Annotated in this window: 109 protein-coding genes and 2 riboswitches (2 of these 111 cut by a window edge); of the genes, 44 read left to right on the plus strand and 65 right to left on the minus strand. The window is 55.4% G+C overall.

Translation table 11 applies throughout. The annotated features are described in order from the left end of the window. From TH3_RS01555 to TH3_RS01575, 5 genes are all read left to right on the plus strand, one after another. On the plus strand, nucleotides 1-776 hold the 3' portion of the coding sequence (locus TH3_RS01555; RefSeq protein ID WP_040059432.1) for an efflux RND transporter periplasmic adaptor subunit. Its footprint begins 358 nt before the window's first position; the window shows 776 of its 1,134 coding nt (coding positions 359-1,134); its start codon lies beyond the left edge, outside the window; its stop codon occupies nucleotides 774-776. A 1-nt stretch (nucleotide 777) separates the two neighbouring features. Further along, nucleotides 778-3,930 carry an efflux RND transporter permease subunit gene (locus TH3_RS01560; RefSeq protein ID WP_040060398.1) on the plus strand — a complete coding sequence of 1,051 codons (3,153 nt, stop codon included), beginning with the start codon at nucleotides 778-780 and terminating at the stop codon, nucleotides 3,928-3,930. A gap of 1 nt (nucleotide 3,931) precedes the next feature. Further along, nucleotides 3,932-5,383, plus strand: a complete 1,452-nt coding sequence (locus tag TH3_RS01565; RefSeq protein ID WP_007089159.1) for an efflux transporter outer membrane subunit — start codon at nucleotides 3,932-3,934, stop codon at nucleotides 5,381-5,383. Nucleotides 5,384-5,483: 100 nt separating this feature from the next. Then, nucleotides 5,484-6,107, plus strand: coding sequence for an alpha-ketoglutarate-dependent dioxygenase AlkB family protein (locus TH3_RS01570; RefSeq protein WP_007089158.1), 624 nt, complete (start codon nucleotides 5,484-5,486; stop codon nucleotides 6,105-6,107). A 273-nt stretch (nucleotides 6,108-6,380) separates the two neighbouring features. After that, on the plus strand, nucleotides 6,381-7,424 hold the full coding sequence (locus TH3_RS01575) for a LacI family DNA-binding transcriptional regulator (protein WP_007089157.1): 1,044 nt from the start codon (nucleotides 6,381-6,383) through the stop codon (nucleotides 7,422-7,424). On the opposite strand, the gene TH3_RS01580 is transcribed toward TH3_RS01575, so the two are convergent. Further along, a complete protein-coding gene (locus tag TH3_RS01580; protein ID WP_007089156.1) occupies nucleotides 7,421-8,008 on the minus strand; it encodes a DNA-3-methyladenine glycosylase I in 588 nt (195 codons plus the stop codon). The genes TH3_RS01575 and TH3_RS01580 overlap by 4 nt on opposite strands. On the opposite strand from TH3_RS01580, the gene TH3_RS23000 reads away from it, so the two are divergent. The 4 genes from TH3_RS23000 to folD all read left to right on the plus strand — a co-directional run bounded on the left by TH3_RS23000 (nucleotide 8,007) and on the right by folD (nucleotide 9,865). After that, the gene (locus TH3_RS23000; protein WP_167710543.1) at nucleotides 8,007-8,180 is read left to right on the plus strand and encodes a hypothetical protein; all 174 of its coding nucleotides are present in this window, start codon (nucleotides 8,007-8,009) and stop codon (nucleotides 8,178-8,180) included. The two genes, TH3_RS01580 and TH3_RS23000, sit on opposite strands and share 2 nt — an antisense overlap. Nucleotides 8,181-8,334: 154 nt before the next feature. Continuing rightward, on the plus strand, nucleotides 8,335-8,631 hold the full coding sequence (locus TH3_RS01585) for a YggT family protein (RefSeq protein ID WP_007089155.1): 297 nt from the start codon (nucleotides 8,335-8,337) through the stop codon (nucleotides 8,629-8,631). A gap of 8 nt (nucleotides 8,632-8,639) precedes the next feature. Further along, nucleotides 8,640-8,972 (plus strand): DUF167 family protein, encoded by a 333-nt coding sequence (locus TH3_RS01590; RefSeq protein WP_007089154.1) that lies wholly within the window; start codon nucleotides 8,640-8,642, stop codon nucleotides 8,970-8,972. Further along, entirely contained in the window at nucleotides 8,969-9,865 is an 897-nt protein-coding gene (gene folD / locus TH3_RS01595) for a bifunctional methylenetetrahydrofolate dehydrogenase/methenyltetrahydrofolate cyclohydrolase FolD (RefSeq protein ID WP_007089153.1), read from the plus strand. The genes TH3_RS01590 and folD overlap by 4 nt, the downstream gene beginning before the upstream one ends. Before the next feature lie 129 nt (nucleotides 9,866-9,994). On the opposite strand, the gene TH3_RS01600 is transcribed toward folD, so the two are convergent. Both TH3_RS01600 and TH3_RS01605 read right to left on the minus strand, forming a co-directional pair. After that, on the minus strand, nucleotides 9,995-10,846 hold the full coding sequence (locus TH3_RS01600) for a DUF3800 domain-containing protein (RefSeq protein ID WP_007089152.1): 852 nt from the start codon (nucleotides 10,844-10,846) through the stop codon (nucleotides 9,995-9,997). 77 nt (nucleotides 10,847-10,923) lie between these two features. Further along, nucleotides 10,924-12,861 (minus strand): SLC13 family permease, encoded by a 1,938-nt coding sequence (locus TH3_RS01605; RefSeq protein WP_007089151.1) that lies wholly within the window; start codon nucleotides 12,859-12,861, stop codon nucleotides 10,924-10,926. Nucleotides 12,862-13,029: 168 nt separating this feature from the next. Here TH3_RS01605 and TH3_RS01610 point away from each other — a divergent pair, with 168 nt between their 5' ends. Next, a complete protein-coding gene (locus tag TH3_RS01610; RefSeq protein ID WP_007089150.1) occupies nucleotides 13,030-14,253 on the plus strand; it encodes a winged helix-turn-helix domain-containing protein in 1,224 nt (407 codons plus the stop codon). Nucleotides 14,254-14,358: 105 nt separating this feature from the next. On the opposite strand, the gene TH3_RS01615 is transcribed toward TH3_RS01610, so the two are convergent. The 6 genes from TH3_RS01615 to TH3_RS01640 form a co-directional block, all read right to left on the minus strand. Beyond that, nucleotides 14,359-15,129 carry an SDR family NAD(P)-dependent oxidoreductase gene (locus tag TH3_RS01615; protein WP_007089149.1) on the minus strand — a complete coding sequence of 257 codons (771 nt, stop codon included), beginning with the start codon at nucleotides 15,127-15,129 and terminating at the stop codon, nucleotides 14,359-14,361. A gap of 77 nt (nucleotides 15,130-15,206) precedes the next feature. Then, nucleotides 15,207-16,214, minus strand: a complete 1,008-nt coding sequence (locus TH3_RS01620) for an ABC transporter ATP-binding protein (protein ID WP_007089148.1) — start codon at nucleotides 16,212-16,214, stop codon at nucleotides 15,207-15,209. 39 nt (nucleotides 16,215-16,253) lie between these two features. Continuing rightward, nucleotides 16,254-17,084: a carbohydrate ABC transporter permease gene (locus TH3_RS01625; protein WP_007089147.1), complete on the minus strand. Its 831-nt coding sequence runs from the start codon at nucleotides 17,082-17,084 to the stop codon at nucleotides 16,254-16,256. Nucleotides 17,085-17,094: 10 nt separating this feature from the next. Next, on the minus strand, nucleotides 17,095-17,967 hold the full coding sequence (locus tag TH3_RS01630; protein ID WP_007089146.1) for a carbohydrate ABC transporter permease: 873 nt from the start codon (nucleotides 17,965-17,967) through the stop codon (nucleotides 17,095-17,097). A 148-nt stretch (nucleotides 17,968-18,115) separates the two neighbouring features. Then, complete coding sequence (locus TH3_RS01635) at nucleotides 18,116-19,429, minus strand: ABC transporter substrate-binding protein (RefSeq protein WP_007089145.1); 1,314 nt, start codon at nucleotides 19,427-19,429, stop codon at nucleotides 18,116-18,118. A gap of 195 nt (nucleotides 19,430-19,624) precedes the next feature. After that, the gene (locus TH3_RS01640) at nucleotides 19,625-20,578 is read right to left on the minus strand and encodes a sugar-binding transcriptional regulator (RefSeq protein WP_007089144.1); all 954 of its coding nucleotides are present in this window, start codon (nucleotides 20,576-20,578) and stop codon (nucleotides 19,625-19,627) included. Between the two features lie 229 nt (nucleotides 20,579-20,807). On the opposite strand from TH3_RS01640, the gene TH3_RS01645 reads away from it, so the two are divergent. The 6 genes from TH3_RS01645 to TH3_RS23005 all read left to right on the plus strand — a co-directional run bounded on the left by TH3_RS01645 (nucleotide 20,808) and on the right by TH3_RS23005 (nucleotide 27,373). Then, the gene (locus TH3_RS01645) at nucleotides 20,808-21,344 is read left to right on the plus strand and encodes a sigma-70 family RNA polymerase sigma factor (RefSeq protein ID WP_007089143.1); all 537 of its coding nucleotides are present in this window, start codon (nucleotides 20,808-20,810) and stop codon (nucleotides 21,342-21,344) included. A gap of 110 nt (nucleotides 21,345-21,454) precedes the next feature. Next, nucleotides 21,455-22,477, plus strand: a complete 1,023-nt coding sequence (locus tag TH3_RS01650; protein WP_007089142.1) for a FecR family protein — start codon at nucleotides 21,455-21,457, stop codon at nucleotides 22,475-22,477. Nucleotides 22,478-22,654: 177 nt separating this feature from the next. Beyond that, complete coding sequence (locus TH3_RS01655; protein WP_233421826.1) at nucleotides 22,655-25,132, plus strand: TonB-dependent siderophore receptor; 2,478 nt, start codon at nucleotides 22,655-22,657, stop codon at nucleotides 25,130-25,132. Between the two features lie 54 nt (nucleotides 25,133-25,186). Further along, nucleotides 25,187-25,498 (plus strand): DUF3649 domain-containing protein, encoded by a 312-nt coding sequence (locus TH3_RS01660; protein ID WP_202965954.1) that lies wholly within the window; start codon nucleotides 25,187-25,189, stop codon nucleotides 25,496-25,498. Nucleotide 25,499: 1 nt separating this feature from the next. Then, on the plus strand, nucleotides 25,500-27,008 hold the full coding sequence (locus TH3_RS01665; protein WP_007089139.1) for a PepSY-associated TM helix domain-containing protein: 1,509 nt from the start codon (nucleotides 25,500-25,502) through the stop codon (nucleotides 27,006-27,008). Beyond that, nucleotides 27,005-27,373: a DUF3325 family protein gene (locus TH3_RS23005; protein ID WP_007089138.1), complete on the plus strand. Its 369-nt coding sequence runs from the start codon at nucleotides 27,005-27,007 to the stop codon at nucleotides 27,371-27,373. Before TH3_RS01665 ends, TH3_RS23005 begins: the two co-directional genes overlap by 4 nt. Nucleotides 27,374-27,401: 28 nt before the next feature. On the opposite strand, the gene TH3_RS01675 is transcribed toward TH3_RS23005, so the two are convergent. Continuing rightward, nucleotides 27,402-28,421 carry an aspartate-semialdehyde dehydrogenase gene (locus TH3_RS01675; RefSeq protein ID WP_007089137.1) on the minus strand — a complete coding sequence of 340 codons (1,020 nt, stop codon included), beginning with the start codon at nucleotides 28,419-28,421 and terminating at the stop codon, nucleotides 27,402-27,404. Nucleotides 28,422-28,839: 418 nt separating this feature from the next. On the opposite strand from TH3_RS01675, the gene TH3_RS01680 reads away from it, so the two are divergent. The 4 genes from TH3_RS01680 to sigJ all read left to right on the plus strand — a co-directional run bounded on the left by TH3_RS01680 (nucleotide 28,840) and on the right by sigJ (nucleotide 32,194). Next, nucleotides 28,840-30,075, plus strand: a complete 1,236-nt coding sequence (locus TH3_RS01680; RefSeq protein WP_233421827.1) for an SAM-dependent methyltransferase — start codon at nucleotides 28,840-28,842, stop codon at nucleotides 30,073-30,075. Nucleotides 30,076-30,221: 146 nt separating this feature from the next. Beyond that, nucleotides 30,222-30,647, plus strand: coding sequence for a hypothetical protein (locus TH3_RS01685; protein WP_007089135.1), 426 nt, complete (start codon nucleotides 30,222-30,224; stop codon nucleotides 30,645-30,647). 109 nt (nucleotides 30,648-30,756) lie between these two features. Continuing rightward, nucleotides 30,757-31,191: a carboxymuconolactone decarboxylase family protein gene (locus tag TH3_RS01690; RefSeq protein ID WP_007089134.1), complete on the plus strand. Its 435-nt coding sequence runs from the start codon at nucleotides 30,757-30,759 to the stop codon at nucleotides 31,189-31,191. A 52-nt stretch (nucleotides 31,192-31,243) separates the two neighbouring features. Next, nucleotides 31,244-32,194: an RNA polymerase sigma factor SigJ gene (sigJ, locus tag TH3_RS01695; protein WP_007089133.1), complete on the plus strand. Its 951-nt coding sequence runs from the start codon at nucleotides 31,244-31,246 to the stop codon at nucleotides 32,192-32,194. Between the two features lie 50 nt (nucleotides 32,195-32,244). On the opposite strand, the gene TH3_RS01700 is transcribed toward sigJ, so the two are convergent. From TH3_RS01700 to ccoN, 21 genes are all read right to left on the minus strand, one after another. Next, nucleotides 32,245-34,284, minus strand: a complete 2,040-nt coding sequence (locus TH3_RS01700) for a hypothetical protein (RefSeq protein ID WP_007089132.1) — start codon at nucleotides 34,282-34,284, stop codon at nucleotides 32,245-32,247. 157 nt (nucleotides 34,285-34,441) lie between these two features. After that, nucleotides 34,442-35,545 carry a 3-isopropylmalate dehydrogenase gene (gene leuB, locus TH3_RS01705; RefSeq protein ID WP_007089131.1) on the minus strand — a complete coding sequence of 368 codons (1,104 nt, stop codon included), beginning with the start codon at nucleotides 35,543-35,545 and terminating at the stop codon, nucleotides 34,442-34,444. Between the two features lie 89 nt (nucleotides 35,546-35,634). After that, entirely contained in the window at nucleotides 35,635-36,246 is a 612-nt protein-coding gene (gene leuD / locus TH3_RS01710) for a 3-isopropylmalate dehydratase small subunit (RefSeq protein ID WP_007089130.1), read from the minus strand. 5 nt (nucleotides 36,247-36,251) lie between these two features. Then, a complete protein-coding gene (locus tag TH3_RS01715) occupies nucleotides 36,252-36,440 on the minus strand; it encodes a hypothetical protein (protein ID WP_007089129.1) in 189 nt (62 codons plus the stop codon). Nucleotides 36,441-36,451: 11 nt separating this feature from the next. Beyond that, entirely contained in the window at nucleotides 36,452-37,858 is a 1,407-nt protein-coding gene (gene leuC / locus TH3_RS01720) for a 3-isopropylmalate dehydratase large subunit (RefSeq protein WP_007089128.1), read from the minus strand. Between the two features lie 580 nt (nucleotides 37,859-38,438). Continuing rightward, nucleotides 38,439-38,843 (minus strand): 50S ribosomal protein L19, encoded by a 405-nt coding sequence (rplS, locus tag TH3_RS01725; protein WP_007089127.1) that lies wholly within the window; start codon nucleotides 38,841-38,843, stop codon nucleotides 38,439-38,441. Nucleotides 38,844-38,846: 3 nt separating this feature from the next. Then, complete coding sequence (gene trmD, locus TH3_RS01730; RefSeq protein WP_007089126.1) at nucleotides 38,847-39,563, minus strand: tRNA (guanosine(37)-N1)-methyltransferase TrmD; 717 nt, start codon at nucleotides 39,561-39,563, stop codon at nucleotides 38,847-38,849. 3 nt (nucleotides 39,564-39,566) lie between these two features. Further along, nucleotides 39,567-40,241, minus strand: a complete 675-nt coding sequence (gene rimM / locus TH3_RS01735; protein WP_007089125.1) for a ribosome maturation factor RimM — start codon at nucleotides 40,239-40,241, stop codon at nucleotides 39,567-39,569. A 45-nt stretch (nucleotides 40,242-40,286) separates the two neighbouring features. After that, on the minus strand, nucleotides 40,287-40,691 hold the full coding sequence (rpsP, locus tag TH3_RS01740) for a 30S ribosomal protein S16 (RefSeq protein WP_007089124.1): 405 nt from the start codon (nucleotides 40,689-40,691) through the stop codon (nucleotides 40,287-40,289). Nucleotides 40,692-40,817: 126 nt separating this feature from the next. After that, the gene (gene ffh, locus TH3_RS01745; RefSeq protein ID WP_007089123.1) at nucleotides 40,818-42,302 is read right to left on the minus strand and encodes a signal recognition particle protein; all 1,485 of its coding nucleotides are present in this window, start codon (nucleotides 42,300-42,302) and stop codon (nucleotides 40,818-40,820) included. Nucleotides 42,303-42,534: 232 nt separating this feature from the next. Further along, a complete protein-coding gene (gene panC / locus TH3_RS01750) occupies nucleotides 42,535-43,404 on the minus strand; it encodes a pantoate--beta-alanine ligase (protein WP_007089122.1) in 870 nt (289 codons plus the stop codon). Nucleotides 43,405-43,446: 42 nt separating this feature from the next. After that, nucleotides 43,447-44,295, minus strand: coding sequence for a 3-methyl-2-oxobutanoate hydroxymethyltransferase (gene panB, locus TH3_RS01755; protein WP_007089121.1), 849 nt, complete (start codon nucleotides 44,293-44,295; stop codon nucleotides 43,447-43,449). Between the two features lie 212 nt (nucleotides 44,296-44,507). Continuing rightward, a complete protein-coding gene (locus tag TH3_RS01760) occupies nucleotides 44,508-45,206 on the minus strand; it encodes a cyclic nucleotide-binding domain-containing protein (protein ID WP_007089120.1) in 699 nt (232 codons plus the stop codon). 81 nt (nucleotides 45,207-45,287) lie between these two features. After that, a complete protein-coding gene (ccoS, locus tag TH3_RS01765; RefSeq protein WP_007089119.1) occupies nucleotides 45,288-45,476 on the minus strand; it encodes a cbb3-type cytochrome oxidase assembly protein CcoS in 189 nt (62 codons plus the stop codon). Beyond that, complete coding sequence (locus TH3_RS01770; protein ID WP_007089118.1) at nucleotides 45,473-47,857, minus strand: heavy metal translocating P-type ATPase; 2,385 nt, start codon at nucleotides 47,855-47,857, stop codon at nucleotides 45,473-45,475. The genes ccoS and TH3_RS01770 overlap by 4 nt, the downstream gene beginning before the upstream one ends. A 44-nt stretch (nucleotides 47,858-47,901) precedes the next feature. Next, the gene (locus TH3_RS01775; RefSeq protein WP_007089117.1) at nucleotides 47,902-48,420 is read right to left on the minus strand and encodes a FixH family protein; all 519 of its coding nucleotides are present in this window, start codon (nucleotides 48,418-48,420) and stop codon (nucleotides 47,902-47,904) included. Nucleotides 48,421-48,479: 59 nt separating this feature from the next. Then, entirely contained in the window at nucleotides 48,480-49,976 is a 1,497-nt protein-coding gene (gene ccoG, locus TH3_RS01780; RefSeq protein ID WP_007089116.1) for a cytochrome c oxidase accessory protein CcoG, read from the minus strand. Between the two features lie 231 nt (nucleotides 49,977-50,207). Further along, a complete protein-coding gene (gene ccoP / locus TH3_RS01785) occupies nucleotides 50,208-51,080 on the minus strand; it encodes a cytochrome-c oxidase, cbb3-type subunit III (protein WP_007089115.1) in 873 nt (290 codons plus the stop codon). A 15-nt stretch (nucleotides 51,081-51,095) separates the two neighbouring features. Next, on the minus strand, nucleotides 51,096-51,257 hold the full coding sequence (locus TH3_RS22585) for a cbb3-type cytochrome c oxidase subunit 3 (protein WP_007089114.1): 162 nt from the start codon (nucleotides 51,255-51,257) through the stop codon (nucleotides 51,096-51,098). Nucleotides 51,258-51,273: 16 nt separating this feature from the next. Next, a complete protein-coding gene (gene ccoO / locus TH3_RS01790; RefSeq protein ID WP_007089113.1) occupies nucleotides 51,274-52,002 on the minus strand; it encodes a cytochrome-c oxidase, cbb3-type subunit II in 729 nt (242 codons plus the stop codon). Between the two features lie 14 nt (nucleotides 52,003-52,016). Continuing rightward, nucleotides 52,017-53,474 carry a cytochrome-c oxidase, cbb3-type subunit I gene (gene ccoN / locus TH3_RS01795; RefSeq protein ID WP_007089112.1) on the minus strand — a complete coding sequence of 486 codons (1,458 nt, stop codon included), beginning with the start codon at nucleotides 53,472-53,474 and terminating at the stop codon, nucleotides 52,017-52,019. A gap of 472 nt (nucleotides 53,475-53,946) precedes the next feature. Between ccoN and TH3_RS01800 the strand changes: the two genes are divergently transcribed. The 4 genes from TH3_RS01800 (at nucleotide 53,947) to TH3_RS22775 (ending at nucleotide 57,711) form a co-directional block, all read left to right on the plus strand. Next, nucleotides 53,947-54,390, plus strand: coding sequence for a hypothetical protein (locus TH3_RS01800; protein WP_051682292.1), 444 nt, complete (start codon nucleotides 53,947-53,949; stop codon nucleotides 54,388-54,390). A 50-nt stretch (nucleotides 54,391-54,440) separates the two neighbouring features. Beyond that, nucleotides 54,441-55,286, plus strand: coding sequence for a diaminopimelate epimerase (dapF, locus tag TH3_RS01805; protein WP_007089110.1), 846 nt, complete (start codon nucleotides 54,441-54,443; stop codon nucleotides 55,284-55,286). 175 nt (nucleotides 55,287-55,461) lie between these two features. After that, the gene (locus TH3_RS01810) at nucleotides 55,462-56,655 is read left to right on the plus strand and encodes a phosphoglycerate kinase (protein ID WP_007089109.1); all 1,194 of its coding nucleotides are present in this window, start codon (nucleotides 55,462-55,464) and stop codon (nucleotides 56,653-56,655) included. Nucleotides 56,656-57,333: 678 nt separating this feature from the next. Continuing rightward, nucleotides 57,334-57,711 (plus strand): hypothetical protein, encoded by a 378-nt coding sequence (locus tag TH3_RS22775; RefSeq protein ID WP_139328117.1) that lies wholly within the window; start codon nucleotides 57,334-57,336, stop codon nucleotides 57,709-57,711. 73 nt (nucleotides 57,712-57,784) lie between these two features. On the opposite strand, the gene TH3_RS01820 is transcribed toward TH3_RS22775, so the two are convergent. The 10 genes from TH3_RS01820 to gpmI all read right to left on the minus strand — a co-directional run bounded on the left by TH3_RS01820 (nucleotide 57,785) and on the right by gpmI (nucleotide 68,123). Further along, on the minus strand, nucleotides 57,785-58,759 hold the full coding sequence (locus TH3_RS01820; RefSeq protein ID WP_007089107.1) for a phytoene/squalene synthase family protein: 975 nt from the start codon (nucleotides 58,757-58,759) through the stop codon (nucleotides 57,785-57,787). A gap of 117 nt (nucleotides 58,760-58,876) precedes the next feature. Beyond that, nucleotides 58,877-59,575 (minus strand): hypothetical protein, encoded by a 699-nt coding sequence (locus tag TH3_RS01825; RefSeq protein ID WP_007089106.1) that lies wholly within the window; start codon nucleotides 59,573-59,575, stop codon nucleotides 58,877-58,879. Nucleotides 59,576-59,657: 82 nt separating this feature from the next. After that, nucleotides 59,658-60,494, minus strand: a complete 837-nt coding sequence (locus TH3_RS01830; protein ID WP_007089105.1) for an alpha/beta fold hydrolase — start codon at nucleotides 60,492-60,494, stop codon at nucleotides 59,658-59,660. A gap of 48 nt (nucleotides 60,495-60,542) precedes the next feature. Beyond that, nucleotides 60,543-61,349 (minus strand): methyltransferase domain-containing protein, encoded by an 807-nt coding sequence (locus TH3_RS01835; protein WP_007089104.1) that lies wholly within the window; start codon nucleotides 61,347-61,349, stop codon nucleotides 60,543-60,545. Between the two features lie 75 nt (nucleotides 61,350-61,424). Further along, nucleotides 61,425-61,616, minus strand: coding sequence for a hypothetical protein (locus tag TH3_RS01840; RefSeq protein WP_007089103.1), 192 nt, complete (start codon nucleotides 61,614-61,616; stop codon nucleotides 61,425-61,427). Nucleotides 61,617-61,702: 86 nt separating this feature from the next. Then, nucleotides 61,703-62,299 (minus strand): RNA pyrophosphohydrolase, encoded by a 597-nt coding sequence (locus tag TH3_RS01845; protein ID WP_007089102.1) that lies wholly within the window; start codon nucleotides 62,297-62,299, stop codon nucleotides 61,703-61,705. Nucleotides 62,300-62,337: 38 nt separating this feature from the next. Then, entirely contained in the window at nucleotides 62,338-63,801 is a 1,464-nt protein-coding gene (locus TH3_RS01850) for a divergent polysaccharide deacetylase family protein (protein ID WP_007089101.1), read from the minus strand. 101 nt (nucleotides 63,802-63,902) lie between these two features. After that, on the minus strand, nucleotides 63,903-65,207 hold the full coding sequence (locus TH3_RS01855) for a S41 family peptidase (protein ID WP_040059445.1): 1,305 nt from the start codon (nucleotides 65,205-65,207) through the stop codon (nucleotides 63,903-63,905). Further along, on the minus strand, nucleotides 65,204-66,553 hold the full coding sequence (locus TH3_RS01860) for a murein hydrolase activator EnvC family protein (RefSeq protein ID WP_139328116.1): 1,350 nt from the start codon (nucleotides 66,551-66,553) through the stop codon (nucleotides 65,204-65,206). The genes TH3_RS01855 and TH3_RS01860 overlap by 4 nt, the downstream gene beginning before the upstream one ends. Beyond that, nucleotides 66,531-68,123, minus strand: a complete 1,593-nt coding sequence (gpmI, locus tag TH3_RS01865; RefSeq protein ID WP_007089098.1) for a 2,3-bisphosphoglycerate-independent phosphoglycerate mutase — start codon at nucleotides 68,121-68,123, stop codon at nucleotides 66,531-66,533. Before gpmI ends, TH3_RS01860 begins: the two co-directional genes overlap by 23 nt. 274 nt (nucleotides 68,124-68,397) lie before the next feature. Then, nucleotides 68,398-68,497, plus strand: a riboswitch (glycine riboswitch). 3 nt (nucleotides 68,498-68,500) lie between these two features. Then, a riboswitch (glycine riboswitch) is annotated at nucleotides 68,501-68,628 on the plus strand. Between the two features lie 70 nt (nucleotides 68,629-68,698). On the opposite strand from gpmI, the gene TH3_RS01870 reads away from it, so the two are divergent. Continuing rightward, nucleotides 68,699-70,114 (plus strand): L-serine ammonia-lyase, encoded by a 1,416-nt coding sequence (locus tag TH3_RS01870; RefSeq protein WP_007089097.1) that lies wholly within the window; start codon nucleotides 68,699-68,701, stop codon nucleotides 70,112-70,114. A gap of 152 nt (nucleotides 70,115-70,266) precedes the next feature. Then, a complete protein-coding gene (locus tag TH3_RS01875; protein ID WP_007089096.1) occupies nucleotides 70,267-70,800 on the plus strand; it encodes a dihydrofolate reductase family protein in 534 nt (177 codons plus the stop codon). 6 nt (nucleotides 70,801-70,806) lie between these two features. Here the strand turns inward: TH3_RS01875 and TH3_RS01880 are convergent, their stop codons facing one another. The 5 genes from TH3_RS01880 to TH3_RS01900 all read right to left on the minus strand — a co-directional run bounded on the left by TH3_RS01880 (nucleotide 70,807) and on the right by TH3_RS01900 (nucleotide 74,442). Beyond that, nucleotides 70,807-71,463, minus strand: coding sequence for a hypothetical protein (locus TH3_RS01880; RefSeq protein WP_007089095.1), 657 nt, complete (start codon nucleotides 71,461-71,463; stop codon nucleotides 70,807-70,809). A 102-nt stretch (nucleotides 71,464-71,565) separates the two neighbouring features. After that, on the minus strand, nucleotides 71,566-72,024 hold the full coding sequence (gene rlmH, locus TH3_RS01885; protein WP_007089094.1) for a 23S rRNA (pseudouridine(1915)-N(3))-methyltransferase RlmH: 459 nt from the start codon (nucleotides 72,022-72,024) through the stop codon (nucleotides 71,566-71,568). Nucleotides 72,025-72,106: 82 nt separating this feature from the next. After that, on the minus strand, nucleotides 72,107-72,496 hold the full coding sequence (gene rsfS / locus TH3_RS01890) for a ribosome silencing factor (RefSeq protein ID WP_007089093.1): 390 nt from the start codon (nucleotides 72,494-72,496) through the stop codon (nucleotides 72,107-72,109). A 54-nt stretch (nucleotides 72,497-72,550) separates the two neighbouring features. Continuing rightward, entirely contained in the window at nucleotides 72,551-73,159 is a 609-nt protein-coding gene (locus tag TH3_RS01895) for a nicotinate-nucleotide adenylyltransferase (RefSeq protein ID WP_007089092.1), read from the minus strand. After that, on the minus strand, nucleotides 73,156-74,442 hold the full coding sequence (locus TH3_RS01900) for a glutamate-5-semialdehyde dehydrogenase (protein ID WP_007089091.1): 1,287 nt from the start codon (nucleotides 74,440-74,442) through the stop codon (nucleotides 73,156-73,158). Before TH3_RS01900 ends, TH3_RS01895 begins: the two co-directional genes overlap by 4 nt. Nucleotides 74,443-74,748: 306 nt before the next feature. Between TH3_RS01900 and TH3_RS01905 the strand changes: the two genes are divergently transcribed. Next, entirely contained in the window at nucleotides 74,749-76,605 is a 1,857-nt protein-coding gene (locus tag TH3_RS01905) for an ABCB family ABC transporter ATP-binding protein/permease (protein ID WP_007089090.1), read from the plus strand. Here the strand turns inward: TH3_RS01905 and TH3_RS01910 are convergent. Then, entirely contained in the window at nucleotides 76,595-77,551 is a 957-nt protein-coding gene (locus TH3_RS01910; protein ID WP_037990702.1) for an AEC family transporter, read from the minus strand. The two genes, TH3_RS01905 and TH3_RS01910, sit on opposite strands and share 11 nt — an antisense overlap. 127 nt (nucleotides 77,552-77,678) lie before the next feature. Here TH3_RS01910 and TH3_RS01915 point away from each other — a divergent pair, with 127 nt between their 5' ends. Then, nucleotides 77,679-78,293: a DUF4269 domain-containing protein gene (locus TH3_RS01915; protein WP_007089088.1), complete on the plus strand. Its 615-nt coding sequence runs from the start codon at nucleotides 77,679-77,681 to the stop codon at nucleotides 78,291-78,293. Here TH3_RS01915 and TH3_RS01920 read toward each other — a convergent pair. The 4 genes from TH3_RS01920 to nadB all read right to left on the minus strand — a co-directional run bounded on the left by TH3_RS01920 (nucleotide 78,283) and on the right by nadB (nucleotide 82,718). Further along, nucleotides 78,283-79,365 (minus strand): sensor domain-containing diguanylate cyclase, encoded by a 1,083-nt coding sequence (locus TH3_RS01920; RefSeq protein WP_007089087.1) that lies wholly within the window; start codon nucleotides 79,363-79,365, stop codon nucleotides 78,283-78,285. The two genes, TH3_RS01915 and TH3_RS01920, sit on opposite strands and share 11 nt — an antisense overlap. Before the next feature lie 42 nt (nucleotides 79,366-79,407). Continuing rightward, nucleotides 79,408-80,493 (minus strand): sensor domain-containing diguanylate cyclase, encoded by a 1,086-nt coding sequence (locus tag TH3_RS01925; RefSeq protein WP_007089086.1) that lies wholly within the window; start codon nucleotides 80,491-80,493, stop codon nucleotides 79,408-79,410. A gap of 85 nt (nucleotides 80,494-80,578) precedes the next feature. Beyond that, nucleotides 80,579-81,019 (minus strand): MOSC domain-containing protein, encoded by a 441-nt coding sequence (locus tag TH3_RS01930; RefSeq protein WP_007089085.1) that lies wholly within the window; start codon nucleotides 81,017-81,019, stop codon nucleotides 80,579-80,581. 52 nt (nucleotides 81,020-81,071) lie between these two features. Next, a complete protein-coding gene (gene nadB, locus TH3_RS01935) occupies nucleotides 81,072-82,718 on the minus strand; it encodes an L-aspartate oxidase (protein WP_174441855.1) in 1,647 nt (548 codons plus the stop codon). A gap of 260 nt (nucleotides 82,719-82,978) precedes the next feature. Here nadB and TH3_RS01940 point away from each other — a divergent pair, with 260 nt between their 5' ends. Beyond that, nucleotides 82,979-83,398 (plus strand): GFA family protein, encoded by a 420-nt coding sequence (locus TH3_RS01940; RefSeq protein ID WP_007089083.1) that lies wholly within the window; start codon nucleotides 82,979-82,981, stop codon nucleotides 83,396-83,398. 11 nt (nucleotides 83,399-83,409) lie between these two features. Here TH3_RS01940 and TH3_RS01945 read toward each other — a convergent pair whose 3' ends face one another. The 8 genes from TH3_RS01945 to TH3_RS01980 all read right to left on the minus strand — a co-directional run bounded on the left by TH3_RS01945 (nucleotide 83,410) and on the right by TH3_RS01980 (nucleotide 92,821). After that, a complete protein-coding gene (locus tag TH3_RS01945) occupies nucleotides 83,410-84,396 on the minus strand; it encodes an SAM-dependent methyltransferase (protein ID WP_007089082.1) in 987 nt (328 codons plus the stop codon). Between the two features lie 88 nt (nucleotides 84,397-84,484). Next, on the minus strand, nucleotides 84,485-85,786 hold the full coding sequence (locus TH3_RS01950) for an esterase-like activity of phytase family protein (protein WP_007089081.1): 1,302 nt from the start codon (nucleotides 85,784-85,786) through the stop codon (nucleotides 84,485-84,487). A gap of 182 nt (nucleotides 85,787-85,968) precedes the next feature. After that, the gene (locus TH3_RS01955) at nucleotides 85,969-86,571 is read right to left on the minus strand and encodes a flavin reductase family protein (RefSeq protein ID WP_007089080.1); all 603 of its coding nucleotides are present in this window, start codon (nucleotides 86,569-86,571) and stop codon (nucleotides 85,969-85,971) included. A 91-nt stretch (nucleotides 86,572-86,662) separates the two neighbouring features. Next, nucleotides 86,663-87,952, minus strand: a complete 1,290-nt coding sequence (locus tag TH3_RS01960; protein ID WP_007089079.1) for an amidohydrolase family protein — start codon at nucleotides 87,950-87,952, stop codon at nucleotides 86,663-86,665. Nucleotides 87,953-88,012: 60 nt separating this feature from the next. Beyond that, nucleotides 88,013-88,954, minus strand: coding sequence for an ABC transporter permease (locus TH3_RS01965; RefSeq protein ID WP_007089078.1), 942 nt, complete (start codon nucleotides 88,952-88,954; stop codon nucleotides 88,013-88,015). An 11-nt stretch (nucleotides 88,955-88,965) separates the two neighbouring features. Then, nucleotides 88,966-90,036, minus strand: coding sequence for an ABC transporter permease (locus TH3_RS01970; protein WP_007089077.1), 1,071 nt, complete (start codon nucleotides 90,034-90,036; stop codon nucleotides 88,966-88,968). Next, complete coding sequence (locus TH3_RS01975; protein ID WP_007089076.1) at nucleotides 90,023-91,681, minus strand: ABC transporter ATP-binding protein; 1,659 nt, start codon at nucleotides 91,679-91,681, stop codon at nucleotides 90,023-90,025. Before TH3_RS01975 ends, TH3_RS01970 begins: the two co-directional genes overlap by 14 nt. A 132-nt stretch (nucleotides 91,682-91,813) precedes the next feature. Continuing rightward, nucleotides 91,814-92,821 (minus strand): BMP family protein, encoded by a 1,008-nt coding sequence (locus tag TH3_RS01980; protein ID WP_040060420.1) that lies wholly within the window; start codon nucleotides 92,819-92,821, stop codon nucleotides 91,814-91,816. 464 nt (nucleotides 92,822-93,285) lie between these two features. Here TH3_RS01980 and TH3_RS01985 point away from each other — a divergent pair, with 464 nt between their 5' ends. Continuing rightward, a complete protein-coding gene (locus tag TH3_RS01985; protein ID WP_007089074.1) occupies nucleotides 93,286-94,386 on the plus strand; it encodes a site-specific DNA-methyltransferase in 1,101 nt (366 codons plus the stop codon). A 142-nt stretch (nucleotides 94,387-94,528) separates the two neighbouring features. Then, a complete protein-coding gene (locus TH3_RS01990; protein WP_007089073.1) occupies nucleotides 94,529-94,738 on the plus strand; it encodes a hypothetical protein in 210 nt (69 codons plus the stop codon). Between the two features lie 84 nt (nucleotides 94,739-94,822). Here the strand turns inward: TH3_RS01990 and mutY are convergent, their stop codons facing one another. Further along, on the minus strand, nucleotides 94,823-95,893 hold the full coding sequence (mutY, locus tag TH3_RS01995) for an A/G-specific adenine glycosylase (RefSeq protein ID WP_007089072.1): 1,071 nt from the start codon (nucleotides 95,891-95,893) through the stop codon (nucleotides 94,823-94,825). A gap of 80 nt (nucleotides 95,894-95,973) precedes the next feature. Between mutY and TH3_RS02000 the strand changes: the two genes are divergently transcribed. The 8 genes from TH3_RS02000 (at nucleotide 95,974) to TH3_RS02035 (ending at nucleotide 103,988) form a co-directional block, all read left to right on the plus strand. Further along, nucleotides 95,974-96,597, plus strand: a complete 624-nt coding sequence (locus TH3_RS02000; RefSeq protein WP_007089071.1) for a DUF721 domain-containing protein — start codon at nucleotides 95,974-95,976, stop codon at nucleotides 96,595-96,597. Between the two features lie 233 nt (nucleotides 96,598-96,830). Next, nucleotides 96,831-97,427 (plus strand): thioredoxin domain-containing protein, encoded by a 597-nt coding sequence (locus TH3_RS02005; RefSeq protein ID WP_007089070.1) that lies wholly within the window; start codon nucleotides 96,831-96,833, stop codon nucleotides 97,425-97,427. 72 nt (nucleotides 97,428-97,499) lie between these two features. After that, the gene (gene smc, locus TH3_RS02010) at nucleotides 97,500-101,033 is read left to right on the plus strand and encodes a chromosome segregation protein SMC (RefSeq protein ID WP_007089069.1); all 3,534 of its coding nucleotides are present in this window, start codon (nucleotides 97,500-97,502) and stop codon (nucleotides 101,031-101,033) included. Between the two features lie 489 nt (nucleotides 101,034-101,522). After that, the gene (locus TH3_RS23225; protein ID WP_007089068.1) at nucleotides 101,523-101,876 is read left to right on the plus strand and encodes an AtpZ/AtpI family protein; all 354 of its coding nucleotides are present in this window, start codon (nucleotides 101,523-101,525) and stop codon (nucleotides 101,874-101,876) included. A 33-nt stretch (nucleotides 101,877-101,909) separates the two neighbouring features. Then, nucleotides 101,910-102,632, plus strand: a complete 723-nt coding sequence (locus TH3_RS02020) for a F0F1 ATP synthase subunit A (RefSeq protein ID WP_007089067.1) — start codon at nucleotides 101,910-101,912, stop codon at nucleotides 102,630-102,632. A 60-nt stretch (nucleotides 102,633-102,692) separates the two neighbouring features. Further along, a complete protein-coding gene (locus tag TH3_RS02025; RefSeq protein WP_007089066.1) occupies nucleotides 102,693-102,917 on the plus strand; it encodes an ATP synthase subunit C family protein in 225 nt (74 codons plus the stop codon). Between the two features lie 74 nt (nucleotides 102,918-102,991). After that, entirely contained in the window at nucleotides 102,992-103,477 is a 486-nt protein-coding gene (locus TH3_RS02030; protein WP_007089065.1) for a F0F1 ATP synthase subunit B family protein, read from the plus strand. 4 nt (nucleotides 103,478-103,481) lie between these two features. Then, on the plus strand, nucleotides 103,482-103,988 hold the full coding sequence (locus TH3_RS02035; protein WP_007089064.1) for a F0F1 ATP synthase subunit B family protein: 507 nt from the start codon (nucleotides 103,482-103,484) through the stop codon (nucleotides 103,986-103,988). Between the two features lie 101 nt (nucleotides 103,989-104,089). Here the strand turns inward: TH3_RS02035 and TH3_RS02040 are convergent, their stop codons facing one another. After that, on the minus strand, nucleotides 104,090-105,055 hold the full coding sequence (locus TH3_RS02040; protein ID WP_007089063.1) for a glutathione S-transferase family protein: 966 nt from the start codon (nucleotides 105,053-105,055) through the stop codon (nucleotides 104,090-104,092). Nucleotides 105,056-105,221: 166 nt separating this feature from the next. On the opposite strand from TH3_RS02040, the gene TH3_RS02045 reads away from it, so the two are divergent. Further along, nucleotides 105,222-106,154 carry a LysR family transcriptional regulator gene (locus TH3_RS02045; RefSeq protein WP_007089062.1) on the plus strand — a complete coding sequence of 311 codons (933 nt, stop codon included), beginning with the start codon at nucleotides 105,222-105,224 and terminating at the stop codon, nucleotides 106,152-106,154. Nucleotides 106,155-106,156: 2 nt separating this feature from the next. Here TH3_RS02045 and TH3_RS02050 read toward each other — a convergent pair whose 3' ends face one another. Genes TH3_RS02050 through TH3_RS02065 form a run of 4 tightly spaced genes read right to left on the minus strand, consistent with a single transcriptional unit; the run spans nucleotide 106,157 to nucleotide 112,931 of the window. After that, nucleotides 106,157-108,232 (minus strand): hypothetical protein, encoded by a 2,076-nt coding sequence (locus tag TH3_RS02050; RefSeq protein ID WP_007089061.1) that lies wholly within the window; start codon nucleotides 108,230-108,232, stop codon nucleotides 106,157-106,159. Beyond that, nucleotides 108,229-110,940 (minus strand): DUF4159 domain-containing protein, encoded by a 2,712-nt coding sequence (locus TH3_RS02055; RefSeq protein WP_007089060.1) that lies wholly within the window; start codon nucleotides 110,938-110,940, stop codon nucleotides 108,229-108,231. The genes TH3_RS02050 and TH3_RS02055 overlap by 4 nt, the downstream gene beginning before the upstream one ends. Then, a complete protein-coding gene (locus TH3_RS02060) occupies nucleotides 110,937-111,890 on the minus strand; it encodes a DUF58 domain-containing protein (protein ID WP_007089059.1) in 954 nt (317 codons plus the stop codon). Before TH3_RS02060 ends, TH3_RS02055 begins: the two co-directional genes overlap by 4 nt. 3 nt (nucleotides 111,891-111,893) lie before the next feature. After that, nucleotides 111,894-112,931, minus strand: coding sequence for an AAA family ATPase (locus TH3_RS02065; protein ID WP_007089058.1), 1,038 nt, complete (start codon nucleotides 112,929-112,931; stop codon nucleotides 111,894-111,896). Nucleotides 112,932-113,046: 115 nt separating this feature from the next. Between TH3_RS02065 and TH3_RS02070 the strand changes: the two genes are divergently transcribed. The 4 genes in view from TH3_RS02070 to TH3_RS02085 are tightly spaced (at most 52 nt apart) and all read left to right on the plus strand, a layout consistent with a single transcriptional unit that may run on beyond the window. Continuing rightward, entirely contained in the window at nucleotides 113,047-113,628 is a 582-nt protein-coding gene (locus TH3_RS02070) for a DUF1285 domain-containing protein (protein ID WP_007089057.1), read from the plus strand. After that, the gene (locus TH3_RS02075) at nucleotides 113,625-114,260 is read left to right on the plus strand and encodes a CoA pyrophosphatase (RefSeq protein WP_007089056.1); all 636 of its coding nucleotides are present in this window, start codon (nucleotides 113,625-113,627) and stop codon (nucleotides 114,258-114,260) included. Before TH3_RS02070 ends, TH3_RS02075 begins: the two co-directional genes overlap by 4 nt. 19 nt (nucleotides 114,261-114,279) lie before the next feature. Continuing rightward, nucleotides 114,280-114,567: a hypothetical protein gene (locus TH3_RS02080; RefSeq protein ID WP_007089055.1), complete on the plus strand. Its 288-nt coding sequence runs from the start codon at nucleotides 114,280-114,282 to the stop codon at nucleotides 114,565-114,567. Between the two features lie 52 nt (nucleotides 114,568-114,619). Then, nucleotides 114,620-115,343 carry the 5' portion of a CCA tRNA nucleotidyltransferase gene (locus TH3_RS02085; protein ID WP_007089054.1) on the plus strand. Its footprint extends 587 nt past the window's final position, so 724 of the gene's 1,311 nt are visible here — the first part of the coding sequence; the start codon lies at nucleotides 114,620-114,622; its stop codon lies off the right edge, out of view.

The following is a 115,343-nucleotide window of genomic DNA, read 5'->3' on the forward strand; positions in this document are numbered from 1 at the left end:
TGGCGTCCGTGCAGGTCAAGGATGCCAAGCAGCTTCTGGATCGTTACGAGCAGGCAAGGCCGCTTGGCGCGGTATCGGCAAGCGAGGTTGATGCGGCACGCACCGCTCTTGCCGAGGCGCGCATCCGGCTCGATCAGGCGGAAGTGGACCTGGCCGACCGGACCATTCTGGCACCGTTCAACGGCACGGTTGGTATTCCGCAGGTGGAGCCGGGCGACCGTGTGGACAGTTCCACATTGATCGCGACACTGGATAACGTTGAAAGTGTTCTGGTGGATTTCGAGGTTCCCGAAACCCGGTTTGACAATGTGAAGATCGGCCAGTCGCTTCGGGTTGAGACTTGGAGCCTTCCGGGGGAGTGGTTTGAAGGCACGGTCGATTCCATCGCCAGCCGTATTGATGCGGAAAGCCGCACCTTCAAGGTGCGTGCACGCATTCCGAACCCGACCGGGCGGCTTTTGTCGGGCATGTCCTTTGCGGTTTATGTCGATATCGAAGGTAAAACCTATCCGTCGGTGCCGGAAATTTCGGTTTTGTGGGGCGATGGCGGCACCTATATCTGGCGGATCAAGGATGACAAGGTCGAACGTGTTCCGGTCCGCGTCGTAAAGCGGACACAGGGGCGTATCCTGCTTGAGGGGCCGATTGCCAAGGGTGATCTGATTGTGGTCGAAGGCGTGCTTCGCCTGCGGCCCGGCCGGGATGTGGCGGCAACCATCCGTGGTGGCGATGAAACCGGCGTTGCGCAGCGCAACGGCACCGGCGAAGGGTCGTAACATGCAGGACGGAAATCAGAACGAAAACCAGAATGATCTGGCGTCACTCAGCATCCGTCGCCCTGTTCTTATTTCCGTGGTGTCGCTTCTGATCATTCTGGCGGGCCTTGCGGCGATGCTCGGCGTTGAAATTCGTGAACTGCCCAACGTCGATCAGCCGACCGTGACGGTTTATGCGACCTATGACGGGGCTTCGCCCGAAACGGTTGATGCCGAGGTGACCAGTATCCTAGAAGGGGCGGCATCGCGGGTCAGCGGTGTCAAACGCATCAGTTCCAACAGCGAAGAAGCCACGTCGCGGGTTCGGGTTGAATTTTATCCCGACATTGAAATCAATGACGCCGCCAATGACATCCGCGAGGCGGTCAGCCGCGCGTCAAGAAGCCTTCCGGACGAGGTCGAGGATGTCCGCGTGGTCAAGGCCGATGCCGATGCCAGCGCGATCATGCGCCTTGCCGTGGTCAGCAACCGCCTGACCGAGGAAGAGCTTGCCAATATCGTGGATGACCAGATCAGCCCGGCGCTGCTTTCGGTGCCTGGTGTGGCCGAAATCACCGTCAATGGCGAACGCGAGAAGGTTTTGCATGTCCGGGTCGATCCGCTGCGTCTGGCCAGTTACGGTTTTTCGGTTCAGGACGTTGCGGATGTCCTGAAAACCGCCAAGTTCGACATTCCCGCCGGCAGTTTTGATTCCAGTGATCAGAAGCTTTTTGTCCGTGCCGATGCGTCGGTCTGGGAGGTCGAAGACGTCAAACAGATGTTTATCCGCAATCAGGTCCGGCTGGGCGATGTGGCGGATGTCTATTACGGGCCCGATGATGCAACCTCCTATGTGCGTCTGGATGGCCGGACCGTGATCGGGCTTGGCGTCGTGCGCCAGGCGCAATCGAACACGATTGCGATATCGGACGGCATTCGGGACGTCGCCGAACGCCTGAACAATCAGTACGACGATATCAATGTTTTCGTGAATTCCGACGATGCGGTGTTTATCGAAGGCGCGCTTTGGGAAGTTCTGAACAGTCTGGCGCTGGCGATTATCATCGTGATCGGCGTGCTTTATCTGTTCCTGCGGTCCTTTACCGCGACGCTGATTCCGACGGTGACCATTCCGATTGCGCTGGTCGGGACGGTGGCCGCGATCTGGATGATGGGCTTTTCGATCAATATCCTGACATTGCTGGCCCTTGTTCTGGCAACGGGGATGATTGTCGATGATGCGATTGTGGTTCTGGAAAATATCCAGCGCCGCCGTCATCAGGGATTGGGATCAATGGCGGCCGCGGTTCTGGGCACGCGGCAGGTGTTTTTTGCGGTGATTGCCACCACCCTGACGCTGGTATCGGTGTTCGTGCCGATTTCGTTTTTGCCGAGCACGGCGGGGCGGCTTTTCAGGGAATTCGGTTTCGTGCTGGCGTTTTCGGTGGCGGTGTCGTCGTTTGTGGCACTGTCGCTTTGTCCGATGCTGGCGTCGCGCTTAAAGCATATTGACCCGCATGACGGGGACAAGGATGCCAAGCCGAACTTTTTGGAACGGGTCGGGTTTTACTGTTCGGGGATTTACAAAAACATTCTTGAATGGGTTTTGCGGTTCCCGCTGATTACCCTGATCGTGTCGATCTTTGCCGGTGTGCTGGCCTTTGGGGTTTATAACAGCGTCACGCAGGAACTTCTGCCCGACGAGGATCGCGGCCGTATTCTGGTGTCGCTGCGCGGGCCGGACGGGGTTGGCATTGATTACATGGACCGGCAGGTTGAAACGGTTGAAAACATCCTGCGTCCGATTGTCGAGGCCGGCGATGCCTATAACATCTATACGATTGTCGGTCTTTGGGACCCGAACCGTGCGCTGGTGATTGCGCCCCTGGTGCCGTGGGATGAACGCAGCCGCAGCCAGCAGGAAATCACCGGTTCGATCCGTGGGGCGCTTAATGCACTGCCCGGTGTGCAGGCCTTTGTCTATCAGCCCAACAGCCTTGGGCTTCGCGGCGGGACCGGCGAAGGATTTGAATTTGCCCTGACCGGGACGAATTACCGCACATTGGCGGCGAATGCGCGCGCCATGCAGCAGGAGCTTGAGGCGAATTATCCGCAGTTTGTCGGGCTTCGGGTTTCCTATCAGACGACACAGCCGCAATTGCTGGTCAATATTGACCGGCAGCGGGCATCCGACCTTGGCATTCCGATCGAAAGCCTTGATACGACGCTGCGTGCGATGATCGAGGGATATGAAGTTACCGAGATTACGGTCGATGATGAAAACATCCCGGTCAAACTGCGCAGCAGTGCGGGCAGCATCAATGATCCGTCGGATCTGGAGAATCTGTTTGTCAGCAACCGGGATGGTCGTATTTTACCGCTATCTTCGGTGATCAATCTGAGCGAAGAGGCGGTGGCATCGGAACTGGATCGCGAGGGACAGCAGCGCGCAGTCAAGATTTCGGGCAACCTTGCGCCGGGATATACGTTGCAGCAGGCAGTGGTCGATATTGATCAGGTCGGTGACAAGGTCCTGCCGCCCGGGGTGAATGTTCTGTTCCTGGGCGATGCGGCGACACTGGGCGAAACATCGCATGATGTGCAGATCACCTTCCTGATTGCGGTTCTTGTGGTGTTGCTGGTTCTCGCCGCACAGTTTGAAAGCTTCATGTCTGCCCTTGTCGTGGTTCTGACCGTTCCGTTCGGTCTGGCGGCGGCGATTTATGCGCTGGGCATCAGTGGCACGTCGATCAATATCTATAGCCAGATCGGGTTGGTGATGCTGGTCGGGCTTATGGCCAAGAACGGTATTCTTGTTGTCGAATTTGCCGACCAGTTGCGCGATGCAGGGAAATCCGTGCGCGAAGCGGTGCATGATGCGGCGATGATCCGCCTGCGCCCGATCATGATGACAATGATTTCAACCGTTCTGGGTGGTTTGCCGCTTGTGCTCGGCACCGGGGCCGGGGCCGAGGCGCGTGCCGCGATTGGCTGGGTGGTGTTTGGCGGGCTTGGTTTTGCGACGGTCTTTACCCTGTTCTTAACACCGGTTTTATACCTTTTGCTGGCGCCGCTGGTGTCAGCCCGTGCCGATGGCGGCAAGAAACTGCAAAGCCAGTTGCGGGCTGCGGAAAGCATCCCGGACAAGGGCGAGGTCGAAGGAAGTGCCAGCTAGAATGTCTGTAAAACGTCTTTCAATCTGTTGTGCCCTGCCGCTTATGATCGGACTTTCGGCCTGTCAGACGGTCGGCCCGGATTATGTTGCGCCGAAATTTGATCTTGTCGGGGCCTATACCCCGGCAGTACCGGTGATCGCCGCCAATCAGGCCGATCATGGCCGTTGGTGGGAAAGTACGCGTGATCCGGTTCTTTCTGAGCTGATTGCGCTTGGACTTGCCAATAACCTTGATTTGCGGATAGCGGCCAGCCGGATCGAAGAAGCCCGGGCGGTGGCGCGCGGTATTTCGGGGGCAAATGGCATCGAGGTCGGTGCCAGTGTTAACGGCGATGCCGAACGCGGCACATCGTCGCGCGAACGCGGCAGCCAGACCACCGATATCGGATACGGGGCCGGGATTGATTTTTCATGGACGGCGGATGTCTGGGGCGGGCAGCAGCGCGAGGACGAAGTCGCGTTGGCGGATTATCTGGAACAGGTTTATTTGCGCGAAGACGTTTACCTGACGGTGATTGCCGATATCGTACGCAACTATATCGAGCTGCGCGGCACGCAGAAACGCCAGGAATTGCTGCGCAGTTCGCTTGATCTGCAACGTCAGACCAGCAACATCGTTGAGGTCCGGATGCAGACGGGGCTGGCGTCCGAACTTGATCTTTCGCGCGCGCGCGCCGAGGTTTCCGATATTGAGGCGACATTGCCGACATTGCAGACCGATATTGATCGGTCGATCAATGCGATTGGAATCCTTCTGGGGGCGCAGCCGGGAAGCTATCGCGACCGTCTGGTCGATGTGCAGCCCCTGCCGGAATTTGACAGTGCGCCGCCGATTGGCATTCCAGCCGACCTTTTGCGCCGTCGCCCCGATGTCCGCGCGGCAGAACTTTCACTGATTTCCGCCACCGCCGAAATCGGGGTTCAGACCGCCGATCTTTATCCTGAATTGACGCTGGACGGGTCACTTGCCCTTGGGGCGACGGGGTATGGCACCGGGCCGATTGTCCGTACCGCAATGGCCGCCATCGGGGCGCTGATTGATGCGACGCTTTATGATGGCGGTGCCAGACAGGCCGATATCGATGTTGCCGAACAACAGGCGCAGCAGGCATTTTATGGCTATCAGCAGACGCTTCTGGTCGCCATTCAGGATGTTGAAAGTGCGATTTACGGCTATGTCGGGGCGGTCCAGCAACGCAATTCCCTGATTTCATCGGTGCAGTATCACCGTCAGGCGTTCGAGCAGTCGCGGGTGCGATATGTTCAGGGGCTTTCCAACTTCCTTGATGTGCTTGATTCTCAGCGCACCCTGACGCAGTCGCAGCAGGACCTGGCGGATGCGGAAACCGATCTGGAACTGGAAACCATCAATCTTTATGCCGCGGTCGGACTTAGCGTTGATGATGTCGAACGTTATGCTGACAAGGCCGGGATTGACATGAATAATGGCTAGCGCCGCCAAACATCTGTAATAACGCTGATTTCCATAAGCTGTTGCTTGTTTTCGCCGCCAGTTCGGCCTAGGTCTTGGGTATCGTGAACCGGGGAAGAAAATGACGGGCGATCTGTTTGCCAATGAGCCACCACACAATCTGCTGCCCTTTGATGGGGAGGCATTGCTGCTGCGTGAAGTCATGGCGGCAAATGATGCGGATCGTGCGTTTGAACGGCTGTTAAGCGGCATCGTCTGGCAACAGGAAATTGCTAGGCTGATGGGGCGTGAAATTGCCGTGCCGCGATTGACGGCATGGTATGGCGATGTGGCCTATCGTTATAGCGGTGTCTATCACCCGGCATCGCCTTTTCCGAAAATCGTCGCCCCACTTCGCGATCTGGCGGAAGAAAAATCCGGTGCGTCGTTTAACACGGTTCTTCTGAACCAGTATCGTGACGGGCGCGACAGCGTTGCATGGCATGCCGATGACGAGGATGTGCTGGGCGAAAATCCGGTCATTGCCAGCCTGTCATTTGGTGAGGAACGCCGGTTCCATTTCCGGCACAAGAAAACCGGGGATCGGGTCAGTGTCGATCTGCCGCATAATTCGTTGCTGATCATGCGGGGCGCGACACAGCATCACTGGTTACATCAGATTCCCAAAACCGCGCGCCAGATCGGACCGCGGATTAATCTGACATTCCGTCATACCGCGCCGGAAAACAAGGTGCGCGGTCGATGAGTTCGGGGGGCTCTGAAAAAAGCCGCCCCGGTCAGGGCGGCTTGAAGTCAGCAATTCGAGATTGCCGGGAAAACCGTCAACACCAGGGTGCAAACGGACAAACATATCGGCTGTTGCGCAATCGGTGCATGCAAGAATGAATCGATTCAATGAATGCAGTGTGGCGGTCCGAAAGGGGTTCTGTCAATATCGGGATGAACCGATTCAAAAAAATGTCACGTGATTGCCGGTTAATCCGTAAGCCGGGGTGAATGAAGGGGAGACATCGCAAGCATGGCAGAACGGGTACGTCTTCTGGATGTGGCCAAGGCGGCCGGGGTATCGCAAGGCACGGCATCGAATGCCTTTGGCAAGCCTGATCTGGTCCGCAAGGAAGTCCGGGAACGCATTCTGGAAGTTGCCAGGGAGCTTGGCTATCGCGGGCCGCATGTGATGGCGCGGATGCTGCGTACCGGCAAGGCCGGGGCGCTTGGCGTGGTGTTTCCCGATAACCTTGAATATGCGTTCAGTGATCCGGTGGCGATTGAGCTTCTGCGCGGTGTCGGGCGGGAATGTGCCCGTCAGGCGGTCAATATGATGATCATTTCCGCCGAAAACCCCGAACAGGCGATTACCGCGATCAACAATGCGGCGGTTGATGCCTTTCTGGTGCATTGTTATTCCGATGACAATGACATCATTTCCGCCATTCAGCGCCGCAACCAGCCGCTGGTCTGCATTGATACCGATATTGCCGGGGCGGCGGGCACCGTGGTGCTGGATGATTTTGCCGGGGCGGAAATGGCGGCCCAGCATTTGATTGATTGCGGCGCACGCAGGTTTGCCATCCTGTCATTACAGGCCAACAAGGCGGAAAATTTCGGCCCGATGAATGCCAAGCGCCGCGGGGCGGTCAGCCACCGTGTGGTGCGCGAACGGCTTGGCGGATATCACGCGGCCCTTAAAAAGGCGGGGATCGCGATCGAGGATATCGTCCATATCGAATGCGAAAACATGTCATCGCACAGTGCCGAAATGGTCGAAACCATGTTACGCGACCACCCGAAAATTGACGGCATTCTGGCGATGTCCGATGTGATTGCCATCGGGGCACTTGATGGTGCACGCGCGAGCGGGCGCAAAATCCCCGATGATATTAAGGTGATTGGCTTTGACGGAATCGCGGAGGGCGAACGCACCGACCCGCCATTATCGAGCATCCGCCAGGATTCCGTTGAAAAGGGGCGTCTGGCCGCCGAAATGGCGCTTGGCGAAACGCAGGGCGACAACAACCGCGTGCTTGAAACCAGCCTGCTTGTCAGGGGATCGACGCGTTAAGCCGAAAGTGCCGGGTAGCAGTGGCAATCGGTGGTGTGGTCCATCACAAGGCCGGTGGCCTGCATGAAGGAATAGATGATTGTCGTGCCGACAAACTTCATGCCGCGTTTTTTGAGGTCCTTGGACAGGGCGTCGCTGAGTTCCGTCGATACGGGCACGTCGGACATGGCTTTCCAGTGGTTGATGATGGGTTTGCCGCCGATGAAATCCCAGATATAGGCATCGAAGCTGCCAAATTCCTTCTGGATTTCGATGAAGGCCTTGGCGTTCAGGATGCTTGCCGCGACCTTGGCCCGGTTGCGGATGATGCCGGGATCGGCCAGAAGTGTTTGTTGTTTGGCCTCGTCATATTTCGCGATCTTATGGACATCAAAATTGTCATAGGCCGCGCGATAGGTATCGCGCCGCGCAAGGATCGTCAGCCAGCTTAAACCGGCCTGCGCGCCTTCGAGGATCAGCATTTCGAAAAAATGCCGGTCATCATGAACCGGAACGCCCCATTCCTGATCGTGGTAATCGACGTAAAACGGCTTGTCGAGATGGGTTTCGGCCCATTTGCAACGGGGGAGCGTGTTTGCCGACATGGTCGATCCTTCTTTGTCATTTGATGGCGGGGCATTGTTGGATGGGATCGGCGGGCCTTGCAAGCCTGATGACTTTATCCTGACATTTCTCCTGACAGAAATTGTCGGGGCGGGGATGTTCTCGAACCATTTTGGCGAAAAGGTCGTGCCAAAATCGCGCAATGTCTGGTGAAGCATGTCACATCATGTGGAAAACTTGATGAAAGCATCGGAAAATAGGTGCTCTGTGCTTGCGCCCGGAGCCAAGGCCGACTAGGTTTTGCAGCGTGTTAACACAATTCCGATCAGATCGGCCCGATCTGGACCGACTGCTACAAGGAGCGGCGATGCTGGCGATTTTTTGGCTTATTGACACCGTTATCGGTATCTACATTTTCATGCTGATTGCGTCGGCAATCCTGTCATGGCTTGTGGCATTTGACGTGATCAATTCCAGCAACCGGTTCGTTTATATGGTTGGCGATTTCCTCTATCGGATTACCGAACCGGCATTACGACCGATCCGCCGGATCATTCCGAATCTGGGCGGCATTGATATTTCGCCGATCATCCTGATCCTGATCCTGCAGTTTGCCAATATGCTGATCCAGACAGACGTGCGCGCGGCGTTGCTGGGTTACTAAGCCCGCAGATGGGTAAACCGTTCTGCGAGAAGCTTTCGGATGGTACCGGCATCAAGGTGTTTTTGCGACTGACGCCAAAGGCTTCGCGAAATGCGATTGCCGGGGTGGGCGTTGATGGCAACGGGCAGCAGCAGGTCAGGACGACGGTTACGGCGGTGCCTGAAAATGGCAAGGCGAATACAGCCCTGATAAAGCTTTTGGCAAAAACGGCCAAATGGCCTAAATCGTCAGTCGAAATTGTTGCCGGACATACGGACCGCAACAAGGTGCTGGAAATTTCAGGCGATCCGGACGCACTGATTGCGCAACTTCTTGAATTGACGGGCGGACAAGACATATGAGCGACGCAAAAATCATCGACGGCAAAGCATTCGCAGCCAAATTGCGCGGCGACATCGCAGCAGAAGTGGCCAAGATCAAAGATGCGCACGGCATCACGCCGGGTCTTGCAGTTATTCTGGTCGGTGAAGACCCGGCAAGCCAGGTCTATGTCCGTAACAAGGGCAAGCAGACCCTTGAATGCGGCATGAACTCGTATGAGCACAAGCTTTCCGCCGATACGTCGCAGGAAGATCTTCTGGCGCTGATCGCCAAGCTGAATGCTGATCCGAATGTGCATGGCATTCTGTGCCAGTTGCCGGTGCCCAACCATATCGACGATCAGGCGATCCTTGCGGCCATCGATCCGGCCAAGGATGTTGACGGCTTCCATGTCGTCAATGCCGGTGCGCTGGCAACCGGGGGCGAGGGATTTGCGCCCTGTACGCCTTATGGTTGCCTGATGCTGCTTAAGGACACGCTTGGTGATCTTTCGGGGATGCGGGCGGTGGTTGTTGGCCGGTCCAACATTGTGGGCAAGCCGATGGCGCAGTTGCTTCTGAAAGAAAGCTGCACGGTGACCATCGCGCATTCGCGCACCCGCGATTTGCCTGAAGAAGTCCGCCGTGCCGACATCGTCGTTGCCGCCGTGGGCCGCCCGAACATGATCAAGGGCGACTGGATCGCGCCCGGTGCCACCGTGATTGATGTCGGCATCAACCGCGTCGAAGGGGCCGAGGGCAAGATGAAGCTGGTTGGCGATGTCGAATTTGAAACCGCATCCAAAGTCGCCGGGGCGATCACCCCGGTCCCGGGTGGTGTCGGCCCGATGACGATTGCGTGTTTGCTCAACAACACCCTGATTTCGGCGTGTCGTGCCAACGGCCTTGCGGTGCCGAACCTTGGCTTTGAGTAAGAATAACGGTTTGTGCTTATCGTTAGAAAATCGTTGATTTTAACTATCAGATGAAGTACATTATCTAAGAGCCCTGCTTTCGGCGAACCCTTTAGTTCCACTAGAGGAATTATTAGTTGATCGTGGGGCTCATTTTCCCCCTCTCTTAGTCCTTGTACGGTCAACCTCATGGTCACTGGGAATGAAAAGCCAGTGCCGATAAGATTGATGCCATCTGTCAGTTTCTCCGTTAGGGGTTCCTGTTGATATTCCGATATTGAATCCGGGGTAAATTCCCCGAATTCTGCGTGAGATGCATTTAAATACTCGCTCCTTGGACCTCGTGCGTTTCCCGCGTACTCTTTGACCCTGCGGAACTACTTTATGCATGTCATTTAGTCGAAATTGCATAGATCCCAAAATCAAGTCCAGCCCTTGCATTATGACATGCTCGTGAGATTTTACATCTGTAATGTCTTCTCTTAGAATCATTACATTGGCACGTTTGAATACTGGAAAATGGCATAGTGTATGTAAGTAGTCCTTGAAGTCAGAAAACTTCTGAGCTGTGTCAGGTATGTCGTCTAAATAAATTCGCACATTAACGTCATCTAATGCCTCTGGGTTGCAGTACCTTAGGCCAAATGAATGTTTTATTAGCTGATAATATAGAAGAAAATATTGATTGTCGATCTGATGCTCGGTAAGTCCTTTTGGGTTGTACATGTTTTGGGTGAACATGATTCTAATCTTTATAAGGTCTTTCTCTATCAAGTCGAAAAATCTGTTAATAAAATTAATATATTTCTCTTCATAGTTCTCTGTGATTTTAGTCCATTTAAGTTCGCCGAATAGGTTGTTTCGTTCCTTTTCCTCGTTGAGAATTTCATTTACAGCATCTCGTCTTTTTTCCTCTAAAAGAGCTCCACCGTAGAAGTGAGAATAGTATCGCCCTTTCTCGGCTGACTCATCACAATATATTACATAACTCTGTCGCGGCATTCGGCAATCTCTCTAAAACCCAAGAGTAAACTCTACTATAACGGGAATTGGATGCTGTAGCATGGTTTTATTTTTCGTTACAACGGCCAAACCCACAACAACATTGGCACCCCAACCGCCACCACGATGATTTCAATCGGCAGGCCGAGCCGCCAGTAATCACCAAAGCGGAAGCCGCCAGGGCCGAGGATGAGCGTGTTGTTCTGATGGCCAATCGGGGTCAGGAAGGCGCAGGATGCGCCGATGGCGACCGCCATCAGGAAGGCGTCGGGATTGGCGTCGAGTTGCGCGGCACTGCCAATTGCAATCGGGCACATGACGGCCGCCGTGGCGGCATTGTTCATGAAATCCGAGAGCGTCATGGTGATGATCAGGATCAGGCCAAGGGCGATGATGGCATTCCCCTGTGCGACCCAGTTTAACAGGAAGCGGGCAATCAGATCGGCCGTGCCGGTGGTTTCCATGGCATTTGCCACCGGGATCAGGGCGGCAAGCAGGACAATCACCGGCCAGTCCACCGCGTCATAGACATTGCGCGGTGCGACCACGCGCGTCACCATGGCGATCAGAACCCCGATGGCAAAGGCAACGGCAGCGGGCATGACGCCAAAGGCGGCGGCACCGATGGCCGCGGCCATGATGCCCGTGGCCTTTAGCGCCTGTGCATTGTCGGGGATGCGAAGCGCGCGTTGCGCCAGCGGCACACAGCCAAGGCGCGATGCAAAATCATGAATGGCTTCGGGCGGACCTTGCATCAAAAGCACGTCGCCGGCCTTCATTGACATGGTACGCAACCGCGCCATCGAGCGTTGCCCCTGCCGCGACACCGCCAAAAGGTTTACGCCATACCGGGTGCGCAGATGGATATCGGTGGCGGACCGGCCGATAAAGCCGGAGTTCGGCAAAATCGCCAGTTCCATAAGCGCAATGTCATCGGACTGGATCGCGCCGCGGCGGCCATCATCGGACTTTTGCGTATCGGTTTCGGGCGTGTCGGCTTTCTTTTCGGCCTTTGCTGATTTGGTGGCAATTGTCTTTGTATTTTTGGCTTCCGGGGCTTCCGGTGCATCCGTATCGTCTTTATCTTCCGGTTGTTCCGCCGCCTTTGCCTGTGCCTCCAGATCGCGTAATTCTTCCTCAAGCTTCAAATCAAGGGCGGACAGGGCAATGGCCAGTGCTTCGGGGTCGGCTTCGATGATCAGGATGTCGTTTTCATAAAGTTCGCGAAACGGATTGGGGGCGGGAATGCGTTTTTCGTTGCGGATCAGGCCAATGACCTGCGCGTCGCCTTTTTCAAGTTCGCGGTTTACATCGCGTAGCATCATGCCAATCGCCTTGCTGCCCGCGGCAATGCGTGCCTCGGTCAGGTAGGAGCCGGTTTCAAAGCCCTCCGCCCCGGCGCGTTCGCGGGTGGGGACAAGCCAGCGGCCAAACACCATGACGAAAATCAGACCGGCGGCGGCAACAACAATCCCGACCGGGGTATAATCAAACATGGTAAAGCCGCCGTCGCCGGCCTCGGCCCGGAAACCGGCGACAATCAGGTTGGGCGGGGTACCGATCAGGGTGGTCATGCCGCCGAGGATCGACCCGAAGGCCAGCGGCATCAGGATTTTACCCGGTGGCAGGTTCTGTTTGGCGGCGATTTGCAGGGCGACGGGCATCAAAAGGGCCAGCGCGCCGACATTGTTCATGAAGGCCGACAGGATCGCGGCCAGCAGGCTGAGTGCGGCCATGGTCACGACCGGACCGGCCGATTGCGGCAATACGGTCCGGGTCAGGTTATCGACCGCGCCCGATTGCTGGAGTGCCGATGACAGGATCAGGATACAGGCAACGGTGATCACCGCCGGGTGGCCGAAGCCCTGAAACGCATTATCGATTGGCACCAGACCGACCACCACACAGCACAGCAGCGACCCCATCGCGACCATGTCATGACGCCAGCGGCCCCACAGGAACATGACGACGGTTCCGACAAGAATGGCAAGGATCAGGATTTGTTTGAGTTCCATGGATGCCTGTCTGGTTGCGTTATCGGGTTGAGAACATGGTCAGCACGGACTGACCGGGAGCGAAGAACGATCCAACTCACTGAAATGTTCCTGCAACCTCCTGACATAATTGTCAGGAGGGTATGATACCATCACACTGTTTTTATTTGCGATTTTTCAAAGGCCACCATGATTAACGACAAAGCCGCGATTTCCGTATCCGCCCGGCAGGCGCGCAATCTGGCTCTTGCCGCACAGGGGTTTGATCAGGACGAAAGCCGCCCGGTGACGAAGCGCCGGATCATGAAAGCCATCCGCCAGACCGGCATGTTACAGGTCGACAGTGTCAATGTTCTGACGCGTGCGCATTACATGCCGGTCTTTTCGCGGCTTGGCGTTTATGACCCGGCGGACCTTGATCAACTGAGCTGGGGCAACTCCCGGCAGCGGCGATTGTTTGAATATTGGGGCCACGAGGCATCGATGATCCCGGTTGAGGATTACGGGCTTTATCGATGGCGCATGGCGGATGCCGCCGAGGGCAAAGGCACCTGGGGGCAGATCGCCAAAATGATCCGTGATCATCCTGAATTTGTGCGCAGCATTCTGGACCGGATCGAAAAGGAAGGGGCACTTGCCGCCAGTGATCTGGAACAGGAAGGCGCATCAAGTTCGAAATGGTGGGGATGGTCGAAAACCAAAACCGCGATGGAATTCCTGTTCTGGAGCGGGCAGGTGATGGCGCGCAAACGGCGCACCAGTTTCGAGCGGGTTTATGACCTGCCCGAACGGATCATCGGCCCGGAGGCGCTTGAACCGCCAATGCCACGTGCCGAGGCCCAGCGTGCCCTGATCCGCAACGGGATTGCCGCGATGGGGATCGCGACGGAGGCCGACCTTCGGAAGTATTTCCGCCTGCCGACCGACGATGCCAAGGCGCGCGTTGCCGAAATGGTCGAGGACGGTACGTTGTTGCAGGCGAATGTCGAGGGCTGGAAACAGCCGGGATATTTGTGCCCGCATGTCAACCCGCGGTGCCGTGCCAAACCGACCGCCTTGATGGTACCGTTTGATCCGATCATGTGGGAACGCGACCGGGTGGAACGGATTTTCGGTTTCAATTACCGGATCGAAATCTATGTTCCGGCGGAAAAACGGCAATATGGCTATTACGTTCTGCCGTTCATGCAGAACGGCGAATTTGTTGCCCGTGTTGATTTGAAGGCAGATCGGCAGGAAGGGGTTCTTCGGGTGCAGAGCGCACATCTGGAAGACGGGTGTGATGCGGTAACTGTTGCGGGCGATCTGATGATGCATCTGTCACGTCTGGCGCGGTTTCTGGGGCTTTCGGGTGTTGTCGTTGTCCCGTACAATCCGTTTTCGGTGTATCTTGGCCGACAAAATCAAGGCTGAAAAGGTGAACGGGGCGAAGGTCCCACAACCACGCCCCGTTCTACCATAGTCCTGACCTGATCGCAGAAGCTTCAGGACAATGCGATCAACAGTTTTACCTGTGCCTTACCAGCAGGTATAACCCCCATCAGCCAGGACAATGGAGCCGGTCATCAGGCTGGACGCGTCGGATGCCAGGAACAGCACAACCGATCCGATTTCCTCGGTCAGGCCAAGGCGGGCCATCGGGGTGCCATTGATCCAGGCGTCATACATGTCCGGCTTGGATTTCACGAATTCATTTAACGGGGTTGCGATATAGGTCGGTGCAACCGCATTGACGCGCACGCCACGCCCGCCCCATTCGGCAGCCAGCGATTTGGTCAGATGATGCACGGCGGCCTTGGATGCGTTGTAATAGGCCTGTTCCTGCGGTTTGTTGACAATGAAGCCCGACATGGAGCCGACATTGACGATCACCCCATTTTTCTTGGCCAGCATCTGTTTGCCAAATTCGCGGCAGCACCAGAATGTGCCGTTCAGGTTGACGTCAATGACGTTGAGCCAATGTTCATCGGTGACGGTTTCGGCCGGGGTTTCGGAACGTGCGATACCGGCATTGTTGACCAGAATGTCAACGCCGCCTTCACGGCCCATTTTTTCGGCACTGGTGCGAACCTGATCGGTGTTGGTGACGTCCATGATGTCGATATCGGCGGTGTAACCCTTTGATTTCAGGTAATCACGGCCTTCTTCGGCGACGCCTTCGCTGATGTCACCGATAATGACATGCGCGCCTGCTTCTGCCAGTGCCTCGCAGCATGACAGGCCAATTGCGCGACCGCCCCCGGTGACATAGGCGCGGCGTCCGGTAAGATCGAACTTTTTGAGATACATTTTGGTCTCACATTCTTGTGGTGGTCAGGCTGGGTCGCATGGCGTATGGGGCAATGCGATCCGGTTTTTTGAAAGTCTCAGGGGTTTCCAAGAGCGATACCGTTCGCATCAAAACGATGGATGCGGTCCTGTTCCGGGGTCAGCCAGATTTTGTCATGTTCGCCCAGCGGCACTTCGCCGGTTGCGCGCACCGTCATCGGGCCAAAGCCGTCGGCATTGACGTGCAGATAGGTTTCGGCACCAAGATGTTCGGCAATCTTGACGGTTGCGGGAAGATCGCCGCTTTCGGTACTGACGGCGACATGTTCGGGGCGAATGCCGACTTCGTGGCAGTCATATTTTCGGGCGTAGTCGCCACCGAGGAAGTTCATTTTCGGCGACCCGATAAAGCCCGCGACAAACTTGTTGGCGGGATTGTTATACAGTTCCATCGGTTTGCCGACCTGCTCCACCCGGCCTGCCTGCAACACGACGATCTTGTCGGCCATGGTCATGGCTTCGACCTGATCGTGGGTCACGTAAATCATCGTGGTCTTCAGTTCCTGATGAAGGCCGGTGATTTCAAGGCGCATATTGACGCGAAGGGCGGCATCAAGGTTTGACAACGGTTCGTCAAACAGGAAGGCCGCCGGGTTACGCACAATCGCACGACCGATTGCGACACGCTGGCGCTGCCCCCCGGAAAGCGCGCCGGGGCGGCGTTCCAGATAATCGGTCAGGTTCAGGATTTTGGCCGCGTTCTGAACTTTTTCTTCAATCACGGCCTTGCTTTCCCCGGCCATTTTCAGGCCAAAGGCAATGTTGTTATAGACCGTCATGTGCGGATAAAGCGCATATGACTGAAACACCATCGAAAGACCGCGTTTTGCCGGTGCCTCGTTGGCGACGTCGGTACCGTTGATCAGGATTTTGCCATCAGTGACGTCTTCAAGGCCCGCGATCAGGCGCAGCAAAGTGGATTTGCCACAGCCCGACGGGCCGACAAAGACAACAAATTCACCATCATTGATATCAAGGTCCACACCCGGAATAACATCCAGCGTTCCGAAGGTTTTCTTGACTTTTTCCAGTCGGATAGCACCCATTTCGGTGTTCCTTCTTGTTGAATTTCGATCAGGCGGCGGTTACTTGACCGCGCCAAATGTCAGGCCACGAACAAGCTGTTTCTGCGAGAACCAGCCGATGATAAGGATCGGCGCAACCGCCATCGTCGATGCGGCTGAAAGCTTTGCCCAGAACAGCCCTTCGGGGCTGGAATAGGAGGCAATGAAAGCGGTCAGCGGGGCAGCATCGGCGGTGGTCAGGTTCAGGGTCCAGAAAGCTTCGTTCCAGGCCAGGATGATGTTGAGCAGCATGGTCGATGCCATGCCCGGAACCGCCATTGGCAACAGCACAAAGATGATTTCCTTGGGCAGGGTGGCACCATCCATGCGGGCCGCTTCAAGGATGTCGGACGGGATTTCCTTGAAATAGGTGTAAAGCATCCAGACCATGATCGGCAGGTTCATCAGGAACAGAACCATGATCAGACCGAACCGGGTATCGAGCAGGCCCCAGTCACGAAACACCAGATAGATCGGGACCAATACGCCAACTGGCGGCATCATCTTGGTCGACAGCATCCAGAGCAGGGCATCCTTGGTCCGTTTGGTCGGATTGAAGGCCATCGCCCATGCACAGGGCACGGCAAAAAGCAGACCCACCAGGGTAGAGCCAACCGACAGGATGACCGAATTCATGGCGAACCGGAAATAATCGGACCGTGCCTGTACCTCGGCGTAGTTTTCCAGCGTCCAGTCAAACGACATGAAGCTTGGCGGGATCGATACGGCTTCAAGTTCGGTCTTGAAGCTGGTCAGGACCATCCAGAAAATCGGGAAGAAGATCAGAAGTCCGACAATCCAGGCAAAGATCGAAAAACCGATATGGCCAAGGGCTGTTTGTTTGTTTTCCATCTCGTGTCCCCTACCTGTCCAGGTTCTTGCCAATGAGGCGGATCAGGAAGATCGCCACGATATTTGCCAGAACGACCGCAACGATACCGCCCGCCGATGCCCCGCCAATGTCGTATTGCAGCAGGGCCTGCGTATAGACGAGGAAGGCGATATTGGTGGTTGCAAGGCCGGGACCGCCGCCGGTTGTCACGAAGATTTCGGCAAAGACGGTCAGCAGGAAGATCGTTTCGATCAGCACGACCACCGTGATCGCACGGCTGAGATGGGGCAGCGTGATATAGAAGAAAATCGAAACCGGGCCGGCACCATCCATCTGGGCGGCTTCCTTCTGATCGCGGTCAAGCGATTGAAGGGCGGTCAGCAGGATCAGCACGGCAAAGGGCAGCCATTGCCACGATACCATGATGATGATGGCCGTTAGCGGGGCTTCGGAAAACCAGTCGATGGACTGGAAGCCAAGCGAATTGGCAATCCAGGCAAACATGCCCGATACCGGATGCATCAGAAGGTTTTTCCAAACCAGCGCATTCACGGTCGGCATGATGAAGAAGGGGGCAATCACCAGCAGGCGCAGGATGCCGCGGCCAAAAATAGGCTGATCCAGCATCAGGCCCAGCAGAACACCGCCGACCACCGTGATCACAAGTACCGATCCGACGAGCAGAAGCGTATTGGCCAGCGACGCAAAGAAGGCCGGGTCGGTCAGGAAGAATTCATAGTTCAGCGTACCAACCCATTCTTCCATACCGGGCGAAAGAAGGTTGTAACGCAGGAACGAAAAATAAATTGTCATGCCCAACGGCACGATCATCCACAAAAACAAGGCGATGATCGACGGTGCAGACATAATGCGCCCGGTCAGGGTAGAGGACCGTGTCGACATGATGTGCTCCCTGTTTGAAGTCCCTGTTGCCTCGATCCGGATGGAAAGAGGGTGGCGGTCAGAAGTGCCGCCACCCCAAGTTCATCAGGTCAAGGAGGCACAGGCCAGAATTCATTGCACTAGGTGCGGCATCCTGGCCCGTCATGCATCAGTAGTAACCAGCCTTGCGCATGGTGCGGTCGGTGCTGGACTGTGCGGATGCAAGCGCATCTTCAACAGTCGAGGAACCGGCCAATGCGGCAGAGAACTGCTGGCCTACCGTGGTGCCGATACCCTGGAATTCAGGGATCGCGGCAAACTGAACACCGACATAGGGCTTCGGCTTCATGGTCGAATTGATCGGATCGGCACTGTCGATGGCGAGAAGGGTTTCGTCAGCGAACGGTGCGGCTTCCAGATATTTCGGGTTTTCGTACAGGGACATACGGGTACCCGGCGGAACGTTGGCCCAGCCTTCTTTGGAGGCTACGAGTTCCAGATAGTCTTTCGAGGTTGCCCAGGCGATGAATTTCTGGGCGGCTTCGACTTTCTGGGAGCCGGTCGGAATGCCAAGGTTCCATGCCCAGAGCCAGTTGGCACCAGTGCAGGTTTCAGCACAGGGGGCTTCGGTGAAGCCGACCTTGTCGGCAACGGTCGATTCTTTGGGGTTGCTGACAAAGGATGCTGCAACGGTTGCATCAATCCACATGCCGCATTTGCCCGAGTTGAACAGCGAAAGGTTTTCGTTAAAGCCGTTCGACGTTGCCCCCGGAGGACCATATTTGCCGAGGATTTCGACATACATATCGAGGGCGTTTTTCCATTCGGCACTGTCGAAGGTCGGATTCCAGTTCTCGTCAAACAGGCGCGCGCCATAGGCATTGCCCATGGTGGTGATCAGCGCCATGTTTTCGCCCCAGCCAGCCTTGCCGCGCAGGCAGATGCCATAAACACCGTTATCCGGATCATGAAGCTTTTTGGCAATGTCGAGCGTCTGGTCCCAGGTCAGGCGACCATTGATGGTGATGCCTGCTTTTTCAAACAGATCGGTGCGGTACATCATCATCGAGCTTTCGGCATAAAAAGGTGCCGCATAAAGCTTGCCATCGTTGCTTACGGCGGAACGGATGGCGGGCATGATGTCATCGGTATCGTAATCGGCACCAAGGTTATCGAGCGGTGCCAGCCAGCCCTTTTCGGCCCAGATCGGAACCTCGTAGGTGCCGATGGTCATGATGTCATACTGACCGCCCTTGGTGGCGATGTCGGTGGTAACACGCTGACGCAGGGTGTTTTCTTCGAGCGTAACCCATTCAAGGGAAATGTCGGGGTTTTTGGAGGTGAAGTCATCCGTCAGCTTCTGCATGCGGATCATGTCACCGTTGTTCACGGTAGCAATGGTAAGTTTTGTTTCGGCATTGGCGGAGAATGCGACACCGCCTGCCAACAGCGCGCAAAGCGCTGCTCCCGTTACGCGTTTCATAGTTCCTCCCAAAGGACTGTGTACCCGATGGGCAAATTATCTTGCCCGTTTGATCATTTGTTCAGGTAATGAGCATTCACTCAATTTAAGGATGCCTTGTCAAACGAAATCGTTTTTGCGCTGCAACAAGAAAACCCCGCCAAAAGCTTTGGCGGGGTTGATTTCGGTATTGATTCAAAACGTGTTTTGCGGTGCCTAGCTTTGCAGCAAAGCTTCGGCGGTGGCTTCGTCGGTGATCAGTGTGGTGATCAGTTTGCCGCGCATTGCCCCGCGAATCGCGGCGACCTTTTTGGCCCCCTTGGCGACGGCAATCGTGTTTTGCGCAGGAATATGGATTGGCGCACTGGTGACGCGATGATTGACGTCATGATCAAGGATCGCGCCATTTTCATCGAATGACCAACTGACGACCTCGCCGATGCCGCCGTTTTTTTGAAGCGACCGCAATTCATCCTTGCTGATGAAGCCATCAATATAAAGCGGTGCGTCGGCGCCAAGATCACCAACCCCGACAAAGCGCACATCGGCCTTGGCGGCAAGGTGCATGATGTTATCCATGGGTGGCTGTTGCTGCATCTGGGCGCGCACATTGGCACTTTCGACAATTACCGGGATCGGCAGCGGATAATGCGGCGCGCGGGTCCGGTCAGCCAGATCGGTGACCGCGTCATAGAAACTTGCAGCCCCGTCATGGGCAATCGTCCCGACCAAAGATACGATCTTGTGATGGCGGGCATCGACGCGCTGAACTTCATCGACCATGCCGCGCATCGCACGCCCCGTGCCAATCGCAATGATCTTGGGATCGGGGGATTGCAGAACGCGTTCAAGATAGGTCGCGGCCGTCTGCGTCATGCCAAACATGGCATCGGGAGCGGCCGGATCGGTTGGCACCACATCACAATTGGCAAGACCGTATTCCTTGCACAGCGAAGCGGCCAGTTCCATGCAGCGCGCAATCGGATGATCAAGGCGGACTTTGACCAGACCTTCGCTAATGGCGGCAGACACCAGACGCTGTGCGGTCGGACGCGAAACGCCAAGTTTGGTGGCGATTTCGTCCTGCGTGTTGCCAGCGCAGTAATACAGCCAGCCCGCGCGGGCAGCTTCGTCAAGCCTTGCAGCTTCTTTGCGTGTTCGTTTTACCATCCCTGAAAACTTGTTTGTTGTTGTTTCAGTTTCTTTTCCCTAGCTCTTTTTTGCACGCAAGGCTAGGCATTTGGCTTTTTGCCAGTGAAAATGGGTATTGTCAGGCAGCAGAATGGCGCGAACTTCGATTTAGTTTGATAATCATTATCAATTTCATTAATCATTGCGATTATATCGACAGCCGTCCGTACTTGTTGGCCGGTTTTAATAATGATTGAGGCGCTTTTACGTGTCGAACCCGGATAACAGGTTAAAGCTATTTCTTGCCCACGAGGCGGCGCTTGTCGAATATGCTGCGCCGATTGTCGGTGATCGCGGGCGGGCCGAAGACATTGTTCAGGAAGCTTTCATCCGTTTTAATCCCGGTCATGAGAACGGTGGCAATCCAGAGAGTACGGATTTGCGGCAGCCGGTGGCATATCTGTATCGGATCGTTCGCAATCTGGCGTTTGACTGGGTGCGTCGGCGGGCGACAGAGCGTCGCTACGAACATCTGGAAACGACCGAGCATGAATTAGCAGAAAGTGTGTCTGTTTCCCCTGAACAGGAAATTATCCGCAAGCAAACCGCAATTAGCGTTCGCAATGCGTTGGCCATGCTTGATGAAAAAACCCGCCTTGCTTTGGAAATGCATCGTATACACGGCAAAACCTTGACCGAGATTGCAGCGCACTTTGATATATCTGTTGCTACGGCGCATCGATTGATCCGTAGCGGGATCGTCCAGCTGACCCTTGCATTGACGCATGAGGATGAGGACGCGTGAAAAAAGCATCGGATCATGAAAAATCAGGCCGTTCTATACGTCACGGTATTGGTGGGATTCAAAATGAAGAGCCGAATTGTCCATCCGAAGGCGTGAGAGAGAGAATTGGCGTGACCGACGCAGAACGCAAATTGGTTTATGAACAGGCCGCCGACTGGTTGCTTGAACTTGAGGCCGCCCCAAAGGATGCCGATTTGCGACAGGCATTTGAAGCATGGGTTGACGCACACCCGTTACACGCCAAGGTCTGGTCCCGAGTGGCATCAACCTGGTTTGCACTTGGCGAGCCTCTGGAACCCAAGGCCGTTGGGCATGTGTCTGCGCCTTCAAAAGCTGTTCATAGGTCAAGAACAGCCAGAGGCACTATCGGTCCGAGCCGCGAAGCGTCAATCTGGCGACGGATACCGGTACGGGGACGGGTGGCTTCGGGAGTTTTCCTTGCTTTAACGGTGCTGGCGTTCCTGCCCTTTGCCGAGAGGTTGCAGCATGATGATTACACGACCGGTATCGGTGAAACCCATCTGGTGACGCTTGATGATGGATCGATGGTTTATCTGGCACCCGATAGTGCGATTGATGTTGATTTCACGCCAGACCAACGTTTGTTGCACTTAAAAAGGGGGGAAGCCTTTTTTGATGTGAACAAAGATCCTGCACGTCCTTTTAAGGTTGAAACCGACCATGTGACGGTCAGCGTTGTCGGAACCGCCTTCGATGTACGTCTGAGTGATGACAGCCTTGCGGTTGAAGTCGAACACGGCATTGTCAGTGTTCACAACAATGCGGTTTCCGGACTTGAGCAGGATGATTTGCGACTGACGGCGGGCCAATCGGTATCCATTGATTTCGAGTCAGGCAAAGCTGACCGTTACAATGCACCTGCTGAAATGATCGCCGGATGGCGTGAGGGATTGCTGATGGTCGAGGGTGTAACAATCGGCGATGTTGTGGATACCTTGCAGCGTTACAAATCCGGCTGGATCGTTTTTGGTGATCAGAAATTGTCAGAGGGGCGTGTCACAGGTCTTTATGATCTTCGTGATCCGGACCGGGCTTTGAACGCCTTGGTCAAGGCCCATGACGGGAAGGTTACGCAAGTCACACCGTTCCTTACGGTTTTGTCATTTAAATAAGGCCCGTTGACCGGCCGCCTTTAAAAAATTTCCAAAAAATGATCCCGGCGTGAAAAATCGTCATCACTTCTGCGTCTATGTCATGAAAGTGCGAATTATTTGCACTTTGAGCATCTACAAGCAGGAGTGATCTGTAAAATGGGGGGACGGAAAATATCCGTTTCGGATGGATATCGGATGAACGGTCATCAACCGGTATCGCGCTGGACTGTAAGTATTGCCAGCATGATCATTGCACTTTCGACAGTTGGACATGCAACAGCTCAAGAGAGTGCAAACGGGGGAACGCCGGTTGAGGCGGCACAAGCTGCAACCACAGTGCATGAATTCAACATCACCGCACAGCCGCTTGCCAGTGCGCTTAACCTTTTTGGCCGTCAGGCTGGCTTGCAGGTCAGTTTTGACAGTGCGCTTGTCAGTGGCGCACAGGCAAAAGCTGTCAGGGGAACGATGCGGTCCGATGTGGCCTTGCAGGAGCTTCTTCGTGACAGTGATGTCACCGGGCAGATCACATCAGATGGCATCGTGGTTCTGTTCCGTGACACAGATCCGCAGGCAACCATGATTGATCCGGTTGTCGTCGAGGGTGAACGTCAGGTGGTGTCGTCTGACTATGACGGTTACGTCGCCTATCGCAGCAGATCCGGGACGAAAACCGGCACTTCGATCATGCGCACGCCACAAGCGGTCAATGTAATCACAAAGGACGAAATCGAAGACAAGGGCGCGACGACTGTCACCCAGGCATTGGAATATACGCCCGGGGTCATCAGCCAATATGGCAATACGGATTTACGCCACGACTGGTTGTCCGTGCGCGGTTTCGTGCCAGGCCGTTATATGGACGGATTGCGCCTTTCATTCGGTGCGCGTGGATATGCACAGCCGAAAATCGAACCCTATGGACTGGAACAGATCGAAGTCCTCAAGGGACCTTCGTCGGTGCTGTATGGACAGAACAGCCCGGGTGGTCTTTTGAACATGCAAAGCAAAAGACCGACCGCGGAAAGCTTACGCGAAGTTTTTGTGCAGTACGGTTCCTATAATCATCGCGAAGCTGGATTTGACGTAGGCGGTGCCGCAACAGAGGATGGCACACTGCAATTCCGATTGACCGGTGTCGGGCGGATGGCTGATGCGCAAGCCGATTATGTCAGCGAGGATCGTGTCTTTATTGCACCGGCGCTGACATGGCAACCAACCGATGAGACCCGGCTGACCATTCTGACACAGTATCAGAAAATCGAAGCCGACGGCGGCGGCGCGCCGCCCGCATTACCGGCAAGTGGAACATTGTGGGACAATCCGTCATACAGTCTTGGCCCGAGCACCTATATTGGTGAACCTGATTATGACCGTTTCACGAACGAACAAATGTCGGCGGGTTACGAGTTTGAACACAAGTTCAACGACACTTGGGAGTTCAAACAGAATCTGCGCGTGGGGAATGTTGATACTTATACGCAGCGTGTTCAGGCAGGAGCGCTCGTTGGCAATAGTCTGATCCGCTATGCGTGGGCTTTCCCGGAAGAATCAACCACCGTCAATGTCGATAACCAGCTGATTTCGCGATTCAGCACAGGCGACATCAATCATACGGTATTGGGCGGTGTGGATTATCTTTGGGAGGATTCAGCCTATGACGAATCTTTCGTCAGCCCGCTGACCCAGACAACTGTCGGGTCGCTCGATCTGACCGATATTGTTTATACCGGCGATGCCACCACGCCGCCATTATCGACGACCGTCCGACAAGATCGTTATCAGGTTGGTTTCTATTTGCAGGAAGAAGCAAACATAGACAATTGGACGGTTTTGCTGGGCGGAAGATATGATCTTGCGCGGGCGACGACTGATACCACCACGGTTAGTACGGGTGTGACCAGCACGGCGAAGCAGGATGACAATGCCTTTAGTGGTCGTGCCGGACTTGTTTACGAGTTTGACAATGGTTTTGCCCCTTATGCCAGCTATGCGCAGTCCTTTACCCCGACATCAGGTTCTGATCGCAGTGGCGCGCCTTTCGATCCGACAGAAGGTGAACAGTTCGAGCTTGGCGTACGCTATCAGCCTGAAAACACCAATAGCCTGATTACCGTTTCGGCATATCAGTTGACGCAGACCAACGTTTTGACCCCCGATCCGGTTAACACCAGCTTCCGCACCCAAACAGGTGAAGTCCGTGTTCGCGGGATCGAGGTTGAAGGCAAGGCAAATCTTGATAACGGGATCGAGCTTTCAGCTTCCTATTCTTTGAGCGATAGCGAAGTAACAAAGGCCAATGCGAACAGTAGTAACGTAACAACCAAAGGCAAAGAGCAGCCTTTTATCCCCCGTCATCAGGCGGCTGCCTGGGTTGGGTATAATTTCCAGCAGGCCGATCTGGCCGGGTTGGGGATTGGCGGCGGTGTTCGCTTTATCGGATCGTCCTATGGGGATGCCAACAATCTGTATCAGGCCCCGGGTGTGACCCTGTTTGATGCAGCACTGCATTATGATCTGGGCCATAACTGGCAACAGCTTGCGGGGACCAGCCTGTCTCTGACTGCTAACAATCTGTTGGACGAGGAATATATCTCGACCTGTATTTCGGCAACCGGTTGCTATTACGGCAATGGCCGGACGGTCATGGCGACTCTGAAATACCGTTGGTGAATGCGGCTTTTCAACACGGGGCATGTGCGATTCAGCGCATGCCCCGTGTCTTTTATGATTGATACGAAAATGACTGGTTTTCCCGACGTGATTCAAGCTTTTGCCATTACATCGCGCGTCATTCTGGCAGTTTTTGGTGGTTACGCAGTCGCAGCCATGATCGCTGTTCTGTTGTCGGTTGCGTTGCCGATGCCGCGTGTTGATGCAACCCTTTTTGGCATGCTCATCAGCTTTATTGTTTGGGCGGCAGTGGCGACCGCAGTGTTTCTTGTCCGACGCACTACAGTTGCGTGGCTGATGACGCTGTTATTTGTCGCTGTCCCGGGGATTGCCTTTTATTGGCTGCAGGCAGGGGGAGATATCTAGCATGAAAGCTGGTATTCGCCAATCGGCTGCGTGGCTGCATAGTTGGGGCGGGTTGGTGCTTGGATGGTTGTGCTTTGCGATTTTTCTGACGGGAACCCTTGCATATTACCGCCCGGAAATTTCATTATGGATGCGCCCTGAACTGGCACAAACCAATCTGTTTGATCCAACCGCACTTGATTATATTGCCGATGATCTGGCACGTACCGCGCAGGATGCGCAAATGTGGCAGTTCAACCTTCCCGATGATCGTCATCGTACCATCCGGGTTTTTTATACCGATGCTGCAGGCACATATCACAGTTCCCTGCGTGATCCGGGAACAGGACAGATATTGTATCCCCGGGATACGGAGGGAGGCGATTTCTTTTACAGGTTCCACTTTGAACTAATGTTTGCCCCGACATCTGGCCGGATCGTCTCGGGAATTTGCGCAATGTTCATGCTGGTTGCCATTATCAGTGGTATCATCACGCATCGCCGGTTTTTCCGGGATTTCTTTACGTTCCGACCGGCTTCCAATCCGCAACGTTCGTGGCTTGACGGGCATAATATTCTGGGGGTTGTCGGGCTGCCGTTCCACATTCTGATCATATACAGCGGCCTTGCGACGCTGATGTTTCTATATATGCCTTGGGGGGCTTGGGTCGCCTATGGCGGAGACCGGGCGGCATTTTTCACCGAGGCTTATGACAGTGCCCCTCCGAACGAACCGGTGGGGGAGCAGGCAGAAATGGTTTTGTTATCCGATACCCTTCTGCGTTTCCAAAACAGTATGGCGGATTTCACCCCGGGACGACTGGTTATCACTCATCCGGGGGATGCCAACGCAACGATACAGGTTTTTGCATCGGAAACGGGCGGGCTTTCGGTGCGACCGGGGGCAATCCTGATTGATGGCGTTAACGGAACCGAATTGTCACGCCGGTTTGAGACATCGACAGTGCGTGAAAGCTGGAATGTTATCTATGGTCTGCATCTGGGGCGGTATGCCGATCCCGTGTTTCGGTTTGTTCTTTTCGTAATGGGATTGGGCGGGACGGCAATGGTTGGAACCGGTTTGATCCTGTGGTCGGTGAAACGTCAGCGGAACGGAGCTTTCGGCAGGGGTGGCAGAATGGTTCACATGTTGAACGTTGCGACCTTGGCCGGGTTGCCGCTTGCCGTTGCCGTGTTTTTCACTGCGAACCGTCTGCTACCAACCGATATTGCCGGAAGGGCGGGTTATGAAGTAACCGGGTTTTACCTCGCTGTCGGTGCGGCACTGGTATATGCGATTTTCTGTCCGGCGCGGCGGATATGGCGCGATCTTTTCGCGTTGATTGCCGGATTGTTTCTGATGTTGCCTTTGTTTGGCGGAATACTCGATTTTCAAGGAGGAAACAGCGATCTGTCGGATGTCGACACCGTTTTCCTGTGGATGGACATTTCCATGTTGATTGCTGCGGGAGCTTTTGGCGCGTTGGCGTGGCGGCTTCATGTGCAACGTATCGGGACAATTTACCGATGATGTTTCTGATCAGTTTTCTTTGGGTCTGTACGGGGATGGGGACGTTGTGCCTGGCAATGGACCGCCATGCAAAGCAGGCAGGATATTTCCCGGCAAAAGCAGGGGCGGGTGGCAGGCGATTGTTTGGCGCTATGTGTCTTGCCGGTGCATTATATCTGACTATTACTGATCTGGGGATTGGTATGGGGATTGGTATGGGGACAGCGTTATGGGGCTGTCAGGCCAGTCTTGCCGGTTGGCTGATCGCGATTATTTTACCTTACCGCGCCAAATGGGTTCCCCGCATTGTTGCAGGGAGTGCCATAGCAGCAATGGCAGGGATTCTGATTTACATTGTGGCAGGATGGGCACCGCAGATCGGTTAGGTTTATAATCTGCGGCGCCGATTGATCCCTATTTCTTTGGCAGATATTCCGCAACCAGCATTTCGGCGATCTGAACTGCGTTAAGGGCGGCCCCTTTGCGCAGGTTGTCGCCAACACACCAAAGCGAAAGCCCGTTTTCAACCGTCGGGTCCTTGCGCACGCGTGAGACGAAAACATTATCTTCGCCCTGGACTTCCTGCGGCGTGACATATCCCTCGTCCTGGCGATAATCCACCACGGAAACGCCGGGGAAAGCTTTCATTGCCTTGCGGGCTTCTTCGACGGTGACCGGCTGTTCGAATTCGATATTGATGGCTTCGGCATGACCAACAAAGACCGGCACCCGCACGCAGGTCGCATGAACCGCGATATCCGGATCAAGGATCTTGCGGGTTTCGGCGGTCATTTTCCATTCTTCGCGGGTCGCACCATCATCCATGAATTCGTCGATATGCGGGATGACGTTAAAGGCGATCTGTTTGGTGAACTGTTCTTTGACCGGCAGATCGTTGACGTAAATGCCCTTGGTCTGGTTGAACAGTTCATCCATCGCCAACCGACCGGCACCGGAAACCGACTGATAGGTTGCAACGACAACGCGTTTGATCGGTTGCAGGTCGTGCAGGGGTTTAAGCGCCATGACCATCTGAATGGTCGAGCAGTTCGGATTGGCGATGATGTTTTTCTTGGCGTAACCGGCCAGCGCGGCACCATTTACCTCTGGCACGACCAGCGGTACACCGGGCTCCATCCGCCAGTAGCTGGAATTGTCGATGACAACGCAACCCGCAGCAGCAGCCTTGGGCGCCAGCGTTTTGGCAGTTGTGCCACCGGCTGAGAACAGCGCGATATCGACCTTGGAAAAATCGAAGGTTGCGGCATCCAGGACCTTGATTTCCTTGTCACCGTAATCCAGTTCGCGGCCAACCGAACGCGAGGAGGCGAGTGCGAAAATTTCATCGGCCGGAAATTGGCGTTCTTCAAGCGTATTGAGCATCTCGCGCCCGACATTTCCGGTCGCGCCGACAACGGCGATTTTATAGCCCATCAGGAGCCTCTTTCAGTCTTTCTGGCATTGCTTATACGCGTTGCCCCTCTTTGGTATGGGGCGTCGTGATTTGCATATGCCTGTGGATAATCGTCTGTACAGTATGGGGCGAGATGTAAGGTTTTATCGAGTGCCACGCAAGGAGTTCGTTGGCTTTTACCTCTTGAGATTGCAAAAAATTCTGGCAGAATTACCCACGGGGTTCGAGTACCGAACCCTAAATCAGAATCGTTCGGCCCCGGCTTTGAGTTTTCTGTTTTCACTGTCTGCGGGTACGCGGCGCACCAAGTAGCCGTTTCAGCATTTCCTTTTCGAACGATTGACCAGACGATCCTGATTTAGGGTCCGGTACTGATGTAAAATCCGGCGACGGGTTTTACGTGGGGCGATGGCATTTCCGGCTTAAAAAGGACGGCAGATGACGTACCCGATGACACTGGACTGGACACAAAAAAAGGTTCTCGATTTTTTCCGGGAACATGTCACGCGTGGAACACTGGTATTCCGGGCGGACGATAGACACGAGATTGTTCTGGGGGATGGCAGCGATCCCAGGGCAACAATGACTGTACCGAACTGGACCGACACATTGAAAATGGCGCTAAGTCCTGATCCGGGATTTGGTGAAGCCTATATGCGTGGCGGTTTTGATGTTGTTTCAGGCGAGATGGAAGACCTGATCAGGGTCTTGCGGCTTAATTTCGAAGGCGGCCATTCGGCAAACGGATTTGGCCTGTTTATCGAAAAGCTGCAATCGCTTAAATTCCAGATCGCGCAATTTACCTCGGTCAAGGCCGCGTCCCGGCGCGTGCGCCATCATTATGATATCGGCAATGACCTTTATACCCGTTTCCTTGATCCGGAAATGCAGTATTCCTGCGCATTCTGGGACGATGGTGCCCAGACGCTGGAAGAGGCGCAAAACCGCAAAATGACTTTGACCACCCAGCGGCTGAAGATTGACCAGCCGGGCCTTCGGGTGGTTGATGTCGGGTGCGGCTGGGGCGGGTTGAGCCGCTTTATCCGGCGGACCACCGGGGCGGAGGTGCACGGGATCACCCTGTCGACCGAACAATATAACTGGGCGCTCGAACGCAAGGCGGAACTGCCAGATAACTTCCACGAAGGTCTTGGATATCATCTTCTGGATTACCGGTTGTTTGCCGATGCGAATGAAGGGAAATACGACCGGGTTGTTTCGGTTGGCATGTTTGAACATGTCGGGCGGCCGCAGTTCAAAACCTATTTCGAGAAGGTCGGCAAATTGCTGAAAGCCGGGGGGCGGGCAGTGATCCATACGATCATCAAGCCGCGCCCGGAATTCACATCGCCGTGGATTGATCGCTATATTTTCCCCGGTGGTTATATTCCGGCGGTGCATGAAGTGATTGAGGCTGCGGAAAACGCCGACCTTAAAGTCGAAGCATCGCATTTCCATGCCGGACTGAACTATGCCCGAACTTTGGTCGCGTGGCGCGACCGGTTCCGCGAGATTGCCGATCAGCTTGACCCGGAAAAATACGACACCGAGTTCAAACGGATGTGGGAGTTTTATCTGGCGGGCTGCATCAATGCCTTTGACGAGCGTGAAGGCGGTGGGGGGATGCGGGTCGGGCAGTTTGTTTTCACCAAACCCGGTTATCGTTTTACGTAAAAACGCATCGGTCGGGCTGTCGTTTTGCGGCAGTCCGACCCATATAACATTATTAACGGGCCAAAGAGCCCGGACAGCGTGAACCGTGAAACAACCGGCACGGTGTAGAACGCGACCATCCGGTTGTTCCTTCGGGAGGAAACAACATGCAGAACATGACACACCGGGAAACCCCGGGCGCACGTGCATATTCCACCCAGATCACCCATCGTACCGGACCGCATATCGGCCGCGTTGAGGACTATGTCCGGGCGCTTCGATCCATTGATATGTCAAGTTGCGAACGCGACATGCTGCGCGCCCATGCCAAGGCACCGGGGCGCGAAATTACCGGTAATCAACTGGCAAATACGATTGGTCATTTCGGGTCCCGGATCGGGAACAGGAAATACGGCAAACTGGCGCAAAAAATCGCCCTCGCGGCCGAATTGCCGATGTGCAAATCCGATGTCAGCGATTATCTGATGGCGGTCTTTACGCTGGCAGATGGTGAACAGCAAAATAGCGAAGACTGGCATTGGGTCAAGCATGAAGAGGTCGTCGAAGCCTTGAAAAAGACCCGCATCGTATAGAATTTCGGGCGCGATAAATTTTTTTGCCAGATATGTAACGCGGGCCAAAGCTGTTTCGTCCTGATTGCAGAGGGGGATTTCCCCCGGTTTGCAATCACGGAGAAACATGATGAGCCGTTTTGACGTTCCGAAATCGAGCCCGAAAATTTTTGAAGCAATGCTGGGTCTTGCCACCAGTCTTGAAGACAGCCCGCAGATCCCGCGTGTCCTGCGCGATCTGGTGGAATGCCGCGTGTCGCAAATCAATGGATGTTCGCATTGCCTGCGCATGCATGCCAAAAGCCATGCCGATCACGGTGGGGATGCCATCAAGGTGACCATGCTGGCGGTCTGGCGCGCGGCCAAGGGATATGACGAAGCCGAACGTGCCGCACTTGATTGGGCCGAATGCCTGACCGAGGCCGTTGATCAGGATCGCATTTCGCAAAGCTATCGCAAGCTTGTCGACCATTTCGAAGAAGACGCCATTTCCGAACTGACCTGCATCATTTCAACGATGAATGCATGGAACCGTCTTGGTATTGCGCAGCATGAGCTTGCCTGATCGCAAACCCCCATCCGATAGACCCTTTGCTTCAACGGACCTATCGGGCAGTATGACCAGCCAATCGGCGATACGGGCCTGTCCCGTATCGCTTCATGTGTTTGACGGGGATCGCATGGCGGATCAGGTTTTCGAAACCCATCGCGGGCGGTTGCATGCTCTGGCCTATCGCATGCTGGGCAGCCATGCCGATGCCGAAGATGCCGTGCAGGATGTCTGGTTACGCTGGCGGGCGGCGGCAAAGGATGACATCCGCGATGCGACCGGCTGGCTGGTGCGGGTCTGCAGCAATATCTGCCTTGATGTTCTGAAATCGGCACGTCGTAGGCGTGAATATTATGTTGGGCAATGGTTGCCCGAACCCTGGATGCCGCCAGTTTTTCCTGAAGCTGAAAACAATCTGATCGAACGGGATGGTCTGGGGCAGGCCTATGTCATGATGCTGGAACGGTTGGGACCGGTTGAACGGGTGGCACTTGTTCTGCATGACGTTTTTGACTGGTCACACGAAGATATCGCCCCGGTGATAGAGCGGACCGAAAACAATACCCGCCAGATCCTGTTTCGCGCACGCCGCAAGGTGAACCGCGAAGACGATCGTGATCCAACCCCCGTTCCAGATAGCGAGACCGCAAACAGGGAACAGGTCACAGCCTTTGTCGATGCCCTGATCCACGGTGATCTGAACGCGTTGATCGGGCAACTGGCCCCGAACGTGATCATGCATTCCGATGGCGGAGGCAAGGCAAGTGCCGCGGTTAATCCGATATTCGGTGCAGATAAGGTTGCGCGGTTCTTTGTCGGTATCTGGCGCAAGAATCCGGTGCACAACATTGAATTCAAGACCGTTGACGGGCAGGAATACTGGGTGCTTGTGCGTGAAGGTGACCGGGTGGCGACCGCCATCAGTATGGCCATGCACCAAAACGCAATAACGGATGTTTTCATCCACCGAAACCCCGACAAACTGGCGCGTTTCGATGATCTTGGATCGCGAACATGATAACGGGCCGGATCATTACGATCCGGCCCGTTATTTTTATTCTGCGGCTGTCATTGGCCGTTGGCGGTAATACGAAGGCCCAGCATTTGCGCCCCCATCTGCGGGAACATCAGTCCACCGGCCGCCATGCCCATCGCAACGGGTTCCTGCGGTGCCAGTTCGATCAGCAGGTGGCGCGGATCATCAACCCATGTCAGCAATTCGCCAAACGCATCATAAAGCGTTGCGTCGTCGGCAAATTGTTCCTGCGCCTGCATCAGGTTCATGGTGACCAGCATTTTCATATCTTCGGCGGTGTTGCCATTAAGCAGGGAGGCAACGCCCAGGGCAAAAGGCAACATTTTTTCACCCGAAATTTCAAGGCGTGCACCGCGGAAGGCCGCGTCGACCGTCAGGGCCTGTTCGAGTGCCGCGTCATCGCCGATCCGGGTTTTCAGAAGACGGGTCATGACGTCATCGTTGATCCCGGTGACCGTGACCGAAAGGCCGATCTGGCCGATATCGCGCAGGGCAACCTTGTCGATGCTGTAAACAAAATCGCTAGCCGTCTCATCCCAGATAATGCTGTTGGAGACATCCAGCACAAGATCATCGAAGCTGTTGATACCAAGATAGATTGCGGTATCGTTGCCACCGGTAATGCTGTCATCAAGGGTGGCATGCAGCCCTTCGAGGGTGCTGTTGTTGACTTTGACAAATGTCAGTGCGCTGCTTTCAGGGGTGAAAGGCTTTTCAAGGGTGCTTTTGAAGCTGTCGAGCCGAATTTCGACCTTTTCACCGTCCGGCGCGCCCGAGAATGAGAGGCCATTTATGGAAAACGCACCGTAAAGCGCCTGACTGAGCGGCAGGTTCATCTGACCCAGTGTGAAATCTTCGAACTGGTCGATATGTTGACCAACCATTTCATCGGCAACGTCGTAAATTTCGCCAAAGCCGGTGATTGCCATTAAATCCAGATCGGTGACGGAAAGTCCGTCCAGATCGAAATTGGCGGGGCCGTCCGGGGTTTTCTGCGTGATGTGGCTTCCGGTGATGTCGATCCCGGCAAGTCTGCCATCACGCATGTCGCGCAATGTGACATTATCGAGCGCGATTTCGACTTCCTCGTCGGAAATTACCGGATTTTTGACGATGATTGTCTGGAAGGAGGTGTTTTCGGCCATCTTCCTGACGTCCGCCATGCTGAGTCTTGTATCAAGATCAATCATGTCGCCCGTCAGATCGACGCGGAAATCAGCAAGTGAGATTTCGCCAATGGCAAGCTTGGCAGGATTGTCTGGCTGCTGCATCGACAGACCGGTCAGCGTGCCGGATTTGATCACCCGGGATTCCAGACCCGACAGGGCAATTGCATCAACCGACATTTCCAGGCCTGCGTCATCGGCAAACGACAAGGTGGTGGCCGAAATATCGTCACAGATGGCGAAATCGCGGGCAATGTCGGGATCGAAACTGGCGATCAGATCGGCCGGTCCGGCACAGCCGGCAAAGGACATATTGTCGATGCTGCTGGTGATTTTTGTTTCCTGATCATCCATTTTCCAACCGGTAATGTTCAGGGCATCGATATTGGCCGAACCGGCATTTTCCGCCAGCAGGTGATCAATATTGATGCGGCGGATGTCGCCATCCGAAATGGTCAGGTTTTGCAGATCAGCACGACCGGTGGTGATGTCGAAATTGCGCGAAGCCAGGTCCATCGCAAGATCGCCAAGTTCCGCCTTCGGGGTGGTGATGCCATAGGCATCATAGGCAATTGCCAGTTCTTCGAGATCAGCCTGACCGGCAATGCCGTTGCCAAACGGGTTTGCCCCGATCAGGGTCAGCCAGTTGACCTGATTGAGATGCATTGATCCGATGGTGTAGGTCACACCGTTAGGATCGATCAGTTTGACATTCTTGGCGGCCAATGTGCGGCCCAGAAGCGACATTTCGAAATCGGAAAATTCACCGCGAAGGTCTGAGTCCGGGCTGCTGAGGATCGTGCGGAACCGGTTTTCGAGATAGGCCGGTGCCTTGTAGTGAAGACCGGCACCCGCGGCCGCCAGAACGGCAAGGCCACCGACAAGAAGAACTGTTTTTTTGCTCATGTTATCCAGCTTTTATTATGTTTCTGCACGTATGGGATGCAGACAGTAGTTGCCTGGGCAACATCTTTGTTGTCGCGCAACAAGTCAAGGAAACGTGCTTATGGCAAAGGCCGGATCATTGACCCGGCCTTTGTTTTTTGAAGCGTGATCGGAAAGATCAGGCGATCTTGTCGAGTTCGTTGATCAGGGATTCGCCCATGACGGTGGTCGAAACCTTTGCCATGCCCGGCTGCATGATATCAGCGGTGCGAAGCCCGCCTTTCAGAACGTTCTGAACGGCGGTTTCGATCATGGTTGCATCATCGCCCATGTCGAACGAGTAACGCAGCATCATGGCAAACGACAGGATGGTTGCCAGCGGGTTTGCGATGTCCTGACCGGCGATGTCCGGGGCGGAGCCGTGCACCGGCTCGTAAAGCGCCTTGCGGGCACCGCTTGCATCGGCAGCACCCAGCGATGCGGACGGCAGCATGCCAAGCGATCCGGTCAGCATGGCGGCACAATCGGAAAGGATGTCGCCAAACATGTTGGTGGTGACCATCACGTCGAACTGTTTCGGGTTACGGACCAGCTGCATGGATGCGTTATCGACATACATGTGGCTGACCTCGACTTCCGGGAAGTCCTTGGCAACGCGTTCAACAACTTCGCGCCACAGGACGGTCGATTCCAGAACGTTGGCCTTATCGACCGAACACAGGCGTTTGTTGCGTTTCATGGCCATGTCAAAGGCGACACGGGCGATACGTTCAACTTCCGGCTCGGAATAAACCAGCGTGTTGAAGCCAAAACGCACACCGTCGCGTTCTTCGATGCCGCGCGGCTGACCGAAATAGATGCCGCCGGTCAATTCGCGCAGGATCATGATATCCAGACCCTTGACGATGTCTTCTTTCAGGGTTGAGGCACCGACAAGCGCATCAAACACAAGGGCCGGACGGAGGTTGGCAAACAGGCCCATTTCCTTGCGGATTTTAAGCAACCCGCGTTCCGGCTTGATATCGAAGGGAAGGTTGTCCCATTTCGGACCACCGACAGCACCAAGCAGAACCGCATCGGCCGCCATGGCATCGGCAAGCGTTTCGTCGGTCAGCGGGTTGTTGTGCGCATCAATTGATGCGCCGCCGATCAGACCTTCGGTGATTTCGAAATTGACGTTACGCTTCTTGGCCATCCAGTCCATGACGCGCTGAACCTGGCGCATGACTTCGGGGCCAATGCCGTCGCCGGGCAGCATCAGAACTTTTTTGGTGGTGCTCATCAAACAATCCTTCCCAGATATTATCGGGGTCGTTCACCCCGTATCGACAAAAAGGGCGGCAGACCGATCTGGACTGCCGCCACTTTGAATTACAGCGACAGCCAGGGCTGCGACGCAGCGCGCTTGGCTTCGAAGTCGTTGATCGCGTCGCCCTTCTGCAGGGTCAGGCCAATGTCATCGAGGCCGTTCAACAGGCAATGTTTGCGGAACGGTTCGACATCAAACGTGATGCAACCGCCATCCGGACCATGGATTTCCTGTTTTTCAAGATCAATGGTGATGGTCGCGTTTTCGCCGCGTTCGGCATCATCCATCAGCTTGTCGACATCTTCCTGCGGCAGACGGATCGGCAGAATGCCGTTCTTGAAGCAGTTGTTATAGAAAATGTCGGCAAAGCTTGGCGCGATGATGCAGCGAATGCCGAAATCAAGCAGCGACCACGGCGCATGTTCGCGCGATGAACCACAGCCAAAGTTGTCGCCTGATACGATGATCTTGGCATTGCGATAGGCCGGTTTGTTCAGGACGAAATCCGGGATTTCGTTGCCCTTGTCGTCATAGCGCATTTCATCAAACAGGTTCTTGCCAAGGCCCGAACGTTTGATGGTTTTAAGGAACTGTTTCGGGATGATCATGTCGGTATCGACATTGATCATCGGCAGCGGTGCTGCCACACCGGTGAGGGTCGTGAACTTATCCATTAATCTTATCCCTTGCTTCCAGTTTCCCAGGCAAGACCGAGGGCCTCGATCAGTTCCTCGGTTGCGTCGATATCCTTCGCAACGAATTCGGGCAGGTTGATCCCGGTCAGCTGCGGGAGCAGCTGTTCAAGGATCGGTGCCCGGCCGCAGCGCGCTGCGCCGTCACGGAAACTGATGAATGCTCGTTCTGCCATGGGTTTCTGCCTTAACCGAGTTTGCGGACGTCAGTCAGATGACCGGTGACTGCTGCGGCCACGGCCATCGCCGGGCTGAGCAGGTGGGTACGGCCACCACGGCCCTGACGGCCTTCGAAGTTACGGTTGGAGGTCGATGCGCAACGCTCGCCCGGCTCCAGTCGGTCCGGGTTCATCGCCAGGCACATCGAGCAGCCCGGTTCACGCCATTCAAAACCGGCTTCGAGGAAAATCTCGTGCAGGCCTTCGGCCTCGGCCTGTTCCTTGACCAGACCGGAACCCGGAACGACCATGGCACTGACGTGATCGGCAACCTTGCGACCCTTGGCGATAACCGCCGCGGCGCGCAGGTCTTCGATACGACCATTGGTGCAGGAACCGATAAAGACGCGATCAATCCTGATATCTTCGATATTGGTGCCAGCCGTCAGGCCCATATATTCGAGCGAACGGGCGATGGCTTTCTGTTTGCCGGGATCCTTGGCGTCGGACGGTGCCGGGACTTTGCCGTTAACCGGTACGACGTCTTCCGGGCTGGTGCCCCAGGTGACCTGCGGGATGATGTCGGCAGCATCGATTTCGACGATCTTGTCGTAATGCGCGCCTTCGTCAGACGGAAGGGTCTTCCAGTATTCGACAGCCTGTTCGAATGCGGCCCCTTTGGGTGCCATCGGGCGGCCCTTGATATATTCAAAGGTTTTTTCGTCCGGTGCGATCAGGCCCGCGCGTGCGCCGCCTTCGATCGACATGTTGCAGACGGTCATGCGGCCTTCCATCGACAGCGAACGAATGGCCGAACCGGCATATTCGATCACATAACCGGTGCCGCCAGCCGTGCCGATGCGTCCGATGATGGCAAGGGTGATGTCCTTGGCGGTAACGCCCGGATGCAGATCGCCTTCGACCTTGACCAGCATGTTTTTTGCCGGTTTCTGAACCAGCGTCTGGGTGGCCAGAACATGTTCGACTTCGGACGTGCCGATGCCGAATGCCAGGGTGCCGAATGCACCGTGGGTCGAGGTGTGCGAGTCGCCGCAGACCATGGTGACACCTGGCAGGGTGAAACCTTCTTCCGGGCCGACAATGTGGACGATGCCCTGACGCAGGTCATTCATCGGGAAGTAATGGATACCGGTATCCTTGGCGTTCTGGTCAAGAGTGTTGACCTGGATACGGCTGTCTTCTTCCTTGATGCCTTCGGAACGGTCCGTGGTCGGAACGTTATGATCCGGAACGGCAAGGGTCAGTTCCGGGTGGCGCACTTTGCGGCCGGCATTGCGAAGGCCTTCGAAAGCCTGCGGGCTGGTCACTTCATGAACGAGATGGCGGTCAATATAAATCAGGCAGGTACCATCATCCTGCGTATCGACCACGTGACTTTCCCAAATCTTGTCAAAAAGGGTTTTAGGCGCACCCATCTCGACCTCCTCTTAAAATCGATCTTTTATGCAGCGACGACCAGACAGTAGTGCCGGCAAAGGACATTAAACCGGGGATGTTTTTTACGACGGCAATCCTGGGATTGCGATGTCATGTGGCGCACGGCGTCGCCTGTTCCTCCGGGCATCCGGGTTTGTCCCGATATGCGAAATTTTATTATCCAGAACCGCACGGACTTGATCGTTTTTGCCGCGGGAGTGCCTTTATACACTCAAGCTTCCAAATCGCAAGCAACCCGGCGCGTGTTTTTTTACGCTACTACATCTTAAAGTAGATTCGGGGAAAATTGAGCATCTTGAGGTAGCCAAAACTACCAGATTCCGGGGTGAGGCAGCCAAAGCAGGGATAGCTGATATAAAATAAAGTTATATGTTATTCGCAAGGTTTCCGCGCGTTACATCGATCAGGCATGAAAACCGGCGATTCGATATGATGCACGCATAAAGTGTATTTATCGGTTGTTTGTCGCCCAAGGCCACAGGCAATCGAAACAGCCCAAAAGAAACGGGCCCACCCGAAGGTGAGCCCGCCAATCATTCCGACAATGCGGAACGCAGATTATTTCTTGCGTTCTGCAGCCGTCAGTTTGCCTTTGTGACCGGTGGTCTGTTCGGCGATACGCGCCGATTTACCGGTACGGCCACGCAGGTAGTAAAGTTTTGCGCGACGAACGTCACCGCGACGGACGACTTCGATTTTGTCGATCGCCGGGGAGTAGTTCTGGAAGATACGCTCGACACCTTCGCCCGATGCGATTTTACGCAGGGTGAAGGACGAGTTCAGGCCGCGGTTTTTCTTGGCGATGCAGACGCCTTCGAACTGCTGGATACGTTCGCGGGTACCTTCAACGACTTTCAGGTGAACACGGACGGTGTCGCCTGCGTCGAATTCCGGAACTTCGCGTTTTGCAGCGATTTTATCGAGCTGATCTTTTTCGATCTGCTGGATGATTGCGTTGGTCATGGTTTAACCCTCTTTGATGTGCCCGCGTGCGACATACTGATCCCAAAGGTCAGGACGCCGAGCACGGGTAATTTCTTCTGCCTGAGCATGCCGCCAGGCTTGTACCTTGGCATGATGTCCGGAAAGCAAGATCTCCGGCACGTCACGCCCGTTCCAATTGGCCGGGCGCGTGTAATGCGGATATTCAAGCAACCCGGTTTCAAAGCTTTCCTCGTCGACGGATTCGGTCTTGTTGACCACACCTTCGATAAGGCGAATGCACGATTCAATCAGGACCATGGCCGGCAGTTCGCCGCCCATGAGGATGTAGTCGCCAATGCTGATTTCCTCGACCTGATGTTCATCAAGTACGCGCTGGTCGATACCTTCGTAGCGACCACACAACAGGATGGCACCCGGTCCCGCTGCCAGTTCGCGGCAACGTTTCTGGTTCAGCATTTTCCCGCGCGGGCTGAGATAAATCAGCGGCAATTGCGGAGCTTCCGCACGCAATTCACGCAGGGTGGCGTCGACAATATCCGGGCGCATGACCATACCGGCCCCACCCCCGAAAGGATTGTCGTCAACAGTGCGGTGACGGTCGGTTGCATGATCACGGATGTCTTTGACATCCAGCGACCAGATCCCGTTTTCCAGTGCCCGTCCGGCCAGAGACTGGCCGAGCGCACCCGGGAACATTTCCGGGAACAGGGTTGCAACCTTGGCCTGCCACACAGACATCGATCAGGCCTCCTTTCCGCTGCCGGTCGCAGTTTCTGCGCCTACTGCATCGGCAGTGACGGCATCAGAATCGCGGTCGGCCTGAGAGTCCCTGCGGGAGCTGCCCGGACGGCGGGTACGATTTCCCGGTCCTTCTTCTTCCTGCAAAAGCCCCTCGGGCGGATTTACCACCAGCTTGCGTTCCGAAAGCACCACATCGGGCACGACTTCCTTGGTAAACGGCAGGACGACGACTTTGCCACGGACTTCTTCCAGCGCGATTTCGATCACATCGCCCGCGCCAAAATCGGCCACACCCCGTACGGTCCCGAACAGCGAACCATCAACATGATGGGCTTTCAGGCCGACAAGATCGGCAAGATAGAATTCGTCTTCGTCTTCCGTTTCCGGCAGGGCCGTCCGCGGTACGTAAAGCTTGGTTCCCCGCAGCCGTTCGGCGGCGTCCCGGTCGTTCACACCATCGATCTTGGCGATCAGCTGGTCGCGAACATGTCCGACAGGAGACAGTTTGAATTTCGCTTGTCCCTTGGCGTCGAACAACGGGCCGTAACCGACAAGGTTATCCGGATCGACGGTATAGCTTTTGACGCGCACGGCACCACGCACCCCGTGCGGGGCGGTGATCATGCCGACGCAGACAAATGCATCGTCGGTTTTGGATTTGCGGGTATCAGCCATTTCGGTTCACAAATTTCCGGTATCTGATCAAAGCGTGCGAAAAGCTTATTCTTCGCTGGCAGCTTCTTCAGCAGGAGCCGCAGCAGCTTCGGCAGCTGCAGCAGCAGCGGCTTCGGCTTTTTCAGCTTTCTCACGAAGACGTTCCTGGGCTTTCGCTTTCGGAGCCGACTTCTGGGGCTGTTCGGTCGGTTTGAACGCGTCAGCCAGGCCAGCTTTGCCCAGGAAACGTGCAACACGATCGGTCGGCTGTGCGCCAACGCCCAGCCAATATTTGATGCGCTCTTCTTTGAAGGTCACGCGGTTGTCAGCATCCTTCGGGAGCATCGGATCATAGGTACCGACTTTCTCGATGAAGCTGCCGTCACGCGGGGCACGGGCATCTGCAACTACGATACGGTAGTACGGACGCTTTTTGGCACCGCCACGGGAAAGACGAATCTTGACAGCCATTCGGATAAGTTCCTTTCAGCTTGGGTTTGTAGTCTTCAAGTTACGATCCCGGAGGATCAATTTATTCCGGTTCAGGGAACCGGGGTGTTTGGTTCTTTCGAAAAATCTTGAGAACCGGGGGCTTGGCTATTTCTTTTTACCGAACCCCGGAAATCCCGGCGGCAAACCGCCGCCGCCCAATCCCGGGAACCCGGGCGGTAATCCGCCCCCGGCACCGGGAAATCCTTTTGGCAACTTGCTCATATCGGGCATGTCGCCGCCTTCGAGCATCGAGGGATCCATTTTCGGCATACCGCCAAACAGTCCCTTTTTGCCCATCTTGCCCATCTTTTTGATCATGGTGGACATGGTCTGATACTGTTTGAGCAGCTTGTTCACATCCTGAACCGAAAGACCGCAACCTGCGGCAATACGCTTTTTGCGCGATGCCTTGATCAGGGCCGGGTTTTCTCGTTCCTTGGGCGTCATCGACAGGATGATCGCCTCCTGATGGGTCAGAAGTTTGGGATCAAGCTTGGTCTGCGACATCTGTTTTTTCAGCGCGCCCATGCCCGGCAGCATCCCCATGATGCCGGAAAGATCACCCATTTTCTGAAGCTGCTTGAGCTGGGAAAGAAGATCGTTCAGGTCAAACTGACCCTTTGCGAGCTTCTTCGCCATTTTCTCGGCGTCTTCCTGCTTGATCGTTTCGGCAGCCTTTTCGACAAGACTGACGACATCGCCCATCCCGAGGATGCGGTTGGCGATACGATCCGGATGGAAGGCTTCCATCTCGTCGATTTTCTCACCGGTACCGAGCATCTTGATCGGGCAACCGGTGATCTGGCGCATCGACAGGGCCGCACCACCACGTGCATCACCGTCGATACGGGTCAGAACGATACCGGTGATGCCGACCTTGTCGGCGAATTCCTTGGCCACATTGACCGAGTCCTGACCGGTCATCGCATCGGTGACCAGAAGGGTCTCGGCCGGGTTGACCGCGTCACGGACCTGGGCGACTTCGCTCATCAGTTCCATATCGATATGCAGGCGCCCTGCGGTATCGAGGATGACGGCGTCATAGCCTTCCTTGCGGCCCATATCCATTGCGCGTTTTGCGATCGATACCGGCTTTTCGCCCATAATGATCGGCAGAACGTTCAGGTCGTTATTGTCGGCCAGAATTTTCAACTGCTGCTGGGCGGCCGGGCGATAGATATCAAGCGACGCCAGCAGGACTTTCTTGTTGCGCTTTTTGGTCAGATGCAGCGCGATCTTGGCCGAGCTCGTGGTTTTACCTGAACCCTGCAAACCGACCATCAGGATCGGAACCGGCGGGGTGGCCGCAAGGTTGATATCCTCGCCTTCACCCAGCATGTTTTTCAGTTCGTCATGAACGATCTTGACGACCATCTGACCCGGTGTGACCGAACGCAGAACGTCCTGACCAACCGCACGCTCGGTTGCATTGGTGATGAATGATTTGACGACCGGCAGCGCCACGTCAGCCTCAAGCAGGGCGACGCGTACTTCGCGCATGGCTTCCTTGACGTCGGATTCTTTCAGCGCGCCACGTCTGCGCAGCTTATCAAGAACCCCGCCAAGGCGATCGCTTAGTCCTTCAAACATTCCAAATCCCGTCTGTGTTTCCGGTGTTTCTACCGTGTGCGCACAAAAAACTAAAACCCAGTGCTCGACAACTCGAGGACTGGGGGAGTCACCCCTTGGGCGACCTTTGTTGCGCAGGGTTTATGCGATAGGGGGGATAGAGTCAAGCGCAATCAGGCGCAAAAGCGCGATGTTCTGCGCTTTTGATGCCAATCGCATCGCAATCCGCGATTCATCGGGACCAAGCTGCTGTTTAACCCGTGATGTTGATCGGGTCGATGGCGTGATTGTCGATCAGGCGGGCTTTGCCAAGATGGGCGGCGACAAAGACGCGGCTACGTTTGCGCACCCGATCTTCGACCCGTTCAAGCGTATCTGCGTCGCGGATTTCAAGGTAGTCAATCGATTTGAAACCGGCGTTCAGAATATCTTCGCGTCCCTTGGACAGAAGCGGGGCGATTTCCGCTCCTGTTGCCGCGGCTGTGGTGATTTCGCCCAAAACCCGGTCAAGTGTCGGGGCAATCGCGCGTTCTTCCGGTGTCAGATAGCGGTTGCGCGATGACATCGCCAGCCCGTCATCTTCGCGCAGGATCGGTGCGCCGATAATTTCGACCGGGATGTTCAGGTCGGTGGAGAAACGACGGATGACCATCAGCTGCTGATAGTCTTTCTGGCCGAATATCGCGCAATCGGGCAGGGCTTGCAGCAGAAGTTTGGTGACGATCTGGGCAACGCCGTCGAAATGGCCGGGGCGGGAAGCACCGCACAGGACGTTGGTAAATGATCCATCGACGCTGACACGAGTGGCAAAGCCTTCGGGATACATTTCTTCGACCGAGGGGGCAAAGCACAGCTCCACCCCGGCGGCATCGAGCATTTTCTGATCGTCTGGCAATGTACGGGGATAGGCACCGAAATCCTCGTTCGGGCCGAACTGCGTCGGATTGACGAAGATGCTGACAATGACGCGGTCGGCGTGATTGCGGACATGATCGGTCAGGCTGATATGACCGGCATGAAGAGCACCCATCGTCGGGACCAGTGCCACACGCAATCCTCGCGCGCGCCACCCGGCAACAACCGCGCGCAGTTCTGCAACGCTGTGAACGGTTTTAAGCGTCATGTTCGTCTTGTCGATCGTCTGTTGGGCAAAAAGGCGGCACCGTTATTTTACGGCGCGCAATTTGCCGGGTTTGGTCACGCCAAAGCAATGATCGTCGGTCGGGAACTGACGGTTCCGGACTTCGGTGGCATAGCTTTCAACCGCTTTGGAGACCTGATCGCCCAGATCGGCATAGCGTTTGACGAATTTCGGGGTGAAATCGGAAAACAGCCCAAGGATATCCTCGGTCACCAGCACCTGCCCGTCGCAGGCAACAGATGCACCGATGCCAATCGTCGGAATGTCGATTTCCGTGGTGATAAGCCGTGCAACGGCCTCGACCGTGCCTTCGACAACCACTGAAAATGCACCGGCTTTGGCGACGGCCTTGGCATCGGCAATCACCTTGGCAGCAGCTTCTTCGCCGCGACCCTGGCTTTTGAAGCCGCCCATGGTGTTGACCTGCTGGGGCATCAGGCCGATATGGGCCATGACGGGAATGCCGCGCTGGCTGAGGAATTCGACGGTGTCAGCCAGTTCGGCGCCACCTTCGAGTTTCACCCCCGCGCATCCGGTTTCGGCAAGAATGCGCGATGCCGTGCGAAAAGCCTGTTCTTTGGATTCCTGATAGCTGCCAAACGGCAGATCGACGATCACGCAGGCGTTGGAGCTGCCGCGCATGACGGCCTTGCCGTGGTTGATCATCATGTCGACGGTGACGGCAAGCGTGCTTTCCATGCCGTAAACAACCATGCCCAGTGAATCCCCGACCAGAAGAAGATCGCAATGCGGGTCAAGGCGTTGCGCCATCGGCGTGGTATAGGCCGTCAGGCAGACAATCGGTTCTGCACCCTTGCGGGCGCGAATGGCAGGAACCGTGATGCGGCCCTGTTTTCTGGTGGTGGCACTCATGACGTTTCTCCCCCGGTGTTACCGGATCTGGCTGCCCGATCTGTGTCAGGCGTGCCGTCATGTTTACAATATGATGACCATTTGCGGGAACTGTTTTTTCGCAATCGCGAAACAGGCTTTTGGTCGAATAGCCTTTAACAGGAAGGGTTCCCTATTGTTACCGCAGGATATTCCGTCCATTTCGGGATTTGTTGTGCAATTGCACAACGCAATCACAAACCTTCGGCAAGATCTTCAAGCATATCAATGCCGACGGCTTCGATATGGCGATTATCCTTAAGCGTGATCGTTGCTTCCTTGCGCAGCTGCGTCAGGGTGCGTGAAACCGTTTCGATGGTCAGGCCAAGGTAATCGGCGATGTCCGAGCGGCTCATCGGGACCTGGATCGTGTCGCTTTCCTCGCCGCGATGTTCCTGACGGCGGGCCAGCATCAAAAGGAAGGACGCAACCTTTTCCTTGGCGGTCTTGCGACCCAGCAGCAGCATCTGATCCTGTGCGGCGGCAAGTTCGTCAACCGCCATGCCCAGCATGCGTTTTTCAAGACGCGGGAATTCGTCAAACAGCTTTTCAAGCTTTTCGCGCGGGAAACGGCAGGCGGTTACCGGCTCGATTGCCTCGGCGGTGTAGCTGTATGTGGTGTTCAGAGCCAGACCAAGGAAATCACCAGGGAACAGGAAACCGGTGATCTGGCGGCGGCCGTCGCCCAGAAGTTTGTATAGTTTTACCGAACCCGACGTGACGTTAAACACGTAATCGGCATCTTCGGCTTCGTGGAAAATCGTGCTGTGCGGATCGAACTGAACATGGGTCAGCATCTGGCGCAAACGATCATGCTCCGTGCCCTGCAAAGAAGAGCAGAAGGTCAGGTCCTTGATTCCGCAGGCCTCACAAAGCTGGGAACGGACAGACATGGCAAACTCCGGAGCTACATGTACTTAAGATGTCAGATTGGAATTAATCTATGCGATCTGACTGCATCAGTTCAAGCGATACTAACGTTTGTCTCCGTTGTTTTTCGTATGGCTGTCCTGCGGTTGCTGTTCATCGTCATCAAAAAGGATGCGATTGGCGGCTCCTTCCATGTCATCGAACTGCCCCGATTTAAGCGACCACAGAAATGCTGCCAATCCGAGAAGCCCCAGAAACAGGGCGATTGGTATCAGAAGTAATAGGTTGCTCATACTGACGGCGCTCCTGCCTCTTGGGCATGTACGGGGAGGGCGGAAGGATCTTCGGCCCGCTGTTTGTCTGTTCCAGATCTCAGGCGCAATGCGTTGGCAATCACAATCAAAGAGGATGAAGACATCGCAATGGCGGCAATCAGTGGTGTGACCATGCCCGATACTGCCAATGGAATCGTGATCAGGTTATAGGCAAATGACAGGGTGAAATTCTGTCGGACAAGCCGGTCGGATTTCCTGGCAACGTCGATGGCCTCGATCACGGCCGAAAGGCGGTCGCCCTGAAACACGATATCGGCGACATTCTGGCTGATTTCGGCTGCACTTGCCGGTGACATGGATGCATAAGCGGCGGCAAGGGCCGGCGCATCATTAATGCCGTCACCGACCATCAGGTCACATTTGCCATTTTCGGCGCGACGGGCGATTTCGTTTGCCTTGTCCGCCGGTGAAAGCTGCGCCTTCCAATCGCGAATGCCCAGTGTTTCGGCAAGTCGAGCAACCGTCACGGCCCGGTCCCCCGATAGCAGCGATATGTCAAAACCACGCGAAGACAGGGTTTCGATGACCTGTTCGGCATCATGACGCGGGGCATCGCGGAAAACAAAACGGGTTGCGGCCCGGCCCGGTTCCTGCAACCACATTTCGGGGCCTGCAATGTGGCTGGACAGGTCGGCATTTTCTGCAATACCGCAAAATGCCCGGCTGCCCAATCGGACCGTGCCGCCGGGCAATTCTGCTGAGAGTCCCTGGCCGGGATGTTCCGAAACATTGGCGATTGGCGTTACATTTCCGGCAGCCCGTACAAGGGCACGCGACAGTGGGTGTGTGCTATTGGCCGCGATGGATGCGGCCAGTTCAAGCGCAGTGTCATCGTCCGGATTGGAGATCAATTCGGGCTTGCCGGTGGTCAATGTGCCGGTCTTATCAAAAATGACACCGCGAATACGGGTCAGTCTTTCAAGGGCCGTGGCTGATTTGACCAAGATACCAGCGCGCAACAGCCGCCCGGTCGCAATCACCTGAACAACCGGCACGGCAAGGGCAAGGGCACAGGGGCAGGTGATGATCAGAACGGCAATCGCATTCATCAGGGCATCCTGCCAGCCAATCCCGCCAATCAGCCACCAGCCGAGAAATGTCGTGCCCGAAAGAAGGTGGACCACCGGGGCATAGGATTTGGCGACACGGTCGGCAAGGGCGACATATCGGGCGCGTCCCTGTTCGGCGTTTTCCATCAACCGGACAATTTCAGCCAGAAGCGTTGTTTGACCGGTCGCAGTAACGCGGATGCGCAACGGGGCCGATATATTGGTTGTTCCGGCGAAAACGGTTGTGCCTGGTTTGGCGGTGTTCGGGATGCTTTCCCCCGTTATCAGGCTGGTATCGATATCCGATTGACCATCAAGGATTTCACCATCAATGCCGATCCGCTCCCCCGCTGCCACCAGAACGATCATGCCCGGTTTGGCCTTGTCCGGTGCGATCAGTCGGCGGGTGCCATCGTCAGCCAGAACCGTGACCGAGCGCGCATTCAGCGATAGCAGATGTTCGGCGGCTGATCGGGCCTGACCACGGGCGCGGCTGTCAAGATATCGGCCAACCAGCAGGAAAAACAAAAGCGTTATGGCAGAATCGAAATAGGCATGGGGGCCGCCGCGCATGGTTTCGGCCAGACTCATGCCAAGGGCAAGAATGACCCCCAGGCTGATCGGCACATCCATATTGACCCGGCGATTGCGGATCGCACCCCATGCGGACCGGTAAAACGGCATTCCGGCATAGACGGCTGCCGGAAGGGCAATCAGGGCCGATATCCAATGGAAAAGATCGCGGGTTGCCCCGCCCATTCCCTGAAAATATCCGGCCCAGACAGAAACCGACAGCAGCATGACGTTGCCCGCGGCAAATCCGGCAACCGCCAGACAGCGCAGCAATTCGCTGTTGCGGGCCTGTGTTGCCTGTTCTAGCGCTGCGGGATCGAACGGGATCAGCCGGTATCCCATCTGCAGAACCGGTTTAACCAGTTCATCCACATCGGCAATGTCACCGTTCCATGTCAGCCGTAACCGGCGGGTAGTCATATTGACGCGCGCATGCAGGACAGACGGATTTTTTTGCAGCAGGGTTTCGATCAGCCAGACACAGGCCGCACAATGTATGCCATCCACCATCAGGTTAAGATGATGAACGCCTTCGTCGTCAGTGCTGACAAGATCGGTGAAATTAACCGCAGCGATTTCATCGCTATCAGGGCGCAATGGCCGGGCTTTGGGATCGATGCTTCGGCGGCTGTAATAGGATTTAAGACCCAGATCGCCCAGAAGTTCAAACGCACCTGCACATCCCCGACAGCAAAAATCAGGCCCGACCGGTGACATCGAGGTCACCGGATCTCCACAATGGCGGCAGGTGGTTTGGGGGGTCATGGTTTTACGACAACGGTCTCGACAGTCTGATAATCATCACCAAGGGCGTGTGCAATGGTCCGGATTTCCCAACGGCCATAAACCGGGAACGCGGCACTTGCCCGATATTCCCCGGGCGCGATTTCCGCCATTCGCACGGTCTGGTCAAGATCGTCACGGTCCGAACGCCGCAAAACGATTTCCATTTTGGCACCGCTGATCGGTTGGGAATCGCGATCCCGGAACAGGACAGTAACCGTCGCAGACTGATTGATCAGACCCTCGACCGACAGTTTGCTGCGCCATCCCAATTCGGCCTGACGCTGCGCGCCCGACATTGCGGCGTTATAATTGTTGCCTTCTTCGAAGGCGTGTTTGGTGACAAGCCCGTTCCAGCTTGTCATTGAAAACGTGATCAGCGAGATGTTGGCGATCAGCATGATCGCGAAACCGCCAACAAAGTACCACGGGATCAGGCGATCCGATTTGCGCGGACCCGCAACAGAGGATGGTGAGGTTGTGGTCTGGGTCGTCATCTTTCTATCTCCTGTCCGGCGCAATAGGGTCGGTGGCCGGATCGTCAGGCGGGTGGCGGTTATTTCGGACCGGCAAATACGGTATCATAAGTTTCGCGAATATTGTCCTTTGGATCGGTCACGCTGAACTCGAACGGTGTGGCTTCGCCGTCCAGTACTTCTGGATCGGCCGCAACAAAGACACGGAAACTGCCAACGCGGTCCGGGGCAACATCCAGGCTGAATGTGCCATCCTGATTAGGTGTCAGACCGATAACCTGAAAATCGGTGGCAACAAGCCCTTCGATTGTAAGGATATAGGTTTTGGCAGCCTGTTCTTTGTTCAGGACCTTTAAGGTGTAGCCATTTCGGACATCACCATCGGACAGTCGGACGAATATCGGGTTGCGATCCCGCAAAACGTTGACTTCAAGTGTCGTGCGATTGAACAGGCCAAAGGCCATCACGCCTGCGACCAGCATCACGATGATCGAATAGAAAATGGTACGCGGCCGGACAATGCGGATTTTGGTTGCCTTGCCATGCGCACGCAACTGGCTGTTTTGCACCGAATCAAACCGGACCAGATCACGCGGGAAGCCGACCTTGTCCATCATTTCGTTACACGCATCGATACACAGGCCACAGCCGATGCATTCCATCTGCAATCCGTCACGGATATCGATCCCCGTCGGACAGACGTTAAAGCAGGCATAGCAATCAATGCAGTGGCCGACTTCCGGCACTTCGCCGCGGACAAGGTTCTTGCGCTTGATCGGACCACGCGGTTCGCCGCGCCAGCCTTCATAGGTGACGATCATCGACTCGTCATCAAGCATCGCCGACTGGAAACGCGGCCACGGGCACATATAGGTGCAAACCTGTTCGCGCGCCCACCCGGCCAGCAGATAGGTCGAAAAAGTCAGGAACGCGATGGTGACATAAACACCCAGTGACGCATCGCCGGTAAAGATATCGGCCATGACCGTCGGCGCATCGTGGAAATAAAGCACAAACGCACCGCCGGTTGCCGCGGCAATCACCAGCCATGAAAGATGGGTCGCGCCGATTTTCCAGACTTTTTCGAATGTCCAGGGCGATTTGTCCAGACGCATGCGCGCATTGCGATCCCCCTGGATATGACGTTCGACCAGCATGAAAAGATCGGTCCACACCGTTTGCGGACAGCCATAACCGCACCAGATACGGCCAAACAGCGACGTTGCCAGAAACAGACCGATCGCGGCAAGGATCAGAAGGCCGGTGATGTAATAGACTTCCTGCGGCCAGATCTCGATAAAGAAGAAATAGGCGCGGCCAAGATCCATGTCGATCAGCACGGCCTGATCCGGTGCCGAAGGTCCGCGGTCCCAGCGCAGCCAGGGAACAATCCAGTAAATGGCAAGCAGAGCGACCAGTGCAAACCATTTCAGGTTACGGAAACGGCCCGAGACCCGTTTCGGATAGACCTTGTCGCGGGTTTTATAAAGTGGCTGGTCGCGGTCATCTTCCGGCAGTGTATCGTTTTGCGGGATCGGATGTGCGGGATCGGGCTGTTGCAAATGGGGCATGGCCATTGTCGCTACCTGACTGTTGGGCCGCATCGCCGATAACTGCTCTCTTGTGGCTTTGGGGCCACCAGTTATCTGCATGGTGCACAACATGGCATGCGGCATGCCATGTCGGATTAGGATTATTCAAATTGCAGTGCCAACATACGAAAAACCCGCCGCACCCCACCATGACACAAATCAATTTTTGATCAGATCACAGTGTATAAAGGTGCGGCGGGCAGAAGATTTTAAAGGTTACTGACCGCCACCAAGCGAGTGGACATAAACCGTCAGCATCTTGATGGTTTCTTCGTCAAGACGACCACCCCATGCCGGCATGACGCCGCCACGCGAATTGGTCACGGTTTCGGTAATGGCCGCGGCATCACCACCATACAGCCAGATCGCATCCGTCAGGTTCGGTGCCCCCAATTCCTGAACACCCTTGGCGTCTTCGCCATGACAGGATGCGCAGTTATCAGCGAAGACTTCCATGCCGCGGGCTGCCGCGGCCTTGTCGGTTTCGCGTCCGTTAAAGGACAGGACATACTGAACAACATCATTGATGCCATCGCGTTCCAGTATCTCGTCACGACCAAAGGCAGGCATATCGTTGAAACGCGTATCATCATTGGCATCCCAGCGGATACCGACATGCAGCGTTTCATTGATGGTTTCAAGCGAACCACCCCACAGCCAGTCATCGTCCTGAAGGGATGGGAAGCCCGGGTTGCCCGAACCGCCGGTGCCATGACACGGTGCGCAGTTTTCTGCAAACACGGCCTTGCCACCTGCCATCGAGAAGTTCAGCAATTCGCTGTCATTAACGATTTCATCCAGATCCAGTGCTGCCAGACGCTCCATATACGGTGCGCGTTCGGCGGCAACATTGGCCATGGTTTCATGCAGTTGGGTCCGGTTGGTGGTTTCGAACATACCGGTAAGGTAGCTCGTTGCCGTCGGCCAGGACGGATAAACCACCCAATAGCCGACCGACCAGACGATTGTGGCCCAGAAAACATAGACCCACCAGGACGGCAGCGGTGTATTCAGCTCTTTGATGCCATCCCATTCATGACCGGTGGTTTCGTGACCCGAAACCTGGTCTTTTTCGACATGTGTCGACATAGCTCGGTTCTCCCCCTATTCCTCATCCCGAAACGGAATCCGGGCATGCTCTTCCATGTCTTTCCGGCGCTTTTTGCTGGGCCACATGACCCAGGCAATGATCGCCCCGAAAAGCAGCATCAGCCACAGACCCCACAAGGGTCGGAAAAAGTCAGCGAGTTGCGTAAAGAATTCCATGACGTTCCCCTTCGCCTTAGCGCAGGTTCAGTTGCGGGTTGTAGGTGGTGAAATCGACCATGCGACCCAGGACCTGCAGATACGCGACCAGCGCATCCATTTCGGTCAGTTTCGCGGGGTTTCCGTCAAAGTCACCGGTTGCCGCATTCGGATAACGTGCAAGGAGTTCATCGTAATCCTCGTCCGCCATCGCCTGCAGATACAGGTCGGCCTTGGCATTCTCGATCTGCTCGTCGGTATAAGGAACACCAACCATTTTAAGCGTTTCAAGATGGGCCTGGGCGTCATCGAACTTCAATTCGCGTTCCGCCAGGAACGGATAGCCCGGCATGATCGATTCCGGCACGACAGAGCGCGGATCTTTCAGGTGGGCAACATGCCAGTCGTTGGAATATTTGGCACCAACGCGGGCAAGGTCCGGTCCGGTACGTTTCGATCCCCACTGGAACGGATGGTCATACATCGATTCCGCGGCAAGGCTGTAATGGCCATAACGTTCGACCTCGTCACGGAACGGACGGATCTGCTGGGAATGGCAGTTATAGCAGCCTTCGCGGAGATAGATGTTGCGACCCGCCTGTTCGAGCGGTGAATAGGGACGGACCCCTTCGACCTTCTCGATGGTCTGTTCCATCGTGAACAACGGCACGATTTCGACAATACCACCGATGATGATGGTCAGGAAAATCCCGAGGATGAGAACAAAGACGTTCTTCTCAACAATGTGGTGTTTTTTCAGAAGCATTTTTCACATCCCCCTTATTCGGCTGCTACGGTAGCAGGTGTGCCGATCGGTGCTTCGCGACGCAGATCACCCTTGATCGTCTTGTAGACGTTCCAGACCATGATCAGCGATCCGAGCAGGAAGAGCAGGCCACCGGTTGCACGAATGATGTAGTAGGGGTGCATTGCTTCAACGGTTTCGATGAAGGAATACTGCAGGAAGCCAAGATCGTCGTAGGCACGCCACATCAGGCCCTGCATGATCCCCGAAACCCACATCGACGTGATGTAAAGAACGATACCGATGGTACCCAGCCAGAAGTGATAGGCAACCAGACGCATCGAATAGAGGCGTTCACGATGCCACAGGACCGGGATCAGGTGATAGATCGCACCGAAGGAAACGAAAGCCACCCAGCCAAGCGCGCCGGAATGAACATGTCCAATGGTCCAGTCGGTGTAATGTGACAGGCCATTGACAGCCTTGATCGACATGACCGGGCCTTCGAAGGTCGACATGCCATAAAAACCGACAGCGGCGACCATGAAGCGCAGGACAGGGTCGGTTCGCAATTTGTCCCATGCACCCGAAAGCGTCATCAGACCGTTGATCATTCCGCCCCAAGACGGCATCCACAACATGATCGAGAATGTCATACCAAGAGTCTGCGCCCAATCAGGAAGGGCTGTGTAATGCAGATGGTGCGGACCAGCCCAGATATACAGGAAGATCAGCGCCCAGAAGTGAATGATCGACAGACGATAGGAATAAACCGGACGTTCAGCACGTTTCGGAATGAAATAGTACATCATCCCAAGGAAGCCGGCTGTCAGGAAGAACCCAACGGCATTATGACCGTACCACCACTGCGTCAGAGCATCCTGCACGCCTGAGAACATCGAGTAGGATTTGGCCCCCATGAAGGAGACCGGAATCGCCAGGTTGTTGCCCAGATGAAGCATCGCGATTGTTACGATGAAGGCCAGGTAAAACCAGTTTGCGACATAGATATGTGGTTCTTGTCGTTTCAGCAGCGTGCCAACAAAAATGGCAAGATACGCAACCCAAACCACGGTCAGCCATATATCAACAAACCATTCAGGTTCTGCGTATTCACGGCCTTGGGTAATACCCAATACATAGCCGAGTGCGGCCATGACAATGAATAGCTGATAACCCCAGAATACGAATGCTGGAAGGGCCTTGCCGCCATAAAGAGATGCGCGACATGTCCGTTGCACAACATAGAATGACGTCGCGATAAGAGCATTGCCGCCAAAGGCAAAAATCACCGCAGACGTGTGCAGCGGGCGCAAACGCCCGAAATTCAGATATTCGATGTCGAAATTAAGCGCCGGAAATGCGAGTTGCCAGGCGATAAGATCGCCCGCCAGAAATCCGACGACGCCCCAAAATATAGTCGCCAGTGCGCCCCAGCGCACAACGTCCATATTATAACTAACAGCAACAGGCGTTGGTGCTGTTTGTGCCATGCTCCCCTGGCTCATGCTTGACTCCCGTTCAAGGTGTTCGGGTGAACTGTCCGATCCAATCGGGCAGCTCCATCAGTCCCGGCGGTGACCGGGTGCGACACATGTCATTCCCTTGCCACCTGCACCAAAAGCCCCACCGCTGCCGTGATGCGCTTTTGGCAGCATCACATGCAAAACGGACGAGGCTTTCGATTGTCAGGTGATTATGCGGGTTGAAGCCTTACGCGCCATTGATCCACGTCAATATTGGCTCGTAAAACCGCAGAACCCCTCAATCTCAAGACAAAGCTCGCCCGCATTGCGGGACAATTGATTGCTAAGCGTGTTTATGCGCGTTTGGGTCTGTAAAGGTGTTGATACAGGTCAAGGTCAACACGAAATCTTTGCGCCATGATTGCTGAAAATCGTGGGAAGAGTAGCAATCATGTCAACAACCTATCAGGCAAGACCCCTAACACATCACACGGCGGATATGACTTTTCCGCTCGTGCAGATGATGCAGACCGGTCTTACGTTTGAGCGCTGGCGTGAATTTGTTGCCGAATTCTGCACTGATCGCGCCAATAGCATGATCGGGGCCGGATGCGACGATATCCTGTGGCAACGCCCGCGTGGCATCATCGTGATCGCCAATGAGCGGGGGTATATCCACGGTCTGTTTTCCTATCAGGTGCGTGACGACATGTCCGAGGGACTTGTCCTGCATGTCGACAACATCATGGCCGTCGAGATTGTTTCACGACCTTATGTGCTTGATGCGATGCGCGACGCTATGAACCGGCTGGTTCTGGATCATCATTGCGCGGCGGTTCATGTTTCGGTCGGTGAAATGGAAGAACGCCTGCGCGACTATTTCAGCGGGGCCGGCTTTGTGCCGCGCAAAATCCGTTACTGTGCCCCGGCTGCCCAGCATTGACGGCGCTGACTTTGGTGGACGATATCCGCTGACACCGTTATAAGGCGGTTATGAACGGTATTCCTTTTGTCAAAATGCATGGTCTGGGAAATGATTTCGTTGTCTTTGACGGACGACGCGATCCCGCCGTGCTTGATCTTGATAACGCAACTGCGGCCCGCATCGCCGACCGCAAAACCGGAGTCGGTTGTGATCAGCTGATCGTGATCGAACCCGCCCGCGATGATCTTGCCGATGCCTTCATGCGCATTCGCAACAATGACGGGGGCGAGGTCCAGGCCTGTGGCAATGCCACGCGCTGTGTGGCGAGCATCGTCATGGGCGAACTTGGCCGCAAGGATGTCATTATCCAGACCGTCGTCGGATTGCTTGATGCCAATGGTCTGGCCGATGGTCGTGTCACCGTCGATATGGGGCAGGTCAAGCTGGACTGGCGCGATATCCCGCTGGGTCAGGCGGTTGATACCAACCATATTCCGCTGTCCTTGGGCGGTTTGTCGGATGCGGTCGGGGTCAATGTCGGCAATCCGCATGCGGTGTTCTTTGTTGACGATGCCGAGTCGATTGATATCGAAAAGCTTGGCCCTGTCCTTGAACATCATGAAATGTTCCCCGAACGCGCCAATATTGAGGTTTGCAGCATCATTGGCGAAGACCGGATTCGCATGCGGGTCTGGGAACGTGGTGTGGGGGTGACGCGCGCCTGTGGTACGGGTGCCTGTGCGGCCGGTGTTGCCGCTGCGCGCCGCGGTTTGACCGGGCGGAAAACCGAAATCATTCTGGATGGTGGTCCGCTGACCATCGAATGGCTGCCCGACGATCATGTTCTGATGACCGGGCCGGTCGCGACCAGTTTCTCGGGCTTTTTGCACGGATCCCTTCTGGGACAGCATTGATTGAATTTCTGGTGCCGACCCGCGGGTAGCCTGATGGGTCGGTATCGTTCTGAATGGTTTCCCCGGTTGCACAATGCCTGTTCGTCGGGCAAAAGGGCGCAAACGGGTTCTTCGTTCAACCCATGTCGGGACGCCCCCTCCCGTCTTCTGTGAAACTCAAAAGCAGGTTCAGATAATGGCTGACTTCAATACGCTTGACGGTGTCAATGTCGCTGGCAAGCGCGTTTTGCTGCGCGCTGATCTTAACGTTCCAATGAAAGACGGCGTTGTGGGTGATACCACCCGCATCGAACGGACGGTTCCGGGGTTGATCGAACTGGCGGATGCCGGTGCGAAACTTGTCGTGATCACCCATTTTGGCCGTCCCAAGGGCGAACGCATTGCTGAAATGTCGCTTAAACCGGTTGCCGATGCGCTGGCCAAGCAGCTTGGGCGTCCGGTGAAATTCGCCGATGATTGCATTGGTGCGGCCGCAGCAGACGTCGTGAACAGCCTTAAGGACGGTGAAATCGCGGTTCTGGAAAACCTTCGTTACCACGCCGCAGAGGAAAAGAACGATCCGGCCTTTGTCGCCGAACTGGCAAAGCTTGGCGACATTTACGTCAATGATGCGTTTTCGTGCGCGCACCGGGCGCACGCCTCGACCGAGGGGCTGGCCCACAAACTTCCGGCCTATGCCGGTCGTCTGATGCAGGCCGAACTTGAAGCCCTTGGCAATGCGCTTGAAGCGCCGAAACATCCGGTGATGGCAATCGTTGGCGGTGCCAAGATTTCAACCAAACTGGATCTGCTTGGCAATCTGGTTGCCAAGGTTGACCAGCTGGTGATCGGTGGCGGCATGGCCAATACCTTCCTTGCGGCCAAGGGTGTAAATGTTGGCAAGTCGCTGTGCGAACACGACCTTCTGGCAACTGCGCGCGAAATTTTTGCCAAGGCCGAAGCCGCCAATTGCGAAATCGTCCTGCCGGTCGATGGTCTGGTCGCCAAGGAATTCAAGGCGCATGCCGATCACACCATATCTGACATCAACGATGTCGATGCCGATGGCATGATCCTTGATGCCGGGCCGAAAACCATTGTCGATCTGAACAAACGTCTCGAGTCCTGTGAAACGCTGGTCTGGAACGGTCCGCTGGGTGCGTTTGAAATCGCACCGTTCGATACGGCAACCGTTTCCGTCGCCCAGCAGGCGGCAAAACTGACCAAGGCCGGTAAACTTCTGTCGGTCGCGGGTGGTGGTGATACGGTTGCGGCCCTGCGTCACGCCGATGCCGATCAGGATTTCTCCTATGTCTCAACCGCGGGCGGTGCCTTCCTTGAATGGCTAGAAGGCAAGGAATTGCCGGGCGTTGCAGCCCTGCGTGGCTGATCCGCAAACTGCTGATTGTTAAATGCAAGACCCCGCCAATCGGCGGGGTCTTGCTGCTGACAAAGCATTCCCAATCATCCGAAATAAACCACGACGGCGGGAATCCCGTCTCTTTCAATGGGCCATGGATTCCGGGTCTGCACTCCGCTTCGCCCGGCATGACGATTTTGATCAACCGCCAAGCCACTCCAGCTCAAACCAAGCCAACCACCCCCGCTGCCCCCGGTATCGCCAAACGCCACCGACCGGACGGACCACGCCCCGGACCCTGCTGTCCCGAACAAACACCCGTCGCTCTCGGTTGACGCCCGAAACGCACCTCACCCCAAGGGCCACACGTTGCCGCATGGCAGACACACAACTCCCGCCATCGATGACCAGCCTTTCGGCATGTCCGAACGCACCACCAGCCCGCTGACAACCGATCCTGCCAGCCAATCCCGGCAACCCGGTCAGACGATCCAGTGCCGATCCAATCCGGGCGCAATTCGGGCCCGCTGATTCTCGGCATTGTCACGCTTCACCGACCGGACTGAACTGGACCGAACCAACTTCGCCCCGGCTCTCGCTGCCCCGAACAAACACCCTTGCCCTAAGGGCACATTTCTCCCGTCATGATAAACCACAGTTTTTCGCAAATATCCGACGGCCTTACGGCCTGATCGCACCACCCCCGTAATGACTTTTCCAAGCGCCATGAACGTCCCTTTGACGATACCGCACCCGCCATTTCATCCCGTCAGATCGCTGCCCTGTCATCGTCTCATTCCTGATTTTGCCGCCCGAAACGCAAAAAACCCGCAAAGCGAATCACGCTTTGCGGGTTTTGTCTCCGGACCCATTTGTCCTGTTGACTTTATCTTTATGCCACAAGACAAAGAACAAATCAAGAACTATTTTCCAAAAACCCGGAAAAAGTTCCCGGAAAAAGCTCAACACGGCAAAAAAGGTATATTTTTTAATACCTTGGGTAAGGCCATCCTACTCCGCCGCATCGACTTTCAGAACGCCGCGACGGATCTGGTCTTCTTCGATCTGGCTTTGGTCATCGGTTGATTCGTTCAGCGGAATACGGATTTTGCCGCACGCGATGTGATCGCCCGGGCCCCGCCAATCGGCGGGGTCTTTGTTATCCGGGAAGGCTGTTGTTGGCGGTTTGCGCGATGATTGTGTCGCGGTCCTTCAGGAACGCCGCATATCCATTATCCATCATCGCACTGGCAAGTTCGATATAAACGGCAAACAGGCGTGACAGGGTGTCGGTTTCTTCCGCATCAAGGATCGCCAGAAGTTCAGCCGACCGGGCCTGCCCGGTTTCAAAATGTTCCCACGCGCGTTCCAGCAGAATGGTGCCCAGGCGGTCCAGTTCGTCATATTTCTTCTGCCCGATGGCATTGCGGATTTCGCCAAGCGTGATATCGGCGGCAATCAGGATTTCGGCTGGTATCGTCACCAGCCTGTCCGGGCCTTTGATATCGTCTGGAAGGTCGCGCAGGATATGCACCACGTAACAGAAAATCGCCATGTCGCGCGCATGATAAAGCGGTGGGTTGGTCAGGGGGGATGTATATCCGATTTCGTTATCGAATCGTGCCGATAGCAGATAAACAAAAATTGATGCCGGGGCGGCGGTTGCCCCCTCGCAATAGGCGATGAAATCGTCCCATTCATCCATCGGGTCTTCGGCAACATCGCGGCGCAATGCATCGGCCAGATCAACCCACGGATCAACTTCCAGATCGCTTCGGCCCAAAGTCAGACGCAGGGCATCAAATACCTGCTGGCTGAGCGGGCCGCTTTCGGGATGGGGGTTATCAGCATCGATCTTGGCAGCCTGGATTTGCTGCTGCCAGTGATCAATTGCAATCAGGGTGTCTTCGCGGGCATAGTCGCGTTCATGATCGGTCAGTTCAAGGAACCCGTCATCGACAATATCGTCGATCACCCGCATCGATGCATAGGCCGCCAGAAAGAAACGCTGCCGTTCCGGGCCAAGGCGCATGGCCGCACGGTAAAGATTGGCATTTTTTGCCGCGGCAAGGTCGTTGCAGGCGGAAAAGGCATCGGCATTCGGCCCGTCTATCGGTGCTGGCATTCTTGTCATGCGGCGTTTCGTCTTTTCCTGATGATCCTTCTAGGAGTCATACAGCCTCGTTCGGGCAGGCAAAAGGGGAATTGAGCATTTCGTAAAAGATCACGGCCAAATTAAGGGGGCCTGATCCTAGAATTCCAAGCGATATCCGGCTGTCAGACCCAGCATCGCGTCAAAGCGATCAAGCGCACCGGTATTCGGATCAGGGGCAAGATCACTGGTCAATCGACCATGTAACCCGATCCAGATATCCTGAAACGGCATATAGGACAGGCTGGCGGCAATGCCCGCATCATCCGTGCCCGAAGGGTTGCCGGGATTGCCCGAAAAGTTATGGCGGTAAAAGCCACCGGGGTGGTGCGTGGGGGTGACATCAAAATCATTGCGTTGGTCGGTGCCAAAGCTTTGCCCGATCGGGCCATTCAGTTCGAAAACCGGGCCAAAGGCAAAGCCCAGATCCGGGCGTGGGGCGTAGCCAATTCCGAACTGGGCCGCAATGCCGTTGTTTGTCGTTGGCTGGCTGTCGATTTCAAACCACAGAAGCGATGGGTCACTTTCCCCATCGGTGGATGGATTGTTCAGGACAATGCCGTGATTTCGACGAGGGGCGAAATAATTGCTCATCCCGCCAGGCAGCGCGGGGGGCAGTATTCCGGGGACCAGTGAATTTGGCGAACTGTCAGTCTGGGGCATGCCAATTGTCACACCGGCTTCATCTGGCGTGGCGGGCTGGATCGACTGGGCACGGGCCGCGTGCGAAAAGCCGCCCGTTGTCGCGGCAACGGCAAGAATCGCAACAGACCACGCAATTGGACTTGATACATGCATATCTCGTGTTCCGACAACCTTATCGCAACTGGTGCACATCCCCTTGTGCAAACAAATTCTGGATGTTTCCGGCCCCGGTTTGTCAGTCGGCAAGGAACGCCTTGATGGCTTTTATCTGTTCCTCGTCATTCAAATGGGGTGCATGTCCGCAATTTGCTACAGTTAAAATCGGCATTTCCGGTTTTTGTTCCCGCATTTTTTCGACAATGGCGGGGGGAATCAGATCAGATTTCGCACCGCTGATCAGCATCACCGGGCAAGAAATAGCGTTGAATTGATCCCATGCATCAAAAGAATCAATATGTTCGGCAAAGACGCGCATGACTTCGGGATCATAATGCATCATGAAATTTCCGTTCGGCAGACGTCGCACCGAGCGTGCGGAAATAAATGACCAGGTGGCTTCGTCGGTGATGCCAAACGGCGCATAGATCAGTTTGACGATTTCTTCGACATCATGGATCGTTTCAAATTCCGGGGTGGCCCTGACATAGGATTTGATCCGTGCGACTGCCGCAGTGTCAAGTTCCGGTCCGATGTCATTTAAAACCAGCTTTTCGATCCATCCGGCGGCTTCGGCGGTCATGGCAAGCCCGATCAACCCGCCCATTGACGTTCCGATCCACTTGCAGCTTGAAATCCTGAAATGTTCAAGCATTTCGAAGGTCTGTGCGACATAGAAGGGCAGGGTATATTCCCGGTCGGGATTCTTGGCCCATCCCGAAAGCCCGCGGCCGATCATGGACGGGCACAGGACAAAATACGTATCAGTGAAATGCGGCGCGACATGATCAAAATCATCGGCCAGTCGCGCCAGACCGTGGCTCATGACAAGGGCTGGTTTTTGGGGATCGCCCCACGTCCTGACATGAATTTCATAGCCGCAACAGGGAATAAAATGGTCACGGAAGGCGGGCATGGGGTGCTCCGTTTGTAATGCCCGCCAATAGAGACTTTAGCGTCGAATTTATGCGTCGCGTTTGCGGGCGATCATGAATAACCGGTTGAATGGAAACAGTGTGACGCCATCATCACGCGGCGGATAGACCTGTTTCAAGCGGGTTTTGTATTTTTCACAAAATGCGGCGCGCGCATCATCATCGGGCAGGGCGGCAAGAACCGGGCGCAAGGCGGTCGATGATGTCCAGTCGAAAACGGGGTCTTCCCCATGCAGGACATGGCAATACTGGGTCTGCCACAGGTCAATGGCATCGCAATCGGCGGACAGGACATCAAAATAGTCGCCCGGTCGCATGATCCGGATTTGCTGGGTCGCCCCGGCAACCGCATCGCGCCATTCAATTCCGGCTTCGCCAATCAACTGATGACTGGGTGCCAGGAAATTGTTCGGCACCTGAATGGCCAACAGTCCGCCGGGACGCAAAAACCGTGTCAGGCGGGGGAACAGTTTGGCATGTTCGGGAATCCATTGCAGGGCGGCATTGGAAAACAGGATATCAACCGGGCTATCCGGTTCCCATTGCGCGATATCGGCCTGTTGCCATTCGATATTCTCGTCGCGCTTGGCGGCTGTTTCCAACATTTCTGCTGAAGAATCGATCCCGACAATCTGGACATCGGGATTTTCCGGTGTGCGATACGCCTGATCAAGCAACGCGGTGATGGATCCGGGCCCGCAGCCAAGATCGACAATGTGACGTGGCAAAAAGCCATCCGCCGGTTTGGGCAGACGGGCAATCAGGTCTTTTGCCGGGCGGCGACGTTCATCGCCAAACAGACCGTAACGAACAGGATCCCAGTGTGTATTGCTCATACTCTGATCCATAACCTGCCCGGTCCCGAAAGAAAACCTCAAAGGCGATGTCGACCGATATCTCGGCGGCAGACCTTATTTATGCCCGTCTTTTTCCAGCTGGTCATAATGTCCCTTGATCAGTGCGAACATGAACAGCACCGCACCAAAGAACAATGCCAGGCCCACAAAATAGGAATATCCATCATGTGATCCCGAAGCATAGAACAGGCCGAAAATCCCCACCACAATCGTCAGGACACCGAAGATCAAGCGATCCGCACCCATCTTAGAACTCCTCTAAACTTCTGATGTATCTTGATTTTCTGCAATCTATCGATTTGAGCGTATTGATCAAGAAATAACGTGGCGTCTTATGCCGTCCCCAAATTTCGAATTCTTTGAGGTACATCACGAAAGATTTCGACAAGTTGCAAATAAACCGGTCTTTTGAACGGGACAATCAGATCGGGCAAAGTTCCGAAATCGGTCCAGCGCCATGCATCAAATTCAGGATGGGGAACATCAATTTTGATATGTTTTTCCTTACCCGTAAAGTGCATGGCAAACCATTTCTGTTTCTGGCCGCGATACTTGCCACCAAATGCCTTGCCAATCAGGTGATCGGGTAAATCATAGGTCAGCCAGTCGGGCGTTTCGGCAACGATTTCGGCCTTGTCGGTGCCGATTTCTTCGGACAATTCGCGAAGCGCTGCCTGTTCGGCGGTTTCGCCATCATCTATCCCGCCCTGTGGCAATTGCCATGCGCCTTCAAACCCGATCCGGTTGCCGATCCAGACCTGTCCCTCGTCGTTAAAAAGTGCGATCCCGACACAGGGGCGATAAGGCAGGTCTTCTGCGGTCAGCGTTGATTTGTCCGTGTTGCCGGTTTTTATCTTCTGATCCCCGGCCTTCTGATCATCGTCGGCTTTGGCTGCCTTCTTTGATTTGCCGCCCGATTTCTTCGCCATCAATACCCCCTGACAAACCGCATACGGTGGCGGTGTCATCAATTTTCGATTGTTTCACTTTCGCCGTCACCAGTATCGGACGGGGCTGCATCCTTTTGGGCGCGTTCTTCGGCCAATGCGGCGTCACGCCGGGCGGCTTCCGCCTCGTCCGCAGACTGCGGTGTGACCTGCAATTTTGCAAGCGCCGAAACCGGTGCAAGCTGAACGCCCTGGCGGGCAAGTCGTGACGACCAGTTCCGAAGGCGTTGTATGGTCACCGGATAGGATTGCGCAATTCCGACGGCAACGCCGTTGCTTTTTGCCAGTTCGACCAGATCGTTAAGCCGGGCGTCGATTTGCCGGCGACTTGGAATTTCGTCGATCATGATGTTGCCAACGGCATTCGGACTATCGGCATTCGATGCCAATTGCGCGCCAAGGCTCACGGACCCGGAATTGGTACCTTCAACATACATAAGACCGGTCCGGTCGACGAATTCGATCACCGGACGGATGGCGCTATCGAGGCTTCCGAACTTCGACCCAAGATAACTGACGACACCCGCGTAGCCCGGGAACCGTGCGAGCAACCATTCAAGTCGCACAAGGTTTTCCCCTTCCGGCAGGCTGGTCAAAAGCGCGCGCGGACCGGGATCAGATAGCGGGAAGTCGATCGGCTCCATCGGCAACTGCAAGAATATCTCGTGGCCCATGGCGCGCGCATCGGCAGCGACCTGTTGCAGATTGTTGGCATAGGGCGAAAGCGCCAGCGAAATGTTCAGTGGCAAATCTTCGATTGCCGCCTTCGTTCTGGTGCTGTTCAGGCCTATACCGGTCACGATGATCGCGACATAGGGCTGGCCTTCAACCCGTTCGAAGGGCCGTTTATAGGCATCAAACGGCGTCGTGCCATCATCGGCAATCCGCGGAATACGACCGAAACTGCCTTCTTCATCCAGACCAGGAAGCGGAGCCGGGCGCAGGGGATCGGGTTCTATCGGCTGATCAAGTGCGCCTTCTTCGGCAAGGGCGGCGAGTTCTTCCGGGGTTGGTGTTGTCGTGCCATCCACTGCGCCCTCCTGACCGGGGGTGCCAACCAGATCGGAAACGCCTTCAAGCTGTCTGGCGATGTCTTCGGCACTTTGCGGATTGTTGGGATCACTAGCGGCTTTGGCCAGTGCTTCCTGTTCGGCGCGCGTGCGTTCTTCGACGTCGCGCACACCTTTGGCGATTTCTTCCTGAAGCTCGCGCTCGGTCCCGGGAACGGCGACGATGGTTTTGGGTGATCCTAGATGAAACAGCCGCCAGCCGGTTTCAGGATCAAGGATCGGGATAAGTCCGACACCCGCCGCGGCAATCGGGCTTAAAAACAGCACAATGATCAGGAGTTTTGACAGCCACCAGCGCCGTGATGGCGGATGCTTGGGCAGACGTTCCCATTGAACCTCGATCGGCAGCTCGTTAAAGGGAAGATCCTCGTCCGACAGAGCGTCTGAAACATCATCTGTTTCAGGGGCGCCCATGTCATCAAGAGGATCCCGTTCCTTCTTTCGGCCAAACCGTAAGGATTTTATGAGTTTCCTGATCACGAAAGGTCAGTCTCTTTCGGTCTGCGGATCGCACCTCACCCTTGCGGGCGGGGTGCGAACAGGGCGATGCCCCGGATCATATCAAGTGCACGGGACAGCTGATAATCTTCCAGCGCTATTTCCTCGGCAGCATTGCGGCGATCATTGGCATCGCTTTCGGCGTTGCTGATGGTTTCATCCTCGTTGCGCAATGCACCATTCAGATCGGCTTCGGATCGGCGCTGGGCGGCTTCGATGCTTTCGACACGGGCCTGCGGGACGATGATGTCAGGCACGATGCCGACTTCCTGGATCGATTTGCCCGACGGCGTGTAATAGCGTGCCGTGGTCAGACGCAGTGCCACATTGCCGGGCATCGGAAGGATTGTCTGAACCGATCCCTTGCCGAAACTGCGTGTTCCCATGATGACCGCGCGGCGGTGATCCTGAAGGGCACCGGCAACGATTTCGGATGCGGATGCCGAACCGTCATTGATCAGAACGATCATGGGAAGTCCGTCGGCAAGATCGCCCGGACGGGCATTGTAACGTTCGGTATTTTCGGTATCGCGCGGGCGGGTTGATACGATTTCTCCCTTATCAAGGAAGGCGTCCGAAACCGAAATCGCCTGATCGAGCAAACCACCAGGATTGTTGCGCATGTCAATCACAAGGCCCTTGATTTTCGGGCCGATCTGATCGCGCAACTCGGTGATCGCACGTTGCAGGCCGCTAAAGGTCTGCTCGTTGAATTTGGTGATACGGATATATCCGACATCATCCTTTGCTTCGGATCTAACCGACTGGATCTTGATCACGGCCCGGGTCAGGGTGACATCAAACGGTGCGGTTTCACCCTTGCGCATGATGGTCAGGATAATGTCCGTATTGACCTTGCCGCGCATCATTTCAACCGCTTCGTTCAGGCCAAGACCACGGATCGGTTTGCCATCGATATGGGTGATGAAGTCACCGGGTTGCAAACCGGCCTTTTCGGCGGGTGTGTCATAAATCGGGGAAATGACTTTGACAAAGCCTTCTTCCATCGTGACTTCGATACCAAGCCCGCCGAACTCGCCGCGGGTATCGACCTGCATTTCCTCGAAATTATCCATATTCAGATAGGAGGAATGCGGATCAAGCGATGTCAGCATGCCGTTGATGGCCGCTTCGATCAGCTGCTTGTCATCTACTTCTTCGACATATTTCGATTTCACCTGTTCAAACACATCGCCAAACAGGTTCAGCAGCCGATAGGTTTCGGCTGATGTTGTTGGTGAAGATTGCGCCAGCGCGGGCGAAGCAAGGCCCAAAGTCATGCCGGTAGCGAGTGCGAATACTGCCAATCGAGAGGTTTTCATCCACTTACCTTGCCGTTTTTCGAGGCCAGCCAGGGAAGCGGATTGATCGCTTCACCGTCATGGCGCATCTCCAGATAGAGTTTAGGCGATAATTCACCCATTATTCCAACAGGTTCACCCGCCAACAGATATTGTCCTACCACACTGTCGAGCCGATCAAAACCAGCGATAAGGCTATGGTATCCTTCGCCGTGTTCGATAATCAAGAGGCGGCCATAGCCACGGAAGGGCCCGGCGAATACAACTTTGCCGTCAAAGGGCGATACGACCTGCGCGTTTGGGCGTGTGTCGATCTCGATCCCTTTGGAATGTGTAACCGCCAGTCCGTCCGGTCCGCGGGACCGTTCACCAAACAATGTAACGACCTTGCCGCTTGCGGGCATACGCAATTGTCCGTGTGCCAGCGTGATCGAACTGCCGACAGAAAGCTCTTCATCATTTGCCGATGGCGCCTTGCTGGCAGGGGCTGTTTTTTCCGCAGGGGTGGCGGGCGGCTCGTTTCTGGCAATTGTCGATGGGGCCGGGGCCGGTTTGGGTTCTGTGCGCTTGGCGATCTGGCGTTCCGGTTTCATGCGGGGTTCGGGAACGCCTTCCGCCCGCTTTTTCAGGCTTTCCAGAAGATCGCCCAATGATTTTGCCTCGGTCGCCAGTTCATTGACGGCGCGCGATGCCATTTTGGCCTCGGCCTCGGTTTCCGAACGCAGTTTGCGCTTTTCGTTAAGCAGGGCGGCCAGTGACTGGCGCTCTGCCTGTAATTCTTTGGTGGCGGCTGCCATTTCGCTGCGGCGCGTTCGGATGTCTTCGCGAAGGGTGCCAATTTCTTCAAGCTCGGCGCGCAAATCGCGCGCATGCTGTTCAACACCGGGTAGGGCGGCCTTTAACAGGATGGCTGACCGCAATGTATCCTGCGGGCTGGTCGGAAGGGCGATCACAGCTTCGGGCGGGGTGGTCGACAAACGCTGCAAGGCCATAAGGATGCGGGCATATTGCCCGGCTTTGTCTTCAAGGCTGGTGGCGGCCCGCTTTTCGCGCACTTCAAGTTCGGCAAGCTGATCTTCAAGATCGGTCAGGGTTGTTTCAAGGCGCTGGGCGCGTCTGGCGACCGAAATGGCTTCGGATTGAAGCGCCTGTTCCTCGGTCCAGAGTTCGCGCGATTTACGCGCCAGGAATTCTTCCTGCTTTTGCTGCTCTGACAACTGGCTTTCAAGTTTATCAAGCTGACTGTCGACCTTGCGTAGCGACTGGGCAAAAGACGGCGCTGCCCCGCCCGCGATCATGGCTGCAATCACAGCCAGCGCAGGCAGGGCGGTCTTGGAACGCAGATCAGTTCGCAAGAAGCGCATCATTCCCTTTCAAACCCTTGATCAACGGTTTGCCGGTCATTTCCGCCGGTTGCGGTAGCCCGAGAAGCTGCAACAAAGTCGGTGCCACGTCGGCCAGGCGACCATTTTCCAGTGTCGCGCCTTCGGGTCCATTCACCAGAATGGTCGGCACCAGATTAAGCGTATGCGCGGTGTGCGGCTCGCCGGTTTCCGGATCCACCATCATCTCACAGTTCCCGTGATCGGCGGTAACGAACATCACGCCGCCCACCGATTTAACCGCATCAACAACCTGCCCAAGGCAGGTATCGACCGCTTCGGCGGCCTTCATCGCGGCGGACAAAATGCCGCTATGGCCGACCATGTCGGGGTTGGCAAAGTTCAGAATGATCGCGTCATAGGTTTCAGCCCTGATCGCCGCCACCAGCTTTTCGGTCACTTCCGGGGCCGACATTTCCGGCTGCAAATCATAGGTCGCGACCTTGGGCGATGGCACCAGAATACGGTCTTCGCCCTCGAAAACCTGTTCTTCGCCGCCGTTAAAGAAGAAGGACACATGCGGATATTTTTCGGTTTCCGCGATGCGCAACTGCTTCATGCCAGCCCTGGAAACGACTTCACCAAAGATATTTGGCAACACCTGCGGCGGATAGATCGCATCCATATATTTTGCATGGTCGGATGAATATTCAACCATACCGGCCTGCACGGCAAATCTGATCGGGGTGCCACGGTCAAACCCGTCAAAGTCCGGTGCGCAGATCGCGGCCAGAATTTCACGCGCGCGGTCGGCCCGGAAATTGGTCATCAAAATCCCGTCGCCGTCTTTCATGCCGGCATAATCGCCAATCACGGTCGGCAGAACGAATTCATCCGTGGTGTCGGCATCATAGGCTGCCCTGATTGCGGCTTCGGCACTTTCAGCGGTGCGGCCATCGGCGTAATTCTTGCCCTTTACCATCGTGAAATAGGCCTGGCTGACGCGTTCCCAGCGATTGTCGCGGTCCATCGCGTAATAGCGCCCTGTGACGGTCACGATTTCAACATTGGCATCACCGATCAGTGCGCGGAATTTTTCAAGGAATTTGGCGGCACTTTTGGGGGCGGTATCGCGGCCATCCAGATAGGCATGGATTTTTACCGGCACACCGGCCGATGCGATGATTTTGGCAAGGGCCGCCATATGGGCCTGATGGGAATGCACCCCGCCTTCGGACAGAAGCCCGGCGATATGACAGACACCCCCGCTTTCTTTCAGCTTGGCGATAACCTTTTTGACGGTATCGGTATCGGCGATCGAACCGGTTTTGACAGCCTCGTCAATTTTTGGCAGTTCCTGCATCACAACCCGGCCGGCACCAAGATTCATATGGCCGACTTCGGAATTGCCCATCTGCCCTTCGGGCAGGCCGACATCAAGACCGCAGGCTTTCAGAAAGCCGGTCGGATTGTTGGCATAAAGCGCGTCCCAAACAGGGGTATTGGCCAATGCAACCGCATTGTCCTTGCTTTCCTCGCGATAACCCCAGCCATCCAGAATGCACAGCACCACCGGACGCGGGCGCTTTACGGTATTTGATACAGTCACAATCATAATCCCACGAAGTAAAGTACACGAAATAAGGTAAAAGGCTGAATTACCGGTAAAGATGGTTATTTTCCGGCAATTTTGCCATCCGTACAAAGACGCCGGGCGCGGTGGGTTCGCCATCAGACGCTGCCAATCATAGCATTTTCAACGCGCAATCTATCATGAATGCCGGTATTGAACAGCCTTCCGACCGGGTATTTTTTGTGCGCTTGCAAAGTCGCTTTTTGACAAGGATCATCACCTGCCTGTAATCTCGGGCGTTACGGTGATACCTCGAATAACCGCGATGGGAGAGCCCGCTTTGATCCCGCGATCAGATCGGCGCCGAAGGAGCAATAGCCCCGAAAACTCTCAGGCAGATGGACCGTTGCGGATTGAGGCTCTGGAGAGAGAAAGCGGTACGGGGCCAACGCCCGGCACCATATTTCCACCGAAGGATGAAGCCATGGCGTCAAAGACTTCTTTGTTTTTGGCAACAGGGCGCACAATCTCAGGTCAAGGGACAGAGGGGGCAAGACACCGGTTCTGTAACGTCATGTGGTATTGATCCGCATGACAAAGAGCCGTGGGAGGCCCATTTGACCGAAGAAAATAAGCAGCGTCCGCAAGACGTTAATCTTTCCGTTGTCGATCTTTATACCATCGGGATTGGCCCATCGAGTTCGCATACGGTCGGCCCGATGCGCGCGGGCTATCGGTTCTGTCTGGAACTCGAAGCCCGGAATCTTTTGGAAAAAATCGGCTCGGTGATTGTCGATCTTTACGGATCGCTTGCCCTGACCGGCAAGGGCCATGCCACCGATACTGCGGTGATCATGGGGCTTTCGGGGGAACGACCGCGTTCGGTTGATCCAGACCGGATCGCACCGACAATGGATGCGATTGATAAAGATCACGCATTACAGCTTTACGGCGCGCACCCGGTTGCTTTCAACCGGGATACCAACCTTGTTTTCCATATGACCGAAAGCCTGCCCGAACATCCCAATGGCATGCGGATCACCGCCTTTGACCGTGACGGTGTTGTTCTGCACAAACAGGAATATTTTTCGGTTGGGGGTGGGTTTATCGTCTCGGGCGATGATCGCGGGGCGGAATATTCCGGCGATAATATCACGCTGCCTTATCCCTTTTCCTCGGCCGATGAACTGATGGCGATCTGTAAAAAGGAAAAGCTGTCGATTGCCGAAGTCATGGCCGAAAACGAAAAAAGCTGGCGTGAACCTGCCGAGACCGAGGAATTTGTCGACCGCGTGCATCGCGCGATGATGGATTGTATTGAGCGTGGCTGCAAAACCGATGGCATTCTGCCCGGCGGGTTGAATGTCAAACGGCGTGCGCGCAAACTTTACCTTGAACTGACGGAACGGCCAGAAGCGGGGCTTAAGGACCCGTTGACCGTGATCGACTGGGTCAATCTTTATGCCCTTGCGGTTAACGAAGAAAATGCTGCCGGTTCGCGCGTCGTGACCGCCCCTACCAACGGTGCGGCGGGTGTTATTCCCGCCGTGCTGCGCTATTATGAACGGTTCGGGGCCAATGTGACACAGGGCAAAATACGCGAATTCCTGTTAACGGCGGCGGCCATTGGTTCGATCTATAAAAAGCGTGCGTCGATTTCGGCCGCCGAAGTCGGTTGTCAGGGTGAGGTCGGTGTGGCCTGCTCAATGGCGGCAGGCGCGCTTTGTGCCGTCATGGGCGGTACGCCCGAACAGGTTGAAAACGCCGCCGAAATTGGCATGGAACACAACCTTGGCCTGACCTGTGATCCGATTGGCGGTCTGGTGCAGGTACCCTGCATCGAACGCAACACCATGGGGGCGGTCAAGGCGATCAATGCTGCCCGTCTGGCAATGCGAGGTGATGGTCAGCATACCGTGTCACTCGATAAGGTAATCGAAACCATGCGCCAGACCGGCATTGATATGCAAAGCAAATACAAGGAAACCAGTCAGGGCGGGCTGGCGGTCAATGTCAACGTGGTCGAATGTTGAGCTGACAGTTTGAAATACCGACCAAACACCCTCGAAGCCGCCGTTTCGGGGGTGTTTTTCATCCGGCCTGATTCTTGCCACCTTGCGCCTGCAATCTGATATCATTGAGAAATCAAAAACGGGGCAAAGACCCCGAACAGGTTGGGCAAAGCATGAAAAAGAAACTGTTCCGCATCTATATCGCGGTCAGTCTGGATGGCTATATCGCGCGCGCCAATGGTGCTGTTGACTGGCTTGATCAATTCGATCCGGGCGAGTTCAATTTCGAGGGCTTTCTGGGCACCGTGGGAACACTGATCATCGGGCGAAAAACCTTTGATCAGGTGATGGAATTTGGCGACTGGCCCTATGAAGATCGCCGCACGATTGTCCTGACATCGCGCGATTTGCCCGATAACCGCCCGGCCAATACAGAGGCCTATGGCGGTAGTCTTGTGGAACTGGCAAGCCAGCTTCGCGATGACAGGTCCGATACCGGCGATATCTGGATCGTCGGTGGGGCCAGTGTTGTGACCCAATTCCTGTTTGGCGGCCTTGTCGATCAGCTTGAAATGTTCATCATCCCCGAAATTCTCGGTGATGGCATCCGGCTGTTTGGCCGGGATGCTGTGGGCACGACACTGAAACTGGTGGCATCGGAGCACTACAAGTCCGGTGTCGTGCGCATGCAGTATGATTTGCGTTAAAGCCGGTTACTTAAGCGTTTCCAGTTTTTGGGCAATCTTTGAGGAAAGTTCGCGTAGGGCATTAACAGCACTGCTTTGCCAGTCGCTGTCGAGGACCATCTGCATCTTTTCCTGATAGCTGTCGGTGACTGTAACCGGTTCGCCCTTGTTCAGTTCGTTGCCCTTCAACGTCACTTCGGACTTGTTATGCACCGTGACCTGCCAGAAACCGGGTTCGAACCATGACCAGAACTTGATCAGGTCGGCATCGACGGAGTCGGCGCTGTCATATTCGGCGTCCCCCGGTTCAAGAACACGGTATCCGGCCTGTTTGAAGCCGTTGGAGATTGCCTTGTTGACAGCATCGGCAACGGTTTTGCCTTCGGGTAGCAAAACATCCCCCAGTGCCATTCCATAGGTGTTGCGTTTGCGGGCATAGGCACGCGATGTAAAGGTGACATCATCAATCTCGTCATTCGACAGCGACGGGATATCCGGTGTTGACGGATCAATCTCGAATTGGCGTTTGTCTTCGACCGAAACGATTTTAACGGCCGGCCCAGTCGCCGGGTTCTCAATTTTGGCCGGTTCCTGAATTTCGACAACGCTACGCGAAGCTGCGCACGCGCCGGTCAGCATTGCCAAACCGATAGCGGCGGCAATCTTTAAGTATCTGTTTTGCATCGTTAATTCCCCTACTCAAACAGATAGAGAAATACCCATGGACAAATTTTGAAACAACTTATCCAAGAGTGGGGGAACCAATGCTTTTGGTGACTTTGAGGATTATTCCCGGTGATAGGGATGGTTGGTCTGGATGGCGTGGGCGCGGAAAAGCTGTTCGGCAATCAGGGCGCGGACCAGCATATGGGGCCATGTCGCCTTGCCAAGTGACCAAAGCGTATTGGCGCGTGTTTTGATGGCGTCCCCATGCCCGTCGGCCCCGCCAATGGCAAAGGCGATATTTCCGGCATATTGATCGATCCAGCCTTCAAGCTTTGCGGCAAAATCGATGGAGCCATATTCGCGGCCATGCTCGTCAAGTGCGATCAAAAAGGCATTTTCGGGGATGACGCCCAGTAAAAGCTCCGCCTCGCGGTCTTTGAGCTGATTGGGGGGCAGCTTTTTCTTCTCTTCGACTTCCCGCACGGCAAAGGGCCAGCGCAGGCGGGCTGCGTAATGGTCAAAAAGATCTTTCTCGGGGCCGTTCTTCATCCGGCCCACTGCCGCAAGGGTAATTTGCATCTTTCCGATCTGGCTCCGGCCCGCAAGGGGACCACCGATGGCCAATCCCCGCGGTGGTCAGGGCAAACCGGGGCGGACTGTATTAATACAGTCGCGCCGCCTGCTGTTTAAGCGCCGGATTTTCAACGCCCCACATCTGTTCTATGTTGTAGAAAGCGCGAACTTCCGGGCGGAACAGATGGACGATGACATCGCCGGCATCAACCAGAACCCAGTCGCCCTGTTCCTTGCCTTCGGCCTGGGCACGGCCCTGACCTGCTTCTTTCAGCTTTTCGACAATATGCTCTGCCATCGACGCCACCCGTCTGGAGGATGACCCGGTTGCAATGATCATATGATCGGCAAGGGAGGTTTTATCGATCAGATTAATGGTGACAAGGTCTTCGGCCTTGTCGTCTTCGAGCGTGCTCTGGATAAGGGCAAGAAGCTCGCCCGGGGTCAGAGTCTTTTTTGCGGTACCTATGGTCGCCACCTCAATTTACGCAAGAGAGCCCGATCCGTTTTGGATCCGGGGAACTCCCGCCGGTCAAACCTGCCATCTGCCTTCGGCGCGGATTGCGGTCGAAGAAGCCGGATGGCGCTTTATTGGCAGGTAAACCCAGGCCGGAACATCGAGATCGGCCAGCAAACCCGCCCTGTCCGATGGGATGCGCCAGCGTTCCATACGCTTGGCTGCCGTCCCGGACAATGCCTTGTTAGAATACCCCTCGCGGTCAAGAACCGCAATGGGAGCGCGCAAAATCAACCTGTCCCACCATTTCCATTTATGAAACTGGGCCAGATTGTCCGCCCCCATCAGCCATACGAACCGCGTTCGGGTAAAACGACGCTGCAAAGCTGCGAGAGTGTCGGCCGTATAACGGGTTCCCAGTTCTGATTCAATTGCAGAAACAACAATGCGGGGATGCTTTGCCATCATCAGCGCCGAATCGAACCGGTCGGCAAGGTCGGCCATACCCTGGGCGGGCTTGAGCGGGTTTTGCGGCGACACCAGCCACCAGACTGCATCAAGTTGCAGGGTTTTCAAGGCTTCCAGCGATATATGCAGATGCCCTTCATGGGCCGGGTTAAACGACCCGCCCAGCAATCCGACGCGGGGCGGGGCACTATGACTTCTGGGCGTCGAAAAACTCATGGGCGGGTCTGGCCGGTGCCGCGCACGATGTATTTATAGCTGGTCAGCTGTTCGACTCCGACCGGGCCGCGTGCATGCAGCTTGCTCGTCGAAATGCCAATCTCGGCCCCCATGCCAAATTCGCCGCCATCAGCAAACTGTGTCGATGCATTGACGATCACGATGCCGGAATCAACACCATTGAGGAACGTCGCGGTCGCATCGGTATCCTCGGCCAAAATGGCGTCGGTGTGATGCGATCCATATGTGTTGATATGGTTGACCGCTTCTTCGACGCCATTGATGACCTTGATCGACACAATGGCATCAAGATATTCGGTGATCCAATCATCGTCCGTGGCAGGCAGGATGCGGGTGTCTGCCTTTTGCGCGCTGGCATCGCCACGCATTTCACATCCCTTGTCGGCAAGGGCCGCGGCAATTTTCGGCAACAGATCATCGGCAACCACCTGATCAATCAGGATGGTTTCGGTCGCACCGCAAATGCCGGTCCGGCGCATCTTGGCATTCACCACGATATCGACGACTTTGGTCACATCCGCACTGGCATGGACATAGGTATGGCAAAGCCCTTCCAGATGCTTGAACAGGGGAATCCGACTTTCATCGGTAATGCGCGATATCAGCGACTTGCCGCCGCGCGGGACGATGACGTCGATGTAATCGGACAGTTTCAGCATCTCGCCAACGGCGGCGCGATCCGTCACCGGGATCATCTGAAGCGCATGTTCGGGCAAACCGGCATCGAGAATACCGGCAAGCATGCAGTCAAAAATCGCGCGGGATGAATGGAAGCTTTCCGAACCACCGCGCAGGATGGCGGCATTGCCCGATTTGATGCACATGGCACCGGCATCGGCCGTCACATTCGGGCGGCTTTCATAAATGATGCCGATCACGCCAAGCGGCACAGACACGCGCGCGATATCGAGCCCGTTGCGTTCGGGGCTCCAGCGGGCAAGTTCGCGACCCACCGGATCGGGAAGGTCGGCAACTGCTTCGACCCCGGATGCCATGCTTTCGATGCGTGCAGGGTCAAGCGCAAGACGATCAAGCAATGCTGGCGTCAGGCCCTTTGCACGGCCTGCTTCCATGTCGCGTGCATTGGCGGCCAGAATGATATCGGCATTTTCGCGCAATTTGCGTGCGGCGGCCTTAAGGGCAGCGGTTTTTGGTTCGGACGGGACCTGTGCCAGTTTCAGCGAAGCTTCACGGGCATTGATGCCCATGTCGTGCATCAGTGCTGCGATGTCCTGGGTTTCGATGCTGGCAAGTGCCGTCATGGTCCTGGTTCCGTTCCTTGAAGATGTCCCGCAGGCCGGAATTCCCGGGGCGGGCTTATCGCAATTTTATCGACAATTTGACAAAATATCCCTCTGACCGCGTAACTGCAATCATCTAGGAACGATAAATCAATGTTTTGCGAACTATTCCGTAGACGGCAAGACATGCTTTCTTGTCCGACTTGCTTGCCAAATCATTGATTACGGGCCATCTGTTGTTTTGGGAAAGCGGGACGTCAATCGGAAAGCCGGGGCTGTGTCGGACACGTCACATGGTACCCACCAGGGGATGAAAACTTGAAAAATATGGGTGATAGCCAGCCAACAGCCCGCGCTGAATTTGGTGTTGTTAGAACTTTTCTGCCATATCTTTGGCCGCGTGGCGAGTTCGAGCTCAAGGTTCGTGTGGTTATCGCCCTGCTGTTTCTGGTCGGGGCGAAGGTCGCCAACGTTTATGTCCCTGTTTTGTATAAATACGCCGTCGATGCGCTTGACGGCGGTGGCAAGGCCGGTGCTTCGTCCGGTGGTGCCGATGCGACATCTCTGATCGTGGTGCCGGTGGGGATGATTGTCGCCTATGGGCTGGTGCGGGTTTTATCCTCGGCCTTCGGGGAATTGCGCGATGCCGTCTTTGCCAAGGTCGCGCAACGTGCCATCCGGACATCCGCCCTTGGCGTTTTTGAACATTTGCATGCCCTGTCGCTTCGGTTCCATCTGGATCGTCAGATGGGCGGGCTCTCGCGCGCGATTGAGCGCGGGGTCAAGGGGATTGAATTCCTTTTGTCCTTCATGCTGTTCAACATTCTGCCGACCCTGCTTGAAATCTTCATGGTGTCGGGCATTCTGTGGGTGCTTTATGATTTCTGGTTCGCGCTGATCACGTTTGTCACCATCGTGATCTATATCGCGTTCACCCTGATCGTGACCGAATGGCGCATGAAGTTCCGCCGCGAAATGAACCAGCGCGATGACGAAGCCAACACCAAGGCCATCGACAGTCTGATCAATTATGAAACGGTCAAGTATTTCAATAACGAGGATCACGAATCCCGGCGTTACGACAATGCCCTGCGCGGTTACGAAACGGCGGCGGTGAAGTCGCAGGAATCCCTGTCCAAGCTCAATATCGGGCAGGGTGCCATCATTGCGGTTGGTCTGGTTCTGAACATGCTTCTGGCGGCCAAGGGTGTTCAGGATGGCAACATGACCATTGGCGACTTTGTGCTGGTGAACACCTATTTGTTGCAGCTTTACATGCCGCTAAACTTCCTTGGTTTTGTCTATCGGCAGATCAAACAGTCGCTGACCGATATGGAACGCATGTTTTCGTTACTCGACGTCGAAAAGGAAGTCGAAGACAAGGACGGGGCACCTGCGTTGGTTTGTGCGGATGCGGCAATCCGGTTCGAGGATGTCAAATTCGCCTATAACCCGGATCGTCAGATTCTGAAGGGTGTCAGTTTCGAAGTTCCGGCGGGCAAAACCGTTGCTGTTGTCGGGCCAAGCGGGGCGGGCAAATCGACCCTGACCCGCCTGATGTTCCGTTTCTATGACGTCTCGAGCGGTCGGATCACGATTGACGGGCAGGATATCCGCGATGTGTCGCAGACATCCCTGCGCCGTTCGATCGGTATCGTGCCGCAGGATACGGTCCTGTTTAACGATACGATTGCCTATAACATCGCTTATGGTCGCCCCGGCGCGGAAGAGGCGGAAATCACCAATGCTGCCAAACTCGCCAGCATCGATGGCTTCATCGCCGCCCTGCCACAGGGTTTTAAAACCATGGTCGGCGAACGCGGGCTTAAACTTTCCGGTGGGGAAAAACAGCGTGTATCGATTGCGCGCATGTTGCTGAAACGCCCGAAAGTCATGATCTTTGACGAGGCGACATCGGCCCTTGATACCCGTACCGAAAAGGATATCCAGCAGGCGCTTCGCGATGTGTCGCGCGGGCATACGACGCTTGTGATCGCGCACCGGCTTTCGACCGTGATTGATGCCGATGAAATCATCGTGCTGCGCGACGGGCAGGTCGCCGAACGCGGCCGCCATCAGGACCTTCTGGCACAGGACGGGCTTTATGCCGAAATGTGGGCCCAGCAGCAGGAAATTCGCGAGGCCGAAGAAATCCTTGCCCATGCCGGGGATGTCAAGGCATAGGTCCGAAAACCTGCGTGGTGTCAAGCAGCCAAAGGGCGGTTGATATGGTGATGAAGGATAGTGACGTTGCGATCATAAGCGATGCGGCACAGAGTCCTTCATGGCCATAACGTTGTCCAAAGACCGCATAGATGCTCAGCATCGGCGAACAGGCAAAACTGACCGCGGCAATTTGCAGGACTGGCTCCATCGGCGGCATCAGCCAGACAAGGGAAAATACGATCAGCGGATGCAGGATCAGTTTGCCAGTAACGATCCGCGCCATATCAACGCGCATACCCCGGATTTTAAGCCCGACAAGACCCGCTCCGATCACAAACAGCGCCACCGGTCCCGATGACATTGCCAGCATGTCGATGGCTTTCAGGGCCGGGGCGGGCAGTTCAATCCCGGTCAGCGAAAGACAAAGGCCTGCAAAAATCGCGATGATAATAGGTGTTTTGCACAGGTTTTTTAATGCCTTGCCAAGAACCTGAAGCCGTCCCTGTCCGTTATTGTTTGCACTGTCGCCCAGCACAAGAACCAGCGGCATCATCACCAGCGTTTCGATCATCACGCACAGTGTTAATGCTATCGCTGCCGGTGGCCCCAGCACCTGAAGCGCGATCGGATAGCCGATAAATCCGCTATTGGAGAATGACATGCCCAAACCCTGCAGGGTCGCATTGGCAAAGGATTTCCGGGCGATAAAGCGAGTATAGGCAATCCCGATTGTCAGAATGATTAACGAGCCGCCGCCATAGGCAATCAGAAATTCGCCGTGAATGATGTCGGCAATCGGCCGCCCTGAAAGCGTTTTGACCAGAAGGGCCGGTAGGGCAAAATTCATCACGAACGCCCCCATGCTGCGCGCCACATCCTGCGCGATGATATTTTGCCTGACCGCGACATAACCCAGTGCGATAATCAGGAAGATGGGGCTGGTGATCGCCAGAATATCAAGCATATTGGGGCATATTCCGAAACCGGCGCGGATGATCTGATCGACAGACCGCGGTTGTGCCAAAAATATTTGATTTTATTACATATCCCGTGCAATGCCGGGCGGGTCAAGAAATGGAATGGATTTATCAATGAACCAGACCGGAATGGATTGGCCCGAAAGCCTGATGCCCAATGCCTTTCGCGGTCTTGATTTGTTGCGATCCGTTTCCGTGCGTGGTCAAAAGGCGGCCGGTCTGATTTCAGGACATGGTGTATGGGATGGGCTTGCCGGGTTTGATCCGATTGTCGCCGGAACTTTTCCGATTAATCTTGATATTGATGGATCGGATATCGACATACTTTGCCATTGCCCGGATTTTGATGGTTTCGAAGCCCACGTACAGGCTGTCTTTGGTCATCATGATGATTTTGGATTGCATCGCCGCCCGGCAACGCAACATGTCGCGCAGGCCATTGTCGTGCGGTTTGTTCTGGATGATTTGCCGGTCGAAATTTTTGCCACCGGCACGCCATCGCAATGCCAGTTCGGCTTCCGCCATATGCTGGTCGAGGCACGGTTGATATATCTTCTGGGGTCGCAGCTTTCCGAAGAAATCCGGAAAATGAAACGGGCCGGTTTCAAAACCGAACCTGCCTTCGCCATCCTTCTTGAGCTGGGCGCCGATCCCTATCTCGTGCTGGACGAAATGTATGATCTGGGGCCGCTTGCATTAAAAAGCAGGGTGGGGCGGTTCATCCTTTAAGGTCGTCAAGGCTGCCATGGCTGTCCAGCGCGCGATAGCGGACCGTATCGCGCCCGCTTTCCTTGGCTTCATAAAGGGCCTCGTCGGCAATCCGCAGTACATCGAGCGGTTCATAAAGATCGGTCGTTTCACTGGAAATCCAGGTCGCCCCGACGCTGACCGTGATCGAAACCGCATTGCCGTCCATATCGCTGACCCGGCATTGATCACGCACCACATTGCACAACTTGTAACCAAGATACATCGTCTGTTCGAGGCGAATGCCTGGCAGGACACAAACGAATTCCTCTCCCCCGAAACGTCCGACGATGTCATGATCGCGAAGGCAAGATGACATGATGGCGGCAATGTCCTGTAATACCTTGTCGCCGATCAGATGGCCATGTGTATCATTGACCTGCTTGAAATGGTCGATATCAAGCATGAATACCCCGGCCGAGCCACCTTTGATCCGGGAACTCGTCATTTCGCGTGCCAGCAATTCTTCAAGTCCGCGCCGGTTCCAGACCCCGGTCAGGCTGTCGATCATCATGTCGCGATGTGCTGCATCCAGATCGGCCAGAAGCTGTCTCTGGCTGCGTTCGCTATAGCGAAGGGCAAGAACCGTTTCGATCCAATGGGCAAGGTCCTTGAGCGTTTCGATCTCGCTTTCGGAAAAATTGCGGGTTTTTGAATCAATAATGCACAGCGTGCCAAGCTTGTAGCCTTCGCGATTGGAAAGCGGCACACCGGCATAGGACCGGATATGGGGTGCCCCCACCACCAGCGGATTGTCGCTGAAACGTTCGTCATCGATGGCATTGCCAACAACAAGCGGCGCGTCATGCATGATCGCATGCCCGCAAAACGAAATGTCACGCGGCGTTTCGGGAACGCCCAGATTGATCCGGGATTTGAAAAACTGCCGGTCGCCATCAATCAGGGAAATGGCGACGATTTCGGTGTTGAAAATGCGTTCGGCAAGGCGCGTAATCCGATCAAGTTCAGGGTCGCGCGGTGTTGACAGAATACCCATGCTTTCAAGCGATTTCTGCCGCTCGTTCTCGTTATCCGGCGTGGGCGCGATTTTCAAGACGGTTCTCCCGTTACAGCATGTTGTTATTCCAGGTGGAGTTTAATGCTGTTCAAATAGTCCTTTGTTGTGCTGTTCGTTGACATCGGGCGTGAACACCACCCGGTCGCGGCCGCTTTGTTTCGCGCGATATAGCGCGGCATCGGCAATTTCGAAAATGGCCTTGCGGTTGTCGTTGCTGCAACCTGCCGCAATCCATGTGGCCCCGATGGAAATAGTCACGCCAAGGGTTTTGCCCTCGCTGGTGTTGATCGGCGTATTGCGCAGGATATTGCAAAGTTTTTCAGCAATTTTCGGGGTCGTTTCGCGCGTGATACCGGGAATGACACATACAAATTCCTCGCCGCCGACACGTGCAATGATGTCATTTTCGCGCAAATGATTTTTGAGCATCCCGGCAATTCTGATGATGACCTCATCGCCAATCAGATGTCCGTGCGTGTCATTGACGCATTTGAAATGATCGATATCACATAACAAAATCCCGCAGGGTTCGGTCAATGGCACGCCTTCTGGGGCGAGTTCTCGATCAAGTATTTCATCAAGCCCGCGCCGGTTCCAAAGCCCTGTCATCGGATCAATCATACTTTGACGAACCGCTTCATCAAGGCTTTGCATCAACCGTTTCTGGCTGAATTGTGCAAACCGCAGCAACAGAACCATATCGACCAGATAGGCAAGGTCCTTGAGGTTATCGATATCGCGCTGGCTCATTTCGCGCGGTTTGTCGTCAAAAATGCAAAGTGTCCCGACCGGTTGTCCTTCGTGATGATGCACTGGCATCCCGGCGTAAAAAATCACTGGCGTATCGCAGATCACCAACGGATTGTCGGAAAAACGGGGATCGATCCGGGCATCCTTGATCACCATCGGCTCGGTCTGGGTGATTGCATGCCCGCAGAACGAAATATCGCGGCGGCTTTCCAGCTTTTCGAAATTGGCCCGGGATTTGAAAATCTGTCGGTCATGATCGATTACCGTCATCGTGGCCGATTTGACGTCAAAGATCCGTTTGGCAAGTGACGTGATTCGGTCAAGTTCGGGTTCGGCATCAAAAGTTGCGATACGCATGCGCGTGATGATGCCCTGACGTTCGGCTTCGTTATGCGGTATTGGTGCAAGTTCCATCCTGATCCCCGACCATGCTGCTGCCTTTTAAGTGGGAAGCCGACAGGGGATTTCCAGATGGGCCAGTCCCGAGTAACCAGGATAATCAGTCAACAATAACCGTATCGCCCACCCGGATCGCACCGGGTTCAATCGCACGGCATGTAACCCCGCCCCGCCAGTCCGGTGTCAGGGCCTTTTCAAGGCCCGGTGCTGCGGCTTCCATCCGGTTGCACGGATCGGTTTCGCCGGTGATTTCAAGGACCAGTTCCCCTATCCGGATGCGCGTACCGGGCGTTTGCGGCAATTTCACACCTCGTACCAACAGATTGGCGCGCCGCGTGGTCCAGGGCAAATCCATACGGTCAATTTCGCCGCAGGCCGCCAACCAGTCTTCCTCAGTCATGACCGTGATCTGGCGTTTGCGTAGCTTGCCGCGATAATCGCCATCAACCCCAAAATCAAGACTGACAGAAACACCATCAAGCGTTTCCATTGGCGCACGTGAACGTGCCTTACGCGCGATACCAATCAGGGTGGCGGTCATGACAATCTCCGTCTTTGATCCGATTAACGTGGGGGAATGACGTCTTCGCCGATCAGGTCTTCCATTGGCCCGATACAACCCAGCGACCGGCAAAGTTTTCCGGCACAAGAATGGTCTGGCGGGGCGTCGCGCTGTCATCACGTTCCGGATAATCGGTGGTGTAATGCAGGCCGCGGCTTTCATGGCGCCAAAGGGCCGACTGGATGATCAGTTTGGCAACCACCGAAAGGTTACGCAATTCAAGCAGGTCATTGGTCACACGGAAATTGCCGTAATATTCGTCAATCTCCGACAGCAACAGATCAATGCGATGCTGCGCGCGTTGCAGGCGTTTGGTCGTGCGAACGATGCCGACAAAGTCCCACATCACGTTGCGCAACTGTTCCCAGTTATGGGCGACGATGACTTCCTCGTCGGAATCGGTGATCCCGGTTTCGTCCCAGTCCGGCAGGTCCTTGAACCGGTCATCAACCGGGAGTGCTTCGACAATGTCGCGTGCTGCGGCCTCGCCAAATACCAGGCATTCCAGAAGCGAGTTCGACGCCAGCCGGTTCGCCCCGTGAAGGCCCGTGCCTGCACATTCACCAATCGCATAAAGCCCGGTCAGATCGGTGCGCCCGCGAAGATCGGTCAAAACCCCGCCGCATGTATAATGTGCTGCCGGAACAACCGGGATCGGCTGTTTGGTCATGTCGATGCCGTACGACAGGCAGGTTTCATGGATGGTCGGGAAATGCTCCCGGATGAAACTCTCGCCCTTGTGCGTGATATCAAGGTACACGCAATCTGCACCCAGCCGCTTCATTTCATGGTCAATCGCGCGTGCGACAATATCGCGCGGGGCCAGTTCGCCGCGTTCATCAAACCGGTCCATGAAACGCGTGCCATCGGCCAGCAGCAATTTGCCGCCTTCGCCGCGCACGGCCTCGGTAATCAGGAATGATTTGGCCTGCGGATGATACAGGCAGGTCGGGTGAAACTGGCTGAATTCCATATTCATCACCCGGCAACCCGCACGCCATGCCATGGCAATGCCATCGCCCGTCGATCCGTCCGGGTTGGACGTAAACCGGTAAACCTTGCTGGCCCCCCCGGTGGCAAGCACCACGGTACGCGCATTGAACGACCGGACCTTGCCGGTATTCAGATCAAGCGCATAGGCCCCAATGCATCGGCGGCCTTCACCGCCAAGCTTACGGTCGGTCACCAGATCAATCGCAAGGTAATTTTCAAAAATCTTGATGTTCGGATGTTTGGCAGCCTCACCCTGCAAGGTGGTTTGTACCGCCCGCCCGGTGGCATCGGCGGCATGAACAATGCGGCGATGGCTATGCCCGCCTTCCCGTGTCAGGTGAAACGGCTGATCATTGCCGCCTTCCGGATCACGCGTCAGCTGAATGCCAAGTTCATCAAGCCATTTGATGGCATTGGGCGCGTTGCGTGCGACAAATTCAACAGTGTCGCGTTTGCACAATCCGGCACCGGCAATCAGCGTGTCTTCGACATGGTTTTCGATGCTGTCGGCGGCATCAAGCACGGCGGCAATTCCGCCCTGTGCCCAGTTGGTCGAACCGTCATCGATCTTGCCCTTCGACAGGACGGCAACCTTGACATGCGGAGCAAGCTTGAGTGCGGTGGACAAACCGGCAGCGCCACTGCCGATGACAAGCACATCATAATGGAAGGACAGATCGGTCATGATATCCCATCGCTTGTGAAGCAAGGCGACGGATGGCATCTGGCGCGGTGGCGTCATCATCCGGGGCCCGAACAGAAGCGGCAGAATAGGACTGCTTTGGGCGAAGCTCAAACATTATCGTCGCAATATTGCCCGCAATAACATCGATATTGCCACAAGCCATGCTTGCATGATGCCCGAATTGGTCCAGATACTGTTTAACAAGACAGCATCTGTAACCAGGCTGCGTTCCGCCTGCCCGATCAGAAGAGGAAGGTTTGATGAGCACATCGACACCAGCGCTAAACACGATGACCGGCGGTTGCCATTGCGGCGAAGTTCGTTATGAAGTGCGCGGCAAACTGCATGACGCCAAAATGTGCCATTGTGGCCTGTGCCGTAAACTGCACGGTCATGTCAGTTCCTATGCCCGGGTTGAAAAGGATGCTCTGCATCTAACCCGTGACGAAGGATTGCGCTGGTATCGCCTTTCTGATCAAAGCGACCGGGGCTTTTGCAAGGAATGCGGATCATCGCTGTTCTGGCGTCCCGTCCGGTCGCAGGAAGTCGCAATCACCCCTGGCACGCTTGACGGCGCATCAGGCATATCGACATCCGCCCAGATGTTTTGCAAGGACAAGGGCGATTATTACCCGATTGATGCGGCTATCCCCGCCTATGACGGGGATGATCAGGACTGATTGACTTGCAATCAGTCCTGATCTGTAACACCGGGGACCTTCATCCAGGTCAGTTCGTGCTTGTTGTTGTATAGATGCACGACCTTTGACCCGGGAATATCGGCAAACTGGGTAATGGCGGCGTAATCTGTGTCGCCCTGCAGCTTGATGGTGCAGATGAAATTGGTTGCCATACCTGCATCCATCCACTGATTGACCAGTTGGAACAGCCGGTCCGGATAGCAGATCACGTCCGAACACAGCCAGTCGATGTAACCGATTTCATCGGGGTTCAGGCCGAACGCGCTTTCCTGCCGGAAATCAACACGCGGCAGGGTGGCGATTTTCGGATCAAGACGGGCCTTGTCGATGCTGATCACATCGGTGCCGAATTCATGCAAAACCCATGTCCATCCGCCGGGGCTGCCGCCCAGATCCATCGTGCGGTCGCCAACTTCGGGCCCAACACCAAGGCGGGTGAAGGCTTCCCAAAGTTTCAGATAGGCGCGGTTGGGCGGGGTGGTCTTGTCTTCTTCAAACTCGACCTCGCCATTTTTCCACGGGCTGGAACAATCCATCGATGCGATGATCGTATCGGGATCGATCAATGTCCACGATCCCAGCGGGGCGGTCGGGGCCGGCTCGCCAAAGACCTGCCGTTTGGCCGATACATGCGGCAAGTTGGCTTCGATCAGTTTCGCGCGCGAAAAATGATCAAACTTGAACATGGCCCAGTTACGTTGATTGAATTTCAGGATTTTGGCCGCACCCTTGATCGACGGGATCGCCATTCGGACCGGATTGCGCCAGACATTCTGCGCCCAGAAGACACGGCGTTCCGGGCCGGGTGCGAACATCAGCCGGTCATGGCTTTCGATCACGTCACCAAGTTCGGCGCGCAGCTGATCTTCAAAGCCGACAGGGGCCAGATAGCCGGTCGCATCCATCGGCTCGATGACCGCATCAATGCCATCGGGGATGTCAAAAGTCCGGGTGGTGTATGTCTGATCGTTTTTCATGGGCCGCTTTTACGCTGATTTCGCCCAATAAAAAAGCGGGAAAGCCGCATAACAGCTTTCCCGCAATGTCAGATGATCCAGCGAGAGATCAGAATTTGTCTGCCTGCACCAGACCGTCGATCAGAAGCACCTTGGTGGCATCCCCATTGATGCCGAAATCGTTGTCATTGATCAGGGCCAGTGCACCGTCGCCCATAACCGCAAGACCTTCGATCTTGGTCGGGGCCATCGGGTAATCGGCACTGTCAAAACGAAGCGTTTTGACAACTGCCTTCAGGTCAAACTTCGACAGGTCGTTTTCCTGTTCAAGCGACGGGCTGGTCGACATATCGTCCCAGCGCGATGCCAGAATGTTTGATGCACCATCCAGTTTGACTTCATGCAGCTTGGTGGTGCCATCGGTCCGTTCCAGAACCAGCAGGCGGTCATCGCCAAGTGCCATTACTTCGGAAATGCGCGGTGCGTTCTGTTTGTCGGACGGATCGTTGCGGAAGGTCTGCGGATCATCCAGCTGATAGATATATTCGCCGGCAAGTTCGCCCTTCATGCGGTCATACACGAACAGGCGGGTGTTCTTTGCCTTTTTGTAGGCATCTGCATTCGGGTTGGCCAGCGGGTTCTGAACCATGAAATACAGTTTGCTTTCATCGGGCGATACGGCCATCGATTCAATGCCGCGGTTGGTCTGGCGGGTCACAAGGATTGCCGGAAGACCGCCGGTGATCTTATAGGCCGCACCTTCGAAATCCTTTTCCGAACCGGCTGGAACGATACGTTCATTGACCGTACCGTCGGCGGCAACATGCAGGATCGACGGACCGTTTTCTTCACCGATCCAGTACGAACCATCCGACAGGCGAATGATGCCTTCGGCGTCAATTGCCGACACCGACTGTGCCAGTTCCTTGCCATTGGCATCGACCGGCTTTTCGGTTTTGGCAACCGATAGCTTGTTGGTCAAACCGGTCAGGGGCACGCCATTCTGGTCCTTAAGCGCGATAACGTCCTTGACGTCAAAGCTGCCGTTATCGTTCAGGAAAATGGTATAGATCGACGGCGAATAATCCGGCGTCGGATAGACGCGCACCTTACGGCCCTGACAAACGACGTCTTCGGAGACGCCAAGAACGTCCTGCACATCACCGCAAACAAAGTTCGGACCACGGTCGGAAACGGCATAGAACATATTGGACGGATCACCCGGACGGCGATAGGCCCCCGAACCGAACCCAACCGTCAGGTCGCGTGCCTTGCCGCCATCCACCATGACGGTCGACAGATTGTTTATCGCACTTTTGGTTTCGAAAACCTTGACGTCACCCGCCATTGCCGTTGTCGCAAGAAGAATGGCCGCAATACCGGCAAAACCGGCTGCAATCGTCCGTTTCATGGTGTGATCCCCCACATCGTGTAATGCATACGAAGAAATGCCCGAACCCGGTTATGCATCGGTTCAGGCGTAAGTGATGAGGATCACATTAGAATTTTACTGTGACAGTTTGTTTGCGGTTACGGGTCGTTTCCGTGAAACAACAGAAAGTCGTAACCTCTCGCCGTAAAGCAGCGGGCTGTTTACCAGAAATCCTCGCGCCGGACGGTAAATGTTTCCGCGACACCGGCATATTCGTGATAGCCCAGACGTGCCAGCGGCTCGAACAGGGTGACATCGACCATGCCGTCACGGATGATTGCATCATCAATATGCAGACCGACCACTGTACCGATCACCATCGCGTTTTTGCTTTGCGGGGTGGGGCCGGGCAGATCGACAATCTGGAATACCTTGCATTCCATATGGATTGGCACTCCCTTGATCCGATGGGCGGCGACCGTTTGACCCGGTTCCTTTTCTAGACCGGCATAATCAAATTCGTCCTGTTCGGGCGGAAGCGGTGCCGAACAGAAATTGATTTCGCGCAGCATAGCGCGTGGGGCGACGGCGGCAATAAATTCACCGGTTTCACGCGCGTTGTTCAGACTGTCAATCGATCCGCCAGATGCAAACATGACCATCGGCGGATTGCCGCAGACTGCATTGAAAAACGAATAGGGGGCCAGATTGGCGCACCCCTGTTTATCGACCGTCGAAATCCAGCCAATCGGGCGTGGGGCCACACAGGCCTTGAACGGATCATGCGGCAGGTTATGTGGCGTTTTGCCCGGTTCGTAAAACATGGTGGTTCTCGATAATGTGCGTTGACCCCCATCATATGGGGTGTAACGGCGAATGGATCACGTGACGAAATCGTTTCACGTGTGCGATTTGCTATTTCCCCGGGGCATAATCATCGCCGCGCACCGTTTCCGGCCGTTCCGAAAGATGCAGGCGGGTTTGCTGTAACGGGGTTTCGGCGATGATGTTGCCGCGCCGAATGACATAAAGCCGGTTGGCGCGAAGCCGGATGGCTTCGATCGTATCGCGGGCCTGTAACACGACGAAATCGGCATTGTTGCCAACCGCAATCCCGTATCCTTCAAGCCCCATGATTTTTGCCGGTTCGGTTGTCACCGCGTCAAAACAGGCCCGGATATCGTCGCGTGACGTCATCTGTGCGACATGAAGCCCCATCGATGCGACTTCAAGCATATCGCCCGATCCCATCGAATACCACGGGTCCATCACGCAATCATGACCAAACGCCACGGTCAGCCCCGCCTTGCGCAATTCCGGCACGCGCGTCATGCCGCGACGCTTGGGATAGGTATCGTGACGACCCTGAAGGGTGATATTGATCAATGGGTTGGCAATCGCGCTGAGCTCGGCCTCGGTCATCAGGGCGATCAGCTTCGATACGTAATAATTATCCATCGAATGCATCGATGTCAGATGCGATCCGGCCACCTGTCCCTGAAGGCCAAGGCGCTGCGTTTCATAAGCCAGCATTTCGATATGACGCGATAGCGGATCATCGGTTTCATCGCAATGCATATCAACCCGAAGGCCGCGTTTGGCCGCCATTTCGCAAAGTTCGGTAATGCTTTGCGCGCCGTCTGCCATGGTGCGTTCGAAATGCGGGATGCCGCCGACAACATCGACGCCTTTATCAAGTGCGCGAATGACATTCTGCTTTGCCGTCGGGCTGCGCAGATAGCCATCCTGGGGAAACGCCACCAGTTGCAGGTCGATATAGGGTGCGATCTGTTTTTTGACCTCAAGCAACGCATCGACCGCAAGCAGACGGTCATCGCAGACATCAACATGCGTTCGGATGGCAAGCAGGCCCTTCGATACGGCCAGGTCGCAGTAACGAAGTGCGCGTTCAATCACCGCCTCGATGGTCAAAATCGGCTTAAGTTCGCCCCAAAGCGCGATGCCTTCCAGCAACGTACCCGACTCATTCATCCTTGGCAGGCCCAGCGACAGGGTGGCATCCATGTGGAAATGGCTATCGACGAAGGGCGGGCTGACCAGCATCCCGTCGCAATCGATTTCCTCGGCCGCCAGGATCGGCAATTTCGGCCCGATTTCGATGATCTTGCCATTCTTGCAGGCGATATCAACACCGGTGCGGCCATCAGGCAGATTCGCGTTTTTAAGGATCAGATCGGCTTGCATGGCGGCGTCCTTCGGTAATGGGATATTTTAATCATCAGGCTATTTGTTTCGGGTCGAAAATCAACGCTGTCCCTTGAACCACGGCACCAGCAATGCCTTGGGATAATCGGCCTTGCGCGCCACAATGATCAGGGCGGCAATCGATAGCAGATAGGGCATCATCAGGAAAACCTGCGATGGCAGAAACGCGCCAACTTCGGTTTGCAGGCGGACCTGAAACGCATCAAACGCACCAAAAAGCAACGCGCCCAGCAATGCCTTGCCCGGTCGCCAGCTTGCAAACACCGTAAGCGCAATGCAAACCCAGCCACGGCCATTGATCATGCCAAAGAAAAACGCATCAAACGCCGACATGGTCAGAAACGCGCCGCCCAGCGCCATCAGACTCGATCCGGCAACCACGGCCCCGATGCGCAGCGCATAAACCGATAACCCTTGCGCCTCGACCGAGGACGGATTATCGCCAACCGCCCGGATCGCAAGGCCAAGCGGGGTGCGATACAAGACCCAGCCGGTGACAAACACCATGACAAGGGCCAGCATTGTAAGAGCCGTTTGCGAAAACAGCGCCGGGCCGATAAACGGCAAATCCGACAGGATCGGAATATCAAGCGGCTGGAACGGAATGATCCGCGGCGGCGACGACACATCGGGCAATGCTGTGCGATAGGTGAAATATGACAGGCTGGTCGCCAGCAACGTCACCCCGATCCCCGACACATGCTGCGACAGACCAAGCGGTACGGTCAGGATTGCGTGGATCAGGCCGAAAAACCCACCGGCCAGGGCGGCAACCAGAACGCCGCCCCACAATCCGGTACCCAGCCAGACCGCCATCCATCCGGCCATCGCCCCGGCTGTAAAAATCCCCTCAATGCCAAGGTTAAGAACTCCGGCGCGCTCACAAATCAGCGCGCCCAGCACCCCGAAAATCAGCGGGGTGGCAATACGAAGCGCTGCGGCCCAGAAATTTGCGGTCAAAAGGATGTCGATGATTTCCATTTTCTTTCCCCTTAACCTGCTGATTTCTGGCGTTCGAAATGGACCTTGAACCGGGTCAGAAATCCGCCAATCAGAACGCATAACAACGACATCGCGACAATCAGATCGGCCAGATAACTTGAAACGCCGATTGCGCGGCTCATGGAATCAGCACCGACAAAAACCGATGCCACAAACACGGCGGATATGATCACGCCAACCGGTGAAAGGCGGGCCAGCATTGCAACGACAATCCCGGCATAACCGTACCCCGGCGATAGATCGGTCGCGAGGTAACCCCGCGTTCCCGCGACTTCGGATACACCGGCAAGCCCGGCCAAACCGCCCGACAGCATCGCGACCAGTACCATGGTTTTGGTTACCGAAATTCCGGAAAATCTGGCTGCGGCGGCATTTTCACCGACCGCACGAATTTCAAATCCCCAGACGGTGCGTTTAACGAAAATCGCCAGCGCCACGGCGCAGATCAGCGCGATCACCAGCCCCAGATGCACCCGCATCCGTTCGATCAGCGGCGGCAAAACAGCATTATCGATTACCGGTTCGGACTGTGGCCAGCCCATCGACATTGGGTCTTTTAGCGCACCTTCCAGCATCATCTGCACAAACAGAATGACGATGAAGTTCAGAAGCAGAGTGGTGACAACCTCGTCCACCCCTAACCGCGTTTTCAAAAGCGTCGGCCCGATCAGCATCACCGCCCCGACGAGCGCCCCGGCAATCAGCACCACCGGGATCATGATATAGCTTGGCCCGTCAATCACGCCCGATCCGATGGCAACGGCGGCCATGGCCCCCATATAAAGCTGCCCCTCCGCCCCGATATTCCAAAGTTTGGCCCGAAATGCGATGGCGGCCGCCAATCCGGTCAGGATCAGCGGGGTGGCACGCGTCAGCATTTCCGAAATCGAAAACATCGATCCAAACGCGCCGCTTATCATCAGGCCATAGGCGTTTATGATCGGTGCTCCGGCAAGGGCAAGCGGGATCGCTGCCAGAAGAATGGCGATAGTTGCCGCCATGACGGGGACGCCATAAACCATGATTACGGATGGATTGGTGCGGGGTTCAAACCGGATCACGCCGGGTCTCCTGATCTTGGGGCATTTTCATCGGTTTTTGCGCTGGCCTTTGTGCTGGGCTCAAATTTACCGGACCCGAAATCGGCATCGCTTTTTTCTGTCCGACCATCATCAGGCCAAGCTCTGATCGGTCAATATCGTTTGCCGCAATCGCGGCCGATACATGACCGGCATGGATCACCGCAATCTGATCGGACAGGGTCAGCAATTCATCGAGATCCTCGGATATCAGAACCACCGCCGCCCCGCCTTCGCGCGCCTCAAGAAGCCGTCTATGGACTTCTGATTGCGCACCCACGTCAAGCCCGCGAGATGGTTGGTTGGCAAGGATCAGTTTTGGTGATTTTTCAAGAACACGCGCAAGGATAAGTTTTTGAATATTCCCGCCAGATAGCAGACGTGCGGGAGCATCCGGACCGGGGCAGCGCACATCGTAATCGGCGATTGCATGTTCGGCGCGTTTTCGGATTGCCTCGAAATCAAGGAAGCCGAATTTCTGATAATCACGGGATCGGACATCTTCGATGGCGATGTTTTCCGCCACCGTCATCGACCCCACCATACCATCATGATGGCGGTCTTCGGGGATACGCGCGATGCCGTTCTGGGCGAACTTGTGAGCATTGAATTTGGTAACTTTTTCACCAAAAATCTCGACCGAGCCACCATCGGGCCTATCCAGCCCGGCAATCAGTTGCGCCAACGCCGCCTGCCCGTTACCCGATACCCCGGCAATGCCAAGAATTTCGCCTTCTCGCGCCAGAAGGTTCACCCCATGCAGGGAGCGTCTGGCATCGCCACGATCAATCGTGACATCCCTAAGCTCGATGACCGGCTTGCCCGGTGCACGTTCGCTTCGGCGGCTTAAGGGAACATCGCGGCCAACCATCAGTTCGGCAATCGAACGTCTGTCGGCCTGATCGGTTGCCATTTCGCCGACTTTTTTGCCGCCGCGCAGCACCGCGATGCGATGGGAAACTGCCAGAACCTCGGCCAGTTTATGGGCAATGATAATGACCGAAAGCCCGGTCGTGGCAAGCTTGCGAAGGATCGTGAAAAGGCTGTCTGCCTCCTGCGGCGTCAGAACCGCAGTTGGTTCATCCAGCACCAGCAAACGGGCATCGCGATAAAGAGCCTTGAGGATTTCAACGCGCTGCTTTTCGCCGACGGTCAGTTTATGAACCGGCTGATCCAGATCGACATTCAGACCCGATCCCGCCATCAGTTTCGCCAGTTTGGCGCGTGCCTTGGTCCGGTCGCGGCGTAGGCGAAAAATCGGTTCTGTGCCAAGGACGATATTATCAAGGCCGCTTAGATTTTCGGCCAGTGTGAAATGCTGATGAACCATGCCGATCCCGGCATCAAGAGCCGCCTGCGGTGCGCCGGGTTCAAGCGGGGCAAGGATACCATCCGCACCCGCGACCATCACGGTCCCCGTATCCGCAACATAATGACCAAACAGAATGTTCATCAGGGTGGTTTTGCCCGCACCGTTTTCGCCAAGAAGTGCAACGATTTCGCCCTTGTGCACATCAAGGTCGATGGCGTCATTGGCGATCAGCGGGCCGAATTTCTTGGTGATTGCAGCCAGTTGCAGCAGCAATTGTGGGGACGTTTCCAAAGATGGGGTGGCAGCAGATGACATCCGGCTGATCCGTTAATTTTTATGTGTCACGCCTTGGGCCATATTGGCGTATCGAGTGCATGTCGGGATCGCCCCGAAAAACGAAAGGCAGTCCGATGTTTAAACCGGACTGCCTGCAAAGTGGAAGAAATCTTACATGGAAGATTTCGGTTCTTCGTCATTCACCTTGACGGTAAAGCTGCCATCCAGAATTTCTGCCTGTTTGGCGTCAACTTCGGCAACAGCACCTTCGGGCAGAAGGGCGCTATCAAGAACGACGGTGCCGCCGCCCGGTTTCATGTAGCTGAGTTTGCCGTAATCTTCGGCCTTGAATTCACCAGCTTTGACCGCTGCAATCGCATGATCCACCGTCGGCTCCATGTGCCAAAGGGCCGAACCCAGAATGGTGCCCGGATAGTCTGCCGCGGTATCGATCACGTTGCCAACAGCCAGAACGCCGCGTTCCTTCGCGGCATCCGAAACGCCAAAGCGTTCGGCATACATGACATCCGCACCCTTATCGATCATCGCAAAGGCGGCTTCTTTGGCTTTGGGCGGATCGTACCAGCTGTTGATGAAGGTCACGGTAAATTCGACATCCGGATTGACCGATTTGGCACCTTCCATGAAGGCATTCATCAGGCGGTTGACTTCCGGAATGGCAAAACCGCCAACCATGCCGATTTTGTTCGATTTGGTCGCCTTGCCGGCTGCCATGCCAACAAGATAGCTTGGTTCATGGATATAGTTGTCAAAGACCGAGAAATTGTCGCCTTCGGGGCCGAAGCTTGAGCCCATCAGAAACGCGGTTTCGGGATAATCGGCGGCAACCTTGCGGGCCGCGCGTTCAACACCGAAAACTTCGCCCAGAATAAGGGCCGAGCCATTTTCGGCATATTCACGCATCACGCGTTCATAGTCGGTATTGGCGACGTTTTCGGAAAATTCATAGGTGATGTCGCCGCGTTCCTGAGCGGCATTCAGCGCCTTGTGGATACGCGAAACCCACTGCTGTTCGACCGGAACGGTGTAAATCGCCGAAACCTTGATCGGGTCGGCTGCCATTGCCGGTACGCCAAGGCCAAAAGATACCACCGCGGCTGCTGCGGCCATGGCCGATAGCATTGCGCGACGGGAAAGACGGAAAGTGTCAGACTTCATGATGTCCCCCTGCAGGTTATTGCCAATCTTGAAAATTCTATTTTTCTGCGTATTTGATATGCAGATTGTATACATGATCATAAGAAGGGCAAATGCAGAGTTGTCCAAACGGTCAAATTACCGTTTTCGGCTAAATTGCTGTAACGCAATTCACATCAGGATGTATTGAACTACGTGAATATACGGATGCGCGCGTTAGCTATCTGCGAATTCACATTTGAATTCTTGCCGCACATACCCGGTCAGACCAGAACGAAGTCAAGGAGTCCGATGAAGATATGCGGGGTTTTTGACCGCTACTGTCCGGGATGAAAATCTTCCTGTTTTTGGGCCGAACCGGTTAAGATTGTCTAAACGGCTGAAATTACTTTGAAACTGTGGCGACTCCTTGGAAATTTTCGGAGTCTATTAACTTTTTGCGGTGATGCTTTCCTCAAGAAATATGGGGGAACCTGGAACGCATCATGACAAAGAAAACATCCTTACCGCTTGATCAGGTTATGGTCGGGGACTGCATCGAACTGATGAATAGCCTGCCGGAAAAGTCGGTCGATCTGATTTTCGCCGATCCGCCCTATAACCTGCAGCTGGGTGGTGATCTGCTGCGCCCTAATAATTCCAAGGTCGACGCGGTTGACGATCATTGGGACCAGTTTGACAGTTTCCGTCACTATGACGAGTTCACCCGTGACTGGCTGACCGCCGCGCGCCGTGTCCTTAAGGATACCGGTGCGATCTGGGTGATCGGTTCGTATCACAACATTTATCGCGTCGGCACGGTGATGCAGGATATCGGTTACTGGATCCTGAACGACATCGTGTGGCGCAAAACCAACCCGATGCCGAATTTCCGTGGCAAACGTTTCTGCAATGCGCATGAAACCCTGCTGTGGTGTTCGAAAAATGCCGAGCAGAAAGCGATCACGTTCAATTACGAAGCGATGAAGCAGCTCAACGAAGGATTGCAGATGCGGTCCGACTGGTTGCTGCCGATCTGTTCCGGGTCCGAGCGCCTGAAGAATGAAAAGGGTAAAAAGGTCCATCCGACCCAGAAACCCGAAGCATTGTTGCAGCGTGTTCTGCTGGCGACGACCCGTCAGGGCGACGTTGTACTTGATCCGTTCTTTGGTACCGGCACCACCGGTGCGGCAGCGCGCCGCCTTGGCCGTCACTTCATCGGGCTTGAGCGCGAGGAAGAATATGCAAAGGCCGCCAAGGAACGCATTGCCAAGGTCCAGATGCTTGATGGTGAAAGCCTTGAGATGACGGAGTCGAAGCGATCACTTCCGCGTATTCCGTTCGGTGCGGTCATTGAACGCGGTCTTCTGGCGCCGGGCGACAAGATTTATGACAACCGCGGCAATGTTGCAGCGCTTGTTCGTGCCGATGGCTCAATCAGTCACAAGGACAATGCCGGTTCGATTCACCAGATCGGTGCCCATGTTCAGGGTGCACAGGCTTGTAATGGCTGGACTTATTGGCATTACAAGTGTGACGGGCGATTGGTTGTGATCGACAATCTGCGCAGTCAGCTTCGCAAGGAAATGGGGCAGGTTTCCGCCTGATTTCGTGCGGTGCAGCACGCTTAAAATGATCTGATCTGGAAGGCCGGGATGGTTGTGAAACCTTCCGGCCTTTTGCATTCGGGCGCAATTCTTGCTATATCTTGAATCTTGGAATTATCCGTAAGGATAGATGGAGAGCCCCATGCAGGTTGGCGCAACAGGTAGTGCCGCTTACGCACCGAACCCGGTCCAGATCCAGCAGGCAGCTGCACCGATCGCCGAAACCGGTGGTAACGATCTTCAGTCACCGTCGGCCCAGCGGGTCGATCAGGTGGCAGAAGCCGACACGTCACAACAATCGGCCCCGCCGAGCAGCACGGGCCGTGGGCAGGTTATTGATATATACGCCTGACCACCTTATTAACGATTTAAAAGGCCCGCGCCGGAATGGCAACGGGCCTTCTTTTTGTGTTTTGAACGGTCGGTTGACGCCGACCTAGCGGTATTTCAGCGCGTGACGCACGATTTTTTTCATCACCGTCGGCAGAGCGAATTCAGATAACCCGTCAATCGTTGTCCAGCTGCCATCAAGTTTTGCCGCGTCGCTTTCAGCTATATTGGCGGCAAGGACCGTCACATCGAGATGGAAATGGGTGAAAGTGTGCCCGACAGTACCATCTAGTTCCGTCCAACTTGCCTTGATCGGGGCTTCGGACAACATCACATCGTCCGGGGCCTCAATCGCGCGCCAGTCACTGCCCGGCACTTCGTAAAGTCCACCCAGCAGACCCTTTTCCGGGCGGCGCCGGACCAGAATTTTACCGTCTTCGCGCCGTATCCAGAAGGCATAGCCAACCCGGGTTGGTTTGGCGGGTTTCTTACGTTTTTTGGGTAGTTCCGGGGCAATGCCCGATTTGCGGCCTTCGCAGGAAGCCTGCCACGGGCAAATGCCACATGCCGGATTGCGTGGCGTGCAGATCGTTGCGCCCAAATCCATCAGCGCCTGCGCATAGTCGCCCGGCCGGTCGGACGGGGTCAGGGCCGCCGACTTTTCCTTGATTTCGGGTTTGACGTCGGGCAGTGGGGTTTCAAGCGCAAAAAGACGGGATATGACCCGTTCGATATTGCCATCGACCGGGCTTGAATGACGGTTAAAGGCGATGGCTGCAACGGCGGCGGCGGTATAGGGACCGATGCCGGGCAGCTTCAGAAGGCCTTCTTCGGTATCGGGGAACCGGCCGCCATATTCATCGGCAACAACCTTGGCGCATTTGTGCAGGTTGCGTGCGCGTGCATAATATCCCAGACCTTGCCAGGCATGCAGAACTTCATCGAGATCGGCATTGGCAAGATCGTTGACAGTCGGCCAGCGTTGCAGGAATGCCGCGAAATAGGGACCGACCGTAATCACGGTGGTCTGTTGCAGCATGATTTCGCTAAGCCAGACGCGGTAAGGGTCCTGCGCGTCGCCCGGTTCGGCACGCCATGGAAGGGTGCGATGATGACGGTCATACCAGTCCAGCATGGTCCGACCGAGGTGATGGATTTCGTCGTTGGTGAAATGCACGGCGTTCCCGTGTTATGTTGCGGGGATGAAAACGGGTAATTACGTTTAGGTCAGATTCAGACCCTACGAAAGAAGCGGGCGTGAGCAAGCAAAAAGATATGACCGATACGCCGACACATAGCACGCCAGATCAGCGTGCCGATATGGTTGCTGCAAAAAATGCGGTCAAAAAGAAACAAAAGATTACCCCGATGGGCAGTTCGGAGCGCCGCATGGGCCTGCGCAATATTGCCGCCATGGTTGGCAATCTGACACGTCCGCTGGTCCGCAAACGCGGTTTCTTTCAGGCCGAAATCATTTTGCACTGGTCCGAAATTGTCGGTCGCGATCTTGAACAATTCACCATGCCGGTCAAATACAATCCGCCTCGCGGCGAAAATGCCGGGGGCGGAACCCTTGTGATCCGGGTGATGGGACCGGTGGCGATTGAATTACAGCACCGCATGCCGCAGATCATCGACCGGGTGAATACCTATTTCGGATATCGCGCGGTTGAACGCATCAAGATGATGCAGGGCGATATTTCCCGCCCGGAGCGCACCGTCAAACGGCCGGAAAATGTGCCCGAAGGTCCGATCCGCGAAACCAGCGAGATCGATATCGCCAAAATCGAAGACCCGCATCTGCGCGAAGTGCTGACCCGGCTTGGACGCCGCATTTCGGGGGACGTTCACGCGCGGGGGCAACCGGGACAGAAGAAATAGCCGGTGAAATTGCGTTTAAAATCACGTGTAAGTCATTTGCCAATCGGTGGCCCAAAGCCTTATTCCGATGCGGGCCGGATCGAATCATTTTCCCATAATGTTTGATCACGGAGTTGCCGCATTTCCAAACGATGTTGGCGACTCGTTGGCTCATTAGCGCTTTTGGGGGGCGTGTTGACTCCCGCGCTGCAACAGGCTTGTAATCACAAAATATTGTTTTAACGGAGGTTTCCTTGCTGAAGGCAGTTAAGTTTTTTGCGGTCGCATGTGCATTTGCGATTGGTGTTGTCGGGGCGCAGCAGGCCGAGGCTGTAGAATATAAGGAACATGTGCTTGGCAATCCGGATGCGCCGGTGACGATCATCGAATATGCGTCGCTGACCTGCCCGCATTGCGCCACATTCCATAATGAAACCCTGCCGGAGATCAAGAAATCGTTGATCGATACCGGAAAGGCCAAGCTGATCTTCCGCGATTATCCGCTTGATGGCGTTGCGGTTCGCGCGGCGGCTGTTGCGCAGTGTGCCGGTGATGACCGTTATTTTGGTGTTTTGGGCATGCTGTTCAAATCGCAGATGACCTGGGCACGGGCCGCAGACCCGATTGACGGGATTAAACAGGTGGTTCGTTTTGCCGGTATGGATGGCGATGCGGTTGATGCCTGCATGGCGGACGAGGCCCTGATCGACGGGATCGTTGCATCGCGCATGCGCGGCGAACAGGAATTCAAGGTCAATTCAACGCCGAGCTTCGTGATTGATGGTGAAACCTTTGCCGGTTCGCGCGATCTGAAGTTCTTTGAAGACAAAGTCGAAGATCTGACCAACTGATAAATATGATCCTGCCGGATGCTGCAGATGCGACATCCGGCAATCAGGGGAAGGGACGGATCGGGGGCATGATTGGTCCAGTTTAAATCGCTACGGCTGACGGGGTTCAAATCCTTCGTCGATTCAACCGAATTGCTGGTTGAAGACGGGTTGACAGGTGTTGTCGGCCCGAATGGCTGTGGCAAATCCAATCTTGTCGAAGCCCTGCGCTGGGTCATGGGTGAAACCTCTGCCAAGCAGATGCGCGGCTCGGACATGTCCGACGTTATTTTTGGCGGGACATCGTCGCGTCCTGCGCGGAACGTGGCCGAAGTTACCGTCGTTCTGGATAATGCCGAACGCAAAGCACCGGCGATGTTCAACGATCACGAAACGCTTGAGGTCGTGCGACGTATCGAACGCAGCGGCGGGTCGAATTATCGGGTCAATGGCAAGGATGTCCGTGCGCGTGACGTCCAATTGCTGTTTGCCGATGCCGCGACCGGGGCACGGTCAAACGCGATGGTGTCACAGGGCAAGATCGGTGCGCTGATCGGAGCGAAGCCAAGTCAGCGCAGACTGGTTCTGGAGGAAGCCGCCGGTATTACCGGCCTGCATTCACGCCGTCACGAGGCCGAGCTTCGACTTAAAAATGCCGAACAGAATATGGAACGCCTTGAAGACGTTCTGGTCACACTCGATAGCCAGATCGCGTCTCTGCAAAAGCAGGCGCGACAGGCCGAACGGTATCGCAAACTTTCCGAAAGCATCCGCCAGACGGAGGCTCTGCTATTCCACATCCGCTGGACCGATGCCGAAAAACGGCAAGCAGATGCCCGTGAATTGCTGGTGCTGGGCGAAAGTGCCGTGCGTGACCTGACCGGTCAGGTGACCGAGGCAACGACCATTCAGGCCCATATTGCGGCAAGCCTTCCGGATCTTCGCAAAAAGGAAAGCGATGCGGCAGCGGCCTTGCAGCGCATGCTGATCGAGCGTGAGGGACTGGACAAGGACAAGTCACAGATCGAAACCCAAATGTCGCAGCTTCGTGCGCGCATCCAGCAGATTGATGCCGACCTTGCGCGTGAAGCAGAACTGGCAAGCGACGCCGAAGGGGCGTTGAACAAGCTTAAGGCAGAACGCGAAGAGCTGGGTGAAGCCCAGGACGGCGAGGATGACGAGCTTGACGAGGCAAAGGAACGCGCCGTCGCGCAGGCCGCAAGGGTTGAAACGCTGGAAGGGCAGGTTGACGAACTGACCAACCGGGCAGCCGCCGAAGAAGCCCGGCTTAAAAGCGTTCAGCAGCGGTTAAGCGAACTTTCCGCCCGCCGGTCACGTTTGACCGAACGCTATGACGAGGCCGTTGCCCGCCTTGATGATATCCGGGTTGAAGCCGATTTTACCGACGCCCTTGAAGAGGCCGGTCTGGTGCTTGAGGAATGCGAAGAACTTTGCGAGCAGCGTAAGCTTGCCATCGAAGATGCCGAAATGCGTCTTGCCGAATTGCGCGACCGTGAAGACAGCCTGAAAACAGCGGAAACCGAATCGCGCGATGCCCTTCGTGATGTCGAAAGCCGCAAGGCGCGGCTTGTCGCCGAGATCGAGGCGCTTGAAAGTCTGGTCAAGGGCAATGCAGATCAGCAGTTCCCGGCGGTGATCGAAAAGCTTTCGGTGACCAGCGGCCTTGAAATGGCGATGGCGGCGGCACTTGGCGAGGACCTTGACGCGCCCGATGCCGAAGATGCCCCGATGCACTGGTCGGCGGTTGACCCTGACGCAGATGACCCTGCCCTGCCCGAAGGGGTCCAGGCACTGGCGAAATTTGTTGACGGTCCGGCATTGCTGAACCGACGCCTTTGGCAGATCGGGGTTGTTGATGACGAGGCAACAGGTAACTGGCTGGCCAAGACGTTGAAAACCGGGCAGCGGTTGGTGTCGCGTGAAGGTGCACTTTGGCGTTGGGACGGCTATCGGATCAAGGTTGGCGCGGAGCTTCCGGCAGCCGCACGTTTGCGACAGCGTAATCGACTTGAAGAATTACGCCTTGAGCTTGAAGAGATCGACGACGCGGTCGAGCTTGCAGCGGAAAAGGCCGATACAGCGCGGGAAAATGTTGAACGTCTTGAAGAAGATGTTGAAGCCGCACGCAACGGCGAACAGGAAGCCCACCGTGCCCTTCGCGAGGCAGAGGGATCATTGGCCCGCGCGCGAGAAGAAATTGCCAATATCAAACGTGACGCCAGTGCCATTGAAGGACGCCTGCAAAACGCTGAAGAAGCCGAAAAGCGTGCCAAGCAGGACCTTGATGAACTGATCGCCGAGCAGGAAGAACTGGCGGCAACGCCCGAGGAATCGAGCGAAGGCCTGATGGAAATCAAGGCTGAGCTGATTGAAAAACGTGCCGAGCTCTCGGATGCGCGCGCCGATCAGATGGAAGCGCGCAGCCAGCTTGAACGCATGCAGCGTGATGCATCGGGGCGTCGCAAGCGACTTGAATTTGTTGAAAGCGAAATCGCATCCTGGAATGATCGCGCATCGGGGGCAGGCGAACGTGTGGCCCAGCTTCGTGAACGTCAGGAAGAAGCGCGCATGGAGATCGAGGAGCTTGAACTTAAGCCCGACGAGATAGAAGAGCGCCGCGCGATCCTTTCCGACCGTATCGAGATTGCCGATCAGGCACGCAAGGACGCGGCGGATGAACTGGTGCGTGCCGAAAATGCGCAGCGCGAAGCCGATCAGAACCTTAAGGAAGCGGAACAGAAACTGGCCGAGGCCCGCGAAGGCCGGGTTCGGTGCGAAGCCCTTCTGGAGCAGGCAGAACAGCATCGTCGCGATTTGATCGAGCGCATTCGCGAACGGGTTAATGCCACGCCTGATCAGCTTTTAGAGCTGGCCGAAATCGATCAGACCAAGGAATTGCCATCCGAAGACGATATCGAGGCCCGTTTGCAGCGTCAGTCGCGCGAACGCGAAAACCTTGGTGCGGTTAACCTGAGGGCCGAGGTCGAACTGGCCGAGATGGAAGAACAGAAAGACACACTGGTTTCCGAACGCGATGACCTGATCGCCGCCATTGATAAATTACGCAATGGTATCAACCAGCTGAACCGCGAAGCACGCAACCGCCTGAAAGCGGCATTTGACGAAGTCGACAAACATTTCCAGCAGTTGTTTGTCCGCCTGTTTGGCGGTGGCGGGGCGCATCTGATGCTGACCGATGCGGACGATCCGCTGGAAGCCGGGCTTGAGATCATGGCATCCCCGCCGGGCAAGAAATTGCAGCACCTTTCATTACTGTCTGGTGGCGAGCAGGCATTGACCGCTGTTGCGCTTCTGTTTGCGGTGTTCCTGACCAACCCGGCACCGATTTGCGTGCTCGACGAAGTTGACGCACCACTTGATGACGCCAACGTCGACCGGTTCTGTAAATTGCTTGAAGCCATTGGCCGCCATGCCAATACGCGTTTCCTTGTGATTACCCACCATCGCATGACCATGGCCCGCATGAACCGCCTGTTCGGGGTGACAATGGCGGAACGCGGTGTTTCCTCGCTGGTGTCGGTCGATTTGCGCCAGGCCGAGGTCTATTCCCAGAAAGAGCAAAAAGAGCTCGATTTTACCAACTGATCATTTGCTTTAGCCCAGTTAAGGATTTTGCTTTGGTGCAATCCGTTTGCCTCTTATTAAAAGGGCCGGTTTCAGATGAATCGGTTTGATGTCACGCGGTTTCTTGCCGTGGATATGAAGCTGTTAGCAGGAAGCCGATGCGAAACCGCGCGGCAAAAGGCGGAAATCAATAAAAAGCGATTGAATTCACAATGGTTACTCAGAAGCCCAATTCAGTGGTTCAACGGGCCAGGAACCAAGGGAAACCGCCGGTTGCAAGCGGTTGTTTATGGAAAAGTCTGATAAGTGCGGCTGCGACTATCGCCTAACATCAAATGTGAATGATTACACATTTCGACGGTAAAATTATTATAAAACAGATGTTTAATGTCAATTTTGTGCCCCCGGCAAGGTGGGGTTTTACGGCTTGACAGCCTATGGGGCGCTAAGTATGTTGCCCGCGCATTTCCTTGCGACGTTTGCAAGGCTGCCACAGCGGGGTTCACGACAATGAGCGATGATAAAGATCGCGCTTCATTAGCAGAGCTTGAAAGCAAGTTGGTGGCCGTAGCAAGCAAGCGTGAAGAAACGCACAGCCCGAACCGGGCGACCGGCAAACCATCCCAAGGGATGGCATTAGGAATGAGAATTTCGGCGGAAATGATCGCTGCTGTTCTTGTTGGACTATTGATTGGCTGGGCGCTGGATCGGGTGCTTGGTACGACGCCCTGGCTGCTTGTTCTGTTTGTATTTCTCGGAGCAGGTGCTGGTGGTCTTAACGCTTATCGGGTGGCCAAAGGATTCGACAGTGCAGTCGGACTTGGACGCGCGATGGGGGAGCGCAAGCAGGGGGACAAGGATTAGCCTTGGCCCTCAAAAGATTGAGCGAGGATTACGGTGGCTGGACCGCTAGAGCAGTTTGAAATCAAGCCCTTGGCCGAGCTTTCGGTTGCCGGCATTGATGTTTCCTTCACCAACTCCGCACTTTGGATGGTGATCGCAGCCGTTCTCGTAACGGGCTTCATGACGCTCAGCATGCGTCGTGGGGCATTGGTACCTGGCCGTTGGCAGGGTGCCGCCGAGGTGATGTATGAATTCGTCGCCAATATGTTGAAAGATAATGTGGGGACCGCGGGGCGCAAGTATTTCCCGTTCGTTTTCACCCTGTTTATGTTTGTTCTGTTCGGGAACCTGCTTGGCATGATCCCGCACAGCTTTACTTTTACGAGCCATATCGCTGTGACTTTTGCGATGGCTCTGGTGATCTTTATCGGTGTGACCATTATCGGCTTCGTTCGCCACGGTACGCATTACTTCCGGATGTTCTTCCCGGCAGGTGCGCCGATTGCAACGGCCTTCATTCTGATCCCGATTGAAATCATCTCCTATTTCTCTCGTCCGTTCAGCCTGGCGATCCGACTGTTTGCGAACATGACCGTCGGACACATCATGCTGAAAGTGATTGGCGGGTTCGTCGGCCTGATCGGCATCTTCGGCGTCCTTCCGTTTGCTCTTCTGACGGGGATTACGGTTCTGGAGTTCGGCATTGCTGCGCTTCAGGCTTATGTCTACACCATTCTCACCTGCATCTATCTCCATGATGCAATCCACATGCACTAATGCTAGTGGACCGGTGTGATCTCTTCTGATTGCCTTTAAGAAATTCGAAAGGGTGAAGTTATGGAACTCGATGCTGCTAAGATGATCGGTGCTGGCCTGGCTGCTATTGGCATGATTGGTGCCGGTATCGGGGTTGGTAACATCTGGTCGAGCCTGATTGCGACTGTTGGCCGTAACCCGGCTGCAAAAGGCGACGTTGAACTGTATGGCTGGATCGGCTTTGCCGTTACCGAAGCTATTGCACTGTTCGCACTCGTCGTTGCGCTGATCGTTCTGTTCGGCTAATCGGCGCCTTTTGCGCGAATACTCGGCCCGGCGAGGATACCCCTCGCCGGTGTCGTTGAATTCGGGAGTAGGCTATGCCGCAGTTTGATATTGCGACGTTCTCGGAACAGATTTTCTGGCTGTTCGTTATTTTTGGCATCCTGTATTTCCTGATGTCGAAAATCGCGTTGCCGAAGGTTGGCGAAGTTCTGGAACGCCGTCACAAGACCATTGAAGACAATCTTGGCAAGGCCCGGGCGTTGAAAGACGAAACCGATGCCGCCATCGCGAAGTACGAGGCTGCCTTGGCAGAAGCTCGTGATGCCGCACAGGCAGATATTCGCGAAGCAACGGAGAAAGCAGCTGCAGAGCAAGCTGCGAAAACCGAAGCGCTGGTCAAGAAACTGTCGAAAAAGACCGCTGATGCCGAAAAGGCAATTGCCGGTGCGAAAGACGACGCAATGAAAGGTGTGGCCGAAGCCGCATCCGAAATCGCCCGTGAAGCAACCGACAAGCTTATCGGTGTCAAGGTTCAGGCCAAAACTGCCGACAAGGCCGTTTCGGCGATTGTAGGAGAGTAAGAAGATGGCAACCCCGCACGAGGTTACGTTCCTTACCGATCCTTACACCTGGACCACGCTTTCTTTCTTGCTGGTTGCCGGTTTCGGCGGCTTCAAGGCTGTTAAGGGTATTTCCGGTGCACTCGACAAGCGTGCGCAGAAAATCTCGGAAGAGCTGGATGAAGCACAGCGCCTGCGTGAAGAAGCTCAGGAGCTTCTGGCCAAATATCAGGCCAAACAGCGCGAAGCATTGAAGGAAGCGGATGAAATCCGCGCCCATGCCAAGGTGGAAGCCGACCGCATGCTGGAGAATGCCCAGGCTGAACTGAAAGCGTCGCTCAAGCGTCGTGAACAGCAGGCCATGGACCGTATTGCCAATCTCGAAACCCAGGCCATTGCCGAAGTTCGTGCCCGTGTGGCCGAAATCGCGGCACAGGCCACATTTGCACTGGTTTCCGAAAAGGTTACTGCTGCAAAGGCAGACGAGCTTGTCGATAGCGCAATTGCGGAAATCAAAGGTCGCCTGAATTAATAGTTTCCGGTTTTCGGAATGCAAAACCCCCGCAGAACTTCTGCGGGGGTTTTTGTTTGGGCGTGGTGTTGTCAGCCAACAAATCGGGCAGGGCGTGTTATCTATCCGGCGAACTGTTTGTCCCGGCCATGTGGCATATCAAGATCGAGAACAGGTCCCTTGGGCACGATGCCCGTCGGGTTGATCATCAGGTGGCTTTCATAATAGTGGCCCTTGATATGTTCAAAGAACACGGTCTGTTTGATGCCGGGCACCTGATAAAGTTCGCGCGTATAGGCCCAAAGATTGGGATAGTCCTTCAGCATTTTCAGATTGCATTTGAAATGCCCGTGATAGACCGGATCAAACCGGATCAGGGTGGTGAATAGCCGCCAGTCGGCCTCTGTCAGACGATCACCCGCCAGATAGCGATGGGTCGACAGATGGTCTTCCAGCCAGTCCAGCGTGCCAAAAAGCGTTGTCACAGCGTCTTCATAGGCATCCTGAGCGGTCGCAAAGCCAGATTTGTAGACACCATTATTCACATCGTCATAGACCCGGCCATTGATCGCATCGATTTCGCTGCGCAGATATTCTGGATAGTAATCGCCGGGTTTGGCTCCCAGATCATCAAAGGCAGAGTTGAGCATCCGGATGATTTCGGCAGATTCGTTGCTGACAATCCGGTTGGTTTTCTTGTCCCAAAGAACCGGCACCGTAACCCGTCCAGTATAATCGGGTTCTGCCGCAGTATAAATCTGATGCATGAAACCGTGATTGCCAAGATGGTCGGGCAGCCCGTCATCAGGGGAAAATTCCCAGCCATTTTCAAGCATGCGCCAATGCACGACCGAAACTGAAAGCATGTCTTCCAGTCCCTTGATGGCACGGAAGATCAGCGTGCGATGTGCCCACGGGCAGGCATAGGAAACATACAGGTGATAACGACCAGCTTCCGCAGGAAATTCGGCGTCCTTGTCTTTCGACAGCCAGTTCCGAAAAGCGGCGTCCTGACGTTTGAACTTACCACCGGTCGATTTCGTGTCGTACCATTGGTCTTTCCATTCTCCATCGACCAAAAGGCCCATAATCGTATCCTCCGGTTTTTTGTGGTCCCGTGATATGCCGATTACGCGCGGCCGGGGTCGTTGTTCCTATCATCGTCATTTCCCCGTTGAATGCAATCGGGCGATATGACATTAATTTGTTTCCAAATGGGCAACAATTATTCGGTACTCGGACAGGAGCAAAGCAATGCTGATCGGCAATCTGGATGGAATGACGGTTTTTGCTCGTGTCGTCGAGGAGCAAAGCTTTTCCGGCGCCGCGCGCAAACTTGCCATGTCCAAATCCGCGGTGAGCAAGCATGTCACCAAGCTTGAAGACAGTCTTGGCATTCGTTTGCTTAATCGCACGACACGCCGGTTGAGCCTGACCGACTCGGGTGCAACTTTTTATCAGCACTGCGCGCGCGTGGTTGAGGAAATCGAAACAGCCGAACATGCCCTGACCGATTTACGGGGCACGCCGCGGGGTACGCTCCGGATTTCGGCTCCGCTGACATTTGGCCAGCGGTATATGCCCGATCTGGTGTCTGAATTCATGGGCCTGCATCCGGGGTTGCATGTCGATATTCATCTGGCCGATCACATGGTTGATCTGGTTGCCGAAGGGTTCGATATGGCCATCCGCATCACCCGGTTAAAGGATTCCAGCCTGATTGCCCGCAAGCTTGCCGACTTTAACGGTTACGTCGTGGCATCGCCGGGCTACATCGCCGAACATGGTGAACCCAAACACCCGACCGAACTGGCCAATCACCGGACACTTGCCTATACCAACCTTCCCAGCCCGAATGTCTGGGAATTTGAAGGACCCGAAGGCCAGATTAATGTCCGCGTCAATCCGGTCATGTCGTGTAACAATGGTGATTTTACCTCGTTCGCAGCGATCCGGGGCCTTGGTATCGCGCGTGAACCGGAATTCATCGTTGCCGAGGCGCTTCAAAAAGGGTCGCTGGTCGAAATCCTTAAGGAATATAATTCGCTGGCCAGTGGCGGGATTTATGCCGTATATCCGGAACGACGCCATCTTCCGACCAAGGTGCGTATTTTCATTGATTTTCTGGTGGAAAAGTTTCGCGGTGGATTATGTAATTTCCACAAAACGATGTATCCGGTCGACTAAGGCTATTTGCTTTCGATCCGCCAGCCGATCAGACACATCAACCCCAGAAGAATAGCAACGACCGGAAGAGGCAACAGATTGGTAATGCCGCCAATCACTGTGCGATAGCTTTCCGTTTCCATCAAGCCTGCCCAGTTTGTGCCAAACCAGACACGTTCTTCTTTCACCCGACGGAAATCGGGAAGCCCTTTTTCGATGCGATCAATATATCCGCCATTGGCCAGAACCAGTTCGCGTAACAGGTCTGATGTCGAGTTGGTGTTGCGACGTTCACTGGTCAGAACATCGCGGTCGACATGCAATGCCGACTGGGTAACGCCGTCGCGATCAAGGGCCTGAACGCGGATCAGGCCGCGCTCTGCGATGGGCAGGGTGGCCTGCCATGTCTGATCCGATGTTCGTTCAAATGTTGTGCGCACGACTTTGCCGGTTTCCGGATCGGCACCGGTTGCGGTTGTCGGTTCAGCCCCGATCTTGCGCCAGCTCAGGGTCAGACTTTTACCATCGGCACTGCGTTCGGTGGCAATGGTGTTTTCGTCAAGGGCCGGTTCCTTCATCAGCCAGTGCGACAATCGGCGTAGTAATTCGGCAATCGGTCCGCCACCATCATGGCCGCGCTGCCACAACCACATCTGATCCGAACTCAGCATAGCTGCCCGGCCTTCTTCAACACGCCGCAAGGACAATAGGGGTAATTGATCCACACCGGTCAAAAGCGTCATGACGTCATTGTCAGTTTCCCGGGTTTCGATTTGCCGATACCAGCGGCCCCATTTTGGCGGGGTATTGATTGAACCGGCAATCGGGGCTGTCACCGGATGAATGCGTCCGGCTGTGTTCACGCGCGGCGCAAAAGGTTGTTCAATGACACGGCCCGTTGCCCGAACCGGCATCAAATCACCCAGAACCGTGTTTGAAAGCCCATCAGGTCCAAGATATTCCGGCCCGGCGACAACAAGGGCGGCACCACCCCATCGGACATAATCCACCACCTTTTCCAGATAGTGGGCAGGCAAAACCCCGCGCATCTGATAGCGATCAAAAATGATCAGATCGAACTGCCGCAGGCGCACTTCAAACAGATCACGGATCGGAAATGGGATCAGAGCCAATTCGTTTATCGGGGTATCGTCGCCTTTTTCCGGTGGGCGCAGGATCGTGAAATGCACCAGATCAACACCGGGATCGGCACGCAGAAGGTTCCGCCATGCCCGTTCGCCGGGATGCGGTTCGCCCGAAAGCAGCAGGACACGGAGCCGATCACGAACGCCGGTCGTTTCAAGGATCAGCCGGTTGTTGGTCTGATCTGTTTCGTCAGGATTTTCATCCATGCGCAATTCAGCGATCACCGGCCCGGCGTGGAGCACAGGAATGGTGACGCGGTGCGGTTCGTTGGCCGGCAGCGTCAGGTTCCGTTCGGTGCCATCTTCATGCAGCATGCGGACCGATACCGGACTTCCTGTCTCAAGGTTGTGATCAATGGCTTCGACCATGAAATCCGCGTTCTTGCCAACGATACCGTAATCGGCGGTCTGGCGAATTTGCAAACGCCGGTCATGTTCATCTTCGCGCCCGGTAATGAGCGCATGCAGGGGCGCACCCAGATCCAGACTGGCGGGAATATCGTGAATTTGCCCATCGGTAATCATGACGACACCACCCAGTCGTTCGCGCGGGATTCCGCCAAGAAGCCGGTCAAGGGCGGCAAACATCAGGGTGTCGGTTTCGCCCGGCACTTCTTCGATACGCAGTTCGATACTTTGATCATCGGCAAAGCGGTTGCGTATCTGCGAGATCGCGGCATCCGTCTGGTCGGTGCGGCTGCCGATATTCTGGCTATTGGAACGATCCACCAGCACAAGGACGATGTCGCTTAGTTTTTCACGGTTCTGATCGGTAAATTGCGGCGCAATCAGTGCAAGCAGCATGACCGCCATCGCGATTGCCCGCCAGATCGTGCCCCGCAGGCGAAATACCGCAAAAAGCAGAATGGCGGCTACACAGGCGATGGCAAGTATTTGCAGCAGCCCGATATCAAGTAATGGTGCGATCTGAAAATCCTGCCAGCTTCTGTTCATCGGCCAAGCCTTTCAAGGATTGCCGGCAAATGAACCTGATCCCCCTTATAACTGCCGGTAAGCGCATACATCACCAGGTTGACCCCGAAACGCCAGGCCATTTCGCGCTGGCGCGGGGAAATGTCATCGGTGCGGCTCTCTGTCTGGATGCCTTCGTTCAGCATCCAGGCCGATGCCCAGTCATTCCCGCCAAACAGAACAGACGCAACACCGTCCAACCGTTGATCGGGCCGTGCATCAAGCCAAAGCGGCGCGGCAAAGCGGCCATAGGCATGGTCCAGCAGATAGAAACTGCGAAACAGGATATGATCCCCCGGTGCCTTATCAAGGATCGGGATTTCCAGCCCGGCCAGTAATCGGCGCAGGCGGGCGGGTTCGACTTCCTGATCACGGCTGTCAATCAGGATCATGCCGCCGCTATCAAGATATCGGTTGATACGCGTCCGGGCAAAGTCCGAAAAAGGTTGCTGTCCGTCAACCAGCGGCCAATAGATCAGCGGATAAAAGCTGAGATCGCCGGCTTCGGGGTCAATGGCATCCGGGGCGGCCAGGTCAGCGGCCGTTCGCCGACGCAGGATTTCGGTCAAGCCGGCAAGTCCCGACTGGCTGAGACGGTCAATCGGGGCAACATCCGTCTTGAGATAGGCGAGACGCGGTTGCAAGGCAGCGGCCTGGGTTTCGACCGCCCTGGCGTCGCGGCCACCCAGCAGCATCGTTGCCGAAGCACCGATAAATGCCAGCAGAAGGAAAGATGTCAGCGCATCTTTATGCCGGGCACGTCTCAGACTGACGTGATGGACGAGTATCAGGGCAACCCCGTCAAGGATCAGAAGCAGCATCGCAGCCATCAGGCACATCGCGGCAAGATCGATTTGGTCCTGATCGGTGATTTCGCGTATGACCGTGCCGGACGGCCAGCGAACCTGACTGTCAAGATTTTCAAGGAATGAGCCAAGGTTAAGCGCAACGGCCTGACCATTTTTGCCGTATATCCCCGGCGGATGCCGTGGATCGGGCATCGGCAACGGTGTGCGCAAGGGCAGGGTCGTTGCATCAGGTTGATGAGCACGGCCGAAGCCATCGAGCACGGATTGGGCCGGCAGGCTTGTTTGCAGTTCGGCCTCAGACCGGTCACTTGGGCTTGCAAGGGGTAAAAGGCGTTGCCAGATTTCGACAAACAGGCCCGACATCGGAAGGTTTGACCAATCGGCCCACGGGGTCACATGGAAAAGAACAATTCGCCCGGCATTGCGCGGGGCACTTGTAATCAGCGGGGTGCCATCAGTCAGGCGGGCCCATGTTTTGGCAACAATTTCCGGATCGGGTTCGGCAAGAAGTTGCCGATTGATGGTAATTTCCTCGGGAATCAGGACGCCGAAAAATGGACTGGTTTCCGGAAATGCCAAAAGTCGTTTCGGTTTTTCCCATGACATCGATCCGCCGAAATCCCGATTGCCAAGACGCAGCGTCACAGGCAGGAATTCCGGTTCGACCTCGGTCGTGCTGTCCCCTGCGAAACGCACCAACATACCGCCATCGCGGACCCAGCGTTCAAGGGCTGAATATTGGCTGCCAAGGCCGGAAATCGGCCCTGTGGCGACAAGGATATCCATCCCGCTTTCAAGCAGCTTTCCAAGTGGTGCATAGGTCACGTCGGCATAGGGGGAAATTGCCCGGTCCAGAAAGAAATACCGATCCGACAGCAGCACCGGACTATCTCCGGAACTGACAATCACACCGACTTTTCGCTGTTGCCAGCGGGCACCGGTTTGAAAGACCGTGGCAGCGGATTCTATACCTTCTATTCCTACGGACTGTATCGAATTGGTGATGTCGCTGGGTAGTGGGATTTGGGTTCTGGTCTGATGGGTTGCTGGTTCAATTTTTACGGTGTGACGCAACAGAACCTGACCACGTTCATTGCGCGCAAGAAGGGCAAATTCGCCTGGCGCATTCATATTCTGATGGGCCAGGGTGATATCAAGTCCGGTACGGTTGCGTGTCAGCGATTGAACCGCGATGCGGTTTTCACGTTTGGGACCAAGTACGGTAATCGGTGCAACGGTACCAAGTTCGTTGGCAAGATCGGCCTTTGCGGGGTGTTCCATATTATCCGTCAGCCACATAATGCTGCCGATGGAATTGGCCATATGCTGGTGATCGGCGATCCGGTTTGACAGAGCCGTATAATCGGGAGCCCATGGGCGCGGATGCAGTCGATCAATAAAACGGTCAGCTTCGTGCGGCGATATCGGGCCGATAATATCGGGTAATCTTGTTGTTGTTGCGCCGGATGCCTCGGGTGCGGTTTGTGCGATATAGATACTGCGCAAGTCCAGCCGTGCCTGATTGATGATCTGGCTAAGGCCGGTGCGATATTCCTGCCAGTTTGCTGCTGATGACCAGCTGTTTTCGGCAATGATCAGAATAGCGCCCTCGTCGCGCGAGAATTCTGTTCTGTTAAGGACTGGTCGCGCGGCGGCGAGGATCAGCAAGGTCAGGATCAGGCAGCGTAAAAGCGTTTGCCAGATTGGTGCACGTTGCATGTCACGCCGGTTGGCACGAAGCCCCCGCAACAACCGGGCCGCCGGAAACACGACTTGTTTGGGCGACCTTGGTGCGGATCTGATGATCAGCCAGACAATCGGCAGAACCAGAAGACCGGCCAGCATCGCAGGATATAAAAAGGTGATGGCCGCAAGGTTCATCGCGGCCTCGTCGGGCTGTTGCGGTTCATCGCCGGACGACCACGTCCGTTAGAGCCACTTTGGCTTTGGCGTTCGCTTAAATGCTGATAAAGCGCAAGCAGGGTCGGGCTTGCACTTTCCGAAGTCACATGCTGGTCACACAGCCAGTCGTTTTCACGCGCGGCGTCGCGGATGTCGGCACGCCAGGTTTTGGCCCGCTGCCGGAAACCTTCCCGAAGGTCTTCAAACCGTTCGCTGCGGTAAATCATCTGATCGTCGGTATCCATGAAATTGACCCGACCGGTAAAGGGGGGCTCGATTTCAGCGGGATCAAGAACATGCACCAGCGCACCGTCATTCTGATACTGGCCAAGGGTCTTGATCGCGCGGACCGGTGACTGCTTGCTATCGACGAATTCCAGAAAATCACCCAGCACCAGAACGGAATGTTTGCGACCGGCATGCATCGAACCGGCATGGTCGGTGATGTTGCCCGGGCTTGCCAGCATGGCGTGGGCCAGTTTTTCAAGATGTTCGGCAGATGTGATGCGAGTCCGTTCGGCATCGAATGTTCCGACCGTTTCCCCGTTGCGCAGCAGCAGATCGGCAAGTGCGATGGAAATGACAAGGGTGCGTTCGGCCTTGAAAGGGATGTCTCGTGCCGATGACCAGTACATGGATGGCGATAGAACCGGCCAGATCCAGTAATTGTGGCTGGCTTGCCATTCGGTCTGACGGATAAAGGTATGATCGCTACGCGCGGAACGACGCCAGTCGATCTGGTTGGTCGGGTCGCCAGTGATGTAGGGGCGGAACTGCCAGAAATCGCTGCCAGGGCCGACTTTGCGGTTGCCGTGAAGGCCGCTTCGCAAGCTGATCGCCATGCGTCGGCTTTCATCGATCAGTTGCGGCAATCGGGCCGCCAGTGCACGTGCGGCTGCAACATGATCGTGGACCGCGGCCAATGCCAATTCTTATTTCTCCTGCAGATATTCCAACGCGTTGGTGATCAGGCCTCTGGCGGTGAAACCCTCGGCACGTGCCCCATAGGTCAAGCCGAAACGATGGCGAAGCACCGGAACGGCAAGGGCTTCGATATCTTCGATCGAGGGGGCGAAGCGGCCAAACAGCATGGCACGGGCACGACAGGCAAGCGACAGGGCCTGTGCCGCACGCGTGCCGGGGCCCCAGGCAACATTATCGCGGATATCGGCCATATGCGTGCTTTCCGGTCGGCATTCGCGGCAAAGTGCAATGATGGTATCCAGCACCCGGTCGGGCATTGGCAGACGCCGGACGAAATCCTGTGCTTCGGCCAGATCGTCGGCCTGAAGCACCTGCCGTGGGCGCACAGGATAGCGGCCAGTGGTTTCGGTTACGATGCGTCGTTCTTCATCTTGATCGGGATAGCCCAGCCGGACTTCCAGAAGGAAACGATCAAGCTGTGCCTCGGGCAGGGGATAGGTGCCTTCCTGTTCCAGCGGGTTCTGGGTTGCCAGAACGTGGAACGGTTCCGGAAGCTTGTGGCTGTAACCGGCGACGGATACTTCGCGTTCCTGCATGGCTTGCAACAGGGCGGACTGGGTGCGCGGGCTGGCGCGGTTGATTTCATCGGCCAGAAGCAACTGGCAGAAAACCGGGCCTTTGATGAAACGAAATGCACGTTTGCCGTCCGCGCCTTCTTCCAGAACTTCGGAGCCAAGGATATCGGCCGGCATCAGGTCGGGTGTGAACTGGATACGCTTATCAAGCAGGCCAAGGACTTTTCCCAATGTATGGGCCAGTAATGACTTGCCAAGTCCGGGCGCACCGACCATCAGGACATGTCCGCCGGATAAAATGCCGATAAGTGTTTGCTCTATGGCTTCATTCTGCCCAAATATAACAGATGAAACCATCTTGCGGGCTTCGTCCAACCTGCCAACACAGGCGTCAAGCCGCCCTGCGTCGCGTTCAAGGCTGCTGTCTTGTGAAAGACCCATTTCTTCGGGAAAACGTGGCGCGTTTGTCATGACAGGAAACTTTGCTTCCTCTGTTGTGCCGGTAATCGAAGCCGGTTACCCAATAAGGATGGTATCAGCGTTATAAAAGCGCGCAATCTTTTGGTTTCGGGCCTAAGTGTATAGCATGAGCAGTAACGAAAAAACCGTCGATCTTGCCGAAAAGCTCTGGACCCGCCTTCGCGCCGGAAAACCGGCAGGCGGACGCCATCCACAGATCTGTGGCGACATTCCCATGTCTATAGGTCGTGATGGAACCTGGTTCTATCAAGGTGGGCCGATTGGCCGTATCGAACTTGTCAAACTTTTCGCATCTGTCCTGCAACGCGACGAGGAAGGCGGGCACTGGCTGGTGACCCCGGCCGAGATGGCGCGCATTGAGGTCGAAGATGTTGCTTTCATTGCGGTCGAGCTGGAAAAAGCCGGCGAGAGTACGGCATCTGTCATCCGTTTTCGAACCAATATTGATCAGTGGGTCGAGCTTGATGAAAATCATGGTTTAAGGGTTGAACACGATCCCGAAACTGGTGAACCGTCGCCCTATGTGAAGCTTGATCGCGGTCTTGAGGCCCGACTGAACCGGGCTGTATTTTATCAGCTGGTCGATATGGCTGACGAGCTTAAAGAACCGGAGACCGGCAAAATGCGTATTGGTGTTTACAGTCACAATCAGTTCTTCGAGATCGGAACGCTGGAGGCTGGCGAATGACACCGGCCCAGATCATTGCCGCACTGAATGCGCCGCGTGATGATATTCTGCAGCGGCGTGGGGACCATGCGGTTGACTATCCGGGATCGAAATCACGCGCGCGCGAATTTGCCGAGGGGGAATTGATTGCGCGTCCGGCAGCGGTTCTTGTTCCGCTTGTACGTCGCGACGAAGGCCTGCATGTGATTTTGACGCGCCGCACCGATCATCTGAGCGATCATGCCGGTCAGATCAGTTTTCCCGGCGGTCGTCATGAAGACCATGACAATACGCTTGAGGAAACCGCCCTGCGAGAAACCGAGGAAGAAATTGGGCTGTCGCGCGCGCATATCGAACTGGTTGGTCGTCTGGACGATTATTACACTGTAACCGGATATCGGGTGACGCCGGTTGTTGGGCTGATCACACCGCCTTTCGACCTTGCACCCGATGCACATGAAGTGGCAGAAGTATTTGAAGTACCTTTGGAATTCATTGTTGAACCGCAAAACCAGAAACTTCAGACCGTGACCTTCGAAGGGGCAAAGCGCCGCTATTTTGCCATCCCGTATCAGGAATATTACATCTGGGGGGCAACGGCCGGAATGCTGGTGAATTTCAGCGAGGTTCTTAAGGCTAGTACTGAACGGTAATGATTGGAGACTATCGGTAATGCTGCGACAGATTATTCAGATTGCCATTCCCGTAATCCTGCCGTTTCTTGTTTACGGTCTTTGGCTTAAATGGGCGCGGGCAAAGGCGATTCGAGAAGGGCATGATGTTATTCCGCCCTGGGACAAAGGGCCGTGGCTTTTGCTGCTTGGTATTGGTGTGGCGCTGGCGGCGGCAATCCTGATTGTAACGGCACTCGGGACTGGTGCATCACCTGATTCCATTTATCATCCGCCGGTATTAAAGGATGGTGTCGTTCAGCCAGGATTTTTCGAACCCAAGGAATAACCCGGAAAAAAGACATCCGCCTGCAAGGTTTCAGGCCAGCAAAGATTTACCGATGACCGAACTGACAGCAACCGGGCATCTGCAGCCCTACGGGGTGATGACGCATCCCGACACAGCACGTGTATTTGATGCGATTGCAGCACATGGTGGCACGGCCCGCTTTGTTGGCGGGATCGTACGCGATGCGCTTTTGAAACGTGATCTGATCGATGTGGATATCGCGTGCGACCTGAAACCGGAAGAAACCGTTATTGCCCTTGAAAAGGCGGGGCTCAAAGTTATCCCCACCGGGCTTAAACACGGCACGGTGACGGCGATAACCGATGCATCGGCCTATGAAATCACGACGCTGCGCATTGATGTCACGACCGATGGCCGTCATGCAGAAGTCGCCTTTACTGATAGCTGGCTTGGCGATGCCAGACGTCGTGATTTTACATTCAATGCGCTTTATTGCGATCTGGACGGGACGATCTATGATCCGTTTGACGGTGAAACGGATTTGCGCGAAGGCCGGGTACGTTTCATCGGTATTGCCGAAGACCGGATTGAAGAAGACTACCTTCGTATTCTGCGATTTTTCCGGTTTCAGGCATGGTTTGGTCGACCACCACTTGACCCGATTGGTGCGGAAGCATGCCGCAAGGGGGCGCAAGGGCTTCGGGATATTTCACCCGAACGTATTCGCGATGAGATGTTTAAATTGCTGCGTTCACGCAGCCCGGCAGCCACGATTAAGGAAATGATCGGCTTTAATGTGTTGCCGGTTATCTTGC

Source organism: Thalassospira xiamenensis M-5 = DSM 17429, from assembly GCF_000300235.2.
Taxonomy (GTDB): domain Bacteria; phylum Pseudomonadota; class Alphaproteobacteria; order Rhodospirillales; family Thalassospiraceae; genus Thalassospira; species Thalassospira xiamenensis.

Bases quoted from the DNA above. Each gene is read 5' to 3' on its own strand.
- TH3_RS22585 (WP_007089114.1), bottom strand. From the start codon at position 51,257: ATGGAATTCTTTACGCAACTCGCTGACTTTTTCCGACCCTTGTGGGGT.
- TH3_RS01660 (WP_202965954.1), top strand. From the start codon at position 25,187: ATGATTGATACGAAAATGACTGGTTTTCCCGACGTGATTCAAGCTTTT.
- TH3_RS02065 (WP_007089058.1), bottom strand. From the start codon at position 112,931: ATGACAAACGCGCCACGTTTTCCCGAAGAAATGGGTCTTTCACAAGAC.
- dapF (WP_007089110.1), top strand. From the start codon at position 54,441: ATGAACGGTATTCCTTTTGTCAAAATGCATGGTCTGGGAAATGATTTC.
- TH3_RS01905 (WP_007089090.1), top strand. From the start codon at position 74,749: ATGGGTGATAGCCAGCCAACAGCCCGCGCTGAATTTGGTGTTGTTAGA.
- TH3_RS01625 (WP_007089147.1), bottom strand. From the start codon at position 17,084: ATGGAAAACAAACAAACAGCCCTTGGCCATATCGGTTTTTCGATCTTT.
- TH3_RS23000 (WP_167710543.1), top strand. From the start codon at position 8,007: ATGGTCGATCCTTCTTTGTCATTTGATGGCGGGGCATTGTTGGATGGG.
- TH3_RS01580 (WP_007089156.1), bottom strand. From the start codon at position 8,008: ATGTCGGCAAACACGCTCCCCCGTTGCAAATGGGCCGAAACCCATCTC.
- TH3_RS01955 (WP_007089080.1), bottom strand. From the start codon at position 86,571: ATGTTTTACGAACCGGGCAAAACGCCACATAACCTGCCGCATGATCCG.
- TH3_RS02075 (WP_007089056.1), top strand. From the start codon at position 113,625: ATGACACCGGCCCAGATCATTGCCGCACTGAATGCGCCGCGTGATGAT.
- TH3_RS01575 (WP_007089157.1), top strand. From the start codon at position 6,381: ATGGCAGAACGGGTACGTCTTCTGGATGTGGCCAAGGCGGCCGGGGTA.
- TH3_RS01850 (WP_007089101.1), bottom strand. From the start codon at position 63,801: ATGGGCGCCCCTGAAACAGATGATGTTTCAGACGCTCTGTCGGACGAG.
- TH3_RS01820 (WP_007089107.1), bottom strand. From the start codon at position 58,759: ATGACAAGAATGCCAGCACCGATAGACGGGCCGAATGCCGATGCCTTT.
- ccoN (WP_007089112.1), bottom strand. From the start codon at position 53,474: ATGGCACAAACAGCACCAACGCCTGTTGCTGTTAGTTATAATATGGAC.
- TH3_RS01925 (WP_007089086.1), bottom strand. From the start codon at position 80,493: ATGGAACTTGCACCAATACCGCATAACGAAGCCGAACGTCAGGGCATC.
- TH3_RS01965 (WP_007089078.1), bottom strand. From the start codon at position 88,954: ATGGAAATCATCGACATCCTTTTGACCGCAAATTTCTGGGCCGCAGCG.
- TH3_RS01605 (WP_007089151.1), bottom strand. From the start codon at position 12,861: ATGGAACTCAAACAAATCCTGATCCTTGCCATTCTTGTCGGAACCGTC.
- ccoG (WP_007089116.1), bottom strand. From the start codon at position 49,976: ATGGCCATGCCCCATTTGCAACAGCCCGATCCCGCACATCCGATCCCG.
- TH3_RS01915 (WP_007089088.1), top strand. From the start codon at position 77,679: ATGAACCAGACCGGAATGGATTGGCCCGAAAGCCTGATGCCCAATGCC.
- TH3_RS01590 (WP_007089154.1), top strand. From the start codon at position 8,640: ATGGGTAAACCGTTCTGCGAGAAGCTTTCGGATGGTACCGGCATCAAG.
- leuD (WP_007089130.1), bottom strand. From the start codon at position 36,246: ATGGATAAGTTCACGACCCTCACCGGTGTGGCAGCACCGCTGCCGATG.
- sigJ (WP_007089133.1), top strand. From the start codon at position 31,244: ATGACCAGCCAATCGGCGATACGGGCCTGTCCCGTATCGCTTCATGTG.
- TH3_RS01895 (WP_007089092.1), bottom strand. From the start codon at position 73,159: ATGAGTTTTTCGACGCCCAGAAGTCATAGTGCCCCGCCCCGCGTCGGA.
- TH3_RS01900 (WP_007089091.1), bottom strand. From the start codon at position 74,442: ATGACGGCACTTGCCAGCATCGAAACCCAGGACATCGCAGCACTGATG.
- TH3_RS01615 (WP_007089149.1), bottom strand. From the start codon at position 15,129: ATGTATCTCAAAAAGTTCGATCTTACCGGACGCCGCGCCTATGTCACC.
- TH3_RS01640 (WP_007089144.1), bottom strand. From the start codon at position 20,578: ATGGTAAAACGAACACGCAAAGAAGCTGCAAGGCTTGACGAAGCTGCC.
- TH3_RS01630 (WP_007089146.1), bottom strand. From the start codon at position 17,967: ATGTCGACACGGTCCTCTACCCTGACCGGGCGCATTATGTCTGCACCG.
- panB (WP_007089121.1), bottom strand. From the start codon at position 44,295: ATGAGTGCCACCACCAGAAAACAGGGCCGCATCACGGTTCCTGCCATT.
- TH3_RS01985 (WP_007089074.1), top strand. From the start codon at position 93,286: ATGACAAAGAAAACATCCTTACCGCTTGATCAGGTTATGGTCGGGGAC.
- TH3_RS01880 (WP_007089095.1), bottom strand. From the start codon at position 71,463: ATGCAAAACAGATACTTAAAGATTGCCGCCGCTATCGGTTTGGCAATG.
- TH3_RS01940 (WP_007089083.1), top strand. From the start codon at position 82,979: ATGAGCACATCGACACCAGCGCTAAACACGATGACCGGCGGTTGCCAT.
- TH3_RS02080 (WP_007089055.1), top strand. From the start codon at position 114,280: ATGCTGCGACAGATTATTCAGATTGCCATTCCCGTAATCCTGCCGTTT.
- TH3_RS01600 (WP_007089152.1), bottom strand. From the start codon at position 10,846: ATGCCGCGACAGAGTTATGTAATATATTGTGATGAGTCAGCCGAGAAA.
- TH3_RS22775 (WP_139328117.1), top strand. From the start codon at position 57,334: ATGACTTTTCCAAGCGCCATGAACGTCCCTTTGACGATACCGCACCCG.
- folD (WP_007089153.1), top strand. From the start codon at position 8,969: ATGAGCGACGCAAAAATCATCGACGGCAAAGCATTCGCAGCCAAATTG.
- TH3_RS01680 (WP_233421827.1), top strand. From the start codon at position 28,840: ATGACGTACCCGATGACACTGGACTGGACACAAAAAAAGGTTCTCGAT.
- TH3_RS01715 (WP_007089129.1), bottom strand. From the start codon at position 36,440: ATGGCAGAACGAGCATTCATCAGTTTCCGTGACGGCGCAGCGCGCTGC.
- TH3_RS01665 (WP_007089139.1), top strand. From the start codon at position 25,500: ATGAAAGCTGGTATTCGCCAATCGGCTGCGTGGCTGCATAGTTGGGGC.
- TH3_RS01950 (WP_007089081.1), bottom strand. From the start codon at position 85,786: ATGAAACGGACGATTGCAGCCGGTTTTGCCGGTATTGCGGCCATTCTT.
- TH3_RS01875 (WP_007089096.1), top strand. From the start codon at position 70,267: ATGAAAAAGAAACTGTTCCGCATCTATATCGCGGTCAGTCTGGATGGC.
- TH3_RS01990 (WP_007089073.1), top strand. From the start codon at position 94,529: ATGCAGGTTGGCGCAACAGGTAGTGCCGCTTACGCACCGAACCCGGTC.
- TH3_RS01860 (WP_139328116.1), bottom strand. From the start codon at position 66,553: ATGATGCGCTTCTTGCGAACTGATCTGCGTTCCAAGACCGCCCTGCCT.
- TH3_RS01775 (WP_007089117.1), bottom strand. From the start codon at position 48,420: ATGACGACCCAGACCACAACCTCACCATCCTCTGTTGCGGGTCCGCGC.
- TH3_RS01620 (WP_007089148.1), bottom strand. From the start codon at position 16,214: ATGGGTGCTATCCGACTGGAAAAAGTCAAGAAAACCTTCGGAACGCTG.
- TH3_RS01930 (WP_007089085.1), bottom strand. From the start codon at position 81,019: ATGACCGCCACCCTGATTGGTATCGCGCGTAAGGCACGTTCACGTGCG.
- rplS (WP_007089127.1), bottom strand. From the start codon at position 38,843: ATGACCAACGCAATCATCCAGCAGATCGAAAAAGATCAGCTCGATAAA.
- TH3_RS01655 (WP_233421826.1), top strand. From the start codon at position 22,655: ATGAACGGTCATCAACCGGTATCGCGCTGGACTGTAAGTATTGCCAGC.
- TH3_RS01635 (WP_007089145.1), bottom strand. From the start codon at position 19,429: ATGAAACGCGTAACGGGAGCAGCGCTTTGCGCGCTGTTGGCAGGCGGT.
- TH3_RS01570 (WP_007089158.1), top strand. From the start codon at position 5,484: ATGACGGGCGATCTGTTTGCCAATGAGCCACCACACAATCTGCTGCCC.
- TH3_RS02040 (WP_007089063.1), bottom strand. From the start codon at position 105,055: ATGGGCCTTTTGGTCGATGGAGAATGGAAAGACCAATGGTACGACACG.
- TH3_RS02025 (WP_007089066.1), top strand. From the start codon at position 102,693: ATGGAACTCGATGCTGCTAAGATGATCGGTGCTGGCCTGGCTGCTATT.
- panC (WP_007089122.1), bottom strand. From the start codon at position 43,404: ATGACGCTTAAAACCGTTCACAGCGTTGCAGAACTGCGCGCGGTTGTT.
- TH3_RS01760 (WP_007089120.1), bottom strand. From the start codon at position 45,206: ATGTCTGTCCGTTCCCAGCTTTGTGAGGCCTGCGGAATCAAGGACCTG.
- TH3_RS01960 (WP_007089079.1), bottom strand. From the start codon at position 87,952: ATGCAAGCCGATCTGATCCTTAAAAACGCGAATCTGCCTGATGGCCGC.
- TH3_RS01910 (WP_037990702.1), bottom strand. From the start codon at position 77,551: ATGCTTGATATTCTGGCGATCACCAGCCCCATCTTCCTGATTATCGCA.
- nadB (WP_174441855.1), bottom strand. From the start codon at position 82,718: ATGACCGATCTGTCCTTCCATTATGATGTGCTTGTCATCGGCAGTGGC.
- TH3_RS02045 (WP_007089062.1), top strand. From the start codon at position 105,222: ATGCTGATCGGCAATCTGGATGGAATGACGGTTTTTGCTCGTGTCGTC.
- rlmH (WP_007089094.1), bottom strand. From the start codon at position 72,024: ATGCAAATTACCCTTGCGGCAGTGGGCCGGATGAAGAACGGCCCCGAG.
- leuB (WP_007089131.1), bottom strand. From the start codon at position 35,545: ATGAGCACCACCAAAAAAGTTCTGATGCTGCCCGGCGACGGCATTGGC.
- TH3_RS01800 (WP_051682292.1), top strand. From the start codon at position 53,947: ATGACTTTTCCGCTCGTGCAGATGATGCAGACCGGTCTTACGTTTGAG.
- TH3_RS01700 (WP_007089132.1), bottom strand. From the start codon at position 34,284: ATGAGCAAAAAAACAGTTCTTCTTGTCGGTGGCCTTGCCGTTCTGGCG.
- TH3_RS01945 (WP_007089082.1), bottom strand. From the start codon at position 84,396: ATGAAAAACGATCAGACATACACCACCCGGACTTTTGACATCCCCGAT.
- ccoS (WP_007089119.1), bottom strand. From the start codon at position 45,476: ATGAGCAACCTATTACTTCTGATACCAATCGCCCTGTTTCTGGGGCTT.
- TH3_RS01565 (WP_007089159.1), top strand. From the start codon at position 3,932: ATGTCTGTAAAACGTCTTTCAATCTGTTGTGCCCTGCCGCTTATGATC.
- TH3_RS01585 (WP_007089155.1), top strand. From the start codon at position 8,335: ATGCTGGCGATTTTTTGGCTTATTGACACCGTTATCGGTATCTACATT.
- TH3_RS01825 (WP_007089106.1), bottom strand. From the start codon at position 59,575: ATGCATGTATCAAGTCCAATTGCGTGGTCTGTTGCGATTCTTGCCGTT.
- ccoP (WP_007089115.1), bottom strand. From the start codon at position 51,080: ATGTCGACACATGTCGAAAAAGACCAGGTTTCGGGTCACGAAACCACC.
- gpmI (WP_007089098.1), bottom strand. From the start codon at position 68,123: ATGATTGTGACTGTATCAAATACCGTAAAGCGCCCGCGTCCGGTGGTG.
- TH3_RS02035 (WP_007089064.1), top strand. From the start codon at position 103,482: ATGGCAACCCCGCACGAGGTTACGTTCCTTACCGATCCTTACACCTGG.
- TH3_RS01560 (WP_040060398.1), top strand. From the start codon at position 778: ATGCAGGACGGAAATCAGAACGAAAACCAGAATGATCTGGCGTCACTC.
- TH3_RS01975 (WP_007089076.1), bottom strand. From the start codon at position 91,681: ATGTCATCTGCTGCCACCCCATCTTTGGAAACGTCCCCACAATTGCTG.
- ccoO (WP_007089113.1), bottom strand. From the start codon at position 52,002: ATGCTTCTGAAAAAACACCACATTGTTGAGAAGAACGTCTTTGTTCTC.
- TH3_RS01810 (WP_007089109.1), top strand. From the start codon at position 55,462: ATGGCTGACTTCAATACGCTTGACGGTGTCAATGTCGCTGGCAAGCGC.
- TH3_RS01840 (WP_007089103.1), bottom strand. From the start codon at position 61,616: ATGGGTGCGGATCGCTTGATCTTCGGTGTCCTGACGATTGTGGTGGGG.
- rpsP (WP_007089124.1), bottom strand. From the start codon at position 40,691: ATGGCTGTCAAGATTCGTCTTTCCCGTGGCGGTGCCAAAAAGCGTCCG.
- TH3_RS02070 (WP_007089057.1), top strand. From the start codon at position 113,047: ATGAGCAGTAACGAAAAAACCGTCGATCTTGCCGAAAAGCTCTGGACC.
- TH3_RS01610 (WP_007089150.1), top strand. From the start codon at position 13,030: ATGATTAACGACAAAGCCGCGATTTCCGTATCCGCCCGGCAGGCGCGC.
- TH3_RS23005 (WP_007089138.1), top strand. From the start codon at position 27,005: ATGATGTTTCTGATCAGTTTTCTTTGGGTCTGTACGGGGATGGGGACG.
- TH3_RS01830 (WP_007089105.1), bottom strand. From the start codon at position 60,494: ATGCCCGCCTTCCGTGACCATTTTATTCCCTGTTGCGGCTATGAAATT.
- TH3_RS01855 (WP_040059445.1), bottom strand. From the start codon at position 65,207: ATGAAAACCTCTCGATTGGCAGTATTCGCACTCGCTACCGGCATGACT.
- leuC (WP_007089128.1), bottom strand. From the start codon at position 37,858: ATGGGTGCGCCTAAAACCCTTTTTGACAAGATTTGGGAAAGTCACGTG.
- rimM (WP_007089125.1), bottom strand. From the start codon at position 40,241: ATGGCTGATACCCGCAAATCCAAAACCGACGATGCATTTGTCTGCGTC.
- TH3_RS01845 (WP_007089102.1), bottom strand. From the start codon at position 62,299: ATGGCGAAGAAATCGGGCGGCAAATCAAAGAAGGCAGCCAAAGCCGAC.
- TH3_RS02055 (WP_007089060.1), bottom strand. From the start codon at position 110,940: ATGAACCTTGCGGCCATCACCTTTTTATATCCTGCGATGCTGGCCGGT.
- TH3_RS01690 (WP_007089134.1), top strand. From the start codon at position 30,757: ATGAGCCGTTTTGACGTTCCGAAATCGAGCCCGAAAATTTTTGAAGCA.
- TH3_RS01685 (WP_007089135.1), top strand. From the start codon at position 30,222: ATGCAGAACATGACACACCGGGAAACCCCGGGCGCACGTGCATATTCC.
- TH3_RS01770 (WP_007089118.1), bottom strand. From the start codon at position 47,857: ATGTCACCGGTCGGGCCTGATTTTTGCTGTCGGGGATGTGCAGGTGCG.
- ffh (WP_007089123.1), bottom strand. From the start codon at position 42,302: ATGTTTGAAGGACTAAGCGATCGCCTTGGCGGGGTTCTTGATAAGCTG.
- TH3_RS23225 (WP_007089068.1), top strand. From the start codon at position 101,523: ATGAGCGATGATAAAGATCGCGCTTCATTAGCAGAGCTTGAAAGCAAG.
- TH3_RS02050 (WP_007089061.1), bottom strand. From the start codon at position 108,232: ATGAACAGAAGCTGGCAGGATTTTCAGATCGCACCATTACTTGATATC.
- TH3_RS01835 (WP_007089104.1), bottom strand. From the start codon at position 61,349: ATGAGCAATACACACTGGGATCCTGTTCGTTACGGTCTGTTTGGCGAT.
- trmD (WP_007089126.1), bottom strand. From the start codon at position 39,563: ATGTCTGTGTGGCAGGCCAAGGTTGCAACCCTGTTCCCGGAAATGTTC.
- TH3_RS02030 (WP_007089065.1), top strand. From the start codon at position 102,992: ATGCCGCAGTTTGATATTGCGACGTTCTCGGAACAGATTTTCTGGCTG.
- TH3_RS01675 (WP_007089137.1), bottom strand. From the start codon at position 28,421: ATGGGCTATAAAATCGCCGTTGTCGGCGCGACCGGAAATGTCGGGCGC.
- TH3_RS01980 (WP_040060420.1), bottom strand. From the start codon at position 92,821: ATGAAGTCTGACACTTTCCGTCTTTCCCGTCGCGCAATGCTATCGGCC.